General features: G+C 63.7%; 99 protein-coding genes (2 of these 99 cut by a window edge). 47 read left to right on the top strand and 52 right to left on the bottom strand.

The window, feature by feature from the left end; translation table 11 throughout:
* The 4 genes from HF684_RS14690 to HF684_RS14675 all read right to left on the bottom strand — a co-directional run.
* On the bottom strand, positions 1 to 47 hold the beginning of the coding sequence (locus tag HF684_RS14690) for an SDR family oxidoreductase (RefSeq protein ID WP_169253069.1). Its footprint begins 847 nt before the window's first position; 47 of the gene's 894 nt are visible here — the first part of the coding sequence; the start codon lies at positions 45 to 47; the stop codon falls past the left edge of the window.
* A 221-nt stretch (positions 48 to 268) separates the two neighbouring features.
* The gene (locus tag HF684_RS14685) at positions 269 to 685 is read right to left on the bottom strand and encodes a ChaB family protein (RefSeq protein ID WP_169253068.1); all 417 of its coding nucleotides are present in this window, start codon (positions 683 to 685) and stop codon (positions 269 to 271) included.
* 58 nt (positions 686 to 743) lie between these two features.
* The gene (locus HF684_RS14680; RefSeq protein WP_169253067.1) at positions 744 to 1634 is read right to left on the bottom strand and encodes a Ku protein; all 891 of its coding nucleotides are present in this window, start codon (positions 1632 to 1634) and stop codon (positions 744 to 746) included.
* An 88-nt stretch (positions 1635 to 1722) separates the two neighbouring features.
* On the bottom strand, positions 1723 to 2826 hold the full coding sequence (locus tag HF684_RS14675) for an aromatic acid exporter family protein (protein WP_169253066.1): 1104 nt from the start codon (positions 2824 to 2826) through the stop codon (positions 1723 to 1725).
* A 235-nt stretch (positions 2827 to 3061) separates the two neighbouring features.
* Between HF684_RS14675 and HF684_RS14670 the strand changes: the two genes are divergently transcribed.
* The 3 genes from HF684_RS14670 to HF684_RS14660 are packed head-to-tail and all read left to right on the top strand — an operon-like array spanning position 3062 to position 5646.
* Complete coding sequence (locus HF684_RS14670; protein WP_169253065.1) at positions 3062 to 3205, top strand: GPGG-motif small membrane protein; 144 nt, start codon at positions 3062 to 3064, stop codon at positions 3203 to 3205.
* Between the two features lie 60 nt (positions 3206 to 3265).
* Complete coding sequence (locus tag HF684_RS14665; RefSeq protein WP_211168006.1) at positions 3266 to 4522, top strand: phospholipase D-like domain-containing protein; 1257 nt, start codon at positions 3266 to 3268, stop codon at positions 4520 to 4522.
* Positions 4523 to 4527: 5 nt separating this feature from the next.
* Entirely contained in the window at positions 4528 to 5646 is a 1119-nt protein-coding gene (locus tag HF684_RS14660) for an XdhC/CoxI family protein (protein ID WP_169253064.1), read from the top strand.
* Here HF684_RS14660 and HF684_RS14655 read toward each other — a convergent pair.
* Genes HF684_RS14655 through HF684_RS14640 form a run of 4 tightly spaced genes read right to left on the bottom strand, consistent with a single transcriptional unit; the run spans position 5630 to position 9900 of the window.
* Positions 5630 to 6295, bottom strand: coding sequence for a nucleotidyltransferase family protein (locus HF684_RS14655; protein WP_169253063.1), 666 nt, complete (start codon positions 6293 to 6295; stop codon positions 5630 to 5632). The genes HF684_RS14660 and HF684_RS14655 overlap by 17 nt on opposite strands.
* The gene (locus tag HF684_RS14650) at positions 6292 to 8364 is read right to left on the bottom strand and encodes a xanthine dehydrogenase family protein molybdopterin-binding subunit (RefSeq protein ID WP_169253062.1); all 2073 of its coding nucleotides are present in this window, start codon (positions 8362 to 8364) and stop codon (positions 6292 to 6294) included. Before HF684_RS14650 ends, HF684_RS14655 begins: the two co-directional genes overlap by 4 nt.
* A complete protein-coding gene (locus HF684_RS14645) occupies positions 8357 to 9391 on the bottom strand; it encodes a xanthine dehydrogenase family protein subunit M (protein ID WP_169253061.1) in 1035 nt (344 codons plus the stop codon). Before HF684_RS14645 ends, HF684_RS14650 begins: the two co-directional genes overlap by 8 nt.
* Positions 9388 to 9900 carry a 2Fe-2S iron-sulfur cluster-binding protein gene (locus HF684_RS14640; protein WP_169253060.1) on the bottom strand — a complete coding sequence of 171 codons (513 nt, stop codon included), beginning with the start codon at positions 9898 to 9900 and terminating at the stop codon, positions 9388 to 9390. The genes HF684_RS14645 and HF684_RS14640 overlap by 4 nt, the downstream gene beginning before the upstream one ends.
* 212 nt (positions 9901 to 10112) lie before the next feature.
* Between HF684_RS14640 and HF684_RS14635 the strand changes: the two genes are divergently transcribed.
* Entirely contained in the window at positions 10113 to 12590 is a 2478-nt protein-coding gene (locus HF684_RS14635) for an ATP-dependent DNA ligase (RefSeq protein ID WP_248278965.1), read from the top strand.
* Between the two features lie 25 nt (positions 12591 to 12615).
* Here the strand turns inward: HF684_RS14635 and HF684_RS14630 are convergent, their stop codons facing one another.
* The 6 genes from HF684_RS14630 to HF684_RS14605 form a co-directional block, all read right to left on the bottom strand.
* Positions 12616 to 14202 (bottom strand): FMN-binding glutamate synthase family protein, encoded by a 1587-nt coding sequence (locus HF684_RS14630; protein ID WP_169253058.1) that lies wholly within the window; start codon positions 14200 to 14202, stop codon positions 12616 to 12618.
* Between the two features lie 96 nt (positions 14203 to 14298).
* Positions 14299 to 15732, bottom strand: a complete 1434-nt coding sequence (locus HF684_RS14625; protein ID WP_211168005.1) for an MFS transporter — start codon at positions 15730 to 15732, stop codon at positions 14299 to 14301.
* 399 nt (positions 15733 to 16131) lie between these two features.
* Positions 16132 to 18270 (bottom strand): catalase, encoded by a 2139-nt coding sequence (locus HF684_RS14620; RefSeq protein WP_169253057.1) that lies wholly within the window; start codon positions 18268 to 18270, stop codon positions 16132 to 16134.
* Between the two features lie 285 nt (positions 18271 to 18555).
* Complete coding sequence (locus HF684_RS14615; protein WP_169253056.1) at positions 18556 to 19062, bottom strand: flavin reductase family protein; 507 nt, start codon at positions 19060 to 19062, stop codon at positions 18556 to 18558.
* Positions 19059 to 19820 (bottom strand): pyrimidine reductase family protein, encoded by a 762-nt coding sequence (locus HF684_RS14610; RefSeq protein WP_169253055.1) that lies wholly within the window; start codon positions 19818 to 19820, stop codon positions 19059 to 19061. Before HF684_RS14610 ends, HF684_RS14615 begins: the two co-directional genes overlap by 4 nt.
* An 89-nt stretch (positions 19821 to 19909) precedes the next feature.
* Positions 19910 to 20785, bottom strand: coding sequence for a glycerophosphodiester phosphodiesterase (locus HF684_RS14605; RefSeq protein WP_248278964.1), 876 nt, complete (start codon positions 20783 to 20785; stop codon positions 19910 to 19912).
* A gap of 148 nt (positions 20786 to 20933) precedes the next feature.
* Here HF684_RS14605 and HF684_RS14600 point away from each other — a divergent pair, with 148 nt between their 5' ends.
* On the top strand, positions 20934 to 22823 hold the full coding sequence (locus HF684_RS14600) for a glycosyltransferase (RefSeq protein WP_169253054.1): 1890 nt from the start codon (positions 20934 to 20936) through the stop codon (positions 22821 to 22823).
* Here the strand turns inward: HF684_RS14600 and HF684_RS14595 are convergent.
* Positions 22807 to 23937, bottom strand: coding sequence for a magnesium and cobalt transport protein CorA (locus HF684_RS14595; protein ID WP_169253053.1), 1131 nt, complete (start codon positions 23935 to 23937; stop codon positions 22807 to 22809). The two genes, HF684_RS14600 and HF684_RS14595, sit on opposite strands and share 17 nt — an antisense overlap.
* 292 nt (positions 23938 to 24229) lie before the next feature.
* Here HF684_RS14595 and HF684_RS14590 point away from each other — a divergent pair, with 292 nt between their 5' ends.
* The 12 genes from HF684_RS14590 (at position 24230) to HF684_RS14535 (ending at position 37564) form a co-directional block, all read left to right on the top strand.
* Complete coding sequence (locus HF684_RS14590; RefSeq protein WP_248279222.1) at positions 24230 to 25423, top strand: dicarboxylate/amino acid:cation symporter; 1194 nt, start codon at positions 24230 to 24232, stop codon at positions 25421 to 25423.
* Positions 25424 to 25476: 53 nt separating this feature from the next.
* Complete coding sequence (locus tag HF684_RS14585; RefSeq protein ID WP_169253051.1) at positions 25477 to 25656, top strand: aldo/keto reductase; 180 nt, start codon at positions 25477 to 25479, stop codon at positions 25654 to 25656.
* Between the two features lie 13 nt (positions 25657 to 25669).
* Positions 25670 to 25894 carry a DUF2795 domain-containing protein gene (locus tag HF684_RS14580; protein ID WP_169253050.1) on the top strand — a complete coding sequence of 75 codons (225 nt, stop codon included), beginning with the start codon at positions 25670 to 25672 and terminating at the stop codon, positions 25892 to 25894.
* A 60-nt stretch (positions 25895 to 25954) separates the two neighbouring features.
* Positions 25955 to 26338 carry a DUF2267 domain-containing protein gene (locus HF684_RS14575; RefSeq protein WP_169253049.1) on the top strand — a complete coding sequence of 128 codons (384 nt, stop codon included), beginning with the start codon at positions 25955 to 25957 and terminating at the stop codon, positions 26336 to 26338.
* A gap of 191 nt (positions 26339 to 26529) precedes the next feature.
* The gene (locus tag HF684_RS14570) at positions 26530 to 26829 is read left to right on the top strand and encodes a hypothetical protein (RefSeq protein ID WP_169253048.1); all 300 of its coding nucleotides are present in this window, start codon (positions 26530 to 26532) and stop codon (positions 26827 to 26829) included.
* A gap of 168 nt (positions 26830 to 26997) precedes the next feature.
* Positions 26998 to 28266 carry a CDP-glycerol glycerophosphotransferase family protein gene (locus HF684_RS14565; protein ID WP_169253047.1) on the top strand — a complete coding sequence of 423 codons (1269 nt, stop codon included), beginning with the start codon at positions 26998 to 27000 and terminating at the stop codon, positions 28264 to 28266.
* A gap of 103 nt (positions 28267 to 28369) precedes the next feature.
* Positions 28370 to 28759 (top strand): glycerol-3-phosphate cytidylyltransferase, encoded by a 390-nt coding sequence (gene tagD / locus HF684_RS14560; RefSeq protein ID WP_025779216.1) that lies wholly within the window; start codon positions 28370 to 28372, stop codon positions 28757 to 28759.
* A gap of 43 nt (positions 28760 to 28802) precedes the next feature.
* Positions 28803 to 29654: a CDP-alcohol phosphatidyltransferase family protein gene (locus tag HF684_RS14555; RefSeq protein ID WP_169253046.1), complete on the top strand. Its 852-nt coding sequence runs from the start codon at positions 28803 to 28805 to the stop codon at positions 29652 to 29654.
* Positions 29651 to 30574 carry a glycosyltransferase gene (locus HF684_RS14550; RefSeq protein WP_025779220.1) on the top strand — a complete coding sequence of 308 codons (924 nt, stop codon included), beginning with the start codon at positions 29651 to 29653 and terminating at the stop codon, positions 30572 to 30574. Before HF684_RS14555 ends, HF684_RS14550 begins: the two co-directional genes overlap by 4 nt.
* A 161-nt stretch (positions 30575 to 30735) precedes the next feature.
* On the top strand, positions 30736 to 32853 hold the full coding sequence (locus HF684_RS14545) for an acyltransferase family protein (RefSeq protein ID WP_282433906.1): 2118 nt from the start codon (positions 30736 to 30738) through the stop codon (positions 32851 to 32853).
* A 107-nt stretch (positions 32854 to 32960) separates the two neighbouring features.
* Positions 32961 to 35618 (top strand): hypothetical protein, encoded by a 2658-nt coding sequence (locus HF684_RS14540; protein WP_169253044.1) that lies wholly within the window; start codon positions 32961 to 32963, stop codon positions 35616 to 35618.
* Positions 35537 to 37564: a glycosyltransferase gene (locus tag HF684_RS14535; RefSeq protein ID WP_169253043.1), complete on the top strand. Its 2028-nt coding sequence runs from the start codon at positions 35537 to 35539 to the stop codon at positions 37562 to 37564. Before HF684_RS14540 ends, HF684_RS14535 begins: the two co-directional genes overlap by 82 nt.
* A gap of 54 nt (positions 37565 to 37618) precedes the next feature.
* Here the strand turns inward: HF684_RS14535 and HF684_RS14530 are convergent, their stop codons facing one another.
* Positions 37619 to 38911 carry a CDP-glycerol glycerophosphotransferase family protein gene (locus tag HF684_RS14530; RefSeq protein WP_248278963.1) on the bottom strand — a complete coding sequence of 431 codons (1293 nt, stop codon included), beginning with the start codon at positions 38909 to 38911 and terminating at the stop codon, positions 37619 to 37621.
* Positions 38912 to 39204: 293 nt separating this feature from the next.
* Here HF684_RS14530 and HF684_RS14525 point away from each other — a divergent pair, with 293 nt between their 5' ends.
* From HF684_RS14525 to HF684_RS14505, 5 genes are all read left to right on the top strand, one after another.
* Positions 39205 to 40941 carry a CDP-glycerol glycerophosphotransferase family protein gene (locus HF684_RS14525; protein ID WP_248278962.1) on the top strand — a complete coding sequence of 579 codons (1737 nt, stop codon included), beginning with the start codon at positions 39205 to 39207 and terminating at the stop codon, positions 40939 to 40941.
* Entirely contained in the window at positions 40923 to 41645 is a 723-nt protein-coding gene (locus HF684_RS14520; RefSeq protein ID WP_166822634.1) for an IspD/TarI family cytidylyltransferase, read from the top strand. Before HF684_RS14525 ends, HF684_RS14520 begins: the two co-directional genes overlap by 19 nt.
* Entirely contained in the window at positions 41635 to 42744 is a 1110-nt protein-coding gene (locus tag HF684_RS14515) for an NAD-dependent epimerase/dehydratase family protein (protein ID WP_169253041.1), read from the top strand. The genes HF684_RS14520 and HF684_RS14515 overlap by 11 nt, the downstream gene beginning before the upstream one ends.
* 101 nt (positions 42745 to 42845) lie before the next feature.
* Positions 42846 to 44279: a polysaccharide pyruvyl transferase family protein gene (locus HF684_RS14510; RefSeq protein WP_169253040.1), complete on the top strand. Its 1434-nt coding sequence runs from the start codon at positions 42846 to 42848 to the stop codon at positions 44277 to 44279.
* A 30-nt stretch (positions 44280 to 44309) separates the two neighbouring features.
* Complete coding sequence (locus HF684_RS14505) at positions 44310 to 45671, top strand: polysaccharide pyruvyl transferase family protein (RefSeq protein WP_169253039.1); 1362 nt, start codon at positions 44310 to 44312, stop codon at positions 45669 to 45671.
* Positions 45672 to 46049: 378 nt separating this feature from the next.
* Here the strand turns inward: HF684_RS14505 and HF684_RS14500 are convergent, their stop codons facing one another.
* Positions 46050 to 47900 (bottom strand): glycosyltransferase family A protein, encoded by a 1851-nt coding sequence (locus HF684_RS14500; protein WP_169253038.1) that lies wholly within the window; start codon positions 47898 to 47900, stop codon positions 46050 to 46052.
* 201 nt (positions 47901 to 48101) lie between these two features.
* On the opposite strand from HF684_RS14500, the gene HF684_RS14495 reads away from it, so the two are divergent.
* The 5 genes from HF684_RS14495 to HF684_RS14475 are packed head-to-tail and all read left to right on the top strand — an operon-like array spanning position 48102 to position 54300.
* Positions 48102 to 49115, top strand: coding sequence for a TetR family transcriptional regulator C-terminal domain-containing protein (locus HF684_RS14495; protein WP_248278961.1), 1014 nt, complete (start codon positions 48102 to 48104; stop codon positions 49113 to 49115).
* An 11-nt stretch (positions 49116 to 49126) separates the two neighbouring features.
* On the top strand, positions 49127 to 50674 hold the full coding sequence (locus HF684_RS14490) for an ABC transporter substrate-binding protein (protein ID WP_169253037.1): 1548 nt from the start codon (positions 49127 to 49129) through the stop codon (positions 50672 to 50674).
* Between the two features lies 1 nt (position 50675).
* The gene (locus tag HF684_RS14485) at positions 50676 to 51629 is read left to right on the top strand and encodes an ABC transporter permease (protein ID WP_025779240.1); all 954 of its coding nucleotides are present in this window, start codon (positions 50676 to 50678) and stop codon (positions 51627 to 51629) included.
* Complete coding sequence (locus tag HF684_RS14480) at positions 51626 to 52543, top strand: ABC transporter permease (RefSeq protein WP_025779242.1); 918 nt, start codon at positions 51626 to 51628, stop codon at positions 52541 to 52543. Before HF684_RS14485 ends, HF684_RS14480 begins: the two co-directional genes overlap by 4 nt.
* Positions 52543 to 54300 carry an ABC transporter ATP-binding protein gene (locus tag HF684_RS14475; protein WP_169253036.1) on the top strand — a complete coding sequence of 586 codons (1758 nt, stop codon included), beginning with the start codon at positions 52543 to 52545 and terminating at the stop codon, positions 54298 to 54300. The genes HF684_RS14480 and HF684_RS14475 overlap by 1 nt, the downstream gene beginning before the upstream one ends.
* Before the next feature lie 158 nt (positions 54301 to 54458).
* Here HF684_RS14475 and HF684_RS14470 read toward each other — a convergent pair whose 3' ends face one another.
* The 3 genes from HF684_RS14470 to HF684_RS14460 all read right to left on the bottom strand — a co-directional run bounded on the left by HF684_RS14470 (position 54459) and on the right by HF684_RS14460 (position 57704).
* Positions 54459 to 55838 carry a polysaccharide pyruvyl transferase family protein gene (locus tag HF684_RS14470; RefSeq protein WP_169253035.1) on the bottom strand — a complete coding sequence of 460 codons (1380 nt, stop codon included), beginning with the start codon at positions 55836 to 55838 and terminating at the stop codon, positions 54459 to 54461.
* A gap of 791 nt (positions 55839 to 56629) precedes the next feature.
* On the bottom strand, positions 56630 to 56854 hold the full coding sequence (locus tag HF684_RS14465) for a hypothetical protein (RefSeq protein WP_169253034.1): 225 nt from the start codon (positions 56852 to 56854) through the stop codon (positions 56630 to 56632).
* 103 nt (positions 56855 to 56957) lie between these two features.
* On the bottom strand, positions 56958 to 57704 hold the full coding sequence (locus HF684_RS14460; protein ID WP_169253033.1) for a GAF and ANTAR domain-containing protein: 747 nt from the start codon (positions 57702 to 57704) through the stop codon (positions 56958 to 56960).
* 282 nt (positions 57705 to 57986) lie between these two features.
* On the opposite strand from HF684_RS14460, the gene HF684_RS14455 reads away from it, so the two are divergent.
* Positions 57987 to 58160, top strand: coding sequence for a hypothetical protein (locus HF684_RS14455; protein WP_169253032.1), 174 nt, complete (start codon positions 57987 to 57989; stop codon positions 58158 to 58160).
* 117 nt (positions 58161 to 58277) lie between these two features.
* Here the strand turns inward: HF684_RS14455 and HF684_RS14450 are convergent, their stop codons facing one another.
* Positions 58278 to 59231 carry an NADP-dependent oxidoreductase gene (locus tag HF684_RS14450; protein WP_169253031.1) on the bottom strand — a complete coding sequence of 318 codons (954 nt, stop codon included), beginning with the start codon at positions 59229 to 59231 and terminating at the stop codon, positions 58278 to 58280.
* A gap of 176 nt (positions 59232 to 59407) precedes the next feature.
* Between HF684_RS14450 and HF684_RS14445 the strand changes: the two genes are divergently transcribed.
* Entirely contained in the window at positions 59408 to 60448 is a 1041-nt protein-coding gene (locus HF684_RS14445; protein WP_169253030.1) for a Vms1/Ankzf1 family peptidyl-tRNA hydrolase, read from the top strand.
* Between the two features lie 98 nt (positions 60449 to 60546).
* A complete protein-coding gene (locus HF684_RS14440) occupies positions 60547 to 62097 on the top strand; it encodes an SDR family oxidoreductase (protein ID WP_169253029.1) in 1551 nt (516 codons plus the stop codon).
* 23 nt (positions 62098 to 62120) lie between these two features.
* Here HF684_RS14440 and HF684_RS14435 read toward each other — a convergent pair whose 3' ends face one another.
* From HF684_RS14435 to HF684_RS14415, 5 genes are all read right to left on the bottom strand, one after another.
* On the bottom strand, positions 62121 to 62987 hold the full coding sequence (locus tag HF684_RS14435) for an NAD-dependent dehydratase (protein WP_169253028.1): 867 nt from the start codon (positions 62985 to 62987) through the stop codon (positions 62121 to 62123).
* Entirely contained in the window at positions 62984 to 64450 is a 1467-nt protein-coding gene (locus HF684_RS14430; RefSeq protein ID WP_169253027.1) for a deoxyribodipyrimidine photo-lyase, read from the bottom strand. The genes HF684_RS14435 and HF684_RS14430 overlap by 4 nt, the downstream gene beginning before the upstream one ends.
* Before the next feature lie 13 nt (positions 64451 to 64463).
* A complete protein-coding gene (locus tag HF684_RS14425; RefSeq protein ID WP_169253026.1) occupies positions 64464 to 65042 on the bottom strand; it encodes a MarR family transcriptional regulator in 579 nt (192 codons plus the stop codon).
* A 105-nt stretch (positions 65043 to 65147) separates the two neighbouring features.
* On the bottom strand, positions 65148 to 66836 hold the full coding sequence (locus tag HF684_RS14420; RefSeq protein ID WP_169253025.1) for a DEAD/DEAH box helicase: 1689 nt from the start codon (positions 66834 to 66836) through the stop codon (positions 65148 to 65150).
* A 131-nt stretch (positions 66837 to 66967) separates the two neighbouring features.
* Positions 66968 to 68053 carry a phosphatase PAP2 family protein gene (locus HF684_RS14415; protein WP_248278960.1) on the bottom strand — a complete coding sequence of 362 codons (1086 nt, stop codon included), beginning with the start codon at positions 68051 to 68053 and terminating at the stop codon, positions 66968 to 66970.
* Positions 68054 to 68190: 137 nt separating this feature from the next.
* Here HF684_RS14415 and HF684_RS14410 point away from each other — a divergent pair, with 137 nt between their 5' ends.
* Complete coding sequence (locus HF684_RS14410) at positions 68191 to 69276, top strand: AI-2E family transporter (RefSeq protein WP_169253024.1); 1086 nt, start codon at positions 68191 to 68193, stop codon at positions 69274 to 69276.
* Positions 69273 to 70160: a YihY/virulence factor BrkB family protein gene (locus HF684_RS14405; protein WP_169253023.1), complete on the top strand. Its 888-nt coding sequence runs from the start codon at positions 69273 to 69275 to the stop codon at positions 70158 to 70160. Before HF684_RS14410 ends, HF684_RS14405 begins: the two co-directional genes overlap by 4 nt.
* A 115-nt stretch (positions 70161 to 70275) precedes the next feature.
* Here HF684_RS14405 and HF684_RS14400 read toward each other — a convergent pair whose 3' ends face one another.
* The gene (locus HF684_RS14400; protein ID WP_248278959.1) at positions 70276 to 71337 is read right to left on the bottom strand and encodes an alpha/beta hydrolase fold domain-containing protein; all 1062 of its coding nucleotides are present in this window, start codon (positions 71335 to 71337) and stop codon (positions 70276 to 70278) included.
* Positions 71338 to 71669: 332 nt separating this feature from the next.
* Between HF684_RS14400 and HF684_RS14395 the strand changes: the two genes are divergently transcribed.
* Both HF684_RS14395 and HF684_RS14390 read left to right on the top strand, forming a co-directional pair.
* Positions 71670 to 72812 (top strand): glutathione-independent formaldehyde dehydrogenase, encoded by a 1143-nt coding sequence (locus tag HF684_RS14395; protein ID WP_169253022.1) that lies wholly within the window; start codon positions 71670 to 71672, stop codon positions 72810 to 72812.
* A 117-nt stretch (positions 72813 to 72929) separates the two neighbouring features.
* Positions 72930 to 73619 carry a peptidyl-tRNA hydrolase gene (locus HF684_RS14390; protein ID WP_211168004.1) on the top strand — a complete coding sequence of 230 codons (690 nt, stop codon included), beginning with the start codon at positions 72930 to 72932 and terminating at the stop codon, positions 73617 to 73619.
* Between the two features lie 78 nt (positions 73620 to 73697).
* Here HF684_RS14390 and HF684_RS14385 read toward each other — a convergent pair whose 3' ends face one another.
* On the bottom strand, positions 73698 to 74453 hold the full coding sequence (locus HF684_RS14385) for an OBAP family protein (protein WP_169253021.1): 756 nt from the start codon (positions 74451 to 74453) through the stop codon (positions 73698 to 73700).
* A 241-nt stretch (positions 74454 to 74694) separates the two neighbouring features.
* Between HF684_RS14385 and HF684_RS14380 the strand changes: the two genes are divergently transcribed.
* Positions 74695 to 76497: a thiamine pyrophosphate-requiring protein gene (locus tag HF684_RS14380; protein WP_169253020.1), complete on the top strand. Its 1803-nt coding sequence runs from the start codon at positions 74695 to 74697 to the stop codon at positions 76495 to 76497.
* 118 nt (positions 76498 to 76615) lie between these two features.
* Here the strand turns inward: HF684_RS14380 and HF684_RS14375 are convergent, their stop codons facing one another.
* Positions 76616 to 76804, bottom strand: coding sequence for a hypothetical protein (locus HF684_RS14375; RefSeq protein WP_169253019.1), 189 nt, complete (start codon positions 76802 to 76804; stop codon positions 76616 to 76618).
* A gap of 164 nt (positions 76805 to 76968) precedes the next feature.
* On the opposite strand from HF684_RS14375, the gene dgt reads away from it, so the two are divergent.
* On the top strand, positions 76969 to 78498 hold the full coding sequence (gene dgt / locus HF684_RS14370; protein WP_169253018.1) for a dGTP triphosphohydrolase: 1530 nt from the start codon (positions 76969 to 76971) through the stop codon (positions 78496 to 78498).
* Between the two features lie 156 nt (positions 78499 to 78654).
* On the opposite strand, the gene HF684_RS14365 is transcribed toward dgt, so the two are convergent.
* Positions 78655 to 82332 (bottom strand): choice-of-anchor G family protein, encoded by a 3678-nt coding sequence (locus HF684_RS14365; protein ID WP_169253017.1) that lies wholly within the window; start codon positions 82330 to 82332, stop codon positions 78655 to 78657.
* A gap of 521 nt (positions 82333 to 82853) precedes the next feature.
* Between HF684_RS14365 and lhgO the strand changes: the two genes are divergently transcribed.
* Positions 82854 to 84068: an L-2-hydroxyglutarate oxidase gene (gene lhgO / locus HF684_RS14360; RefSeq protein ID WP_169253016.1), complete on the top strand. Its 1215-nt coding sequence runs from the start codon at positions 82854 to 82856 to the stop codon at positions 84066 to 84068.
* 93 nt (positions 84069 to 84161) lie between these two features.
* Here lhgO and HF684_RS14355 read toward each other — a convergent pair whose 3' ends face one another.
* Both HF684_RS14355 and HF684_RS14350 read right to left on the bottom strand, forming a co-directional pair.
* Positions 84162 to 84686 (bottom strand): DNA starvation/stationary phase protection protein, encoded by a 525-nt coding sequence (locus HF684_RS14355; RefSeq protein WP_169253015.1) that lies wholly within the window; start codon positions 84684 to 84686, stop codon positions 84162 to 84164.
* Between the two features lie 85 nt (positions 84687 to 84771).
* Positions 84772 to 85827, bottom strand: coding sequence for a hypothetical protein (locus tag HF684_RS14350; RefSeq protein WP_169253014.1), 1056 nt, complete (start codon positions 85825 to 85827; stop codon positions 84772 to 84774).
* A 152-nt stretch (positions 85828 to 85979) separates the two neighbouring features.
* Here HF684_RS14350 and galE point away from each other — a divergent pair, with 152 nt between their 5' ends.
* Positions 85980 to 86972: a UDP-glucose 4-epimerase GalE gene (gene galE / locus HF684_RS14345; RefSeq protein WP_169253013.1), complete on the top strand. Its 993-nt coding sequence runs from the start codon at positions 85980 to 85982 to the stop codon at positions 86970 to 86972.
* Complete coding sequence (locus HF684_RS14340) at positions 86972 to 87859, top strand: DUF3626 domain-containing protein (protein WP_211168003.1); 888 nt, start codon at positions 86972 to 86974, stop codon at positions 87857 to 87859. Before galE ends, HF684_RS14340 begins: the two co-directional genes overlap by 1 nt.
* A 9-nt stretch (positions 87860 to 87868) precedes the next feature.
* Here HF684_RS14340 and HF684_RS14335 read toward each other — a convergent pair whose 3' ends face one another.
* Positions 87869 to 88513 carry a YdhK family protein gene (locus HF684_RS14335; RefSeq protein ID WP_169253011.1) on the bottom strand — a complete coding sequence of 215 codons (645 nt, stop codon included), beginning with the start codon at positions 88511 to 88513 and terminating at the stop codon, positions 87869 to 87871.
* Positions 88514 to 88684: 171 nt separating this feature from the next.
* Here HF684_RS14335 and HF684_RS14330 point away from each other — a divergent pair, with 171 nt between their 5' ends.
* Both HF684_RS14330 and HF684_RS14325 read left to right on the top strand, forming a co-directional pair.
* On the top strand, positions 88685 to 89293 hold the full coding sequence (locus tag HF684_RS14330) for a CueP family metal-binding protein (RefSeq protein WP_169253010.1): 609 nt from the start codon (positions 88685 to 88687) through the stop codon (positions 89291 to 89293).
* 51 nt (positions 89294 to 89344) lie between these two features.
* Positions 89345 to 90490, top strand: coding sequence for an FAD-dependent oxidoreductase (locus HF684_RS14325; RefSeq protein ID WP_169253009.1), 1146 nt, complete (start codon positions 89345 to 89347; stop codon positions 90488 to 90490).
* 46 nt (positions 90491 to 90536) lie between these two features.
* On the opposite strand, the gene HF684_RS14320 is transcribed toward HF684_RS14325, so the two are convergent.
* Together HF684_RS14320 and HF684_RS14315 are read right to left on the bottom strand one after the other, a co-directional pair.
* Positions 90537 to 91286 (bottom strand): class I SAM-dependent methyltransferase, encoded by a 750-nt coding sequence (locus HF684_RS14320; protein WP_169253008.1) that lies wholly within the window; start codon positions 91284 to 91286, stop codon positions 90537 to 90539.
* A 25-nt stretch (positions 91287 to 91311) separates the two neighbouring features.
* Complete coding sequence (locus HF684_RS14315; RefSeq protein WP_169253007.1) at positions 91312 to 92295, bottom strand: alpha/beta hydrolase; 984 nt, start codon at positions 92293 to 92295, stop codon at positions 91312 to 91314.
* 54 nt (positions 92296 to 92349) lie between these two features.
* Here HF684_RS14315 and HF684_RS14310 point away from each other — a divergent pair, with 54 nt between their 5' ends.
* Positions 92350 to 92712, top strand: coding sequence for a MerR family transcriptional regulator (locus HF684_RS14310; protein WP_169253006.1), 363 nt, complete (start codon positions 92350 to 92352; stop codon positions 92710 to 92712).
* 135 nt (positions 92713 to 92847) lie between these two features.
* Entirely contained in the window at positions 92848 to 94665 is a 1818-nt protein-coding gene (locus tag HF684_RS14305) for a formate--tetrahydrofolate ligase (protein WP_169253005.1), read from the top strand.
* Positions 94666 to 94750: 85 nt separating this feature from the next.
* Here the strand turns inward: HF684_RS14305 and HF684_RS14300 are convergent, their stop codons facing one another.
* From HF684_RS14300 to HF684_RS14285, 4 genes are all read right to left on the bottom strand, one after another.
* A complete protein-coding gene (locus HF684_RS14300; protein ID WP_169253004.1) occupies positions 94751 to 95311 on the bottom strand; it encodes an antibiotic biosynthesis monooxygenase in 561 nt (186 codons plus the stop codon).
* Positions 95312 to 95384: 73 nt separating this feature from the next.
* Positions 95385 to 95852, bottom strand: a complete 468-nt coding sequence (locus tag HF684_RS14295; protein ID WP_169253003.1) for an SRPBCC family protein — start codon at positions 95850 to 95852, stop codon at positions 95385 to 95387.
* Between the two features lie 125 nt (positions 95853 to 95977).
* A complete protein-coding gene (locus tag HF684_RS14290) occupies positions 95978 to 96754 on the bottom strand; it encodes an NAD(P)-binding domain-containing protein (RefSeq protein WP_169253002.1) in 777 nt (258 codons plus the stop codon).
* A 127-nt stretch (positions 96755 to 96881) separates the two neighbouring features.
* Entirely contained in the window at positions 96882 to 97400 is a 519-nt protein-coding gene (locus HF684_RS14285) for a MarR family transcriptional regulator (RefSeq protein WP_169253001.1), read from the bottom strand.
* A 103-nt stretch (positions 97401 to 97503) separates the two neighbouring features.
* Between HF684_RS14285 and HF684_RS14280 the strand changes: the two genes are divergently transcribed.
* Entirely contained in the window at positions 97504 to 98289 is a 786-nt protein-coding gene (locus HF684_RS14280; RefSeq protein WP_169253000.1) for an SDR family NAD(P)-dependent oxidoreductase, read from the top strand.
* A gap of 67 nt (positions 98290 to 98356) precedes the next feature.
* Here the strand turns inward: HF684_RS14280 and HF684_RS14275 are convergent, their stop codons facing one another.
* The 6 genes from HF684_RS14275 to HF684_RS14250 all read right to left on the bottom strand — a co-directional run bounded on the left by HF684_RS14275 (position 98357) and on the right by HF684_RS14250 (position 103548).
* Positions 98357 to 98998 carry a response regulator transcription factor gene (locus tag HF684_RS14275; protein ID WP_169252999.1) on the bottom strand — a complete coding sequence of 214 codons (642 nt, stop codon included), beginning with the start codon at positions 98996 to 98998 and terminating at the stop codon, positions 98357 to 98359.
* Positions 98995 to 100122, bottom strand: a complete 1128-nt coding sequence (locus HF684_RS14270; RefSeq protein ID WP_169252998.1) for a sensor histidine kinase — start codon at positions 100120 to 100122, stop codon at positions 98995 to 98997. The genes HF684_RS14275 and HF684_RS14270 overlap by 4 nt, the downstream gene beginning before the upstream one ends.
* Positions 100123 to 100142: 20 nt before the next feature.
* Positions 100143 to 100724 carry a DUF6069 family protein gene (locus tag HF684_RS14265; protein ID WP_169252997.1) on the bottom strand — a complete coding sequence of 194 codons (582 nt, stop codon included), beginning with the start codon at positions 100722 to 100724 and terminating at the stop codon, positions 100143 to 100145.
* Positions 100725 to 100882: 158 nt separating this feature from the next.
* Positions 100883 to 101719 carry a MetQ/NlpA family ABC transporter substrate-binding protein gene (locus HF684_RS14260; RefSeq protein WP_169252996.1) on the bottom strand — a complete coding sequence of 279 codons (837 nt, stop codon included), beginning with the start codon at positions 101717 to 101719 and terminating at the stop codon, positions 100883 to 100885.
* 186 nt (positions 101720 to 101905) lie between these two features.
* Positions 101906 to 102580: a methionine ABC transporter permease gene (locus tag HF684_RS14255; protein WP_169252995.1), complete on the bottom strand. Its 675-nt coding sequence runs from the start codon at positions 102578 to 102580 to the stop codon at positions 101906 to 101908.
* Positions 102580 to 103548, bottom strand: a complete 969-nt coding sequence (locus HF684_RS14250) for a methionine ABC transporter ATP-binding protein (protein ID WP_169252994.1) — start codon at positions 103546 to 103548, stop codon at positions 102580 to 102582. The genes HF684_RS14255 and HF684_RS14250 overlap by 1 nt, the downstream gene beginning before the upstream one ends.
* 456 nt (positions 103549 to 104004) lie before the next feature.
* Here HF684_RS14250 and HF684_RS14245 point away from each other — a divergent pair, with 456 nt between their 5' ends.
* The 3 genes from HF684_RS14245 to HF684_RS14235 are packed head-to-tail and all read left to right on the top strand — an operon-like array spanning position 104005 to position 107232.
* On the top strand, positions 104005 to 105099 hold the full coding sequence (locus tag HF684_RS14245; protein WP_248278958.1) for a glycosyltransferase: 1095 nt from the start codon (positions 104005 to 104007) through the stop codon (positions 105097 to 105099).
* A complete protein-coding gene (locus HF684_RS14240) occupies positions 105096 to 106706 on the top strand; it encodes a hypothetical protein (RefSeq protein WP_169252992.1) in 1611 nt (536 codons plus the stop codon). The genes HF684_RS14245 and HF684_RS14240 overlap by 4 nt, the downstream gene beginning before the upstream one ends.
* A gap of 13 nt (positions 106707 to 106719) precedes the next feature.
* A complete protein-coding gene (locus HF684_RS14235) occupies positions 106720 to 107232 on the top strand; it encodes a GtrA family protein (RefSeq protein WP_169252991.1) in 513 nt (170 codons plus the stop codon).
* Between the two features lie 16 nt (positions 107233 to 107248).
* Here HF684_RS14235 and HF684_RS14230 read toward each other — a convergent pair whose 3' ends face one another.
* The 7 genes from HF684_RS14230 to HF684_RS14200 all read right to left on the bottom strand — a co-directional run.
* The gene (locus tag HF684_RS14230; protein WP_248278957.1) at positions 107249 to 108694 is read right to left on the bottom strand and encodes a DUF6716 putative glycosyltransferase; all 1446 of its coding nucleotides are present in this window, start codon (positions 108692 to 108694) and stop codon (positions 107249 to 107251) included.
* On the bottom strand, positions 108681 to 109682 hold the full coding sequence (locus HF684_RS14225) for a hypothetical protein (protein ID WP_169252990.1): 1002 nt from the start codon (positions 109680 to 109682) through the stop codon (positions 108681 to 108683). The genes HF684_RS14230 and HF684_RS14225 overlap by 14 nt, the downstream gene beginning before the upstream one ends.
* Complete coding sequence (locus HF684_RS14220; RefSeq protein ID WP_169252989.1) at positions 109679 to 111136, bottom strand: polysialyltransferase family glycosyltransferase; 1458 nt, start codon at positions 111134 to 111136, stop codon at positions 109679 to 109681. The genes HF684_RS14225 and HF684_RS14220 overlap by 4 nt, the downstream gene beginning before the upstream one ends.
* Entirely contained in the window at positions 111133 to 112128 is a 996-nt protein-coding gene (locus HF684_RS14215) for a glycosyltransferase family 2 protein (RefSeq protein WP_169252988.1), read from the bottom strand. The genes HF684_RS14220 and HF684_RS14215 overlap by 4 nt, the downstream gene beginning before the upstream one ends.
* Positions 112129 to 112242: 114 nt before the next feature.
* Positions 112243 to 113130 carry an N-acetylneuraminate synthase family protein gene (locus HF684_RS14210; protein ID WP_169252987.1) on the bottom strand — a complete coding sequence of 296 codons (888 nt, stop codon included), beginning with the start codon at positions 113128 to 113130 and terminating at the stop codon, positions 112243 to 112245.
* Positions 113127 to 114560 carry an acylneuraminate cytidylyltransferase gene (locus tag HF684_RS14205; RefSeq protein ID WP_248278956.1) on the bottom strand — a complete coding sequence of 478 codons (1434 nt, stop codon included), beginning with the start codon at positions 114558 to 114560 and terminating at the stop codon, positions 113127 to 113129. Before HF684_RS14205 ends, HF684_RS14210 begins: the two co-directional genes overlap by 4 nt.
* 333 nt (positions 114561 to 114893) lie before the next feature.
* Positions 114894 to 115343, bottom strand: the final stretch of a protein-coding gene (locus HF684_RS14200; RefSeq protein ID WP_248278955.1) for a phospholipid carrier-dependent glycosyltransferase. It continues 1467 nt past the right edge of the window; only the last 450 of its 1917 coding nucleotides appear in the window; the start codon falls outside the window, past its right edge; it ends in the stop codon at positions 114894 to 114896.

The raw sequence follows: 115343 nt of genomic DNA, 5'->3' as shown, positions 1-115343 counted from the left end.
TCGGGGAATCGTCGGACGGGGTCCTGGAAGGTCAGCTGGTCGCTCATCGGCTTCCTCCTTTGTCGTCGGTGGCCTCCGTGATTCCTGCCTCGCGTGCGCAGTGCGAGCAACAGAACACGGATTCGCCGTCACTGTGTCTGTCATAGTGCTCCGATCTCTGATTGTGCGTCTGTCGGGACAGTGAGCCGGAGGTCCTCACGGTAGTCCCGGCTTTCGGCTGCCGGTAGATCTCTGCGTGCCGCTTCGTTTTCGCCGCGTCAGCCGACCATCAGGAATTCTGCTTGGTCTTCCGCTTGCTCTCCTTCTCGAGTGCGTCGACGAGCTCCTGCTTCGTCATCGACGATCGTCCCGAGATCTTCAGTCGCTTCGCCTGCTCGTAGAGGTGCTCCTTCGAGGCTTCAGCGTCGACTCCGCCGGCGGTCGTGCGGTCGGTGTTCTTGCCGCCGGCGCTCTGCGCATCCGACGGTCCGGAGGAGTCCTTCTCCTCCCATTTGTCGCCGACCTTCTCATAGCTGTGTTTGAGCGCGTCGTAGGCGACCTGGTGAGCGCGCTTCTCGTCTCCGTACTGGTCGATGGCCGAGTCGTAGGCCTTGGCGAAGGTCCGCTGCGCCTTCTTGCTCGACTTCTCCAGCGTCGAGGGCAGCTCGCTCTCCTTCGGCTTTCCTGTCTTCGTCGTCTTCGGCATGGTGGAACAGCTCCTTCGTGGTCGGTTCGAGGTTTCGGTCAGTTGAGTGCGGTGGCCCTCACCCGGTGCGTTTCTTCGCAGCGGACGATTTCTTCGGTCCCGATTTCTTCGCCGAGGTCTTCTTCGCATTCGCCTTCTTGCCCGACGTTCCCTGCTTCGATGACCGAGAACTGTCCACGGACTTCCGCAGCGCCTCCATGAGGTCGATGACATCGCCTCCGGTGTCCTCCTCGGACTCTTCCTCGTCGAAGGTCTTCTCGACGTCGAGGCTCTCGCCGGATTCGATCTTCGCGTCGATGAGTCTGCGCAGTTCGACCTGGTAGTCGTCGCTGAACTCTTCGGGGGTGAAGTCCTCGGAGTAGGACTCGACGAGCTTCTCCGACATCTCGAGTTCCTTGTCCGAGATCTTCGCCTTCGAGTTCACTCCCTTGAAGTCGACGTCGCGGATCTCATCGGCCCAGCGCAGGGTCTGGATCATGAGGACCTTGCCGCACACCCGGAGCACGGCCAGACGCGTCCGGGTGCGCAGAGTGAGCCTGACGATCGCGGTCCGCTCGGTGTCCTCGAGAGTCTGACGCAGCAGGAGGTAGGCCTTCGGCGTCTTCGACGTCGGCTCGAGGAAGTAGGCTTTCTCGAGCATGATGGGGTCGATCTCGTCGCTGGGCACGAACTGGAGGACGTCGATGTCGTCGTTGTCCTCTGCGGGAAGTGCCTCGAAGTCCTCACCCGTGAGAACGACCCGGTGCTCGCCGTCGTCGTAGGCCTTGTCGATGTCGTCGTACTCGACGGTCTGTCCGCATTTCTCGCAGCGGTGCTGGTTGCGGATCCGTCCGCCGTCCTTCGCATGGACCTGGTGCATTCGCACGTCGTGGTTCTCCGTGGCCGAGTACAGCTTCACGGGCACATTCACGAGGCCGAAGGCGATGGATCCGGTCCAGATAGCTCTCATTCACCCATTGAAACGCAGGTTTCGAGCACTGGCTAGCCCCCATGGCCGGGCCTGCGGCCGACGTGCTCGGAGCCACTGGCTCCGAAAGTCAACTGGACTCTCGGGCGCTGCGTGCCGAGGCGACGTCGTCGACGATGACGACGATATGGCGCAGGCTGGTGATGAGTGAGCCGTAGATCGGCCACGTGGTCTCCGGAAGCGACCGATCCCGGGAGATGTCGGTCGACAGCTGCTGGAGACGGTCGAAGATCGGTTCGACGTCGGCATCGGGATCGGCGATGGACCGTCCGGCATCGGCGACGATCGACGCCCACTCGTCGCGGAACCAGGTGTTCCATTCTCTTTCGGATGAGGAGGCCTCACGAAGAGTGCGGGCGAGATTCCGCAGGTGGGAGATGCCTTCGTCGGCTCTGAACAGGATGCTCTCGTAGCTTTCCTTCTCCGCGGAGTCGGCTGTGTCTCCTCGGCGTCGCAGTCTCCTGGCACGGATCGCTGTGCGGGGATTGATGCGGCGGCTCTCACGGGCGAACCGCACGGTCTGCCACGCCGAGTCGAGTTCTCGGCTCATGGCCTCCGTCCGCTCGAACCACTCCTGGGCGGCATCCGAGCCCCAGGAGCGGGAGAACTGATCCGACATGTCTGTGAGCACTTCGCCCATCTGCCGGTTGACGCTGTCGATGTAGCGAGCCGCCTGCCGATCACGCAGAGGCGGGACCATGAGGAGATTGACCACAAGGCCGACGGCCACTCCGAGGGCGAGTTCGACGAGGCGGTCGACGAGCAGAGGCTGCTGAGAATCGAATCCGGAGCCGAGGATGAAGATCGCCGTCGTCGCGATCGCCACTCCTTCGTCACGGATCCAGGACAGGCGGGCACCGGCCAGACCGACGAACATCGCCAGAGCGAAAGTCCAGAGACCGACCCCGAGGTAGTTGCCGATGAGGAAGGACACGCCCACGCCGATCGTCGACGCAATCGTCGTCTGCACCCCTCGCGAGAACGATCTGTAGACGGTGGCGTGGACCGTCAGCAGCGCCGTCCACGGAGCAAGGAACGGCATCTGACTGTCAAGCACGGCGTCGGAGACCCACCAAGCTCCGGTTGCGGCGATCACGCCCTTGGCGATCTGCAGGAGGTCGGTGGCGAATTCCGGCCGCCGGAGGTATCCCTCCAATGAGCGGTTATGGGGCATGGCTGGCTCCTCGCCTCGAAGTCCGGTCAGAACAGTTCAGCTACGGCAACAGTGTACGGGGGTGTCCCGCACGCTCTTCCATCGAATTCGCTGTCCGGGACTGCCGTTCCCGGTTCCATCTGATGAGGCACCGCCGCCGTCCTGCCGGGTCAGCGAAGCGGTGTTAGATTGGCGATTCGACAGCGAACCGGTCGTCTGTTCGCCGTCCTCGCAACGACCGAATGAAGGAGCAATCATGGCTGTCATTCTCTGGATCATCGCAGCGCTGCTCGTGGTCTCCGGTATCGCTGCCCTCTTCAGGAAGCAGATTCTCTGGGGCGTTGTGCTCATCGTCCTCGGCTGCCTCGTCGGACCCGGGGGCGTGAGCATCTTCACCTGACGGAGTCTGACGGATGTCAGCTGAGGGAAGCGGGCGGGTCGGGAGGGATAGAGTGAGCGAATGTCTCCTCTGAGAAATCCTGCTCTCCGCCAGGTCGACCGTCTGCGGCGAATCGTGCCCTGGGCGGTCGCCGGCCTCGCCAGTGCAGTGCCGGCGACCGTCGCCGCCTCGATGGCTGTCGACCTCATCCAGAAACGAGGGCGGAAGTCGCGACCCGCGCCGCGACCGGGCACGTTCAGTTCGACGGTCGAAGAGTCAGAACTCGACATCTACACCGATGGCGCCACTCTCTACGAGGACATGCTCGATGCGATCGGCTCCGCACGCGAGTCGATCCTCATGGAGACGTTCATCTGGAAGAACGACGAGGTGGGGCAGCGATTCATCGACGCGTTCAACGCCGCTGCGGCCCGCGGTGTGGAGATCCATCTCATCTACGACGGCTTCGCCAACCTGTCGGTGCCCATCTCCTTCTACCGGCAGCTCTCCGAGCAGATCCGTGTGCTGCGCCTGCCGACGGTCGCGCGGAGGTTCTGGCGGGGCCCGTTGCGCCACTCTGGATTCAACCATTCGAAGATCCTCGTCATCGATGACGATGTGGCCTTCGTCGGTGGGTTCAACATCGGCTCTCTCTACGCCCGGCACTGGCGCGACACCCACCTGCGATCGGTCGGTCCCGGAACCTGGGGCCTGCGACAGACCATCGCGGAAGTGTGGAACGAATTCCACGACACCGGCGAGCAGATCGCCTGGGTTCCGCCCGCCGCCTGGGAATCGAAGCTGCGGGTCTCGGCGAATCTCCCGATCCACCTCGTCTATCCCATTCGCAGCATGTATCTCAACGCCTTCGCCCGTGCGCGGAAGCGGATCTGGCTGACGACGCCCTATTTCATTCCCGACCAGCAGCTGCTGCACTCTCTCGTCGAGGCGGCGGAGCGCGGCGTGGACGTGCGGGTCATGGTTCCGCAGGAGTCGAACCACATCCTCGGTGATTGGCTCTCCCGCGGATTCTTCGAGCAGATGATCAACTCGAAGGTCACGGTGCTGCTCTACACCGCGAGCATGATCCATTCGAAGGTCGCCACCGTCGACGGAGAATGGTCGACGGTGGGCACGGCGAACATCGACCGGCTGTCGTTGACCTTCAACTACGAGACGAATGTCGAAGTCATCGACCGTGCATTCGCCACCGAGATGGAGAAGGTCTTCGACAGCGACTCCACGCACTGTGTCGAACTCGGTTCGGACTGGCTCAACCGCCACCGGCTGACCAAACTCGCCGAACGCGCTCTTGTGCCGATGCGACCCTGGCTGTGACGCGAATGCTCGACGTTCTCTCCGCCGCTGCCACCCGGCTCTTCGACTCGCAGGAGCCGCAGGATGTCGCCGTCGCGACGATCATCGCGACCGAAGGGTCGGTTCCGCGCCCGGCGGGAACCTCGATGCTCGTCGACGCCGCCGACGGAATCTTCGGCTCCCTCACCGGAGGGTGCGTCGAAGCAGCCGTGTTTGAGGCGTGCCGGGACGCGCTCGCCACCGGAGACGCCTCGGTGCAGGGTTTCGGCTACAGCGATGAGGATGCCTTTGCCGTCGGGCTCATGTGCGGTGGCCGCATCGACGTGCTCATCCAGCCCTTCCGCTCGGGCTGTCCCGTCCTGCGCTCGGACAGCGAGCCGGCTGCCATGGTGCTGAGGCTGCCCTCCGACGACGCCTGGGCCCCAGCGGCAGCTGTCTCCGCCGCCGCTGTGGACGGGAGCACCGGGCAGAGCACCGACTCGTTGGCCGTCAGCCTCGAGCCTCTGGTGCCCGACGCCGTGGTCGAGACCGCCGTCCAGCGCGTCGGGGCCTTCATCCGCAGCGGTCGCACCGGCAGGGTCCGGCTTGCTCCGCCGGAGGGCGGCCGCGAGCCGATCGAGCTGTTCGTCGAGACCCGCATCACCCCGGCCCATCTGCTCGTCGTCGGAGCCAACGCCTTCGGTCTCGCCCTCGTCGAGGCGGCCAGACCCTTGGGACTGCGCATCACTGTGTGCGACCCCCGTCCGGCCTTCGCCGACCCGGCATCGTATCCCGGCGCCGAGGTGGTCCGGGCCTGGCCGCACCGATTCCTCGTCGAGGCAGCCGCCACCGGTGAGCTCGACGACCGGAGCATGATCTGCGTCCTCAGCCACGATCCGAAGGTCGACATCCCCACCCTGACCGCCGCGCTCGACCTCGACGTGGCCTATGTCGGGGCGATGGGTTCGCGCCGCAGCGACCGCCACCGCCGCGCGGCCCTGCGTGAAGCAGGAGTGGAGAGCCCGGCGCTGGCGCGGCTGCATTCGCCGATCGGTCTCGATCTGGAGACATTCACCCCCGCCGAGGTGGCTGTGTCGATTCTCGCGGAGATCCTCGCCGTCCGCGGGGGCCGTCGACGGGTCGTTCCGCTCAGCGGCGATGCCTGACGTCAGCCCGCAGCCGGTGCAGATCCGCCGGCACATCGACATCGGCACCGTCATCGAGATCGGAGCAGTCGATGAGGTCGACGACGGATCTGTGTGCGTCGAGCAGACCACGGGCACCGATGTCGCCGTGTGCGGCAGCCGCCGCCTGGCCCGTCCAACTCGCGTCGAAGAGCACGGGGTGACCGCGCCGAAGCTGCCCCTTCGAGTCTCGGTGGCCCGCAGCGGTGATCCTACCGGGACTGTGGGCAGCGATGAGACGGGCGACTTCGGCAGCACAGATGCCTGGACGGTCCACGGGCGTGACCATGACATCCGGTCCCGGCCCGATCGCCTGCAGACCCCGGCGCAGCGAGGTCCGCATTCCCGAAGGCCAGTCAGGATTGAAGGCGATGGACACACGGTCACGCCCGGCAAGCGCACTCGCGACCTCCTCGCCGCGGGCTCCGGTGACGACTGTGACATCCTGGCAGCCACCTTCGAGCAGGGCGAGGACGACCGACTCGATCAGGGTGAGGCCGTCATCGCACGGCAGCAGTGCCTTCGGCCCTCGGCCGAGGCGTCGCCCCGCACCGGCGGCGAGAACGAGACCTCTCGGGCGTCGGCCCGCGAAAGACTGACTCGGACGTGTCGTGTCGGCCCCGCCGCTCACGTCGGCAGGAACGCGTCGCCGAAGACCGGAAGATCGCGCACTCGCACCCCGGTGGCGTTGAAGGCGGCGTTCGCGATCGCCGCTGCGGCACCGACGATGCCGATCTCACCGATGCCGCGGGCGCCGAGGGGACCGGCGTGCGGGTCCTCCTCGTCGAGCCAATCTGCCTCGATGTCGGTGATGTCGGCGTTGACGGGCACGTGATACTCCGCGAAGTCGTGGTTGACGACGTGACCGAAGCGGGGGTCGAGTTCGCCCTTCTCATGCAGTGCCATTCCCACGCCCATGGTCATGCCGCCGATGAACTGTGAGCGTGCGGTGCTCGGGTTGACGATCCGCCCGGCGGAGAACATGCCGAACATGCGCCTCAGCCGGATCTCACCGGTGGTCGGCTGGATGCGGACCTCAGCGAAATGGGCGCCGAAGGAGTGCAGCGCGAACTTCTCCGCCGCGGGATTGGCCTCGGCCTGACCGTGGGCCTCTGCGCCGACGGCGGGATCGGCTCCGTGCTCGGAACGGAGCGCCTGCGCTGCGGCGACGATTGCGGTACTCCAACTCGCCAGACCCGTGGATCCGCCGGCCACGGTCGCATTCGGCAGCGCGGTGTCGCCGATTCGCAGCTCCACGCGCCCGAAGGGGACGCCGAGGGCGTCCGCGGCAGCCTGAGACAGAGCAGTCCACGTCCCGGTGCCCAGGTCGGCGGCACCGATCGAGACCTCGAAGCCCTCGGGCGTGCGGCGGATCCGCGCAACGGAGCCCGGCTGCCGGCCGGCCGGATAAGTCGACGAGGCCACCCCCATGCCGATGAGCCACCCGTTCTCCCAGCGAGTGCGCGGCTGCGGATTCCGCTTCTCCCAACCGAAGCGGTCCGCACCTTTCCGCAGGCAGTCGATGAGGCGGCGCTGGTTGAATGGCAGCCCGGTGTCCGGGTCGGTGGTCGGCTCATTGCGCACCCGCAGCTCGATGGGGTCGAGCCCGGCGGCCACGGCGAGTTCGTCCATGGCGATCTCGAGTCCGACCATGCCCGGCGCCTCACCGGGCGCACGCATCCACGACGGCACCGGCACGTCGAGCGGAACCACCCGCTGGGTGAGGCGGCGGTTGTCACCTGCGTACATCATGCGGCCCGGCTTCGTCGCCTCCTCGGGGAACTCCTTGGTCTGCGAGGACATGGAGACCGCATCATAGGCGAAGGCCGTGAGCGTGCCGTCGGCTCGAGCACCCAAACGGATGTGCTGCAGAGTCGGAGCCCGATAGCCGGTGATCGAGAACATCTGCTGCCGGGTCACGGCGTATTTCACCGGCCGGCCCGGCACCGCCTGCGCGGCGAGAACAGCAAGCATCATATCCGCGTGGGGGACGCCCTTGGAGCCGAAGCCCCCGCCGACGTGCGGGGAGATGATGCGGATCTTCTCCTGCTCCACCCCGAGGATCGGCGCCAATGTCGCACGCGCGGGGTGCACCCCCTGCGTCGAGGTCCACAGGGTCAGCGCGTCTCCGTCCCAGCGGGCGACGGTGGTGTGCGGTTCCATGGGATTGTTGTGCTCCATGGGAGTGCTGTAGCGCGCATCGATGCTCACGGCCGCCTCGGCGAGGGCCGCGTCGACGTCACCGGCGCGCACATCTCCGCTGCCCGACTCCGGTTCACGCGAATCAGGATGATCCTCTCGCAGCTCGACGTCGTGATCGTCCTGCACATAGGTGATCTCGACGAGGCCCGCCGCGTGGCGGGCCCGCTCGGTGGTGGTGGCGATGACGGCACCGAGGTACTGGCCGCGGAAGCCGATCTCAGCAGAGCGCAGGATCGCGAGCTCACCGTCATCCGTGTTCGCCAGCTCGGGGGCGTTGTCGTGGGTGAGCACATGCACCACTCCCTCCGCAGCTTCGGCTGCCGAGAGGTCGATGTGCGCTGCCCGCCCGCGGGCGATCTGCGCCTGCAGGGGGAAGAGGTAGAGCGGATCGTCGAGAGGGTGCTCATAGGCGTAGGGGGCGAGGCCGCGGACCTTGTCGGGGCCGTCGAGGCGGACCTGATGGGTGCCGACGGCCGTGGTCGTGAGCAGGTCACTCATGAGTGTCCTCCGTGGTCGATTCCGCCGTCGTCGCCGCGGCTGCGGTGAGCTCGGCGAGCACGGTGCTGATGGCGCCGCGAGTCATCTGGACCTTGAAGCGGTTGCCGGCGAGGGGTTCGGCCGCCTCGAGCTCGGCGTCGGCTGCTGCCAGGAACGTCTCCTGGTTCGGTTCCGCGCCGCGCAGCACCGCCTCGGCGGCGCCGGCCCGCCAGGGTTTGTGGGCGACGCCGCCGAGGGCGATCGCGGCCTCACGGATGACCGGTGCGGGCCCTGCCGTGTCGACGTCGACTCGGGCCGCGACGGAGACGAGAGCGAAGGCGTAGGAGGCGCGGTCGCGGATCTTCCGATATGTCGAGGCCCCGGGGCGCGGGGGAGGGAGCTCGAGGGCGGTGATGAGCTCGCCGTGTTCGAGGACCGTGTCCTGCTCGGGGCGATCCCCGGGCAGCCGATGGAGCTCGGTGACCGGGATCCGGCGTTCACCGGTCGCACCGAGGACGACGACCGTGGCATCGAGTGCGGTCAGAGCGACGGCCATGTCGGAGGGGTGGGTGGCCACGCAGTCCGCTGAGGCACCGAGGATCGCGTGGTAGCGGGTGTAGCCGCCGATGGCCGAGCAGCCGGATCCGGGTTCGCGTTTGTTGCAGGGGGTCGTCGTGTCCTGGAAGTACACGCACCGGGTGCGCTGCAGCAGGTTCCCGCCCATCGTGGCCGCGTTGCGCAGCTGACCGGAGGCACCGGAGAGCAGGGCACGCGAGAGCATCGGGTAGTCGCGTCGGATGCGCGGGTCGGCGGCGGCGTCGCTGTTGCGCACCATCGCACCGATTCGCAGGCCTCCGTCGTCGAGTGCCTCGACCTCTGTGAGTTCGAGGCGGTTGATGTCGACGACGAGGTCCGGTTCTGCGACTCCGAGTTTGAGATGATCGACGAGGTTCGTGCCTCCCGCCAGGAACACCGCGTCGGGACGATCGGTGACAGTCGTGACGGCTCCGGCGGCATCGGCGGCGCGTTCGTAGTCGAAGGGGTTCATCGTGACTCCTCTGCGGCTCGGCTCACGGCCGCGACGATGTTGACATAGGCTCCGCAGCGGCAGAGGTTGCCGCTCATCCGCTCGCGGATCTCCTCCTCGGACAGCTCGACCGGTCCCTCGAGGTCATCGGTGACCGCACTCGGTGCATCGTCGGCGGCTTCGGCCAGCATGCCGGCGGCCGAGCAGACCTGGCCCGGTGTGTAGTACCCGCACTGGAACGCGTCGTGGGCGAGGAACGCCCGATGCAGAGTGGAGAGCTCACCCTCGGGGGCCAGACCGTCGGCCGTCGTGACCTCGGCGTCGTCGTGGGTGAGCGCGAGCGCCAGGCAGGAGTTGAGCCGACGGCCGTCGACGAGGACGGTGCAGGCCCCGCACTGGCCGTGGTCGCAGCCCTTCTTCGCGGACATCACCCCCAACCGGTCCCGCAGCGCATCGAGAAGAGTGGTTCTAGAATCCACGACCAGAGTGTGCTCCTGGCCGTCGACGGTGAAGTGCAGCGAATGTCCCATGTGGGAGCCTCCAGACAGCATTGTCGACGTCCGTCAAACTTAACCCCGTTCGGACACCCCGACAAGAGGGTTCAGCTTTCGCCATCGCGGGGCCGGACTCCCACAGCGGAGATGGTCGGGCGCTCTCGCACCCCCTGTTGCCCATGGCGGTCTCCGACTACCGTGAAAGGACCATCGGTCCGGCACGAAAAGTGCGAACGAGGAGGTGCCCAGTGGCGCGCCGCGAGCAGAAGGTCACAGTCGAGGGCCATCGGCTGACATTGAGCAATCTGGACAAGGTCCTCTACCCGGAGACCGGCACGACGAAGGGGGAGATCCTCGACTACTGCGCCAGGATCGCCCCGCACCTCATCCGCCATGCCCGGGACCGGATCGCCACGCGCAAACGCTGGGTCGACGGCGTCGGCACTCCCGATGACCCCGGGGATGTGTTCTTCGAGAAGAACCTCCCGGACTCCGCCCCGTCGTGGATCCCATCCCGCGCGATCCGGCACTCCACCGGCACCAAACGCTATCCGCTGGTCAACGATCTCGCCACCCTGACGTACCTCACGCAGATGGCCGCGCTCGAGATCCATGTGCCCCAGTGGAGGGTGAGCGCCGGAGCGAAGGACCCCGGCACGATCGACTCGGAGACCCGCTTCCCTGACCGGATGGTCTTCGACCTCGACCCGGGACCCGGCCGCGGCCTGGCCGACTGCATCGAGGTGGCCCAGCTCGTGCGCGAAGTGCTCGAGGGCATGGACCTCGAGGTCTTCCCGGTGACCAGCGGATCGAAAGGCGTCCACCTGTATGCACCGCTGGACGGTTCGGTGAGTTCTCAGCACGTCTCCGACGTCGCTCATGAGCTCGCCCGCAGCCTGGAAGCCGACCACACGAAGCTCATCGTCTCGGCGATGAAGAAGACGCTGCGGGAGAACAAGGTCCTCATCGACTGGTCGCAGAACTCGGCGTCGAAGACCACGGTGGCTCCGTATTCTCTGCGCGGACGATTCACCCCCATGGTCGCCGCACCGCGCAGGTGGGACGAATTCGACGACCCGGCCGCCGTCGAGCAGGTGCGTTTCGAAGAGGTGCTCGACCGGATCGACGATGTCGGGGACCTCCTCGAACCTCTCGCCGAGGCGGTCGGAGGAACCGCCTCGGCGCCGGAGTCTGGGTCCGATTCGGGGCCCAGAGCCGACCCGAAGTCGGACGAGGACCCGGAAGCCGAGCGCGACCGACTGGAGATCTACCGCTCCAAACGGAACCCGAAGCGCACGAGCGAACCCGTGCCGGCGAAACAGGGAACGAGCGGGGACGAACTGACCTTCGTCATCCAGGAACACCATGCGAGGAGCCTCCACTGGGACTTCCGCCTCGAACACGATGGTGTGCTGGTCTCCTGGGCGCTGCCGAAGGGGCCGCCGACCGACCCGGGGAAGAACCATCTTGCGGTCCAGACAGAGGACCACCCCCTCGAATACGGCAGCTTCGAAGGCTCGATACCAAAAGGGGAGTACGGGGCCGGCGATGTCGAGATCTGGGACGCAGGTACCGCTGAGTTCGAGAAATGGCAAGAAGGCAAGGAGATCATCGCGGTCCTTCACGGGCGTGAGGACGGCGGCCTCGGGGGAGTGCGGCGGTTCGCCCTGTTCAACACCGGGAACCACGGCCCGAACAAGGACCCGGAGAAGAACTGGATGATCCACCTCATGGAGGACGAACCGAAGAAGGAGGGTCTGCCGGCGAATCTGTCTCCGATGCTCGCGAGCATCGGAGACATCGATTCCGTACGCAGGGAAGCCGAGGACTGGGCCTTCGAGATGAAGTGGGACGGCATCCGTGCTCTGGCCAGGGTGCGGCCGGGTGACGGGGACCGCGGGAGCATCGAGCTGACCAGCCGCAACGGCCGTGACATGACGAGCACCTATCCGGAGCTTCGCGAACTGACCGACTGCGTTGATGTCGACTGCGTCCTCGACGGGGAGATCGTCGCCCTCGGGCAGGGCGGCAGACCGGATTTCGGGAGACTTCAGCGCAGAATGGGACTGAGCCGGGAGCGTGACGTCGAACGAGAACGGCGCCGCACCCCCGTGTACCTCATGCTCTTCGACGTCCTCCATGCCGACGGGACCTCGCTGCTGCGCACTCCGTACACAGAGCGCCGCGAGCGCCTGTTCGAACTCGTGACTGAGAGCGACCACATCCAGGTGCCCGAGGCTTTTGAGGGCAGCGTTGACGCCGCCTTCGAGTCCAGCCGGAAGCTTCGCCTCGAAGGGGTGATGGCGAAGCGGACCGACAGCGTCTATCTCCCCGGAAAACGCACCCGCACCTGGGCCAAGCTCAAGCACGCTTCGACGCGTGATGTCATCATCGTCGGCTGGCGGACCGGAGGAGGCGAACGCTCGGACAGCTTCGCCTCACTGCTGGTCGCCGCCCATGACGACGACGGGCTCCACTACCTGGGCCGCGTGGGCACCGGGTTCGACGAGGCGGCCCTGCGGAGTCTGCGCTCCAGCCTCGACCGCCGGTGGCGGAAGACGGCGGCACTCACGGTGCCGGCCGCCGAGTCGCGAGATGCCCACTGGGTGCGCCCCGACCTCGTCGGAGAGATCCGGTTCTCGGGCCTGACCGAGGCCGGACGCCTGCGGCACCCGGTCTGGCGGGGCCTGCGCTCCGACATCGACGCAGAGGATGTCCGCGTCTGAGCTGCCTCGGCAGACGGGCGGTCGCTCAGACCGAACGGAACGTTCCCGAATCGGCCGCCGCCCAATCGCGGCTCCAGGACTCGGGCGGCTGTGCCAGCAGCTCTCCTGGTTCCAGCCAGTCGTAGAGCTCGGCGTACGACAGGTGTTCGTTGCGGCCGATGTTGCGGTGGAGCTGCTGTGGGGAGAGCTCGATGGGATCGCTGACGCCCATCGAGGCCATGATCTCCACGGCCTGCTGTACGGTCGCCTCCTGATAGTTCCGCACCCGTTCGCTCTTGTCACCCACGTGCAGCGCCCTCTGCCGCTTGGGGTCCTGGGTGGTGACACCGACCGGGCACTGTCCGGTATGGCAGATCTGCGCCTGAATGCAGCCGACTGCCATCATCATGGCGCGGGCCGAGTTCGTATAGTCCGCCCCCTGGATGAGGCGTTTGACGATGTCGTTGCCGGCGGCGACTTTCCCGCTGGCGCCGATGCGGATCCGATCTCGCAGGCCTGTTCCGACCAGCGCATTGTGGACGGTGAGCAGGCCGTCGGTGAGCGGAGTGCCCACGTGATCCTCGTACTCCAGGGGAGCGGCACCCGTGCCGCCCTCGGACCCGTCGACGATGATGAAGTCGGGTGCGGTCCCGACCTCGAGCATCGCCTTGCAGATCGCGAGCACATCCGTGCGGGATCCCACGCAGAGTTTGAATCCTGCGGGCTTGCCGCCCGAGAGCTCGCGCATCCGGGCGATGAACTCGATGAGTTCGACCGGGGTGCTGAAGACGCTGTGGGCGGCCGGGCTCACGCACTTCTCTCCCTGCGGGACGCCTCGGGTCCGGGCGATCTCGGCGTTGACCTTCGCTGCGGGCAGCACGCCTCCGATTCCGGGCTTCGCGCCCTGGCTCAGTTTGAGCGAGACGCACTTGACCTGGTCGCGGGAGCTTTGGTCGGCGAACTGCGCGGGGTCGAAGTCGCCGCTGTCGGCCCTCGCGCCGAAATAGCCCGACCCGATCTCCCAGACGAGGTCGCCGCCGTTCTCGAGGTGGTAGTCGGAGATCCCGCCCTCGCCGGTGTCGTGGGCGAAGCCGCCGAGGCCGGCACCGCGGTTGAGCGCCCTGACCGCGTTGGGCGACAAGGATCCGAAGCTCATGGCCGAGACGTTGAGCAGCGCCATGCTGTAGGGCTTGGCACAGTCGGGTCCGCCCACTTGCACGCGAGGCGTCTGGTCGGGAACCGCGACGGGTGCGGTGGAGTGGATGAGGAACTCATAGCCGACGGCGTTGACGTCCCGTTCGGTGCCGAAGGCCAGCTCTCCGTGGATTCCCTTCGCGCGTTCGTAGACGAGGGAGCGGATGTCTCGGTCGAAGGGCCGTCCGTCCCAGTTGCGTTCGATGAAGTACTGCTGGAGTTCGGGTCGGAGAGTCTCCAACAGGAATCGCAGGTGACCGACGACCGGGTAGTTGCGCAGAATGGAGTGCTTGCGCTGCAGCAGGTCGTACGCTGCCACCCCGACGATGGCGAGCACCGCCCCACCGAGGACCCACCACGCCCAGGGTCCGACGGCTGCTGCCCAAGCCGCGGCGACCAGTCCGATCAGCGCTGATGTGACCGCCAGGAAACGCCCCATGTGAAACTCCTCACTCCGAGTGCTGAGTCGAGGCCGAGCCCCGCTCCTTCACTCCATCGTGGACCTCCGGCCGACGCTTGGAAAGCGCCGGCGACCTCAATGGGAGGGCTGCTTGTCCTCGGGGTCGTCGGTGCCGTTGTCGTTGAAGCCGATGAGGTCATAGCCCATCTCGGCGAGCTCTTCGTCTTCGGAACCGGGGGGAGTCGTGCCGTCGATGGGGCGGCCGGCTGTCTCATTGAAGAAGTGGATGCCGACGAGCCCGATGACTCCGGCGGCGACGAGGTAGACGGCGGGGAAGAGCTCGAAGCCGGTCTTCTGGATGACGAAGGTGTTGACCGCCGCGGTCGTGCCGCCGAAGATCGCCGTGGAGATGTTGTAGCCGATGGCGAACCCGGAGAAGCGCACCTGTGTGGGGAAGATCGCAGGCAGTGTCGCCGAGACGCAGGACTGGAGCATGACCTGGAGCAGGGCGATGATGCCCAACCCCAGGATCTGCAGGCCGGTCCCTTCGGCCTGGATGAGCAGGAACGCGGGAACGGAGAGGACGATGAACCCGATCGCCGAGGTGTAGAGGACCGGTTTGCGCCCGATGGTGTCGGTCAGCCGTCCCAGGGGAGTGATGACGACCATCATCGACGCCAGCACAATGACGAGCGTGAAGTTGCTCTCGACCTCCGAGTGGCCCAATGTGCTGCTGAGGTAGGTGGGCATGTACGTGAGCACCATGTACTGACCGATGTTGAGCAGAACCACGAAGGCCATGAGCATAGTGATCTGCTTGGAGTAACCGCGGAAGAGATCGCGGAAGGGCTTCTTCGTCGTCTGCTGCCGGCTCGTCGCCGCAGAGAAAGCTTCGGGCTCATCGAGCTTCATCCGCAGCCACAGTGCGATCCCGCCGAGCGGGAGTGTGAGCAGGAACGGCAGTCGCCACCAGCCGGCGTCCATGCCGTCGCTGCCGACGAAGACGAGCAGAACGGTGCAGACCAGTGCCGCCGAGGCGGTTCCGGCCAAGGTGCCGAGCTCGAGGAACGAACCGCAGAAGCCTCGGCGCTTGTCCGGTGCCGACTCTGCCATGTAGACGGCAGCACCACCGTACTCTCCGCCCGTCGAAAAGCCCTGGACCATCCGGCACAGCAGCAGGAGCAGGGGAGCGAACGCACCCAGGGTGGCATAGGTCGGCAGGATGCCGATCAACGTCGTCGGGATGGTCATCATGATGATGGTGAGGACCATGATGTGCTGTCGCCCCACCTTGTCGCCGAGGGGACCGAGGACGAAGCCGCCCAAGGGCCGGAAGACGAACGAGAGGGCGAGGAAGGCGAAAGTGAGCGCCACACCCCACTCGCCGGGGAAGAACGCATTGGCGATGTAGACGGAGACGTAGGAGTAGACACCGTAGTCGAACCATTCGACGGCATTTCCGAGGGCGGACCCGCTGATGGCTCGTCTGAGTGTGCGTCTGTCTCCGGCCGGCATCGTCTTGATGTCGATGCCGTCGGGCGTGGGGATCTTCTCATCGGATTTGCTCACGGCGTCTGTCCTCCCGTCTGTGGTTGTTTCAGTTCCGTGGTCTCTCAACGGAATCTGACCGGCAGGTTAGCACTGCGACCAGGGCGTCTGCGCCCCCTTACGGGAACGCGACAACTGCGTTAGTCTCGGGGGCCTGTTTCCAGGGCGCGCTCGGGCTCGCAGGCAAGGAGTAGGGCGTTGACACGTCGAAGTCCGTCGTCAACTCGCAGGTCGGGATCGGCAAGGAGGGTGAGAGCTTCGGCCTGTCGGTGAGACTCAAGGCCACCCGTGGCACCATCCCCGTCGAGGTCGTCGCGGTCTGAGCCCGCCTGAGGACTTCATCCCTCCTCGCCGTCACGTCTGCATGGCTTCGACAGTTCCGATGGCTGTCACCGGCGCAGCACGGTCGACACCGAGTGCTCAGGTTTCGGTACGTGACCACACACGGTGTTCGGCCAACGATGCCGCGATGTAGTCGACGACCTCACCCAGCTCCGATCCGAAGCAGACCCCGGCGGCGGTGCGCTCGAAGTCGCAGTCGTCCAACAGAGTGCAGGCGTCGCCGTATGCGCCGATGGGCTTGAGATGTCGCCACGATTCCGAGACGAGCAGAGCGATCTCCGTGGTCGGCTCTACTCCATCGGCGAGGATGATGGAGTCGAACTCCACCGACCTCATCGTCGAATAGGTGCGTTCGACACGGATAGCTGAGTCCCCGGTTCCATAGTGGCCGCCGGACGGCGCGACGAGCAGCGGGAGCATCTTCTTCTCTCTGACGAGACTGTGGACGCGTTGGATTCCGTCGATCGGCGTGTCCGTGCCGACGACGAGTCCGACTCTCCGGCCGGCGATGGGCCATCGCCGGCCGACCTGCGACAGCGCCGGGCTGGGTGCGATGTCGGACGGAGCCGAGTGCTGCGGCGGATCGAGGCCCAGTCCCGCTGCCACGTCCGCGCACAGTCGAGCGTCGACCGCTGCGAGCACGCGGAGCTGACGCTTCCGAATCGTTTCCTCATAGCATTTCCCGAGTTCGAAGACGAAGGCATCGACCACGTGCTCTCTTTCGGTCTCGGACAGGCTCAACCAGAACATTCGCGGTTGGCTGAAGTGATCATCGAACGATTCGGGTGATCGCCGTTCCCTGACCGACTCCGGCACTGTCTGCGGAATGTCGTTGAGGGCGTGCGCATCGGTCGCCGAGGTGGGATTGCCGCCGTCGAGCGAGTTGGGCTTGTACGGCGCCGCACCGGTGTGCACGGCCGACTGGTGCATGCCGTCGCGGAGCATATCGTTGACCGGGCAGCGCGGTCGATTGATCGGCAGCTGGGAGAAGTTCGGCCCTCCGAGGCGGGAGATCTGTGTGTCGAGGTAGGAGAAGAGGCGGCCCTGCAAGAGCGGATCGTCGGTGACATCGATTCCCGGCACGAGGTGTCCGGGGTGGAACGCAACCTGCTCCGTTTCGGCGAAGTAGTTCTTCGGATTGCGATCCAGGGTGAGGAGTCCGACAGTGTGGACCGGAGCGAGTTCTTCGGGGACCAGCTTCGTCGGGTCGAGGAGGTCGATGCCTTCGAACGTCTGGTCGTCGGTATCGGGCATGATCTGCAGGCCCAGTTCCCATCTCGGGCAGTCGCCGCTTTCGATGGCGTCGGCAAGATCGCGTCGGTGGAAATCGGGGTCGAATCCGTTGACCAGCTGCGCTTCTTCCCAGAGCAGCGAGTGCACGCCGTTCTCGGGCTTCCAATGGAACTTCACCAAAGATGTCTCACCAGCGGCGTTCTCCATTCGGAAGGTGTTGACCCCGAACCCCTCCATCATTCGGAATGATCGGGGGATCGCCCTGTCGGACATCTGCCACATCGTGTGGTGCGTCGCCTCAGTGTGCAGCGACACGAAGTCCCAGAAGGTGTCGTGGGCGCTCTGAGCCTGCGGGATCTCGCGGTCAGGCTGCGGTTTGGCCGCGTGGATGATGTCGGGGAACTTCAGCGCGTCCTGGATGAAGAAGACGGGGAAGTTGTTTCCCACGAGGTCGAAGACACCGTCGGAGGTGTAGAACTTCGTCGCGAATCCGCGCGTATCGCGTGCGACGTCGGCCGAGCCGCGTGAGCCGACGACCGTGGAGAAACGGGTGAACACTTCGGTCACCGCATCTTTCTGCAGGAATGCGGCTTTCGTCACCGCCTCGGCTCCGTCGTAGGCGCGGAAGAACCCGTGCGCGGCGGCGCCGCGGGCGTGAACGACGCGTTCCGGGATGCGCTCATGGTCGAAGTGAGTGATCTTCTCCCGCAGGTGGTGGTCTTGCATCAGCACGGGCCCGCGAGGCCCTGCCTTGAGCGAGTGGTTGGTATCGCGTAGACGACCGCCTTGGGCGGTGGTGTGGTAGTCGCCCTGTTGAGCCTGCCCCGAACCGGCGTCGTTGCTCTTCGCGCCTGTCGGCGTCGTCGGTTGGGGCCCGCGCTGGTCCGGCTTCGTCTCAGGCGGGCCCTGCGGGGTCGTGGGCTCCTCGAGGTTCGGGGTCTGTGATGTGGGTTTGCCGGGAACTATCGGAGTTTCGGATGACATGGCACCTGTCCTCATCGTTGAGTGATTCTTGTCCACGTGGTCACCGTATTTCCACGGGGGAAGACGAACAATCCCCCTTACGAAAGCCGGTTCCTTCGGCTATGGTGTTGGGGCTTGTGCTGGTTGGGTGGGAATGGTCCGATCACAATTCGGAACCTGCCGATCGCAGATCCGGACAGACCGGAGCCCCGGCGGACCGGGGATCCGCCTGCTCCAACTTTGCTGACTGCAGACCGGCCCGCAGACGACGGGACTCATCTCCGCATGGCGGGCTCGCGATTCCCCTTATGGGCGGATCGCCCTTTCCTCGTTGCCGTGTCCGGGAGTGAGATCACCCAACTGTGATGGCCGCAGGGGAGTGAAGCCGTCCGCGACCTCCACCGAAGACACACGTGCCGTAGTGCAGATGTGATCGCCTCCGTCGTCAAGCATCGCGACTCGTTCGACGAGGAGGCGATTCGGAAGGTCTGCGAGCAGCGGCATCCCATCCTCGGTGACGGTGAAGTCCAGGCCCGCGAACTTGTCCGTGTCCGATCCGGAGCGCGACCCGAAATACCGGGCCAATTCGCGGTCGGCGGTGGTGGGGAAATGGACGGCGAAGTGATCGGCCCGCAGCGCGACCCGGTAGGTGTGGTTGGCTTTCGACAGCCAGAAGCAGTACTGCTCCGGATCGATGCTCGCCTGCGAATGGAAACCGACCAGACAGCCGGCCCGTTCACCCTCCGCCGAGGTGGTGACGACGATGAGTGGGGAATCGACCGATTCCATGAGGTCGTCGAGAGCGGTGCTCATGACCGTCCATCCTCCGGCGTCTTCGACTCATAGCGGAGGAAGAGGGTGTCGTCGGCGACCATCGTCGATTTCAGCGAGAAGTCTGCGATACCGGCTCCCGGCGGCGCGACGCTCACGGGCAGCGGATCGCCTCCCATCATCGGTGAGATCGACAGGCACAGTTCGTCGAGGCGGTCGGCGGCGACGAGCTCTCCGAGCCATCGTGGCCCGCCTTCGCAGAGCACGACCTGGTAGCCGAGACCGGCCAGGGCCTGCAGAGCCTTCGCCGGTTCGACGCGATCTTCGCCGGCGATGATGATCGTGGCGGCCTGTTCCGCGGCGGCCAGCTGCTCGGGATCGGCCTTCGCACACGTGATGACGATGGTGCGTGCGTGCTCCGGGGCTCCGGCGAAGACCGGTGAGGACCAATCGAGGTCGAGGCTGCGACTGACCACCGCCACCGGAGGCATCTCGGACTGGCCCCGATCTCGGCGCTGCGCTCGGGCGGACTCGCTCAGCCGCATCGGCGCATAGCCTTCGCTGCGCACCGTCTGCGCGCCGACCATGACGACATCGGCAATCTGCCGCATTCGCCGAAACAGGTTCTGATCGGGTTCTGTCGACAGTGCGCCGACGCGTCCGTGGATGGCGGCCGTGCCGTCGAGACCAGCCACCATGTGTCCGGTCACCCAGCATTCGTGCCGCGGCCGGGTGCGGTCGACCTCGAGATAGGGTGTCAGCGGGTCCGGGATCGGGGCGCTGCGTTCGAGTGGCTCCATCAGTGCAGTCTACTGAAGGTCGCAGTGACCGGAGCCGCCGATTTTCTCACTCTCACCCGGAGCCGCTGACTCCCCGTTGGTCGAGGGACTCAGTTCGTCCAGGCGTCGTCGGTGAAGTAGCCGTCGATGAATCCGGGAAGTCGGTGCCCGTCCTTCGCGGTCTCGAGCGTATAGGGAGCGACGTGGAACCCGGCCTTGTCGAGCTCGCGCATCATGTTCGTCGGCAGGTTCTTGCTCGGCCCGACCCATTCGATTCCGGCGTCCCTGATCTCGGCCGGTGATTCCTTCGGCATGGTCGACCCCATGAGGTAGAGCGAGGTGTAGCCGCGGTCGGCGATCGCCTTCGCCGCGTCGAAGTCGAAGGACTGGACGACGAGGGAGTCCTTGAGTCCGCGTTCGTCGAATTCGTCGAGGACGCGGTCGACCTCGTCGGGGGTGGCTCCGGGCTTGATCTCGGGCACCATGACGACCTCGCCGCCCATTTCGTCGAGGAGCTCGTCGAGGGTGACGGTGGCGGCTTCTTCTCCGCCGGTCGGATGCTTGATGGTGGCCGAGTCCCATTCCTCACGGCTGAGGTCCCGGATGGGGCCGGTCACACCGTTGAGGGTGCGGTCGGCGGTGTCGTCGTGGATGAGGACGGGGGTGCCGTCTGCGAGGAACTGGATGTCCATCTCGGGGAGGAATCCGTCCTTCGCCGAGGCGGTGAATCCTTCCATGGATTCTTCCGGGTAGACGTCGGCGCCGCCTCGGTGAGAGATCGTGGTCGGGAAGTCGAGGTCGGCGACCTTGTCAGGGGCGGTGAAATCGCCTGCGGAGCCGAGTCCCGGAGCGTCACCGGCGGAGCCGAGCCCGGTGGCCGCCGCCGGGGCGAGGCCGACGCCGACGGTGGCCGAGGCTGCGAGAACCGCAGCGGCGAGAATCGTGAACGGACGGGTGCGTGTGGTTTTCGCTGTGTGTGTTTTCACGTCCGCGACGCTACGAAGCGCAGGTGATCGAGGAGCGAAGCCGCCGTGAACGTCATCGGCAGAGTGGACGAACGGGTGGGAAATGGAGGCCCGCGCCGCAGTGGCGTGTCGGCGATTGCCGCTGGCGTTTCCGGCCTATATTTCTGTAGTGAACGTCATTCCCGCAGCGAAGTCCGCGCACTCTCATCCCCACCGCTTTCCCCACCGCGGCATTCTTCCCGAGGGGCGTTATTACACCCTGACCTGGGGCATCACCGACGACTTCGGCGGTATGACCACGGTGTCCCTCGAACGCAGCTCGGCCTTCGCCCGCCTCGACAACAGGACCGTCGAGATCCTCACCCTGAGCCCCGAACTCAAAGGGCGCGACCGACAACGGGAACTCCGCGCGGCCGGCCGCATCGACCGTCGTGTGAAGGTGCGCAACCTGTGGCAGGAGCTCACCGCGTGGTCCGATCGAAAGCTGCGGCGCATGGTCGGCACGCTCGACCTCGACCCTGCGGCCGCCGACGATGTGCTGAAGCGGACCGGGCGGGAATGGTCTGAGCAGAGGAACGATGCTGACGGTCGGCTGCTCCAAGTCGATCGCTACCATGATCGTGGGCACCTGCTCGTCGTCGACCGTCAGGACGTGAAGAAGCGAGGTCGCCGCGGCGGACGCCTGATCACTCTGTTCGATCGTGAGCAGACGATCATTGCGCAGTGGGCGACAGCCCGGGAGTTCTACCAGGCCTGGCTCGACGTGGTGATCGGGACGAAACCGTCATACCTCATCTGTGACTCAGCATTCGTCGGAAATTTCATCCACGGATATCGCCGCGAGAACATCATTCTCTGCCAAGTCGTGCATAATCACCATCTCAATTCGCCGCACGTCGACGGTGACGGTGAGCTCTCGGCAGAGAAGTTCGGCTTCCTCCGGAACCTCGATGCCTTCGACCTGGTCACGACTCTCACCGACGTTCAGAGGCACGATATGAACGAGCTGGAGCTGTCGGCCGGCAAGATCAGCACGGTATCGAACCTCACACACCAGCTCAACGGCGACCCGGCAGCATCCCGGCCTCGCGGCACAGGCGCGATGATCGCTCGACTCGTGCCCCAGAAGAGGGTCGAAGGCGCCATCGAGGCGATCGCAAGGATCTCGGATGCCGAGTCCGCGGTGACTCTGGACGTCTATGGCGACGGTGAGGACCGGGCAATGCTGACCGACCTCATCGCTGACCGCGACCTTGCCGAGCGTGTCCGCCTCCACGGTCACGTCTCCGGCGCAAAATCGGCGTTCCACACGAGTTCATTCAGCGTGCTCACCAGCCGCTACGAAGGCCAAGGGCTGGTCGTGCTCGAAAGCATGTCGGCCGGATGCATCCCCATCTGCTACGCGGTGGAATACGGGCCGGCCGACATCATCGACCATGGCGTCAACGGATTCCTTGTTCCGCCCGGCGATGTTGCGGCGCTGTCGGACACCATTGCGACATTCCTGACCATGCCGGAAGCCGAGGTGAAGGCGATGCGACGGAACGCGATCGATCGTGCGGCCGACTTCGCTGCGCCCGCGATCGTCGACAGATGGGGGCAGGTGCTGAGCAGACAGCGTTTCACTCCCATACGCGAATTCTCCGAGCTGAAAGCGGAACTGCTGGACGCCCGGGTGACCGGCGACGGCATCGACCTGTCCGTGGCACTGTCAGGGATGAGAACCATCGAACCGGTCGATGTGTACGTTTCATGGACGTCTCGAGTGGGAAGTCACTATGGGAGAGTGCGAGCGAGCTGGGGTGAGCGCACTGCCTCGGCCACGATCCCGCCGGAAGCATGGGGCGATGGAGTCACCGGCTATCTGGATCTCTTCGTCGACGTCGCCGCCGGTCGCGGCTTCGGTCGGGCACGGATCTCCAGCCGGGATGACGCCATCGGCAACCGCACTCAGCGGATTCGGCTGTACACGACCAAGCACGGCAATCTCAGCGGCCACGTGCTCGACGTCGAGGCAGACTCGGCCGTGAACACGCCCGAACTCACATCCACTTCTTGACGCGGAATACCACATAGAGCACGACGCCCAGCCCGAGCATGAGCCCCAGCGCCATCGGGTAGCCGAAGGCCCAATGGAGTTCGGGCATATCGTCGAAGTTCATACCGTAGATCGCTCCGACGAGGGTGGGCGCGAAGAGGATCGCCGCCCACCCGGAGATCTTCTTCATGTCCTCGTTCTGCCGCTGGGCGACGAGGGTGGAGTTGACGTTGAGGATCTGCGACAGGGACTCTCGCAGCTCGCCCGCCTCGGCGAGAACCCGGGTGAGGTGGTCGGTGACGTCATCGAGATAGGCGCGCAGCTCATCGGGGATCGCGTACTTGGCTGCACCATTGCCCAGTGCCTGCGTCAGGCGATTGAGGTGGGTCGAATTGTGGAGGACATCGATGACCTCTTGGCTGAGGAGGTAGATGCGCGCGGCTGCGGCGGTGTCCCCGCTGAACACCTGACGTTCGATTCCGTCCTTGTCATCCTGCAGTCCGTCGAGGACGGGGAAGTACCCATCGACGGCGGTATCGAGGAGGCGGTAGATGAGAGCCTCGGGGCCGAGGGCGAGCAGCTCGCGGTCTTTCGTCCAGCTGCGTTTCTCGTTCGTGAAGTACTCCTGGATTCCATCTGTGTCCGGCGGAATCGGAGTGCCGTCGATGAACCGGTCTCCCTGGCAGATGATGATGAGCGCGTCGTCCTTCATCAGCAGGTGGAATTCGTTGAATTCGACTTCCTCCTTCGCGTCGATGTAGACCGCCGATTTGAGGACGACGAAGAGCACATCACCGTAGCGTTCGACCTTGGCCCGCTGGTTCGCGTGGAAAAGGTCATCGACGAGAACCGGATGCAGGTCCCACGCCGAGGCGACCTCCGCGAACAGTCCGGGAGCGGGTCTGGGGATGACGATCTGCGTGATCGAACCGGGAACGGACGAGCCGGAGCCGTCCGGGTCATGTGCAGACAGCGCGTCGGCGAAGGACCGGACGACGTTCATCTCCCGCGGTTCGCTGTCGATGATGCGGCGGCTGAACAGCGCCGGTGCCTCGGCGGACTTCGCTGCTGACCCCACCGCCGGTCGCTTGCGCAGTGACGGTCGTTCGGGCTTGTCTCTGCGGACTCTTGCCATTGTGCTCCCTTTCCTCTGACAGCTCCTCAACGGTACTGCACACCTATGTCGGCCTCAGGACGCAGCAAGTGGGAGGCGAAATACTTTATCGTCGAATTCTCAGACCGGGTGCGGTGCCTGCGCCAAATCTCTGACTGCGCCCGTGCGCAGATGGGGTTAGAGTGGCAACCGGTCGGCATCGTCGCGGACCGAAGCCCATCACGAGGAGCATGAGAGCACGGAGCCGTAGACCATGCCACGAATATTCCTCCGCCTTTGGCGCCGCTACCGGGATACAGCACTCTTCTTGAAGATGACGGCCGGGTTCGTCCTCGGACTCATCGTTGCCTTCGTCTTCGGAGAGAAGGCGCAGGTGCTGTCACCGATCGGTGACATCCTGCTCAACCTCCTCCAGCTGATCGTCATCCCGATCATCATGGTGACGCTGATCGACGCGGTCAACAGCACGCGCCCCGGAAACCTCGTCAGGGTCGCCTTCAAGACCTTCGCCTTCTACATCCTCACGACGATCGCCGCCGTCGTCATCAGTCTGTCCCTGGCCCTTCTGGTCAAACCGGGGACCGGTCTCCAGCGCCCTGAGAAGGGCGCAGAGACACCCGAGGCCCCCTCATTCGTCGACCAGCTCGTCGGCATATTCCCCGAGAACATCTTCAAGGCTCTGGTCGACGGCAACATCCTCGCTCTGATCTTCGTGGCCATGGTCGTCGGCCTCACGATGGCAGGTATGCGCCGCTCGTCCGATTCGACGATCTCCGGCTTCGGGAAGCTCGTGTACGACCTCGTACTTGCGGCCAAGGAGATGACGTTCCGCATCCTTCGAGGGATACTCCAATTTGCGCCGTTCGGCATCGCAGCTCTGGTGGCGAGCGATATCGGCAGCCAAGGAATCGATGCCCTGGCGGCCCTGGGCAAACTGACCGGCGTCGTCTATGCCGGTCTGGCAGCGCAGATCCTCCTCGTCTATATTCCTCTGCTGCTGCTCAATCGGATTCCGGTCGGCGGATTCTTCCGCGTCGCCGGTGCGCCGATGGCCACGGCGTTCACGACTCAGAGCAGCTCAGGGACGATCCCTGTGTCGCTGGAGGCGACGAGGAAAGCAAATATCCGCCAAGAGGTCGCAGGCTTCGTCATCCCATTGGGTGCAACCATCAACATGGACGGGGCGGTCATCCGTCTGGGGGCGTCGGTGGTGCTGGCTGCCAATATCGTCGGCCATGACATGTCCGTGCTCGAACTCGGCGCGATCGTCCTCACGGCCACGTTCGTCTCGATCGGCACCGCAGGAGTCCCCGGCGCCGGGCTCATCGGATTGACGATCCTGCTGCAGCAAGCCGGTCTCCCGCTCGAGACAGTCGCTCTGGTCGCCGGTGTCGACGTTCTGCTCGGAATGGGGGCGACGATGATCAATATCACCGGCGACCTCGTCGGAGTCCACCTCATCGACAAGAGCGAGAGGCGGATCAGCGAGGGCAGCCGAGGATTGTAGCCCTTTCACTCGAATCACGGGAGGGGTAGCGAAGGCTCCGTCATTCTGGAAGCGTGAGGGCACAGTCCGCACACGTGCTCACCCGACGATACGGCGAGGCCCTGGGCCGTGGAGTGAACTGCATCGATACAGCCAACCTCTACTCGGCCGGGGACGCGGAAAGAGTCCTCGGCGAGATCATGGGCGACAAACGCGATGAAGTCATCCTCACCTCAGATACGAATCACAGATGAAGGAGAAACACCGATGACCACACGTGACGAACTTCGTGCAGAGAAGGCCCTGCAGGGGATGGAATTCCCCGCTTCGAAGACCGAGCTCATCGACTATGCAACCGAACGCTCGGCGACGGCGAAGACGCTTCAGGCTCTGCGGGTTCTGCCGGATCGGCAGTTCGAGAACAAGGACGATGTCGTCGAGGCAGTGCCGCAGGAGCCCGAAGGCGACGCACCCGGAGGTGTGCACCGATGAGATCGGCCAGCGCACTGACGAAGTAACAGAAGACAGCGAATCGGAAGAAGGTGTTTGAATATGCGCAGTGATGAGTTCCTCAACCACGTCACCGAGATCGGCGGACCCAGCGATCCGGAAAGTGCTGCCGTCGTAACTCGGACGGTATTGGATAACCTCGGGAAACAGCTCAAAGGCGGAGAGGCGGCCGATCTGGCCGCCCAGCTTCCTGCCGAACTGCAGGAGCCGCTCCAACGGCACGGTTCGGAAGCCCCGCTGACCGACGACGTCGATGATTTCCTCCGGCGTCTGGCTGACCAGCTGGGCGAGGGGGTCGATCCTGAAACCGCCCGTGTCTATGCGCGTGCGGTGCTCTCGACGCTTGACGCCGCGGTCTCAGAGGGCGAGGTCGACGATCTCCGCTCACAGCTGCCCGCGGGCTTCGCACCGCTGTTCGAAGCCTGATCTCTGCTTCGCCCCTCACTCTGGTGAAGGCACGGTCTTCGCCGGAGTGAGGGGCGATCTGTCTCCGGCGTGATGGCCGCCTATGAAGCCGCCGCCGCCAACACCGGCGAGACGAACGAATCACAGGGCCCAGTGGCAGCGCACAGCGGGCGGACTCCATCCGATTTGTCGAGGGCTGCGAATACGTGAGTATGGACAGGGGCATTCAGTCTAGAGGGGCGAAGCTGGCCGAGGTGATCGACTACTGGAAGCTGTCCCTCGACGGAGTCTGGCTGCACAGCGTCAGCTTGGGCAGTGAACTGAGCGAGTTGGAAATCGATGCCTATCTACACGGAGTCTTCGGACTCTCCGGCCATCAGCACGACATCATTGCGCAAGCCGTCAACGAACTCATCGACATGCTGCCGGATCCGCCTCGGGCCTCCTTCAGCAGCGAACCCGACCTCGACGAGGTTGAGCCTCTCGCTCCGGATGACGACTTCGGGGCGTAGCTCTCACTCTGAGGCCTCGTCGGGTTGCGACTGTGAGACAGGGCTCTGCTCTATACGCCCGGTGCAGACAAGCCGCACGGTCTGGGCTGATCGTGCGGCTGACCGCAATCAAGCCGGGGTGCAGGCGGATTTCAGGAGGAGCACATGTAGGTATGCACAATAGTTGGCATGACCTTCCTACCGGCAGATCTGCCGCATACCGCAGTCCGTGGTGCCTCTTTTGCGCAGTCAGTAGCCAAGCTCGCCGCGCGGAGACTGCGTGAACGCGTTCGTGAGTCTCGGTTGCCCGAGGACTTCAACCCGCAGGATGACGACGCGTTCGTTGTGGCCGCGTACTTCGCCGGGGACCTCAGCTCGGTCTACCAACTCGAACAGTGGATGTGGCCGTTCGAACAGCTCGAGTCCCGACTGAAAGACCTCGGCTACGGGGATCGTCCCTTCGGCATCATCGTTCGGAATTCGCTCGTCGCCAGACACCTCAAGGGCGTCACCCCATTTCCCGTCCGCTTCTCACGCCTGACGAAAGGACTCGACGAATTCATGCAGTCACCGAGTCTGCGGGCCGTGTTCTATGTCAATCAGGGCACAAGCAACTTTCAGGCCCTGCGCTATCCCGAACCAGCTCATGTGCACCTCAGCCATGGCGAGAGCGAGAAGATCTCGATGATCTCCAATCAGCTCAAGGGCTACGACTACGTATTCACGGCCGGGCAGGCGGCACGAGAGCGGATCGAGCAGACTCTGTACGGCATGAGCGATGATCGCATGTTCGACGTAGGGCGGCCCCAACTGGATCGTCCGCGATCGGTTCCGCCCGAATGGGAAGAGTTCAAGGCCGAAAACACCGACGGCAAGGCGGTCTTCTATGCCCCGACGTGGGAAGGCGACTCTCCGTCGATGGCATATGGAACCATCGCCTACAACGGGGAGGAGATCGTCACCTCACTGCTCGACGCCGGGTACCGTGTGATCTTCCGACCCCATCCGCGGACGGGGGTGATGCGCCACGAGTTCGAAAAGGCAGTGGAGAACGTTGCGGAGATCGTCGAAGCCGATCCACGAGGATTCCTCGATGAGAGTCCGGACGTGTCGTGGCAGCTGGATGAGGCCGACCTGGCCGTGGTCGAGATGACATCGGTGGCCTTCGACTGGCTCGCGTCCGGCAAACCGCTGGTGATGGTCAAGCCCCAGCAGCCGGAAGCAGAAGTGCTCGAGGGAGGTCTGCTCGACCGTTGTCCGGCCGTGGATCCGGCGAGTCGGGAAGGTGTCGTCGGCCTCATCGACGAAGCCGTCTCTCGAACCGGCTCGGTCGCCGAACTGGCTCAGTTCTATCTGGGCGACACCGCGGCGGGAGCGCAGACCGCTCGCTTCATCCGATCGAGCGAAAAAGTGATCAGCAACCGGTCCGCAGAACGCCGCTTGAAGCACCGCGAGTGAGCCGTGTAACACTTCCTTAACCGGAAGTAACAAAATGATAAACTAGCGCGGAACTTATTCTGCGGCTCACGAGGTGAGCTTCGACCTCTGAACGGAATCAGTCATGAAACGAGTCATCACGTACGGAACATTCGACCTGCTCCATTACGGGCATATTCGACTGCTCCAACGTTGCAAAGACCAGGGAGACTACCTGGTCGTTGCGCTCTCGAGCGACGAATTCAACGCCGGCAAGGGAAAGAAGTCGTACTTCTCCTATGAAGAGCGCAAGCACATGCTCGAAGCCATCCGCTACGTCGATCTCGTCGTTCCCGAAGATAACTGGGAGCAGAAGTCGACTGACGTCGACAAGTACCACATCGACACCTTTGTCATGGGCGATGACTGGACAGGGGAATTCGACTTCCTCAAGGACAAGTGCGAAGTCGTCTATCTGCCGCGGACTCCTGAGATCTCGACGACGCGGATCAAGAGTGAGCTGGGCAAGTCCTGACTGCACTGGCGGGGACCCCGCGCTATCGTGACTGGACATCATCATGGATCTGAGAGGAACGGACGTGCCCGGAAAGCCTTCGGCGAACCATCCGACGCTGTCGGAGCTTCGGGCCAAGGCGCAGCCGCCGGAAGTCCGCAGCCGGAAGAATGCCGAGCATTGGACGGCGCAGCTCTACCTCCGCCATATCTCGATCTACTTCACGATGCTCCTCGTGCGCACGAGGATCAGCGCCAATGGAGTCACCGGCCTGATGATCCTGGCCGGATGGTGCATCGCTGCGAGTCTGCTCATTCCCGGAATCTGGGGAGCGGTCCTCGCTGTGTTCTTCTCACAGGTACAGATGTACATCGACTGCTGCGACGGTGAGGTCGCACGGTGGCGGGGAACCAGCGGAGCGAAAGGCGTATTCCTCGACAAAGTCGGTCATTACACGACTGAAGGTCTGGTGGCGGTCGCACTCGGCGTGCGGGCCGTGGGGGAGTGGAATGCCCTCATCGACGACCCTGCGGGTTCGTATCCGTTCCTGCTTGCCGGGACCGTCCTGGCCGGATTGGTGCTGCTGAACAAAGCACTCAACGACATGGTCCATGTCTCCCGCGCCTTCAACGGACTCGACAAGCTCGCCGACTCGAAGGAAGCGACAGCGCTCCACCCGGGTGCCATCGCCACGCTCAAACGGATGGCGCGTTTCGTTCCGTTCCACCGCATCTTCCATTCGGTCGAGATGTCTCTGATGGCATTGGCCTCGAGCATCGTCACTGCGATTGCCGTATCGGCCGGTGCCGACCCGCTGTTCGGGGAGCGCTGGCTCATCCTCATCATGGCACCGCTGTGCCTGCTCTCGGTCATCGGCCATTTCCTGTCGATCATGGCGTCGAGGAGGCTGTCATGAGCGAATCCTCGCGCATACTCTCTCAGCACTTCGACGACAATCGACGCTACACGTTCGGGGTCGTGGTTCTCAGCCAGGGAAAGCGGTTGGAGGACCTCAACCGCGGATTCGAGTCGCTGCTCGCACAGAAAGGCGTCGACCTCGACATCGTCTGTGTGGGCAACGGGTGGGAGCCGGAAGGCATCCCGGGCCAGGTCAAGAAACTGGGACTGCCGGAGAATCTCGGCATCCCGGCCGGGCGCAATGCAGGCGTCCCCCATGTCGACGGTGAGTTCCTGTTCTTCCTCGACGATGACGCATGGTTGCCGGATGACACTTCGCTCATGCGCATGGCCCAGCTGATGCGCACCAAGCCGCAGATCGGTCTGATTCAGCCGAGGGTCGAAGAACCTGGCGGGCCGGACGCGCCGAAACGGTGGATTCCCAGACTCAAGAAGGGAAGCGCCGACCACTCATCGAATGTGTTCTCCGTGTGGGAGGGCGCAGTCTGCATGCAGCGTCGGGCATTCGACGAGTGCGGTGGATGGCCGGCACCGTTCTGGTACGCGCATGAGGGCATCGAACTCGCCTGGCGAGTCTGGGATGCCGGCTACATCGTCTGGTATATGGGCGACCTCGCCGTCGCCCACCCGGTGATCGACCCGAGACGCCATGATGAATACTTCTACATGAACGCGAGGAACCGTGTCTGGCTGGCCAGGCGCAACCTGCCCTGGCCCTTCAGCTGGGCCTATGTGGGCTCCTGGACATTGATGCAGTTCATCAAGTGGGCCAACAAGCCTCACCAGCTCAAAGCGTGGATGGAAGGGTGGCGCGCCGGATGGCGTCTCGACCCGTGGGGTCAAGACGAAGACAGGCAGAAACTGTCGAGGAGGGGCGTTCTTCGAATGTCCCGGCACGGCCGGCCGCCGATCGTGTGACGTCACGCCGCCATGGCGAACGATGTGCGTCATGACAGCAGAAATCAGACCGGGGAGTCCCCGGAGAGCATGCTGTCGGCTGCGCACGACGGAAATGAGCAATGACAGCGACCGCAGTCGGGTCCGAACCAACCGACTGAGAAACCAAGTGGAGCCTTTTGATGCAGTCGACAGCAACCGTTGCTGAGAACTCCCAGCGAAGTACTCCTCCCCAACCCTCGGGTTTTCGTTCCGATATCCAGGGGCTTCGAGCACTGGCTGTGGGCATCGTGCTCCTCTACCACCTGTGGCCCGACCGCTTCGTCGGCGGGTTCGTCGGAGTGGACGTCTTCTTCGTCATCTCCGGCTTCCTCATCACCAGCCACCTCATCAAGTCCCCTCCGCGCAGCTGGGGCGATGTGGCAAAGTTCTGGGCGCGACGAGTCCGGCGACTGCTGCCGGCGTCACTGCTCGTCCTCTTCCTCGTCGGAATCGCAACCTTCCTCGTTGCTCCACAATCTGTCTGGGCCGATACCGGACGCCAGATCCTCTCCGCAGGGCTCTACGTCGTCAACTGGGACTTCGCCGTATCCAGCGTCGACTACCTGGCTGCGGACAATGCTCCGTCGCCGGTCCAGCATTTCTGGTCACTGTCCGTCGAGGAACAGTTCTACTTCGTCTGGCCGATGATCATCGGTCTGGCGTTCCTCGCCGGGACGAAGCTCGGCCGATCCAAGAAGATCGTCGGTTTCACCGTTCTCGGAATCTTCCTCGCCTCACTCATCTTCTCCATCGTCTACACGGCCGACGAACCGGCGATGGCCTACTTCATCACCCCGACCAGGATGTGGGAGCTGGCCATGGGCGGGCTGGTTGCCGTCTTCGTCATCTACGTTCGACCTGAGCGCCTCCCGTTCAGCTCTCTGCTCGGGTGGGTCGGACTCGCCGGAATTGTGGCAGCCACCTTCCTCATCCGCGCAGACATGCCGTTCCCCGGCTACATTGCGCTGGTCCCGGTCCTCTCGACGGCACTCGTCATCCTCGCTGACTCGCGCGGCCGGACCTCCGTGCTTCCGCTGCTGTCATTGCGGCCCGTTCGTTTCCTCGGCGATATCTCGTACTCCGTCTATCTCTGGCATTGGCCCCTCATCGTTCTCGTGCCCTATCTTTCGGCCAAGCTCGGACGCTCGGAGAGCCTCGGCGTACTGGACAATATCGCGATCATTCTGGTCTCGATCATTGCCGCGTGGGCGTCGACGACGTGGGTCGAGAACCGGTTCCGCAAGTCGTCGTTCTTCAGCAGTTCGAAGAAGACCTTTGCGTTTGCGGCAGTTGCCATGGCTCTCGTCGCGGCTCTGGGGCTCAGCCAGATGGTCGTCGCCAACACCATCGTCGAGCAGAACGAGGACAAGCTGCAGGCCCAGCTGGATGACCCCGATTCCTGTCTCGGCGCAGGCATTCTCCTTCCCGATGCAGAGGACAACCCCAACTGCGAAGACAAGGATTCGCTGCAGATGGAACCCGCTGCGGCGAAGAAGGACAAGTCAAAGGCCTATGCCGATGGCTGTTGGGCCAGCGCACCATATGCGAGCAAACCGGAATGCACCTACGGAGACGGGTCGAAGCATGTCGCACTCGTCGGAAACTCGCATGCCGGACATTGGCTGCCGACGCTCGAGAGATTGGCCGACGAGCATGATCTGACGATCACCACGTTCCTCGCCTCGAACTGCAGCATTTCGACCCTGCCTCAGGACCTGTCGACGCCGGAGGAAACAAAGGGATGTCAGGACTACGCCGATTGGGTCTCGAAGAGAACGACCGAAGGCGGCTTCGACGCAGTGATCACCTCGGAACGGCAGTCCACGCCGCTGGAAGGCATGGACTGGGAAGAGACCGAGAAGAAGGCACCCGCAGGGCACCATGAGATCCTGCAGCGCTGGGTCGATGCTGATTTGGACGTTGTGGTCATTCGGGACACCCCATACCCCGGTGGAGCCGATATCACCGTGCCGGATTGCGTCGCCAAGCATGAAGACGACCTCGAGCAGTGCTCCGGAACCCCGGAGTCTTGGCATTGGATGGACCCGCTGGCCGCCTCGGCGAGGAGTATGGACTCGAAGCGGCTGTCGATCATCTACCCGCAGGACTGGTTCTGCCCTGAGGGGCGCTGCGAGCCGGTCATCGGCGGAGTCATCACCTATTTCGATACCGCCCATATCACTGCGACCTATGCGCAGACGCTTGCCCCGCAATTCGACGCGAGCCTGCGCAGAACAGGACTCGGCACCTTCGACTGAGACTGCTGCGGTTCATCGAACTGACAGTCAAGTCGGATACCGTGTGCCTGATTGCCCTGACCGCCGACTGCTACGAACGACCGATACCTCTGCAAAGGACTGAACGAGTGACCACTGGACGAAACGCCGCCGACAGATACTTCAGCAAGGGACGAGAACTGGTCAAACCCGTCGTCCACGGAATCGCCCGACGTGCCCTGCCTGTGGTGGAACGAGCATCGGGGACGAAGTACGTGCGCGAACGAGCCGCCGGAGGGCCCGGAGCTGGGAAGTCTGTCGGATCGGCGAAGACGATCGCGACGGACACCGCTCGCGCGTATCGAAAGCTGGCCTCAGGACTGAGAGGCAAGACAGCCGAAGACACGGACGGCTGGACGGTTGCGCCCTCGACCCGAGAGGTCGACGCAAAATCACGCCAACTGGCACAGGTCAAGGCTCACGCGACGCTCTCGGAAGCTCTGGCACAGGGTGAGGCTCTCGGGGAATCGGCGGTCGACGGGGGACGGGTTCTCGTTGCAGAAGGACACCTGGCGGAGGCTGCGTCCATCGGTCTGAATCTCCGCAGCCGTGCGTCGACCGAAGAAGCCGGCAGGGTGATCCTCGGAATGGCATATCAGCGGTCATCGGACCCGGAAGTGTCGTGGGCAGAATTTGCGAAGATCGACGACCGCGACATCATCGTCGCCGCCGCCGAAGAGTACTTCCCTACTGCGATCGACACCCTCGGGCAGGAAGCCCTGCCGCTGCTCGACCGCTCGAATGACGCAGGCGAAACCGACCGTTGGAGCGACAAGGCAGTGCTGCGCACCGCTGAATCGGCCTTCTGCATCGGAGCCTTCGACCATGTGCGCACCCTCATCGGATCACGCCTCGAGAGGCCGTCGGACCAGATCGATACGGCGGTGCACTACGAGCTCAACCGCATGCTCGATTGGCTTCCAGGTGGAAAGCACCTCGAGCCTCTCCCGACCACACCGGGCAAACGCAACTTCGGTGTGCTCAGTTATGACCAGCCGGGGATCCGGTCCCGCAACATCGGCGACTACATCCAGACGATTGCCTCCATCGGCCACCTGCTGCGCTACGAAAACCTCAGCTTCTCGGGCGACGCGGGCCTGACCGAACTGTTCACAAAGCTCCGCACGACGGTCAAAGACGAACGAAAGTACGCAGGCCCTGAGGCTGAACTCAACCTCGTCGAGGTCTACAGGGACGGCAACGTCTATCAGGACATTCCGGAAGACACCTGGTACATCGCCTTCGGGTGGTACATGCACGACATCTTCGGCAAGTCGTTCAACATTCCGTTCCACCCGAACCTGCGGCCGATTCTGCTCTCCGTCTTCGTCCGCTACCCGGAGATGCTCACCCCCGATGCCATCGCCTACCTGAAGAAGTACGGTCCGGTCGGGTGCCGTGACTGGCAGTCGGTCGCCGTGCTCAGAGCCGTCGGTGTTCCGGCATTCTTCTCCGGGTGCCTCACCACGACGGTCGATACCCTGTTTCCTGCTCCGTCGGCTGACCGGCGGTCCGGCACGGTGCGAATCGACTGGACCAAGGGCGGAAAAGGGCCGAAGAAGAAACAGACGGTCACCGCGATCCGCGACAAGACCTTCCCGGAGAACCTGGAACTGGCCCGCAACTGGGTCGCCGACTACGCCTACAAGTACAAGCGAGTTCTCACCTCGCGACTGCATGCGAACCTGCCCGCGCGGTCGGTGGGCGCCGAGGTCGAATTCGAACCGAAGAACAAATCGGATTCACGATTCGGCGGGCTGATCGGCATCGATGAAACCGAGTTCGACGCCATTCGGGACGGGATCTTGGACAAACTCTCAGTGGTCCTGCCGCTCATCGCGACGGGTGCATCCGATGACGAGATCTACTCGAAGTGGGTCGAGATCACTGCCGATGACATGGCTGCGGCCGATGAGTATCTCGCGACTGCCACGCTGCCGAGCGCAGAGAGCACAACCATTTCCGCCGCCGTGAACACGACCGACCGACCGGTTCCAGAAGAACAGGTCACAGACGTCTTCATGACCGTCGAGAAGGGCGAAGAGTCTCTGGTTGCAACGGCCATCAGGTCCATCGACGCCCACGCCTCCGGCCGGTATCGCATCTGGCTGCCGTCCGGAGCAGTGAGCGCGGAAGCCGCCGATGAGATCCAGGCACAGCTGTCGCTCGGCACAGTCGGGAGATTGGGACCGGTGTCCTATGCTGACATCGCGAACGAGAATGACCTAGTGCAGGCGCTGCTTCCGGTGCTGTTCCCCGACCATGAGCGCCTCGTCGTCGTTCCCTCAGCCGGCGAGTTCTCTGCCGACATCGTCGAGCTTTCGAGGGCCGAACTCGGGAGCACATTGCTCGCCGCGAAACATGATGTGAGGAAGAACCGCTCCAGCGGTCTCACGCTGATGAGGAGGATCGCGAGCTCATTCGGCGACGATCATGTCGGCGCACTCAACTTCGTCTTCGCAAGTCATGTCGGCCTCACCGAGGACTTCGTTCCCTTCGACCCGCAGACTGCGGTCCTCAACCTCAGCGGAATGCGCAACGAAGGCCTCGTCAACAAGATCATCGGTCTGATGCAGGAGCTCAAACTCAGTTACGTTGACGCAATGCAGACGATCGTCGGCGGACGGTACTCCGACATCGGCGACGAGTGGAACGTCCGAGCCCAGTGGGAGACGTCGGACAGCCCCAAGATCGTCAACTGGCGGCGCCAGACACGCTACTTCGGTCGCATGACACTGACACGTTGATCAGTGCCGCTGAGACCGCCGCACGAGAAGAGCTGAGAAGGATGCCACCAGTGAGTTTCATGGCTCGACGTACGCATGACGTCAACGACAAGACTCAGGTCCAGAACGAGCCCGACCAGAAACTCGGGACCGATGAAGTGCACGTCTACAACGTCCTGTGGTGGATCCCCGAATCGATGGGCGGAATGACGACTGCGGCACTCCGCCGGATTCGGAGCTTTCAGAAATTCGGCAGGCCGCTGTCGCAGACCATCCTGACGTTCAGCCCTCGAATGGACACAGACGAGATTCGAGATCGTTTGGTCTCGTCGGGACGTATGAGTGACGACGTCGAGCTGGTGAACATCTGGCAGGACCTGCGGAAAAGATCTGAGCACGAACTTGCGCAGCTCGAAGGCGAACGGCCGCGGAACCCGATTCCGGACATCGACGGTGAAATCGAGAACATCACTGCCTTCTATGATGTCGTCCGAAATGCGCGCAGCGGCAAGATCATCCGCCGCAACTATTTCCGGGAAGACGGTAGCCTGCTGGTCGCGGACGTCCGGGATCCGAAACTGGGCAGAAGATTCATCCTCCATTCTCCGAACGGAACGCCGATGGCGGAATGGCGACGCCCGCGAGATTTCTACAACGCCTGGATCAAGGCAGCTGTGAATCAGGAACCCGCTGTCGTCATCGTCGATGACAAAAAGGTCAGCGAGTTCATCCACGAGATCTCGGCTCGGAGGTTCGCACTCATCTTGTTCCTCCACGGGACTCACCTGCGCTATCCGTGGAATGGCAATCACGGCCAGGTGCTGCCCCGCAGACTAGACACCGTACGCAATTTGGACCGCTTCGACGTGGTCGGTGTGCAGACAGGTCAGCAGGCGGAGGCCGTTCGAGCTCGCGGATTCACTGAAGACAACATCAGGCTTCTGACCGGCGAGCTGCCGGCCGGATCGGTGCTGACTGAGGCTGCGGAAGAACGGTCGATGGGTAAGGCCGTGATGATCGCCAACCTCATTGAGCTCAAACGCGTGGACCATCCGATTCGGGCAGTCGCGAAACTGCGGGACCGCGGCATTGACGTCTCTCTGACGATCCTGGGGGAGGGGCCCGAACGGCCCAAACTGGAGAAGCTCATCGACGCTCTTGACGTTCGTGATCGAGTGGAGCTGCCCGGCTATGTCAATGATGTCTCAGACAGGTTGAAATCGGCCTCATTCTCCATGCTGACGAGCACCAGCGAAGGATTGCCGTTGTCGATGATGGAATCGATGGGCGCCGGCTGCATTCCGATCGTCTACGACATCACATATGGCCCGCGCGACCTGATCGAACAGGGACAGAACGGATTCATCACTTCGCGGAACGATGTCGACGCACTGGCCGATCAGATCGAGGAGTTTCTCTCTCTGGGCGCGGAATCTGTTGCGGCGATGCGCAGTTCTGCCTTGGACACGGTTGAGCACTATCTGCCGGAGGCCGGATACCGGCGCTGGAAGTCAGCCATCGAGGAACTGCCTGCCGCACACGTGCATGATGACCGCATCGAGACGTCGGGTGCCCCTGTCGAGGTGAAACGCGCCAAGTGCGAGGCTTTGCCGGATGGGTGCCGCATCGAACTCGAACTCGCTCATCTCCACACAGAGGTCATCGAAAGACTGGAGCTGGTCGTCTCCGCGCGCGAGGTCAATACATTCTTCGTCTGCGGAAACTCATCGACCTCAACCCGTCGGTTCGGCCGGCGACATGTGGCGACTTTCGACGTGGATTTTGAACGCTTCTCCGAGTCTCCCAATGAGACCTTCGATGTCTATCTGCGACTGCCTCGCGATCTGTGGACGACGAAGCGGAGGATTCGCCTGCCGAGGATGCGCAGTGCAATGCAGACTGGGACGTGGGAATGGTACTCCACGAAGCATGGGAACCTCTCGGTACGTCCCTTGAGAACCCCGTAGGGCCGGTGTACGAAAGCAGGACATCACCAACGAGTGATGTCCTGCACCGGATGATCACTCGCGGTCGGATTCGTCCTCGGATTCAGCATTGATGCTGTCGTCGGAATGGAAGTGCTCCAGATCGGCAGCACGAGCGGAGATCAGGTTCGAGACCGCGTCGGTGAAGAGGACAGTCGACGTCCCCTTTCCCCCCTCGCCGAAGTAGTGTCGACGAAGGTCGAGCCGAGCTTCGGCCGCTGAGTCCTCAGACAGCATCTCCTGGAACATCTGCTCCAGGCTGCCGACCGTCGAACGGTCGATGATCGGAGTGGCACGGCTGATCGGTGCGTCTGCGTTGAGAGCAGCCGAGTCGTTCCGGCGATCAGTCAGCACGAGCGGCTTCTCCGGATGCAGGTAGAGGAAGTCGAGTCCGACACTGGAGATATCGGTGATGAGCAGGTCGACAGTATCGAACATGGCGAGGATATCGCCCTGCATCAGCACCTGATGCTGCATGGATTCGTCCGAGATCGATTCATTGGCCGCCTCGAGGAGAGCGAAGATCTGAGTGTTCGCCTCAGTCATCGCCGGGTCGTTGGATGTCTCGACACGCGGGTGCGGTTTGTAGATCACTCGGGTATTGGGAATCTGCAGCACGGCTTCGATGATCTGCGGTCCGAACAGGTCGACCGACGTGTAGTTGTTGGACTCGTTCTCACCCTCCCACGTGGGCGCATACATGAAGGTCCGTGCAACAGAGGGTTCGAGTTCCAGAGGTCGCTCGATGTCGAGCTGAGGCCGTCCGATCTTGACGAGAGAGGTCTCGTCGAAATCGATGAGCGCTCTGCGGTGCCGTTCAATTGCGGCATCACCGGCGACGAACACTTTGTCATAGGACTTGGCCTGGTTCGAGACCATGCTCAGTTTGTCTGACTCGCCGTGATTGACGTGCACGTGCACCATCGGTGCGAATGCCAGCGATTGGAAGTTCGTCATCCCGTTGTTGACGTAGAGAGCCAATTTGAAGTTGTTGGCGTGGTAGAAGGTGTGCAACGGGTCGAATCGACGTTTGAACACCACCGGGAGATGAGTGGTCTCGAGTGTACGAAGCAGGGCAGAGCCTTTACGCATGACCAAGACGACCCTATGGGTTTTGTGGAGTTCTTCGAGCACGGGAATCCACTGCTCAAGCTGATAGAACTTCGAGCTCCGATCGCCAAAGTAGACCACCACCTCGGCCTTCACGTAGCTGCCGTCGTATTCGTCCTCGAGTCGGTTCCACCTTTCGGTGCCCCTGATCCACTTGCTTGTGTTCTTCCAGGCCCTTGATTGCAGTGCGCTGCGAGCGATTGAACGGACGGGGTTCATCACGGGTCGAACTCCTCGTGGTCTCATGGTCTCGGAAGTGTTGGTGGGACACCTTGGGCACGGCCCACGCTCCCGAGTAAGAATAGCCCCTCGGCCTCAACATCGAGCTCAGGTTCTCTGCTTCCGTCTGCTTGACAGCCGCCGTGTCGGAGAGTTTCAGCGGCTCCAATGACAACTGCTAGGCTAACTACGTTAACCAAAGGTAAATGAGAAATGTCGGTTGTGTGTAGCCGGTTCGGTAAGGGGAATCTGTGGTAGACGATCTGACAATTGAAGGAATCTCGTGGGAACGTGTGATTCTGACATTTGTCGTCAGGTTTCCCGGCGGTGCTCCCGACTCGTTCTTTCTGACCCCCAACTCCAGGCCGTATGAGGTCGAGCTGCCCATTCGTGCTGAGCCGCTGGGCGATGAGCGTTTTCGACTGACCATCAACGTCACGCAGTTCAACCGTCGGGCCCAGGTTCCGAACGGAACCTACTATCTCGTCGCTCGACGCGGGGAGGTTGTCTACCCGGCCTCATATCCGCTTGGACGGGCCGACGAGCTGGGCGATGCCTCACGCGCGTTCGTCTACAACAAGAATTTCTCCGCCTACACAGTCACCTTCGGCATCTCCGATGACGAAGCCGCGCCATTCTTCCTTATGCGCACCTACTCCTTCGGGCGCTCGGGAAAGAAGCCGTCGTCGACAGTGGCCCGATTGAAGTCGAAAGCCAAAAAGAAGTGGACGTCGACCAAGCGCAGGGCACTGCGGAGCGTCTTCGCCCTGTCATCGTTCCGGCGGCCCACCGATGGCAGCAATATCCTCTTCGCGTCTGAAGCTCGTCCGAACATGCAGGGGAACCTCAAAGCAGTCCACGACCGCATGCTCGAACGCGGACTCGATTCCGACTTCAACTTCGGCTACTCGTTCCGCACGGGTCGGACGAGTAGTCGTCAAAGCGCATTCGCCCTCGCCTGGGAGATGGGCAAGGCGAACACCATCCTCATCGACGACTACTTCGCCATTCTCAAAGACCTGGGGAACCGAGACGAGCAGAAGATCATCCAGCTCTGGCACGCCGGCAGCGGCTTCAAGTCCGTGGGGTACAGCCGTTTCGGTCAGTACGGCTCGCCGAATCTTCGCAACGCTCACCGCCTGTACTCGTATGCGATCTGCGGTTCTCAGCATCTGCGAGACGTCTATAGCGAAGCCTTCGGAATCGAGCGGGAAGCCGTCATCGCCACGGGCCTTCCACGTATCGATGGGTTCTTGCGTGATGGCCGTGCAGAGGAGGTGCTCGTCGACTTCGACGAGCAGTTCCCCCTGGCGAATGGCAAGCGGAAGATCCTCTTCGCCCCTACGTTCCGCGGGCGCGGTTCTGGGGATGCACACTACGACTACGACCAGATCGATTTCCGTGAACTCTACGAATCATGTGGACCCGATACGGTCATCCTGTTCCGCCAGCATCACTTCGTTCCGGATCCCGCCCCGATTCCCCCGGAGTTCGCAGATCGACTGATCGATGTCGCGTCGTACCCGGATACCAACGATCTGATGTTGATCTCCGATGTGCTCATCACGGACTATTCCTCTGTCATCTACGAATACGCGCTTCTTGAGCGTCCGATGATCTTCTTCGCCTATGACCTCGATACGTATTCGGCGACTCGCGGAATGCACAAGGACTATCGGGAAGCGGCACCAGGAAGCATTGCCACGACCTTCGATCAGCTGGTCGAACTCATCCGCATGCCTGAGTTGAGCAATGCGATGACGAAGGAATTCGTCAAAGAGAACTTCGACTATGTCGATACTCACAACTCGGATCGAGTCATCGACTCGTTGATCCTCAGCGAGCCTGTCAGCGGATTCGAATCGGCAGACTCAGCGGTCGGTGACGAGCTCTCCAACCGCGTGGGTGAGGAAGATCCTGGAGCACCCGGTCAAGAGGATCAGCTCAACGAGCCCACAGACGATTACACCGACAGCGGCGATAAGAACGAAGCAGAGGACGAGGAGAACCAATGGCAAACATCGCAGTAGTCTTCGCTGGGGGCGTCGGCGCCCGAATGGCGCACAGTTCCCGTCCCAAGCAGTTCCTTGAGATCCACGGCCGTCCGGTGATCGTGCACACTCTCGACGTATTCGAGCAGCACCCGGAGATCGATGCAATCGCTGTGGCTATCCTGCCTCAGTATCGGGAGCACCTCGAGAGGCTCGTGAAACGATACGAACTGACCAAGGTGAAATGGATCGTCGACGGCGGATCCACCGGACAGGAGTCACGGCATAACGCGCTCAAAGTCGTTGCCGAACACCACGATCCGGACAGCATCGTGCTCATCCACGACGGTGTTCGTCCTCTGATCGACGCTGACCTCGTTTCCCGGAACATCGAGAGCGCGCGTGAGTTCGGTTCGGCCGTCACCTGCACAAAGATGACTGAGACGGTTGTCGTCGAAGAAGGATCGGGAATCAAAGAAGTCATTCCCCGCGACCCGTTGTGGACAGCTCAGGCTCCTCAGACATTCCCCCTCAAAGATGTCTTGGCGGGCTATGATCGTGCGGTCGCTGAAGGCGAGAATGATTCCATTGATACATGCACACTGATGAACGGCTTCGGGTATCAGGTTCATCGGGTTGAGGGTCCACGGACGAACATCAAGATCACCACTGCCTCGGACTACTACGTCTGCCGCACATTCCTCACCCTGATCGAAGACAGGGAGGCCTTCGGTGGCGAGTGAGGACCAGGCGGTCACTGCCTCGGCGGATGCCACTGACGTCGTTCTCTTCGACGCCCCAGCCTTCACCCAGGACGTCGCACGCATTGCCGCGACCAGACTGCCGTGGGAAAAATACCGGAACGCCGAGATCCTCGTGACTGGCGCGTCCGGCATGATCCCGATGTATATCGTTGGGTCGCTGTTGGCTGCAAACGATGCGCATGATCTCGGGCTTCGCGTTGCGGGAATGGTGCGGAACAGGACGAAGGCTGAAAAGCGATTCGGCACCGCGCTCGAACGCTCTGACTTCGCTCTGCTGTCCGGTGACGTCATCGACAAGCAGAGGTTCGAGCGGAAGTTCTCTACAGTCTTCCACGGTGCTTCACCGGCTCGTCCGAGTCTTCACAAGTCATCGCCGGTCACCACTCTGAAGTCGAACGCGTTGGGAACGATCAACCTCCTTGACTCGCTGGTCGAGTCGGGAGGGGAGTCTTTTGTTCTTCTGTCCTCGTCGGAGGTTTACGGCGCGATCCAGGGCAGCGAACTCATCCGCGAAGATGACGAAGGGACTCTGCAGCATTTCGCGCCGCGGGCAAGCTATTCGGAAGGCAAGCGAATCGCCGAGACTGCGCTTGCTGCGTATGCGGATGAGTTCGGTATCCGATGCCTCAGCCTCCGGTTCGGTCACATCTACGGCCCGGGTATGGCCCTTGACGACGGCCGTGTGCAGGCGGATTTCCTGGCTGATGTCGTTCGCGGCCGCAATGTGCGGATGATGAGCGCCGGAGCGGCGACGCGGACATACACGTACGTCGCGGACGCCGTGGAAGGACTGTTCTTCGCCCACCTGCGTGGTGAAGAGCAGGTCTACAACGTCGCCGATCCTGCCGGGAACATCAGCATCCGTGAACTGGCAGAGACCTTCGCTTCTGCACGTCCAGAGAAGAACCTCTCCCTGGATTTCGTCAACCCTGAGGACGGACGGTCATTTTCGCCAGTCGCGTCTCTCGGCTTGGACGCTGCAAAGCTCACGGGTCTTGGTTGGGACGCGGGAACATCGCTTGCCGACGGCGTTTCCCGGACAGTTCAGACGTTTGAAGATGGCCCAGTCATCGTCTGAGTTAGAAGACGCGATACTTGTTACACTCACCAACCGGCCCGACGTGCCACAATCTCGGTAACGGCGTTGATCGTTGCATTGATGAGGAGACCTGAACGACTATGAGCCCCACCAGAATTCTTCTGCTGACAAACCGTGATTCTGACAATGTCGGAGATCAGATCATCGAAGCCTCCGTCATCTCCATCATCAAAGGCGTATTGAAGAACCTCGGATACAGCTCAGATGAATTCACGATCTCCAGCAGGGCTGCGGGAATCATTTCGAAGAAGTACATGAAGACCGAGGATCCAGAACTGCTTCAGGCCGCACGCAAAGCGATCTCGGAGTCGGACCTCATCATCTTCGGTGGTGCGCCGCTCTTCAACTACGCGTACCAGAACTTCTACCTGCGAACGATTGTCACCCTTGAGCTCGCGCAGGAATATGGAGTGCCGGTTCTCTTCTCCAGCATCGGCGTCGAGAAGTTTGACGCTGAGAACCCAAAGAGCCAGGCACTGCAGCGTGCTCTTCAGTTGCCGGTCGTCAAGCAGATCACTTCTCGGGATGACATCGATTCCGTGCGCCGCTACGTTGAAGGCACTGAGATCCCGACCGCTCACGTTGCTGATCCAGCCGTCCTTGCCGACATCGTTTATCGAGAGAAGGCCGAACAGAAAGCTGGCCCAGCACCGACTCCCTCGGCCAAAGTCCGGGCCAAACGCAAGATCAGGCGGATCATCAATCGACTCCTTGCGGAAGAAAGCGACAAGAAGGCCGTGGCTCCGGCGCCACAGAAGCCTAACGGCTCTATTGCCGGCGCTAGTTCCAAAGCGGGCGAGACAGCTGCCCCCAAACGCAAATGCATCGGCCTCGTTGTCACCCGCGGAGGCATATTCGCGGACAACGGAATCAAATTCACGGGCAAGGACCAGAGAGAGTTCTGGTTGGACACGATTGCCAAGTTGACTGAACTCGGTTACGACTATCGCGTATTCACCACGGGCCACTTTACTGACGAAGTATTCCTCGATAACCTCGTCAAGAACGGTGGCGTGCCAGGTGGCAAAGCTGCGGTGAACGTGAACTCGCCTGATGAGCTTATGAATGAATTGCGGAAGTGCGACGGTGTCATCGCATACCGTCTGCACGCGAGCATCACATCGTTCGCGATGGGGATCCCCTCGATCGGTCTGTCTTGGAACTTCAAAGTTCCCTACTTCTACGAGTCGGTGGGATACGGCCACCGAGCGCTCCCACCTGAACGGTGGAGTGCAGACGTAGTCGTACCTGCGATCGAGGCTGCCATGGCTGATGGAATTGAAAAGGACAAAGAGTTCCTCAAGAGTGTCTATGACACGCTCTTCACAGGTATACGCAGTGTAGTTTCTCCCGATAGTTCGGCGGCACCGTATACCTTCGACGAACTCTGGCATAACATGCCCAGACAGGCTGCTACAAGTCCGAAAGCGTATCAGGAGAAGGTCAATCGGAAGCTCCGCCGGACGTATGAGAGCTATCAGCGTTTGTCAGCGAAGGCCAAGTCACCCAACTGACGGGCAGTGATCGGAAGCAGGGAAGCATCAGTGGACTCCTTCGAAATTCTTGTCCTGACGAATAGGGACTCCGACAACGTCGGTGATCAGATCATCGAGGCCTCAGTGATCAGCTTGCTGAAGACAGTGGCTGTGAACCTCGGGTTGAAGCCTGAGAAGGTTGTTATCAGAAGCCGAGCGGCGAGTCTGATCAGCCGCAAGTACATTTCGACCCTAGACGAATCTCTGCTCGAGCCGGCGAGACGAGCGATATCGCGTGCGGACGTTGTCATCTTCGGTGGTGCTCCGCTTTTCAACTACCGCTATCAGACGTTCTACCTTCGGACGATCCGGACTGTTGAGATTGCTGCAGAATACGACGTGCCTGTGTTGTTCTCAAGCATCGGCATTGAGCCCTACTCGGCTGAGAACCCTCGATCTCAACAGCTGAAGAAAGCTTTGGCACTGTCGGTCGTCAAACAGATCACCACCCGGGATGACCTTGAGTCAGCAAAGCGCTATGTCGAAGGCACAGATATTTCTACGGCGTTGGTTTCTGACCCTGCAGTATTCGCCGATACTGTCCTGGGAATTGAATCCCGGGTCGGACCATCGTCCGAGACCAAGGCAAGACGGCGCATCGGGTTGGTGGTGACTCGCGCTGGCATCTTCAAAGACAACGGCATCGATTTCGATGAAGCAGCCCAACGTCGATTCTGGCTCGACGTGATTGCTGACCTAGAAGCGCGCGGAGACGACTATCATCTCTTCACCACAGGTCACTTCACGGATGAGATCTTTCTCGACTCGTTGGTCCGTCATCATGGGGTCTCAGGCAAGAAGGCGACCGTCATTGTGAACTCTCCTGAGGAGCTGGTCGCAGAGCTGGAACAGTGCGACGGAGTCATTGCCTATCGACTGCATGCGAGCATCACATCATTTGCTCTTGGCATTCCGTCGATCGGCCTGAATTGGAATTTCAAAGTGCCGGATTTCTACCGCTCCATGGGCTATCCAGAACGCGCGCTTGACCATTCTGACTGGAACTCCAAAACTGTGCTTCTCGCGCTCGATACCGCAATGAGCGAAGGTGTCACCAAGGATCCGGAAACGCTCATGACTGTGTATCGAACTCTGTTCGCCGGGCTGAAAGGTATCGTCGCTCCTGATTCGCAGGCGGAGCCGTTCACAATTGGCAAACTCCGCGAAAGGATGCCGCGTTATCAAGGGACTTCGCGCAAGCAATATCAAGAAAAAGTCCGACGTAAGCTGCGCCGGTCTTACGAGTTCTATCAGCGGCGAATAGGTGTGGACGTGGCCAAATCCTCGACGGTGGCCGAAAAGAGTAAGAGTCTCGGTAGCGTCGCGGCGCGAGCTTTGCGAAAGCTGCGCGCACGCCACTCTCGGTCCTGAGTGTGAAAACTGTTGAATCGCTTTATTCGCAGTGGCTGGACTCAGTCGGCTCCAGGGCGGTCGTGAGCGATCACGTGATTCGCCTTGGTGAGCAGCCAGACGTGGTTTCACACTGTAGATTCGGTTGTCTGTATCTGAAATTCTGAATCTGAACTCAGCTGCCGTACCGTACATTTGAGATCTTCGCGGACGGGCGGATTCGGAGCACCTTGTGCAACTTATTCGTCGGATTCTCTGCTGCAATTGCCCGGGTCTCGGTCGCCTTCACGTTTGATTCCATGCGAGGACCTTGCGTCTGGGGGCAATTCGCCGCTCCAGCGAAGTTGCTTCCGCGGAAGCATTCTCATTATTCTACTTAGGTTCAAGAGCAGTAACGAGCTATTTCTGATATCCGCGCTTTTTATGGGCTCTGACGCCTGTCGCCACTATGTCGACCGAGTTTCCTTCTGCGTCAGTCAGTTCGATCGTGCATTGCGGCCGCCTTGCGGCTGAACGTGGCAAAATGACCGACGCTTGGTCAGTTGAGTGGACGACGAGTCTGGCAGATTTTGACTTGGTTTTGTCGTCCGCTTGATAGGACGCAACTTTCATGGTCGAAACTGGTCCGCTGATCACGAAGATCCTAGAACGACCTACTTCGAATTGATCAACGACGTGCAGTTCATGTCTCTTGACGGGTTCGAGATGCTTCTCGGTCGGCCCGACGTCGACGGAAAGTCCGTCAGACTGATCGAAGAACACGATGCCCCCGACGGGGTCGCCGATAAGACGCGGAGCAATATCCAATCCGGCTGCTCTGGATATTCCGAAACGCTCACGTACCACCGTTGATGACCACTTCGCTTTGATGAATAGTTCCCAGATGCCCGAATCGGCCAATATCGAAACTGGTACATCGGTCGAAAATCTCACACGGGTTCCGAAACTCCGGTTATATGTCCGAGAGATACCGATCTTGGACGTGACCTTTGTTCCGAGCTTACGGTGGCGAAAGATGAATTGGGCACTGTCAGGAGCTCTGTCTAAGCCAGCCACTCCGAACTCTCCCCGAATAGTGAGCGCGTCTGCCGTAGTGGTTAGCGACTCGAGTGATTGGTCGAGCCTGATACGCAGGTCGCCCACGTCGGCACCTTGGCGGGGCTCATAGACCAACTGCCCGTGTTCCTCATCGAGGCGGATAGGCACCGGCTTTTTGTCCGCCACGAGACGACTGACGGTTTCAATCTCGTCGACGTCGCCGCGAACGGCAAGGTCTGCCAGGATCTGGGACTCGAGCACGCCGTGGTCGCGAATGCTTGACTTCCAATGGGGTGCGACGACTTCGCGGAACTCATTCACCATGACTTCACGTTCAGCTCGGTCGTGAGCAGGAAGCATCTTCTTTCCGAACACAGACTCGACCCCGGCTGCTCCGATAATCGGACGCCGGAGCAATCTGTCGCGGAGCTCACCTGGCTCAGTGTTTTCCACAATTGTTCTGACAAGTGTCAGGACTCTCATCAGGTGCTTGCGCGGAGGTTGGCCCGTGCTGGTGACATTCGTGCCATCCCCTCGACCGCGAGCCCAATAGTAGACCTTGTCAGCAAGGATCGAGACATGAGGACTATGGAGATAGGCTCGCATAGTGAAGGCCTGGTCCTCGCCGATGACAAACCCGAGCGGAAATCGTATGCCGTGCTCTTTGACGATCGAAGTGCGAAAGAGCTTCAGCGCGCCGAGCGTGGATACCGCTCGAGACTCGACGAAATCGACTGCCAATTTGGTTGCGCCGAATGCGGTCGAAGGTACGTTGCCAGCTCTCTTCCCGGCACCGAACTCTCCCATCTTGCAAAGGACTACGCCCGAACCGGTCTCGTCGGCGACTGTGACAACCCGCCTTAGTGTGTCGGGTTCCAACTTGTCATCGGCATCGAGGAAGAAGACGTAGCGTCCGCGCATTTCGTCCAGTCCGCGGTTGCGTGGGGCCGCCGCTGAGCCACTGTTCGGGATTGAGAACACCCGCATATCGGAGGAGCCGGCGGCTAGGCGTTCCAAAATCTGCAGCGAGTCGTCGGTGGAACCGTCGTCTACGGCGATGATCTCATAGCTCCCGGGGCTGATGTCCTGACTGCGGACAGAGCCGATGGTCTCCTCGAGGTACCGTGCGCAGTTGTAGACAGGAATCACAACACTTACGTCGATCGGGAACTCTTCGGCGGAAGAAGTTGTGGTCTGTGGTTCGGTGTTCAAGTACGGCTCCGGGGAACTGCTGAGGGGTTTGCTGGCTGCCCGTATAGGCTACGTCTGAAGTGGAGACTCATTCGGGAGGCACGACGAGCATCGGCCGTAATGCGAGGAAAGTCGCAGACCTTAGGAACTCTCGAGTGCCCACTACTACCCGAAACCCCAGTAAGTCTTGCCAAAATCGCAACTTGTGTGCAGACTGTACAGGTGGTCACGACAAGCGAAGGTGCGGACAGCACACAGAAATCCCTGGTGCTCCGTGTCCGCAACGCCATCAAAGACGCGGGAATCAATCACAGCGAAGTCGCCCGACGGATCGGGCTCGACGCGTCCAAACTCTCGAAATCCCTGGCCGGGACCCGCAAGTTCCGGGTCGAGGAGATCTCAGGCATCTCCGAACTCACCGGTGTCACCACCGACTGGCTCACGACCGGTCGCAGGGCGGGGGCGCCTCGGCGGGTGATGGTCACCGACGCACCCGCCCAGCACCGTGAAGTACCGGACGTAGTCGATGACGGGACGCGCGCTGACGCACAGGCTGCCGGGGGAGCGGGCGCCGGTCCGGCGCCGACGAAGGAATGGATGTCGAAGGGCACCCGAAACCGCGTGACGATCATCGTCGCCGCATGGGAGCTCTATGCCGACCTCGGCATCGACAGAGTCCGCACCGAAGACGTCGCGGACGCGGCCGGGGTGACCGCCTCGGCGGTGAACTACCACTTCCGGACGAAAGACCAACTGCTGCAGGCGGCACTGCGGTACTCGCTCGACATCATCGCCGAGACCCGGCACCTCAACGATGCATCCGACCCCATTTCTGTCCTCCGCCACTTCGCACGGCTCCACGCCGGCGTCGACTCGAAGATCCGCCGCGTCTGGTCGATCTGGCTCCAATGCTGGGCCCGAGCCTCCACCGACGAAGGAGCACGGGCGAATCTCACCGCCGTCTACGGCGAATGGCTCGACATGATCACGGCGGTCATTGACGCCGGACAGCGATCGGGCGCGATCCGCACCGGCGACAGCGCTCTCATGGTCAAGGCACTGGCGATCTTCATCGACGGACTCGGCGTCGCACGCACGACCGAACACATGCCTCTGACCGATGACGAAGCGCTGACCATGCTCGAGAACTACTTGGCCGCGCACATCCTCACCGACACCCGAACCCCGAAGTCAGAACGAGTTGCCGCAGCCGGCGGACCCGTACCGACGTCCTAGGAAGAAGGCACATGAGAACACCGAACCGAAGACAAGCGCTGGGGGCAGGCCTTGCCGTGGCCGGAGTGGCGGGCTTGAGCGCCTGCGGCGGCGCGGAAGTCGGTGCCGCCGACGCCGGCAAGCCCGTCAAGGGCGGGACCCTGCGCGTCGGTGTCACCGGCGGCAACTCCGCGGACACCGTCGACGCCCACATCCCCGTCAACAACGGCGATGTCTGCCGTGCCGTCAACCTCTACAACGCCCTGTACGGCTGGGATGACGACTCCCAGGTCGTGCCGTTGCTGGCCGAATCGATCAAGGCCAACTCCGACTCCACCGTGTGGACGTGCACGCTGAAGGAGGGTATCAAGTTCTCCGATGGCAAGCCGATCACCTCCGAAGACGTCGTTTTCACCTTCGAGCGGATCAACGACCCCGACGATCCGAAGACTGCGGCCGCGAACTTCTCCATGCTGGAGAAAGTCGTCGCCAAGGATGAGCGCACCGTCGAGTTCCGACTCAGCGAACCCAATGGCCTGTTCAAGGACGCCGTCGCCGAATACACCGCCGCCATCGTCCCCGTCGGCTACGACCCGGAGAATCCGGTGTGCTCGGGACCGTTCAAACTCAAATCCTTCACCGCCGCCCAGTCGACGGTGCTCGTGCCCAACGAGCACTATTTCGACTTCGACAAGATGTACCTCGACGAGGTGGAGGTGCTCAACTTCAACGACGACGACGCCCTCATCAACGCCCTCTTGTCCACCCAGGTGGACGCGATCGCCGGCATCCCACTCGCCCTCGTCGAAGTCATCGCCGCCGATGAGCGCATGTCCATCCTCAACTCGAAGACAGGCATGTGGCTGCCCTTCACGATGCGCGTGGACAAGAAGCCCTTCGACGACGTCAAGGTCCGACAGGCCTTCCGGCTCGTCGTCGACCGCGAACAGATGATCGAACAGGTGCTCTCCGGCTACGGCACCCTGGGCAACGACATGTTCGGACCGTTGAGCGAGAACTACCCGGACTTCCCGCAACGCAAACGCGACATTCCGAAGGCCAAGAAGCTCCTCGCCGAGGCGGGCTATCCCGACGGGCTCGAGGTCGAACTCGTCACCGCCCCCATCCAGTCCGGTGCCGTCGAATCCGCGCAGGTCTTCGCCCAGCAGGCCGCCGACGCCGGAATCACGGTGAAGATCCGCAGGGTGGACGCGACGACGTTCTTCGGCGACGAATACCTCAAATGGGACTTCGCCCAGGACTTCTGGTACACCCGTGACTTCCTGCCGCAGGTCATCGCCTGTTCGCTCGAGGAGTCACCATTCAACGAAACCCACTGGGACGATCCGACATTCAACAAGGTCTTCGACGAGGTCCGGGCCATCCCGGAGGCGAATGACCGACGCGACCGAGAACACGAACTGCAGAAGATGCTCTACGACGACGGCGGCTACATCGTCTGGGGCTTCGCCAACCAAGTCGATGCCTTCCAGAAATACGTGGGCGGGCTCGTCCCGAACTCCACAGGGCGACCTCTGAGCGGGTGGAGATTCGACCGCGTGTGGATTGGAGAGGTGTGACATGTTCGGAAAAGTGATCGGAAAGCGGCTGCTCTTCTCCGCCTTCATCCTCATCGCCGTGTCTCTGCTCGTATTCGGCGCCACCCTGCTGCTGCCCGGTGACGCGGCACGCGCGATCCTCGGCCAGCAGGCCACGCCGGAGCGCATTGCGGCACTCAACGAACAGCTGGGACTCGACCAACCCGCCTGGCAGCGGTACCTCACCTGGCTGGGAGGCCTCTTCGTCGGTGACTTCGGCACCTCCTCGGCGAGTGGCGGCTCCGTGGCCGCACTCCTCGGTGATCGTGTTTGGGCGTCCTTCGTCCTCATGGGACTGGCCGCGGTCATTTCCGTGCCGTTGGGCATCGGACTCGGTGTCTTTCAGGCCCTGCATCGCGGGAAGCGGCGCGACCAGGCGATGACCGGCATCAGCCTGGTGCTTGCGGCCATGCCCGAGTTCGTCATCGGCATCGGACTCATCGCGATCTTCGCCACCTCGGTGTTCCAGATCCTGCCGGCCGTGACCCTGGCACCGCCGGGCGAACCCGTGTGGAACCGACCTCAGCAGCTCATTCTGCCGACCCTGACGCTCATCCTCGTCGTCACCCCCTACATCGTGCGGATGATGCGAGCGACGATGATCGAAGTCCTCGACTCCGGCTTCGTCGAAATGGCGCGACTCAAAGGCGTCCCGGAGAAACGCGTGATCATACGCCACGCCGTGCCGCACGCTCTTGGACCGGTCGCTCAGGTCGTCGCTATCCAGCTGGCCTGGCTGGCCGGCGGTGTGGTCGTCGTCGAGTTCCTCTTCCGTTATCCGGGACTCGGCCAAGCACTCATCGATGCGGTGACCTACCGTGACGTGCAGGTCGTCCAGGCGATCTCCATGCTCGTCGCCGCCGTCTACGTCGTGGTGAATCTGGCGGCCGATGTCGTCGGCATCCTCACCAACCCGAAACTCAGGAGCGCAGCATGAGCACCGACGCCAACAGTCTTGATGACCTCAAGTCCGCGGCCACCGATGCCGCCGAGGTGCCCAAGGAATCCCAGACCACCTATGTTCCCTTCTACAAGCGGGTGCTCGCGCAGAAACAGGGGAAGATCGGTCTGATCATCACCGTGGTCGTCGTCGCTCTCGCCCTGTGCGGTCCGCTGCTGCTGCCCTGGGCGACCGGCAACACCGCCACCGAATTCGTCACGAAGCCGTTCAGCCCCTACGGTCTGTTCGGCTCGGACAACCTCGGCCGAGATGTTCTCTCCCGGTTCCTCGCCGGCGGTGTGACACTCATCGTCTACGGTGTGCTCGCCACGGCGCTCGGCATGGTCGTCGGCGCGATCATCGGCATGCTCGCCGCCTACGTCGGAGGAACCTTCGACGCCGTGATCATGCGGCTCAATGACGTCATCCTCGCCATCCCGCAGCTCGTATTCGCCCTCCTGGCGATCACCGTGCTCGGACCGCAGGGATGGGTGCTCGTGACCGTCATCGGTCTCACCCACGCACCACGCATCGCCCGCGTCGCGAGGTCCGCGACCCTGGGGGTGATCACCGAGGACTACATCAAGGCAGCGGAGATGTACGCGATGCCCCGGTGGAAGGTGCTCATCCGTGAGCTGCTGCCCAACATCACCGGACCGCTGAGCGTGGAGGCAGGCCTGCGCCTGACCTACTCCATCGGCTACATCGCCTCGCTGTCCTTCCTCGGACTCGGCCTGCAGCCGCCCGCGGCTGACTGGGGTCTGATGATCAACGAGAACCGCATCGCCCTGTCCATCCAACCCTGGGGTGTGCTGCTGCCGGTCATCGCGATCGCACTGCTGACCATCGGCACCAACCTGCTCGCGGACTCCTTCGCCCGAGCCACTGCATCAACATCCGTGGAGGCATGATGAGCCCGAAGACAGAGACCGTTCGCCACGATGATGCGAACGAACCGAACGAGAAGATCGTCCTGCGTGTGTCCGACCTGCGCGTCCTGACGAACGCCGGGGACGAAATCCTCCACGGAGTCGACTTCGCCCTGTCCCGCGGTGAGATCCTCGGACTCGTCGGCGAATCCGGTTCCGGTAAGACCACGGCCGGCCTGGCCTGCATGGGACACTTCCGAGAAGGTCTGAAGTTCGGATCCGGGTCCGTGAGCATCTGGCCGCGCGGTGATGCCTCCCATCTTGAGGTCGGCGACCTCGACGAGGTGGCCCTGCGAGACCTGCGCGGATCCCGAATCGCGTACATCCCGCAGGATCCGGCGCTCTCGCTCAACCCCGCCATGCGCGTGGGTGAGCAGATCCGGGAAGTCCTCGACATCCACGGCTTCGGAGCCTCCGACCGTGAGCGAGCCGATCGCGTCGCCGAGGTGCTCGTCGACGTCGGCCTGCCCGGGGATCGGGCCTATCAGCGACGGTGGCCCCATCAGCTCTCGGGCGGTCAACAGCAGCGCATCGGCATCGCCATGGCCTTCGCCATGTACCCCGACGTGCTCATCCTCGACGAACCGACGACAGGTCTGGACGTGTCCACCCAGTCGGTCGTGCTCGACACGATCCGGCAGATGACGGTGGCGAACAACGTCGCCGGTCTCTACATCACCCACGACCTCGCGGTGATCAAGGACATCTCCGACCGGGTCGCCGTGATGCTGCGCGGCAACCTCGTCGAAGAGGGCCCGGTGTCGGCAGTGCTCGAACGTCCGCAGCATGAGTACACGCAGATGCTCATGGCTGCGGTGCCCGACCTCGCCGGCCGCAAGACCATCGGCGACGGCGCCGCCGAAGCGAAGGCCGTCACCGAGTCCGACGAGAAGACGCACGTCCTCGTGTCGGCCGGGGAGAAGCCGGTTGAGACGGATCGGGATCGGACCGACGCCGACGGGGCGACCGCCTCGGCGGGGGACGGTGCTGAGCCTCTGCTCGAGGTCAGGGATGTGGCGCTGGCCTACGGAAAGGCGCAGATCCTCGACGGGATCAATATGGTCCTGGAACCGGGGGAGTGCACGATGCTGCTCGGCGAATCTGGATCGGGTAAGACGACCCTGTCGCAGTGCGTGGCCGGGCTCAACGACGACTACAAGGGGTCTGTTCGACTGCGCGGCACAGAGCTGGCACGGTCGACGCGCAAACGCACGAACGAGCAGCGCGTCGGCATCCAGTACGTGTTCCAGTCGCCGTTCTCCTCCCTCAATCCGCGGCGATCGATCGGTCAGTCACTGACTGTGCCCTTGGAGATGAGCGGCCAGGGTACGGCCGCGAGTCGGAAGGCCACCGTCGAGGAAGCCCTCGATTCTGTGCGGCTGGGACGGTCGTTCTATCACCGGCGTCCCGGTGACCTCTCCGGCGGTGAGCGGCAGAGGGCCGCGATCGCCCGAGCGCTCGTCAACGCGCCGTCGGTGATGGTCTGTGATGAGATCACCTCGGCCCTTGACGTCAGCGTGCAGGCCTCGATCGTCGCCCTGCTGCGGACCCTGCGGGAGGAGCGACAGCTGGCGATGCTCTTCGTCACACACAACATCGCGCTTTCCCGGCACGTCGCCGATAACCTCGCGGTGCTCAACAAGGGCAAGATCGTCGACTACGGGCCGACCGCGCAGGTGCTCGAGGATCCATCGCACGAGTACACACGGGCGCTGATCGCCGACGTGCCGAAGTTCTGAGGGGCAGCCTGTCCGGGCGGGCGGCCTTTCGGTTTCGCGACACAGTCTCAGTTGGATAGTTCCTGATTGGATTAGGACAGCCCCTCCCGCAACTGCGCCGGACCACCGGTGTGCCGCATTCGGCTCAGATAACCGAGCCGGGTGCGTGTCGGGTCCGTTCAGCGGCCGGTGCGGCGCTGGAGCAACCGACGCGCTACTCGCCGTACGTAACCCGCGAGCCGAGTCGAGAAGCGTCGATTGATCTCTGCTTGAAGTTCTGCGTTCCGCTGAGTGAGTGACTCCACTTCTGATGACAGTGACTTCACTTCAGATGAGAGGGAATCAACCTTCTTTGTGAGCGTACCCAACTTCGTGCGATACTTGCGCCCCGATGTGAACTGCTTGAGGTAGGCTCTCTCGGCTTTCCCCAGTTTACGGCGAAGGTCGAACTCATCCGTATCAAGGATCTGCGACCTAGCCACCAGAGAGTCCGCGACTGACTGGAAGTCATACCGTTGTGCACCGGCATTCGAATTAAGCACATGGGCACCCAACGCCTCATGTATGTAGGTGTAAGTGGACATCAGATAGGCCGTGTACTCGGGATTATCTTCGGGCGCCGAACTTGCCTGATCGAGGATCTGGAATGATTGTTCAGCATCCCACTTATCGAACGGAAGCACGCGTTCCGGGTGTCCTATTGCCTCGTAGAAATGGGGAAGCTTGTCATTCCACTCCAGAGCGACAGTAGGAATGCCAAATGAGTAGGAGATTATCGAGGAGTGCATACGTATAGATGCAACTTTTGATCGGGTCGCGATCGCCTGGACAACCTCTCGAGTCGTCTGCGGGAGTATGGTTTGCTCATCTGAGAGACCGTGTTTCTCGGCGAAGATTCGCAAAGTATTGTTGTCTCCTAAGCTCCCATTTGTGTACAGCATGGGGGTCATGCCGTGGGATTCTGCGAGAGTGACCAGGTCGGCCAGGTACGACAATTCCTGCGAGAGTCCCCAGTCACGCTGGTTCGCTTTGAACAATCCGCCGCGGACTACATTGATGCCGATCGTGCCATCGGGAACGACATCGGTCATTCCATAGACAAACTTGGTCCACGTTGCCGGATCCGCAACTTGTCTCACCTCGAATGTTGAATCCTTGGCTACCTCCTGGAAAAGAGGTAGATTCTCGCGAACAGATAGAGCTCGGACACAGCGCTTACTCACGATATTGGCTATAGCGTCCACTCGCCCACGGTCGGCACCCATATTGTTCAAGCCCATCGAGGAGAACACCACGGGAATCCCCCGCTCGTCGGCTGCAGCGGTGATCCGATCCATATATTCGTAGAATCCAAGATATGACTGACCGAAGAGCCCACCGCCGCCAAAGAAGATGGCATCACAGCGTTCGAGTTGAGATTCGTCGAAGCCCTTTAGCGACAGCGGAGCGAGCTCGTAGTCGTCGGAGCTAAGGCCATAGTTCTCGAGAGCAACTTCGAGCAACGCGAGAAAGCTGGTGCCAATGAGGTTGTCGCCGAAGTTGTCGTCGACATAGGACACTGTTGCAATTCGTAGTGACGAGGCCATGCGTTGGATACCTTCAAGTGATCTACTAGTCAGAAGTGAGGGATTCTAGATGAGTTGCGAGCGAGTCTAGCTGATCAGTGGACTACATCGTATGAACAGGGCACCGGCAGTAGATCCAACCCAAATCAAAACACACCTACCTCATCGAACCGCTTCGGCGGGCGGACTCAACTCGCGTGTCTGCCGCTCGTGATTCCTGGCGCACCGTCAAGCAGTCCGGCTTAGGTCTTGCGAGGTGATCTTCCATGGCATTTGAAGGAGACGACGCTCTAGATGAAATCCGAGCTCTGGTGGACCAAGTGCAACTTGAATCAGTGGAGTTCCACGAAGTGTCTGCCCGCTGTTTCGACTCCGCGTCGGACGGCGAGGACGGAGAGATCTTGACCGAAGTCCAAATCAGAGAAAGTTTAGGCGGTTTGTTCGCTTGGTACCCACCGCAGAAGTGGCAATCGGCGAGGCTGTCGTCAGCGTAATAGGTGAGTATTCGATGGCTAGGGCGTTGACCGCAGCAGTCGGACGATTGAGCAGTTCGTCAATGAAGTCGCTGTTATGACCATATTGCCCTCGTTCCGTGAGGGGCTGACCAGGGTCACCGCGTAAATGCCCGGCAAGGCGCTGTATATTCCGAACTTTCTGCGTGGCGAGATTGCCGTGGAGCCGCCCGAAGAGGACGTCTGTGAGAGACGACGCTGAAGCGTCGACGCAGCTGAACGGGTGGCGGCGGCAGCTATGGACCCCGTGTCTGACCTGGCTATTGACGGCGATCAGCGATCTGTCGGCGGCGTATCGGGCGGACCGTCAGTCGGTTCGGCGTCCGGGTCCTCATCGCTGTCGTCGTCGGCATCGTCGTGCCGACCGAACTCCTCGGGATCGACGTTGTCGAGGTAGGCCGCCGACGGCGCTCCACCGGCATCGTGGTCGAGATTCTCCGCAGCCTTGCGCATACTGCCTGCGGTGCTGTCGTCAGTGCTGTTGTCTTCGGTCGACATGAAAGTCGCCTTTCGCTGGAAAGCGCGGGTGGAAAGTCAGTCTACGGGGTGGTGTTGAGCGCGTCGACCGAACATTTCGACAATCCGGTGGAGGGCCGATCACTCACTCGGTGAACGGCGTGATCGGCTCGGGTTGACCGAGTGAGTCGACGAGGTCACCGGCGAGCGTGCGCAGTTTGATATTGCGATGCGATGACGCCTTCTTGAGAATGGCGACAGCTTCCTCCTGGCTGCAGGCCGCCTGGGCCATGGTGATTCCGATGGCCACGTCGATGACGGTACGGGATTCCATTGCCCGCTGTCGGTGTTCGGCTGCTTCGGCGAAGCGCGCGGTTCGGACTGCCACGCGCAGTGACCTCTTCACCGGTTCCACGAATCTTTGCACTTTCGACAGCGTCGGCTCCCCGAGGCTGCGGGGTTGCATGGCGTAGAAGGTCATGACCGCTTGCGCAGTGTCATCGATGTCGAGCGGGACCGCCACCAAGCTTCGCAGATCGTCAAGCACAGCGATGTCCATGAAGTCTCGCCAGCGCTTCTCTTCCTCGGCGTCATCGACGCAGATGATCGTGCGGCTCTTCGTTGCCTCCACACGCGGGCCGGCTCCGAGGTAGGTGTGGATGTCTTCGAATCGTCTCGCTGCGTCGTCGCTGCCGCCGACAATGGTGTTGCGTCTGTTGCGGACCAGCGTGATCCCGCACGAGACCGGAGAATCCTGACTGACTTCGGCGGCGGCCATGGTTGCGAGCTCATCCACGAAGGTGCCGAGCTCGTCTTCTGAGGCCAGGAGTCTGATGAGGAGTTCTGCGACCGATTCGTGGTGGGGGTCGGGCGCAGCAACGGTGTCTTTCAACGTCGGCGGTTCAGTTCTGAGCCGCTGGCGTTGATGATCCGCGCGAGAATCTGCGGGCAAAGGGGAAGGCGATACACAATCAGGGGTCCTCACATCTGGAGGCCGCCTGCTTGACCTTGCAACATCCTACGCAAAGCTGGTGCTGCGCCCAAAATCGGTTTCGGACAATTGCTCAGGCGGTCAGGCTGGGACACGATCGGTTTACCGGGCAGTACCCCTACCGAGCTGCCTGAAACAGTGTCAGCATGGGTTCATGCACTCGAGAGAGAAGGGATGATCGTGATGAGCGATTCCAGCGAAGACGAGAAGGATCTGACAAAGGTCCCCGAGGACGCCAAAGACGATGTTGCGGAAAAACCCGGCACGGATTCCGCGTCGATGCAGCATAAAGACAACTTGGTCGATGAATGGGAGGAAGAGTCCTTCCCCGCAAGTGATCCGCCGGCGCACTACTGACACCTGTAATCGCAGGGCCCGGCACCGTTGCACAGGTGCCGGGCCCTGTTTTGCCGCCGAGACGGAGCTCGAAGCCGCGGCGGCCCCGCCGCCAGCTCCGTGAGGACTGCGTTTCGTTTACTCGTCCATTGTGAGTACGAGTTTTCCGGTTGTGCGATTGGTCTCGCCCTCTCGGTGGGCTTCTGCTGCCTCTGTGAGAGGGAACGTCCCGGCGATGGTGGCACGCAGTGCACCATCGTCGACGAGTCCGGAGACGATTTCCAGCGTGCTGCGCGAGGAGTCCACGAGCATTCGAAGAGCTCGCACTCCGAGCTGATCTGCTTCGCGAAGGAGATCAGCGGAGCCGACGGGGATGAGCGACACGAGACAGCCTCCTTTGCGAAGAGTGTGCAGGGAGCGCATCGCTGTGTCACCGCCGATCGTGTCGAGCACCGCGTCCACGTCTCGCACTCGATCGGCGAAGTCGTCCGTACGATAGTCGATGACCTCATCGGCGCCGAGTTCGCGCAAGAAGCCGTGTTTCTCCGCGCTCGCGGTTCCGATCACGTATGCGCCCCGCGCCTTCGCGATCTGCACAGCGATGTGCCCGACGCCGCCTGCGGCCGCGTGGATCAGCACGCGCTGTCCCGACTGCACGTCCGCATTCTCGACGAGCGCTTGCCAGGCGGTCAGTGAGACGAGGGGGAGTGCTCCCGCCTGCACATGATCGACCGATCGGGGTTTCGCTGCGAAGAATCTGGACGGGGTGGCGACGTATTCGGCGTGGGAGCCGAGTCCGAACGGGTACGACAGCATGCCGAACACCTCGTCTCCGGGTTTGAAAGTCGCGACGCCGATGCCGACATCTTCGACTACGCCAGAGACGTCCCAGCCGAGCACCAAGGGCAACGTGTCAATGAAGCCGCGGCCGGAACGGTGCTTCCAATCAGTGGGATTGAGGCCCGCCGCCTGAACTTTGACGAGGATTTCGTTGGGGCGGGGCTCCGGGCGCGGAATCTCGGTGATTTCGAGAACGTCGGCGCTGCCGAAAGTCTGCTGGCTGACGGCGCGCATCATCGCTTCGGTGTTCATGGCCCCATTGTGCCACTTCAGACGTCGGAGCCGTCCTGGAGAAGTAAAGGGACTGGCACGGATTGTCAAGACTGTTTACAGGGTCTGCGCACAATGCCAGGCTGAGAAGACCGCGCCCAGCGGTGGGTCCTGCGGGGTCCGGACAGATGAACACAGATGCTGAGGAGGAACAAGGGATGAACCACAGTCACTTGCGCACGGTCTACGAGAGCGGCGGTCCATATGCCACGGTCTACCTTGAGGGTCGTGCTCCTTCAGCGGATGCCGAGACGCAGCTGCGCCTGCGCTGGTCGGAGCTGCGAGACCAGCTGTCCGAAAGCGGGGCAGAGGAGTCGCTCCTCGAGCCCATTGACGCGATCATCCTCGTCGACGAACCCACCGAGGTGCACACGGACGGTCGGACCATCGTTGCGAACTCGGGGGGAGTTCTGCTTGACGAACACTGGGATGCGGCGTTGGGAGAAGGCGACGCGGCGCACTACGGAGACGTGCCCGAACTCGGAGCCTACCTCCGCCAGGAATGCAGGCAGTTCGACGTCGTGCTTGTCATCGCCGGACAGGATGGAGCGGCCGTGCGTGAACTGAGCGTGACTCCGGATCGTGAACGCACCGAGAACGAGTCGGTCCACGTGACCGGCGACAACGACGAAGACATCAACAAGCCGCGGCGAGGAGCATACTCACACAACCAGATCCGGCGTCGCGTCGACGAGATCATCAAAGACAACGCTCGCGCTGTCGCCGACTTCATCGACCGACTGATCACCGACCATGCACCGAACGCCGTCGTGTTGGCAGGAGAAGTGCAGGGCAGAACGGTTGTCAAGGCCGAACTGTCGGTGAGGGCCGAAGAGCTGCTGCACGAGATATCAGAAGGCGGCAACGACGATGATGGTGCCGAAGAGGCGATCGATGTGGCGGTGCGAACACTCGTGACTAAACTCGCCGGCGAGCGCGAGGCCGATAACTCCGAACGGCTGGCCGAGAGCAAAGCCCACGACCGCGCGGTCGAAGGTCGCACCGAAGTCGCGAAAGCAGTCGAGCGCGGTGCAGTGGCGACCCTGCTGCTCGACGACGCCGAGGCGGCAGAGGGAGATTCAGACATCATCGCCCAGGCTGTTCTGTCCTCGGCAGAGATCGGGCTCAGTCATGATCCGATGTCCGAAAACATCGCCGCGATCCTTCGATACGACGTGGGTGCTGCGTTGGCGGACTGAGGTGCAACTATCTCCTGGTAGATAGTATCCAATGGGTTAATAAAATGTGTAGGCTTGGTCCATGACAGCCGATCCCGGCAGGCCGGAAGGACCCTCGGATGAATCGCCCGACGAAACGCTCGACACCGCACCACTCGGAATCACTCGGTGACGAAGTCATCCGACAGACCCGCACCCCGCGCCGTGTCCTCGTGCTTGGGGCGACCGGCTACATCGGCGGTCGCCTCGTGCCTCGCCTGCTTCAGGCCGGTCACGAGGTCCGGGTCGGGGTGCGGCGACCGGAGAAGCTCAAACAAGTTCCATGGGTAGCCGACGTCGACGTGAGAACCGTCGATCTCGACTCCGGCCGCGGACTGTCCGACAGCCTCACCGGCATCGACACGGCCTATTACCTGGTGCACTCCATGGGCTCTGGCGGGGACTTCGAAGCCGCCGAGTCCGCGGCGGCCACCCGTTTCGCCGACGAAGCCGCCGGGGCGGGTGTGGGCCGCGTCGTCTACCTCGGAGGACTCCATCCGGAGGGACGCGAACTGTCCAAACACATGCGCTCGCGGGCGACCGTCGGACGGATTCTGCTTGACTCCGAGGTCGACGCGATCGTCTTCAACGCCGGCATCATCATCGGCTCCGGCTCCGCCTCGTTCGAAATGATCCGCCATCTCGCCCTGACGCTGAGGTGGATGCCGGCACCGGACTGGGTGGCCAACCGCGTCGAACCGCTGTCGGTCCGTGACGCTCTCTACTATCTTCTCTCCGCCGCTGACGTCGACGGACGGGTCAATGAGTCCTTCGACATCGGTTCGCGCCAGATCCTCACGTACGCCGACGTGATGCGCACCTTCGCCTCAGTCGCGGGCCTCAAGCCTCGACATGTCCTCGCGCTGCCGCTGCCCGCCCCGACCCTGTCGGGCATCTGGGTCGGACTGGTGACACCGCTGCCGTTCCGCCTCACCCTGCCTCTCGTCCAGTCGCTGCAGGAGGACGCGGTGGCCACATCACATGCGATCGACGAGGTCATCCCACCGCCCGAATCCGGGCTGATCAGGTTCGACGATGCCGTCCGACTCGCGCTGCGTCGCGAAGTCGAGGGCGCCGTGGACACGAACTGGGACGCCGACGCCGGAGAGCTCGACGAGGCGGCCAGCCCGCTGCCGAATGACCCGCAGTGGGCGGGACGGCGCATCTGCACCGACGAACGCGCGGCAACGATTCCCGGTCTCTCGGCCGCCGATGTGTGGCCCGTGATCGAGGGCATCGGCGGGGCTCAAGGCTGGTACTCCTGGCCCCTGGCCTGGAAAGTCCGCGGAATCTGGGACAAAGCCGTCGGCGGCGCCGGCCTCAACCGAGGTCGACGGCTGCCCGATTCCCTGCGCATCGGCGATCCCGTCGATTGGTGGAGGGTCGAACAGCTGGAGCGGAACTCGCGTCTGCTGCTGCGCGCCGAGATGAAGGTCTCCGGTCATGCGTGGCTCGAATTCACGCTGACCGACTCAGCCGACGGCTGCGAGTACCACCAGACAGCGACCTTCATTCCCACCGGTGTGCGCGGCCGCCTCTACTGGGCCCTCGTCGCCCCGTTCCACCGATTCATCTTCCCCGCAATGGCGAAGAACATCGCCGCCGAGGCGCGCCGTCGGGTGCGAGCGTGAACGGTCCCCGATCTCGTTCGTGATCAGGCAGTTGCCGTCAGCATCGACGCGAAGCCGTCCCGGTAGGTGGGGTAGCCGAGTTCGCCCACAAGTGCGCGGAAGCGAGTTCCGTCGATCCGTTTGCCGCCCGGCTTCTCGTCCTCGACATGGCCGGGGACGGGCACGCCGAGGCGGTCGGCGATGAAGGCGGCGACCTCGCCCATCTGGGCAGGTTGGGAATCGACGGCATGGACCAGGTTCGGCGGTTCCGGGTCAAGGGTCAAGCGCTCCAGTCCGTGCACCAGATCGTCCCGGTGGATGCGGTTCGTCCACCGCTGATGGTTGAGCTGCTGCCCGCGTCGCACGGAGTCGATGAGACGGGTGCGGCCAGGTCCGTAGATGCCAGCCGGGCGCACGATCGTGACGTGGTCGAAGAGTTCGGCCGCTTCGGACTCGGCTGCCGCGAGCACCTCACCCGGCCCGGACTCCGGGGCGACTGGAGTGTCTTCGGTGGTCACACGTGTCGGGTCCTCAGCGAGGACACGCGTGGAGGAGACGAGGACGACTCGGCCCGGCTGTGACTCGAGCACGCGCGCGAGGCCTCTCAGTCCGTGGAGGTAGGACCGTTCGTATCCGGCCCGAGTCGGTTCGTCCGGAGTGAGGGTGATGACGACCGCGTCGAGTGCGTCCAGTCGTGGATCGCTGCGGACCGGGGCGTCGGCCCCGCCGCGCTCTGGCGCTCCGAGGTGGGAGAGGTCCATGCTGATCGTCTCGAAGGCATCGGGCAGTTCGGCGACGCGCCGGCGCAGTCCGATCACCTCGTGCCCCTGGTCGACCAGCCGCAGTCCCAACCGTGTGCCTAAGTCTCCGCACCCGGCCAGGAGAATTCTGCGTCCGTTCGTCGTGCTCATTTCGCCTCGCTCTTCATCCGGTCATAGGCTGCCAGCGCCGCCTGGCGCGATGCCTTGAGATCGACGATCGGCTCGCGATCGCCGTGTGAACGTTCCGTTCGGGTGAGACCGCCCGGCCCGCGGCCCACCCACCTGCTCACGTACTCGCTGTTCGGATCGAAACGCTCACGTTGGCGTTCGGGATTGAAGATCCGAAAGTACGGGGCCGCATCGGCTCCGCACCCGGCGACCCATTGCCACGAGACGGGATTGTTGGCTTCATCGGCGTCGACGAGCGTGTCCCAGAACCACTGTTCGCCGTGCCACCAGTGGATGAGCAGATTCTTCGTCAGGAAGCTCGCCGTGGCCATCCGCACTCGATTGTGCATCCACCCGGTCTGCCACAGCTGCGCCATGCCGGCGTCGACGAGGGCAATCCCGGTCGTACCGCTGCGCCAATGCTCAAGCGCCTCGGGGTCGTCCTCATAGGGGAAGGATGCGAATTCCGGCCGCATCGGCTCGGACTCGATGGCCGGCAGGTGATAGGTCAGGTGCCAGGAGAACTCCCGCCAGTAGAGCTGCCGGATCCATGCCTGCCGGTCATCATCGCTGACCGTCGGCAGGTCCAGGGCCGCGGCCAGCAGCTGCCGTGGGGAGAGTTCGCCGAAGCGCAGTCTCGGAGACAGGCCGGACGTGCTGTCGGGGTCGGCGGGGACATCGTGCGAATCTGCGTAGCCGTCGACCCCGTCGCTCACGTCCGCCAGCGCTCGGGCCGCCTCTCGACACCCGGGGCTCCAGTGCTCGGCCACGGTCGTCTGCCACCACTGCGGGGTCCTCGCCGAGGCGAATTCGCCCGAGCCCGTGTCTGTTCCGTCGAGAAGGCCGAGGCCGTCGAGGTTGCGCATCCACGAGTGCCCGTCGAGCGTCTGCCGGTGCGCCTTCGTCAGAGAGGTCTGTCTGCGCGGGGCCGGGAGGACGTCGCCGACGCTGCGATCGCGTACGGCGTTGAAATAAGGGGTGAACACCTTGTAGAAGTCTCCGCCCTGCGGGCTGATAGTCCAGGGTTCGACGAGCAGCGCGCCGGTATGGGAGTGCACAGCACGCCCGGCATCAGCCAGGTCCGTCTTGATCTGCGCGTCGAGGTCACGTGAGGCCGGTGCATAGCGGCGTGACCAGCGGACGGCATCGACCTCCAGGTCCGCGGCCGCCTGCGGGACGATGTCCGCGGCGGAGCCTGCTGCGAAGAGCAGCGGGATCTCGAGCTGCGCGAGTTCGGCCTCCAAGACGCGCAACGACTCATGAGCCCACCACCGCGCGGCCCCACCCAGCGGACGGGGGCCCAAGCCGTCGTCGCTGCGGGACTCCCTGATCCAGAGACCGATCACCTGCCCCTCGGCGCGGGCCGCTGTCAGTGCCTCGTGATCGTCGACGCGCAGGTCGTCGCGGAACCAGACGAGAGTGAGGTGTTCACGGTTGTGGCTCACCGGTCGCCTCCGATCACAGCGGCTTCGCCCAGTCGGCGTTGCTCAGCGACAGCTCGTCGGTCATGCCGTCGAGGAAGCGGATGACGGCATCGCGTTCGCGGCTGGTGAGGCGGACGGCGGCATGGATCCGTCTGGCCTGGGCGCGCCCCACGGTCTCTCGTGCCGAGCGCGCCGTCTCCGCGGTGACGTCGATGGCATATGCCCGGCGATCGCTGGGATGGAGCTTCCTGATGACATGCCCCTCCCGCTCCAGGCGATTGATCAGCTTCGTCACCGAGGCTGCCGACATGAGCATATGGGCAGACAGCATCTTCGGGGTCACGACTGCGTTCTGCCGCTTCGCTGCGATGAGATAGTGCAATGCACGCATGTCCTGCTCGCTGAGCTTCATGAATCTGCGCGAAGCCTCGGCGAGGGTGCGTTCGGCCTCGCGCAGTCGGGCAAGCGCGTCCATGAGCTGAGCGATCTGCTCGCGGTCGGCGTTCGACAGATCGGAGGAGTCGATGAGGTCGCCGGGAAAGCTGTTCTGCGATCCGGTGTACATATTCTCTGTGATCGGGTCGTGAGCGCCCGCGGACTCCGATGGCTGCATGCCGCAATCCTACTGATTCCCGCCCCTCGATCGCAGAAGAATAACTCTCCGCATATAGTACACCAAAGTGTACTATATGCGGAGAGTTATCACACTGTGAGGATGTCAGCTGCTGGTCGAGTAGACCTGCTGCGAACCTCCGGTGCGAGAGCGATTGCGGCGACGGGTCTCAGGGCTCGTGCCACGAGAGTCTGCGGTGCGGCGGCCGCCCGACCGGCTGGTGCGCGCTCCCGAGCTCTGATTGCCCGAGCGGCCTCCCCGACCGGTCTCGCGGCGGCGACTGCCCTCGCCGCTGCGGCCGTTCTGACCAGTGCGGCCGGAGTCGCTGCTGCGTGAGTTCGTGCGAGTGCTCTCGCCAGCGGCGCCATCGCGTCCCGCACCTCCACCGCGTCCGCCACGGCCACCTCGGCGACGGCGGGACGAACGACCACCGGACTTCGCCGGTTCGGTCTTCTTGCGCGGCTGCACCGGTTCCTTCGGCTGCGGGGCGACGTACTCGGCGATCTCACCGACGAGCTCGGTCACCTCGGGGGAGTCGGCGGTGACCTTCTGCGGGGAGGCCTTGATGGCGGCCTTGCGCAGCAGGATCTGCGTGTCCTTGCGCTCATCGGGTGTCATCACGGTGACCACGTCGCCGGCGCTGCCGGCACGGGCGGTACGGCCGGAACGATGCAGGTAGGCCTTGTGTTCGGTCGGGGGATCGACGTGGACGACGAGCTCGACGGAATCGACGTGGACGCCGCGGGCCGCGATGTCCGTGGCCACCAGCACCTTCGCGTCACCATCGGTGAACGCGGCGAGGTTGCGATCGCGAGCACCCTGGGACAGGTTGCCGTGCAGATCGACGGCGGGGATGCCGGCAGCGGTGAGCTGTCGGGCGAAGCGTTTGGCCCGGTGCTTCGTGCGGGTGAAGAGGATGCGGCGGCCCGTGCCGGAGGCGAGTTTGTGAACCAGCGCGTTCTTGTCGTCGACCGAGACCTCGAACACGTGGTGAGTCATCGCCGAGACGTGCGAGGTCGCCTCATCGACGGAGTGGAGGACCTCATTGTGGAGGAAGCGACGGACGAGCTTGTCGACGTCGTTGTCCAAGGTCGCGGAGAAGAACATCCGCTGCCCCTGGGCCGGGGTCTGCTTGAGGATGCGAGTGACTCCGGGCAGGAAGCCCAGGTCAGCCATGTGATCGGCCTCGTCGAGGATGGTGACCTCGATGTTCTCGAGCGTGAGGATGTCCTGCTGGAGCAGATCCTCGAGGCGGCCGGGGCAGGCAATGACGATGTCGACGCCCGCATTGAGGGCGTTCTCCTGCCGACGCTGTTTGACCCCGCCGAAGATCGTCGTCGTCTTCAGGCCGGCGGCCTTGGCCAGCGGGTCGATGACATCGGTGATCTGCGTGGCGAGCTCACGGGTGGGAGCCAGGACGAGTCCGCGCGGGTGGCGGACCTTCTGGGTGCCCTTGCCGGATTCGGCGAGGCGGGCGACGAGTGGAATGGAGAACGCCAGGGTCTTGCCGGATCCGGTCTTTCCGCGGCCGAGCACATCGCGGCCGGCCAGGGTGTCGGGCAGGGTGTCCTGCTGGATGGGGAAGGCCTGGGTCTTGCCCTCACGGTCGAGGGAGTCGACGAGTGCGGCGGGCACGCCGAGCTCGGCGAACGAGGTCGGTGCCGAGGTGGCTTTCTTGGTGCGGGTGGTGCGGGGGTTGGTGCGTGTCTGTGAAGTAGTGATGGTGTGGCCCTTCGACGTGCCGGAGGACGTGCCGGTGCCGTGAAATGGTGGCAGGCAGCCGCAGCCGGTCATGGAATGAGCGCTGTCGGCGCTCTCGATCGCCGAGAGAAAACGGCTTCGGAAATGCGCGGGTTCTTTCACCCAGCTGCAGAGACGAGGCGTCCTGACGACGCAGGGAACCCGAAAAACGGGTTCGCAGGTGATTACAGTATAGCCCCGGCGGTGTGTGAGACAGAATCCGCGGGCTTCGCGGCGGGTACGGAAACAGGTTCGGAGACTGCGTCGACCGGCCGTCGGCGTGCTCTGCGGTGCCCGGTCACCCATGCGGAGAGTGCCACCGACGCCCCGCCGATGCCGATGCCCGCAATGTCGTCGAGGAGGTAATGCCATCCGAAATAGATGGTGGCCACGACCGTCACTGCGAAGAAGATCCAGGTGATCGCTCGGACGGCGCGGTTCTGTTTCGTCAGCGTCATGAACAGTGCGGCGGCGAAGGTGACGGAGACGTGAAGCGATGCGAACGCGGCGACACCTTGGATGGAGTCGCTGCCGACCGGGTTGCTGAGATAGTCGAGTCGCGTGTCGATGAGGGATTCCTGGAGCTGACGGACTCCGGTGTCGGGCAGCGCCCGGAAGGCGTCAGGATGGCTGAACACCGGACCGACCGACGGCAGGAGATAGTAGCTGATGGTGCCGAGCACCCAGTTGAGGCTGAGCATCGTCGTATACCAGGCACCGACGGCGTGTCTGCGATTGAGCACGAGGACCGCGCCGAGGCTGATCGGGATGAGCGGAAGATAGGCGAGATAGGCGATCGACAGCAGATTCGCCGCCATGCCGGTGCCGAGGAGTTCGTGCAGGACCACCGCCGGAGTGCTGCCGCCCATGAGCCACTGGTCGAGGCGGAACAGCTGCTGATCGAAGAGGGTGCCTTCGCGGAACACCGGCAGCACGCTCTTGAGGTTGCGGTAGGCGACGTAGCAGACGTAGAAGCTCAGCAGCCCCGCACCGATGCACAGCAGACGGTGGGCGTTCCATTCCTTCTTGGCGATGTCGACGACAGACGTCGGCAGGTTCCGCCACCCGTGTCGCCTCACGGCTTCCACGAGCAGCCCGCCGCCGATGAATCCGAGAACCAGCAGGGGCAGGCGGATGTATGAGGGGCCGAGGAATCCGTCGGGGTCCCGCAGCGGGAGGTCGAGGTAGAGGGACGAGACCACGGCGGCCGCTCCGACGAGGAGGGCGAGCGCCATGGCGAAGGTGTAGGGCCAACGTCGCAATCTGGTCATCGGGACACCGTAGTGATTCAGTTTGAGTGATTCTTCGGATTTCTCTCGGAGGCCGCTGACCGGAACCGTTGCAGAAGGGAACGGGGCCGAAGGAAACGACCCACCCACTGAGTGCCTCGCGGCATTAGTGTTGGGCCATGACTGAAGGTTCGCCGAACGCGACTCCGAATCGCGATGACCCGATTCCCGAGGGGCTCAAACTCGGTGCCCGCTTCACCGGATACCTGCTGGTGATCATCGCAGGGATCACAGTTGCGATCTTCGTTGCCCTGCAGGTCGCTCAGATAGTCATCCCGTTCCTGGCCGGCCTCGTCCTCTCTGCCCTCTTGGTGCCCTTGTCGTCGTTCCTGCAGCGGCATCGGTGGCCGAAATGGCTGGCGGTGGTGACCGTCTGGGTCGCCGTTCTCGGCCTGCTGGCCGGACTCACCCTCCTCATCACCGTTCAGATCAGAGGTGAGATACCTGAGATCCAGAAGCAGGTGGCGACAACCCTGGACGCGGCGAAGCAGTTCTTGGCCATGCAGCCGTTCGGAATCACCGAAGCCAAACTCAATGATTTCGTCGATTCCTCGGGGAAGTGGCTGCAGGACAATGCAGAAGGTCTCGGCTCCGGCGCCGCCGAAGTGGGCACGACGGCGGCTCATATCATCGAAGGCGCTCTCATCATCCTGTTCGTCACCCTCTTCGCGCTCATCGACGGACGGGGCATCTGGACCTGGGTCGTCAACATCTGGCCGAAGAAGGCGCATGCGCGGATCTGGGCGGCCGGCGAGGCCGGGTGGAAGACGCTGACGAACTTCATTCGGATCCAGCTCGTCGTCGCGGCCAGCGACGCGATCGGGATCGGAGTGGGCGCACTGATCCTCGGGGTCCCATTGGCGGTGCCGATCGCCCTGGTGGTCTTCCTCGGTGCCTTCGTGCCGTTCGTCGGAGCAATCGTGGGCGGCGCAGTCGCGGTAGGCTTGGCGCTGCTCTTCAACGGCTGGGTCCACGGCCTGATCATGCTCGGGATCGTCATCGTCGTACAGCAGCTCGAAAGCCATGTCCTGCAGCCCTGGCTGACAGGACCCACAGTGAAGATCCACCCCTTGGCGGTGATCCTCGGGGTGACAGCGGGAGCAGCGGTCGCCGGCATCGCCGGAGCCTTCTTCTCCGTGCCGGTCATCGCGACTCTCAACTCGATGATCCATGCGGCCAAGGACTACAGAGTGGGAATGCAATGAGCCGGACCACGCCACGGCTGAATCGAGTCCGGATCGTCAAGGGCGCTCTTGGACGTCTGCTCGAAGACGAGTGCCTCGACAGAGCTGCCGGACTGGGCTTCTACGTTCTCCTCTCTGCGGCACCGGCCATCCTCGCCTTGGTCTCGCTGCTCGGCGTGGTCGGGGAAGCCGAGTCGACCACGAAGGCGGTGCTTTCGTTGGTCCACGGAGTCTCGGCCGAGGCAGCCTCGGCGATCCGGCCGTTCATCGTCGAGCTCACCGAGTCGTCGTCGGCGGGAGCCACCCTCATCGGCAGCCTGCTGCTGGCGATCTGGTCGTCGTCGAAATACGTCGGAGCGTTCGGTCGTGCCCTGAACGCCGTCTACCGGGTCGAGGAGACCCGTCCCTATTGGAAGTTCAAGCCGCTCATGCTGCTGATGACCGTGGTCACGCTTCTCGTGCTGGCCGCTCTGGGGCTGCTGCTCGTGCTGTCCGGGCCCATCGCCGAGACGCTCGGCGAGCTCATCGGAATGGGCGCGACTGCCCTGCTGATCTGGAACGTGGTCAGATGGCCGGTCTTCGTCTTCTTCGTCATACTGCTCATCGCTCTGCTCTACTATGTGACCCCGAACGTCAGGCAGCCGACGTTCCGCTGGGTCAGCCTCGGTGCGTTCGTCGCTCTGCTCGTGCTGCTTGCCGTGTCGGCCTGCTTCGTTCTCTATATCAACAACTTCAGCAGCTACAACGTCACCTATGGGTCGATCGGGGGAGTGATCGTCGGGCTCGCCTGGATATGGATGGTCAACCTCTCGCTGCTCCTCGGTGCCGAGTTCGACGCTGAGATCGAACGCGAGCGGCAGCGGCAGTCCGACGGTGCCGCAGACGAGCGGTTGCGACTTCCGTAGAGAGCCGGTCCGTCGAATGGAGACAGTCGTCGGCGCACAGCTGCCTGCAGTCAGAGCCGCCCGGGGTTGAGAAATCAGGTCCCGGGCCGCTGAACGTGTCCTCTCAGCTCTGTATTCATCGACGGATACGGTCGGCTGCGAAGTCGGCAGCGCTGGCCAGCGCCTTGTCGGTTTCATCGACGAGGCGGCCGAAGTGGAGGAAAGAGTGGAGCACATTCGGGTACTCCTCGAACTCGACATCGTTGCCCGCCCGTGCCAGTGACCGAGCCAAGGCGCGGCTGTCATCGCGCAGCGGGTCGAGCCCGGCGCCGGCGACGAACACCGGCGGCAGACCGGACAGGTCAGCTGTGAGATGGGACGCGAACGGCGACTGCTCGTCCTCGGGGACGGCGAAGTAGTCGTCCCTGAAGTTGTTGAGATCGTTGGCGCCCATGCCGTCCCACTCCCCGCCGAAGAGCCTTCGGCTGGCGGAGTCGACCAGTCCGTGACTGCCGTAGACCGAGATGAGAGCGCGCAGCGAGGAGAATGCCGACGATCGTGCCCCGGCGGCGGTGGGGTCGTCGCGCAACAGCAGAGCGGTGCCCAGCGTCAGTCCGGCCCCGGCCGAGTCGCCGGCGACGGCCAATCGGGCACCGTCGACGCCGAAGTCCACGCCGTGTGCGGCCAGGTGGTCGACGATGCCCGCGCATTCGTGGAGTGCCTGCGGGAACTTCGCTTCGGGGGACAGCGAATAGTCCACTCCGATGACGGCGCTTCCGCTCGCCTCGGCGAGCACCCGCATGATGCGGTCATGGGTGTCGAGGTTGCCGACGGTGAACCCGCCTCCGTGGAGGAACACGATCCCGGGCAGGACCGCCTCGGCGAGGGGCCGGTGGATGCGGATCGGAACGTCGACTTCGGCGGCGCGGATATGCCCGTCATCAGTGCGGGCCATCGTCGGGCCGCCTTCGTTCCAGTAGGAGCGTTCGGCGCAGTATTCGGCACGGTTCGCTGTCAGGCGTGCCGTTTCGGGATCCATGTCGTCCTTCACCGCCCGCAGTCCTGCCTGGGCACAGTCCGCGGCGCGGGCGGACTGGAGTTCGAGCACGGCCCGCATCTGGTCAGACATTCCGGTGAGGATGTCTGCGGGAATCGCAGTGCATGTCGCTCCAGCAGATGCCTCCCCGACGAGTTTCATAGACTCCTCCGTCACGACTTCAACTCTCTCGACTGTCCAGAGCAGGCGAGTCGTACACAGTGCTCGTGTCGACGACTGCCCCTGCCGCAGCGTGCGCCTCACTGCTGATTCCACCATACCCGCAGAAACCTTCGCGGTGGTCGAGGACCGGCTGCTCGGGCAGCCGGCTGAGGGGGGCTTCCGTCCGATCGGCAGGCAGGTCCACAATGGCCTTCAGGCGGTATTCCGTTCGCACTTCCCGATGACGCGGCCGCCGTGGCCGCAGGGGTGAGCGGACCAACCGTCGACAACGACGAGGCCGTCGCTGAGGCGGCCACGGAGGTGAATATCCGATGAAGGCAGTCGTCTACAAAGGGCCGCACGAGGTCGCGGTCGAAGAAGTCGAAGATGCGACGATCCAGGATCCGACAGATGTGCTCGTGCGCATCACCACCGCAGCGATCTGCGGTTCGGATCTGCATATGTACGAAGGGCGCACGGATGCCCGACCGGGAATCACTTTCGGGCATGAGAACATGGGCATCGTCGAGGAGGTCGGCTCGGGTGTGTCCACAGTGAAGAAGGGCGACCGCGTCGTTCTGCCCTTCAACGTGGCCTGCGGGTTCTGCGACAACTGCCGTGCCGGCAAGTCGGCGTTCTGTCTGACGGTCAACGAGCCGGGAACCGCCGGTGGTGCCTACGGCTACGTCGGCATGGGACCCTACGGCGGCGGTCAGGCCGAATACCTGCGCGTGCCGTTCGCAGATTACAACTGTGTGCCGCTGCCGCCCGGAGACGAGCACGAGAAGGAATTCTCACTGCTCGCCGACATCTTCCCCACCGGCTATCATGCGACTGAACTGGCGGGAGTGCGGCCCGGCGAGACGGTGGCCGTCTACGGTGCCGGACCGGTGGGCATGATGGCCGCATACTCTGCCTTTCTCAAGGGGGCGAGCCGGGTCTTCTCGGTCGATCACGTGTCCAGCCGCCTGGACCTCGTCAAGAGCATCGGAGCTGAGCCGATCAACTTCGACGACGGTGACCCGGTCGAACAGATCACCGAGGCTCTCGGCGACTACGGCGTTGATCGCGGAATCGACGCCGTGGGCTATCAGGCGACGGCGGCCGACGGCGAGGAGCAACCGGCCGCAGTGCTCAACCAGCTCGTCGGCACGGTCCGTCACACCGGTGGCATCGGCGTCGTCGGTCTGTACTTGCCCTCCGATCCGGGAGCTCCTGACGAACATTCGGCAAAGGGGGAGCTGCTGGTCAGGATCGGCCGGCTGTTTGAGAAAGGGCAGTCGATCGGCACCGGACAGGCCGATGCCAAGCGGTATGCACATCAGCTGCGCGACCTCATCATCGCAGGACGGGCGCAGCCGGGCTTCGTCGTCTCTCAGGAGCTGCCGCTGTCCGACGCTCCGGATGCATACGCGAAATTCGACAAACGCGACGAAGGCTATTCGAAGGTTCTGCTGCACCCCGGCCGAGGCTGATAACCCGATGAGGGTGCGTCAGCGCGTTCGCCACTGCGGCGCCGGGGGCACAGCGGCTTCGGCGCCGCAGACGGCCGTCAGTGCAGGACTCGATGACGCACAGCTAGGATCGGCTCTATGACCGAGCACATGCGCCGACACGAAACCGACCATGAAATCCCATGGTCACTGCCGATCGTCGTGCGTCGGTCGAAGACCGCCATCGCCCGCCACATCGACGTCCTCGAAGCCACCGCGCGAGCCGTTGTGGCGTTCCTCGACGACCCGCGTGCCCAGGAGGGCGGTGAGTGGCACGATGCCGTCGAGTACTGGCGCGACGGAGCCATCCGCAAGGTCGTTCGCCGCGGTGCTGGGAAGAAACTCGACGACGCCCGTGCCCTCGGGTGTGTGAGCGTGACCTTCGGCGGCACCGAAGAATTCGCCCCCGCCGAGGCACTCGTCTTCGCACCCGGCCCCGTCGAACCATTGCCGCCCGAGCTGAAGAAGCTGCAAGTCGGCGGCACCGAGTTCCCGCATGAGGGCGAATCGACGGTTCCCGCCGCCGAGGCGGTCGTGACGATCGACCTCTCACCGGAGCTCACGCTGACGACCGGGAAGGCCGCCGCCCAATGCGGTCACGCCGCGCAGCTGGCGTTCGAACAGATGCCCGACGATGTGCGGAACCGCTGGCGTGAGTCCGGATTCAGTCTGCGCGTGCAGACTGCGACGAAGGACGCGTGGGTGGCGAACGAGCAGCAAGTCCCCGTCGTCGATGCCGGGTTCACCGAAGTCGACGGCCCCACCGAAACCGTCCGAGCGTCGTGGTGAGGTCGATTCCGAGACCACGCTGTGCGTCGACGGAATCGGGTGCCCGTGCGGGATCGGCAGACCTGTGCTGGACCCGCCTCAGTCTCTCCGCAGAGGAACGTCACGCAACGTCGTCTGCACGGTGTGTCCGCTCTCCCACGCGTTCGCCTCAGCGGCGACATGCGGCATCGGGATGTTCTCGCGGTGCGCGCGCCTCTCCTGTGTGGACACGCCCACGCGGGCGTCTCGGTCGCTGAGCAGCTCTGCCTGGGCCTGACCGTCGTCGGTGAAGCCCATCATCAGCTGGGGAATCCCGAAGGGGAAGTCGTCGCGGTCGTACTGCCAAGTATGGAAGGTCTTCCCATAGGTGGAGACGAGGTCCTCGAAGTAGGAGCGCTCGGCGAGCTCGGGCACGCCGGGAGCCGTGAGAATGCCCGATTTCACCTCATAGTGGTGGCTGTGCCACAGTCGCTTCTCTTCGGCGGGCAGTGCGTCGAACCGTTCTGCACTGATGATGTACTCGATGCCGATGAGTCGGGCGTCGGGTTCATTGCGATCGAAGATGACGCACTGGTGCAGGTCATGGCGCAGGTGAATGCAGAAGTGTGCCGCTTCGACCTGCCGACCCATGTCATCTGCGTACATGTGCAGGCCGTCGAGATAGGTGCTCATGGCCTCGAGCGGATACTTCGTCTGCAGGGCCTGCGATGACACGTCGAGCAGCCGATGCTTGAGCGGATGCCCCTTGCCGATCTTGGCCCACGTCGCCACCTTGCGCGACCCGATTGCCGCGAGTCCGGCAGCCACGGCTGTCGCTGCCCCGAGACTGAACGATTGCAGTCGTGATGTGCTCATCCATTCACGTTAGCCACTGCCTGCGGATCTGGTAAGCCCCCTCGGATCGGGGAGCGTCCCGCGCCCGCGGACGGGTCTTCCCGAGCCTCGCAAGGAGGTCGCGGGGGTGTTCGGTGAGGCGTTGATGCCAAGGGCCCGGGGTCTTGACAGCAGCCATATCGAGGGCAAGCCTGGAGGGCTAGGTCGGCGCACCGCGACGACCGCATCACATCTGCGACTCGAGACATCTGAGGAGAGTGCCATGGCGACGTCCGTGAGCGACTTCATCATCGATCGACTCATCGCCTGGGGCCTGCGCCGGTGGTACGGATACCCCGGCGACGGCATCGGCGGTTTCGACGGGGCCATGGGCCGAGCTCAGGACGAGGGCAAGGACTTCACCTATGTGCGCCCCACCCATGAAGAGGAGGCCGCGTTCATGGCCACCGCCCACGCGAAGTTCACCGGGAACGTGGGCGTGTGCGTCTCGACTTCAGGCCCCGGAGCCATCCACCTCATGAACGGCCTCTACGACGCCAGGGGCGACAACGCGCCAGTCGTCGCCATCGTCGGCCAACAGGCGAGGGTGTCGCTGAACTCCGAATTCCAACAGGAGATCAACCTCGAACGCCTCTTCGCCGACGCGGCGGTGTTCGTGCAGACCGTGACCACCCCGATGCACGCCCAGCTCGTCGTCGACAAGGCCGTACGCATGGCCAAGGCCTATCGCGGACCGGCTGTCGTGGTCCTCCCCGCCGACGTACAGACGATGGACATGGAAGAGCCCACAGCCGAGCATTTCGTCTCCCGCACGGGCATCGGCCACGCCGAGGATCGGCTGCGGCCCGATGACGATGCGCTAACCCGTGCGGCGGAGGTCCTCAACAGCGGCCAGAAGGTCGCCATGCTCGTCGGACAGGGAGCGATCGGAGCGACCGATGAGGTCATCAGCGTCGCCGAGCGCCTCGGTGCCGGTGTCATCACCACCCTCCTGGGCAAACAGGTCGTGCCGGGGGACATCGGCTACCACACCCAGCAGCTGGGTCTGCTGGGATCGCGGCCGAGCTACGACATGATGCAGAAATGCGACACCCTGCTCATGGTCGGCACGAACTACCCCTACGGCGAGTTCATGCCGCCGACCGGGCAGGCCCGGGCCGTGCAGATCGACCTGTCACCACGTCACCTGGGCCTGCGCTACCCCACCGAGGTCAACCTGTGGGGTGATGCGAAGACCACTCTGGCGGCCCTGCAGCCGCATCTGACCCAGCACGCGACCGAGTGGCAGGAGAAGATCGCCGAGGAGAACCGGGCGTGGACGAAGGAGAACACGCGGGTCGCGCAGACCGAAGCCGATCCGATCAACCCCCGCCGGGTCTTCGTCTCCCTCAACGAACGTCTGCCCGAGAACGCGATCATCACCTGCGACGCCGGGAGCACGGCCGACTGGTACGGCTTCCATATCGAACTGGGGCCGAACCAAATGGGCAGCCTCTCGGGTCGGATGGCCTCGATGCTCGCCGCGATGCCCTATGCGCTGGCCGGCAAGTTCGCGCATCCCGATCGTCCGGTGGTGTGCACCATCGGCGACGGAGCCTTCCAGATGATGGGTATGAACGGTCTGCTCACCGTCAAACGTCACTGGCGGGAATGGTCGAACTCCACCTTCGTCGTCCTCGTCATCAACAACGGCGACCTCAACCAGGTGTCCTGGGAGATGCGGGAGGCCGGTGACCCGAGGTGGGACACGGCCCAGCTGGTCGAGTCGATGGACTACGCGGGCTACGCGGAGCTGCTCGGACTCAGAGGCATCACCGTCGACGATCCGGAGGACATCGACGCGGCCTTCGACCAAGCATTCGCCGCCGACCGGCCGGTCGTCCTCGACGTCCGCTGCGACCGCAACACGCCGCCGCTGCCGGCCCACATCGCCTTCGCACAGGCCAAAGGCCTCGCGGAATCCCTGCTGGGCGGGGATCCAGAGCTCGGGCAGGTAGTCGAACAGAGCTATCGCGCCACCGCCGCGCGACTGTTCGCGCGCATGGGTCTGACCTCGGATGACTGATGACGGCTCGTCGAGCTGCTCCATCACGCGGTGCAGCAGGACCCCTCATTCACGACCGCGGACACCGGTGATCCGGTGTCCGCGGTGGCAGCTGCGCTGAGTGAGCGCTGGTTCGAGGTCAGTCCTCGGAAGCCTCGTCGAGGTCCTTGAGTTCTTCCTCGCTCAACGGTCGCGTCTTCGTGCCGTTTCCGAACTCGTCGAGGTAGATCACATGCTTGACCATCTCACCGGTCTCTTCGTCCTCGACTTCGATGATGTCGCCAGGTCGGGTCGCTGGCTGGTAGAAATCCTCATTGACTCCGGTCATCGTGACCACCTCCTATAGGTATTCCGACCATACGTCACTGTGACACGAGTCTCAACGACTCCCCTTGCTACCTGACGGGGGCCCAGCAACCTCGCGCCAGGTTGCTGGGCCCCCGTCAGGTAGCAATAAGGATGGGTGGGGGCTGGTATCGGTAGTCTGAGTTCATGGAACGACAGAGATTTCACACCACCGGAGGTCGCGATCGCAATGTCGCCGAGGAGGCCCGCCCCGGAGAGGACGAGTTCCGCGTCGATATCGAACGGATCCGGTTCTCCCCGTTCTTCTCCCGCCTGGCCTCGGTCACCCAGGTCATCCCGCAGGCCGGGTCCGGCACGGTCATCCACAACCGGCTGACGCACTCGCTCAAGGTCTCCGCGGTGGCCCGGTCGATCGCGATCACGTTGAACAACGCGGACGAGGCGACCCGGGACACGGTCATCCGCCTCGGCGGGTGCGATCCTGTCGTCGTCCAGGCGGCCGCGGCCGCCCACGATCTGGGCCACCCGCCGTTCGGCCACCTCGGCGAGAAGGAACTCGACCGGGTGTCGCGGCAGGTGCTGCGCCTCGACGACGGATTCGAAGGCAACGCGCAGACGTTTCGGATCCTCACCGCCCTCGACAGCTGCGAGGCCACCGCGCGCGGTCTCAACCTCACCCGAGCCATTCGGGCCGCGGTGCTCAAATACCCGTGGGAGCGCGGGGAATGGACCGGCGATCGGGCGTCGTCGGCGGCCAGGATGCCGCGCGGGGTCGGTGATGATGTCAGCGAGGGAGCGATGAAGTTCTCCGCCTATGCCACCGAGGTCGAGGAGATGGCCGACGTGCTCTCGGCGTTCCCGGCGATCGCAAAGTATCAGCAGACGCTCGAGTGCGCGGTCATGGACGTCGCCGACGATATCGCGTATGCGGTGCACGACCTGGACGATTTCTACCGGTCGAACGTGCTGCAGTACACGGCTGTGTCCGCCGAACTCGGGCGGTGGCTGCGCGATCATCGGGAGTTGGCGGCCCTGGAATCTGCGGAGCTGGATCGGCGGCGGCCGGGCCATGCGCTCGAGGCGATCCGGCGACACATCGGGGAGAAGGATCCGTGGATCGCCTCGGAGGAGGCGTTCCGGGAGTCGGTGGAGCGGATCAACCGGGATCTCGTCGAGGGGCTGCTCGGCGTTCCCTACGACGGGGGACTGGAGGCGGATCGGGCGGTCACCGGGTTCACTCGGCGGTGGATCGACCGCTTGCAGGCCTCGATCGTCGTCGACCCGGATCCGCATATCCGCAGCGGTCACGTGCGACTGAGCCAGGAGGCTTGGCACGATGTCGTGGTGCTCAAGTTCGTCCATGCGCGGTTCGTGCTCGAGCGCTCTGACCTGGCCGTGTATCAGCGTGGGCAGACGCGGATCATCGCGTCCCTGGTCGAGGGATTCCATGAGTGGCTGCTCGACCCGGATGAGGCGACGCGGATACCGCGCAGGCTTGTTGATTCCGTCGAGGCGGCCACGCAGGAGTATTCGGATCTATATGCACGCGACCCTCAAGCGCTGGGGGAGGAGGGCGCGGCCGGGATCGTGCGGCGGGGCCGGGCGCGGGCGGTCGTGGACTATATCGCCTCGTTCACCGATGCGCAGGCCATGTCGGTCAACGCCCTGATCACCGGTGCTTCCGAGGAACCGTGGGAGGCTGGGCGCGGGTTGTAGGTCTTCGCCGGGGCGGCGTCGGGCGGATGCGTCCGACGAGTCAATGACGAACGGCGGGAGCACAGTCGAACGGCGGGACCGAAGATTTCTCTTCGATCCCGCCGTTCGCGGTTTCAGCTCAGGAACTGAGCTGGGTCACATCAGTGCCTGCTGGCTTCAGTGCTTACCAGCCGAGGCGCGGTAGCGACGGGTTGCCCACACCGCTGCTGCACCGCCGGCGAGGAGCAGTGCGGCGAATCCGACCATGGCCGGGATGCCGTCGGCACCCGTCCGCGGCAGGTCGCCACCCGCATTGCCCGAGGCGTTCGTGCTCGAACCGGCCGAGGCGTTGGCTGCGGACCCGGCGTTCGCTGCCGAACCTGCGTCCGACGATGCCGAGGTATTCGCCGAGGCGGCCTTCTCAGAATCGCTCGAAGCGCTGGCGTTTGCCTCGTCACCGTCAGCCGAGGCGCTGGCTGCGCCTCCGTCGGCTGAAGCGTTTGCCTCATCACCGTCGGCGGATGCACTGGCTTCAGCTCCGTCTGCCGCAGCGGTTGCCGAAGCCTCCGAGGAGGAGTCGGCGGTCGAAGCGGCAGCAGCTGCTGCAGTCGCATCCGCGTTCGCCGCGGATGACGCCTGTGCGTTCGTCGAATCCGTGTTATCGGCGTTTGCGGCGGCGTTGGCTGCCTGCTGCGCCGATGCGTTCGGATCCGATGTCGCATCTGCTGAGGTCTCCGAGGAGGCCTCTTCGTTGGCGGCGGACTCTGCGGCTGCTTCGGCGTTCTCGTCAGCTGCTGCCGATGCCGTGTTGTTCGCATCGTTGTCAGCGGCTGCCTGAGCGGCTGCCTGAGCTGCAGCGTTCGACTCATCATCCGCATTCGCGGTCGTGGAGGCCGAGGCTGAAGCAGCAGCGTTCACATTGGCATTCGCATCCGGATCGGCTGAAGCGTTCGCTCCGTCATCGCTGCCATCAGCGTTCGCAGCGGCTTCCGCCGACGCCGCAGACGACGAATCAGGATTCGACGCTGCTGACGCAGCTGCCGAAGCATTGGCGTTGGCGGCTGCAGTGGTGTCAGCGTTCGCCGAATCGTTGTCGTTGCTGTCGGCGGTCGCAGTAGCGGCAGCCTGAGCGGCGGCGTTGGTCTCCGAGGTCGCGTCGGTCGAAGCCTGTGCGGTGGCTTCGTCGTTCGCAGCGGATTCCGCGGCTGCTTCGGCGTTCGCGGTGGCTGCTGCAGATGCGGTGTTGTTGGCATCTTCGTCTGCCGCGGCTTCAGCGGCTGCCTGAGCGGCGGGATCCGTGTCGGCGTCTGCCTGTGCGGACGCTGCGGCCGAGGCCGAGGCGTTCGAGTTGGCGGTCGTGTTCGCCTCTGCGTCGGTGACCGTGGAATCATCGGCATCGGCCGCCGCAGATGCTGAAGCCTCAGACGACGAGGTGGCGGTTGCTGCCGCGTTCGAGGCCGCAGAAGCATTCGCATTCTGCGCGGATGAGGCTTCTGCGTTCGTCGACGACGAGTTGTCGGCGTTGGCTGCGGCGTTTGCCGCCTGCTGTGCCGAGGCATTCGGGTCCGACGAGATGTCGGCGCTCGTCTCCGAACTGGCAGTCGTGGTCGCTGCCGACTCAGCTGCAGACTCTGCAGAAGCGTCAGCTGCGGCGGATTCCGTGGTTGTGGCATCTGCAAGTGCTGCGGCTTCGGCCGCGGCCTGGGCCGCCTCATTGCCATCGTCATCAGCGGTTGCTGATGCGGAGGCCGAAGCTGCAGCGTTGACGTTTGCGTCAGCCTCAGTTGTGGTTTCGGCATCTTGGTTAGCAGCTGAGCCATCGCCACCGTCTGAGTCTGCCGCCGCGTTTGCCGAGGCGGCTACCGAAGAATCAGCCGTAGATGCGGCAGAAGCAGCAGCTGCGGGGTTGGCGTCAGCGGCGGCAGAGGCTTCTGCGTTGGTGTTATCTTCAGCATTTGCGTCGGCAGCGGCCTGCGAAGCGACCGTCGACGAAGCGTTCGTCTCAGTGGTCGCGTCACTCGAAGCAGTTGTCGAGGCATCGGCCGTTGCGGCCTTTTCAGCTGCGGCCTCAGCAGTGGCGTCCGCGGCAGTAGATGCCGTTGTCGTGGCATCCGCAAGCGCTGCTGCCTGTGATGCTGCCTGGGCTGCCTCGTTGCCGTCGTCATCGGCGGTCGCCGATGCGGCAGCAGAAGCGGCTGCGTTGGTGTTCGCATCGTCGTCGCCCGGGTCCGGTGCGTCTGCGGTCGCACGGACCGAGGACGACGCGAGGTTGACGTCGGCGAGCGGGCCACCAGCCAATTCCGGCAACAGTTCTAGACTGACTGCGTTTACGGTGAAACCAGGTCCGTTGTCCCCGTCGACTTCGCTCGAATCCAGTGAGGACTGCGCGCTGGCACCGGTTGATGATGGATTCGGAGATTGCTCGTTAACCGTGAGGTCGACAACTTGGTTGAGTCTCTCCAGGACAGGCGAAAGCTCCTCAAGGATCGGGCTTGTGACTCCTTCCAGGGCTGCAGACAATTGGTCAGTTGTTGCAGTGAGAATCGGACCGATGGCACCCTTGATCGGCGTGAGCAGCAGAGGCACCAGTCGGTTGGTCAGCGGATCGAGCAATGCGTCAATCGATAGCCCAAGAAGATCGCCAGACGCGTCTACCTCGGGCTCGCCGTCTGCAGTGCCTGCGAACTGGCCCAATGTTCCATTGACTGTGATGGTGATGTCGGATGTGCTCCCTATAGGTGGTAGTCCGACCGTGAGCTTAGCGGGAATTGTGATATCGAGTTCAAGGTTGTTCACGACGTCTGTGACTGCCGTGGTCGCTTTCGATGTGACTGTTCCGAGCGCTTCTTCGAGCGCTTCAGTGATCTTCTTGAGAGTTGATGAGCTCAAGACTTGAGTATTGGGATCCAAGCCATTGAGATCTGTGGCATCTTCTCCCGCTACGGCCTTGGCAAGATCGATCTTGATGTCACCATTCGCGAGGTCGATTGACAATATCCCGTTGTCATCGACAAGTGGCTTTGCGATCAGCGTCTCGGCCGCATCTTTCAGGGCGGTATCGACGCCATCGACTTTTGCGGTTCCTCCGCTCAGGTCGACTTTGGCGATGAGCAGGTCGAGGTCGGCCGCGTTTGTGAGGCCTTTGACGATCGTGTCAATCGTACCGTCTTCGCCGACAGCTTCATTAACTGCGGAGCCTGATCCGGTGATTGCATCCTGAAGCTCTGTGCCAAGGTCTCCTACGAGGTCGCTTGAGACAGTGAGTGTTCCGTCGGCGACTACGTATTCAGATTTGAAAGCATTGCCATCACTGTCGGCTGTCGATGCGATTGCACCGAGGTCCAGGCTGAGCTCATCGACGATCTCGTCTGTGACTCCGTCAATTCCGGCTTGACCAAGCAGCGAGGTGAGATCGACGCTGGCGTTTCCGCTAGCGGCAGGATTGTCGGGGTCGAGATTAATGGCACCGTTCTCGCCGACCGCGCCGGTACCGGCAGTTGCTGAGTTGTAGCTCGGTGCGTGCGCATATGAATTCAGGGCTCCGGCATTTCCGATGTGAAGCAGTCCTGCTCCGTCTTCGGGTGCTACCAAGGGGAGTCCGATATTTGGCAGTTGTACGCCCAACGCACGAAGCGCCTCGAGGTTGAGCGCCTGATTGTCTGCCTCTTTGCCCTCGTCGATTGGTGAGCTGCGATAAGCGGATGAGACGTCTAGCAGGTCAGCTGTGATCAGGTCGGTGTTGATCAGCTGGGCAAATGCCTCTGCATCTTCTTCCGGGTTCACTTCACCAGCGGCCGCGGGGGACACGGTCATTGCAGTCAGTGCCAGCGCCGACGCGGCGGCGACTGTGCCCACTGCAACCTTTCGACCGGATCCGGGCCGGCCTCTCAGTATTCTCATGGTTCTCCACATCGTTCAGACCCTGATCAGGTCCAGGCGCGGCCTGGACGGAAACAGGCAGTTTCCTGACAGGACGCTCACAACGTTACGGAGTAATGAAAAAGTAATCAGTGAATCACAAGAAAAGTTACCTCGTCGTTATAGTTACGTTGAAGTAGATGTAGGCGGGCGTTGTGAAATCCTGTCAGCCAGATCTCGCGGGCGCTGTAGCCGACAAAAGTCCAGTTCACAGGCCTGACGATTACAGGTGGATTCAAGGCTCCGCACGATGTGACAGTCATGACCGAGTCATTGTGTTGCGTCCATTTGTCACAAATTGAGATTTAAAGAGCTGCCTGCGATGTCGACCCGTGACCAAGCCGTCAGCGGCAAGGTCACGGCTTCCGCGGTGTGGACGGACCGATGGTGACGCTTCGCCAGCATCTACAGTCGAGTCCAACGGCAGGAACGACGGAGATCGACGAGGGAGTTGAAACATGGCGAAACACACGCGATGGGCAGTGGTCGGAGCCGGCATCATTGGAGCCGCCGTCGCCCGCGAGATCCTGGGCCGCCACGACTCCGCCGACGTCACCCTCTTCGAAAAAGAAGACCACCCCGCCGCCCACCAGACCGGCCACAATTCGGGAGTCGTCCACGCCGGTCTCTACTACGAGCCAGGCAGCCTCAAAGCCACGCTCTGCCGCCGCGGCGTCGACCTCATCCGCGACTTCGCAAACGACCACAATGTCGCTTTCGACGAATGCGGCAAGGTCGTCGTCGCCACCGACGAGACAGAAGTCGAACGCCTCCACGCCATCCACAACCGCGCTCTGGCCAACGGCGTACCGGACATCGCCCTGATCGACCGCGACGGACTGCGCGACATCGAACCGAACGCCGAAGGCCTCGCCGCCCTCCACTCACCCCACACCGCGATCATCGACTACCCCGGCCTCACCGACGCCCTCGTCGCCGACTTCCGCGCCCACGGAGGCCGCGTCCGCTTCTCCACCCCGGTCAAAACCATCGATCACCGAGGCGGCCCCACCGGTGACACCGCCGTCGTCCGCACCCCGGTCGACGCCCAGGAGTTCGACCACGTCATCGTCTGCGCCGGCCTCCAATCCGACCGGCTGGCCGCGCGCTCCGGTCAGAATCGCACCCCGACCGTGGTGCCCTTCTTCGGCCAGTACTTCATCCTCGACGAGGAATACAGCACCGCGGTCAACGGCCTCATCTACCCCGTCCCGGATCCGAAGTACCCATTCCTCGGCGTCCACGTCACCCGCCGCATCGACGGCGGCCTGATGATCGGGCCTAACGCCTTCCTCTCCTTCTCCCGCGAAGGCTACCGAGGTCTCGGCCTCAACATCCCCGACTCGCTGGCCGTGGCCGCCGACCCCGGATTCTGGCGCTTCGCCGCCGGCAACATGGCCACCGCGGCCCGTGAACTGCCCGGAGTGCTCTCGATCGAGAAATTCGTCGCCGAGGCAGCCCGCTACGTCCCCTCCCTCGACGGGGCAGACGGCTACCGTGCCACCCGTGGAATCCGCGCCCAAGCCATGAACCGGGACGGCACACTCGTCGATGATTTCGTCATCGATCGGGCGGGAGCCACGATGTTCTTAAGAAACGCGCCCTCCCCGGGAGCCACCTCGGCGCTGGCCATTGCCGAACACCTCGTCGCGATCATCGATGGCCGACGATGACGGTTCCGGGCGTCGACGACAAAAGGCCGCCTACCCGACCGTGACGACGGGGAGGCGGCCCGAACTGTTTCAGCAGCGGTTCAGCTCAGTGGCTCACTTGGGTGTGCGGGTCTCTGCGCTGATGAACCAGGCCTGCTGCTCAAGCTGCGCGATGTAGCTGTGGAAGATGTCGGCGGTCGTCGGGTCCGCCGAGTCGACTTCGTCGTGGCAGTCACGCATCGAAGCCACGGTCGCCTCGATCGACGCGACCATGTGATCGATGGCGTCGTGGGTGCTGATTTCGCCGTTCGGGAACTCCGGTAGCCCGGTTTGTTCAGCGATCACGGCGGGGCGACCGTCGGGGGAGGCATGAAGGGCACGCATCCGTTCGGCGATCTCATCGCTGCCCGCGCGGGCGATGTCGGTGAGCTCGTCGAGGTTGAGGTGAAGGTCACGGAAGTTCGTGCCCACGATATTCCAATGCGCCTGCTTGGCGGTGAGGCTCAAGGCGATGAAGTCGACCAAAACCGTCTGAAGGTTCTTGGTCAGGGCGTCGGAGGCGATGAAGCCGTGTTCGGCGTTCTCGCGAGTAGTCTTCTCTGAGCCATGCGGGTCGGGAACTGTCACTGACTGTGTCATGATGCTTGCTCCAATCGCTCCGGTTTCGCTTGGTTCCGGAGTCTGTGGCCACCATAACGCCGTTGCCGATTGGACGTAACCCCTGTCAGACTGTGCCCGACTCGTCGTCCTGGGCGACGTAGACGCGGGAACGCAGACGTTGGGCGTGCGTGAGATTCTTCAGGTCGATATCACTGTCGAAGCTCGAGCCGAGTGCACCGGCGACGACGCCCATCGCCGCGCTCAACCACGCGATGTCGAGGTAGTTCGTCAGGCGGGCTTCGGGTCGGTGGATCGTCTGCGCCATGAACTCGGGGTCGATGACGATGAGCCCTCCGGCGAGGATGCCCACGACCAACAGGGCATAGAGGCCCGTCACGCAGATGACGAGTGTGAGTACGGTGGAGAGGTTGTAGTAGAAGACCACCTGTGCCAGGCGTTCATTGACCGGGCGATCCCAGAGCCGATTGATCGTGATCAGCCAGCCGACCATGACTGCGATGGCGATGGCGCCGATCGAGATGAGACGAGCGGTAGACAGATGGTGGGACATCTGCCAGATGGAGCTGTAGAAGATGCCGAACGCCCCTGTGGCGGCAGCGGCGGCCATGGCACGCGAGAGCCTGCGGGCCATCCGCAGCGGCTCATTGGCCATCGTCATGCCCAGGACGAGGCGAGTTCCGCCCGTGAAGGTATGGGCATGAAGGGTGCGGCGGCCCGACTCGGATCGGCTCGACCACCGGCCCCAGCGCGGAAGGCGATGCGTCTTCGCAGGCAGATGCCCGTCTGGCAGGAGCTGATTGACGCAGCTCATATAGATCTTCAGCAGCCGGCGCTTCGTCGTCAGTGCCCCGAGAGTGGGGCAGGAGATCACAGCGACGTTGCGCGCAGGCAGCACCTCGGCGATCAGTGGTTTGCCTTGGGTGTGGCGTGGAATGTCCGTGAGCATGATGACGAGGTCCGCCGAAGGATAGCGGTCGACGATCGCGTCGAGAGTCGACAGCTCCAGCTGGTGGTCGGCCTGGACGCGGAGCGCCTCTGTGCACATATCGACAGTCACATCCGACTCGAAATCGTGTCTGAGGAGATCGGCGAACTCGTCCTTGAACGAGGCCACACGGCGGCTCGGGGGCCCGGGATCGCAGATGAGGAGGATGCGCATTTTCCCACTGTGGCAGGGCCGACTGTTCCTGGCCAGGGCGACGGCGAATTCCGACGCTTTCCTCACTGGGCTTTCAGGCCGAATCTGAACTCCGACACCCTTACGCGTATTCTGATACAGACGTGTCGACGAGACGAAGGAGGATTCGGCGCATGGCAGTTCTGGTGACCGGAGGGGCAGGCTACATCGGTTCGCACGTGGTGCGGCTGCTCACCGAACGCGGAGACGATGTGCTCGTCGTCGACGACTTCTCCACCGGCATCGACGCTCGCGTCGAGGGCCTGCCCGTGGTCGACCTCGACCTGGCCGCAGCCGATGCCGAAGAGCGCCTGGTGTCCGCGATCAGGGAACACAGCGTCGATTCGATCATCCATTTCGCCGCGAAGAAGCAGGTCGGCGAGTCCGTCGAGGAACCGGTCATGTACTACCGGCAGAACATCGGCGCCCTGACGAACATCCTCGCCGCTGTCGAAGCGACCGGCATCGAATCGCTCGTCTTCTCCTCCTCGGCCGCGACCTACGGCATGCCCGATGTCGACATGGTGCCTGAGGATCTCGACTGCCGGCCCATCAATCCCTACGGTCAGACGAAGCTCATCGGCGAGTGGATGATCGACAACCAGATCACCGCCTCGGCCATGCGGGGGACGACGTTCAACGCCGTGAAGCTGCGCTACTTCAACGTCGCCGGCGCCGGCTGGAACGACCTCGCCGACACCGCCGTCATGAACCTCATCCCGATCGTGCTCGGACGGCTCAAGGGCGGCAAGGCGCCGATCATCTTCGGCGATGACTACGACACTCCCGACGGCACGTGCATCCGCGACTACGTCCACGTCAGAGACCTCGCCGAGGCACACATCGCGGCGTTGGATTACATGAAGGCCGGCGGCACCACGGAGACCGTGTTCAACGTCGGTACCGGAACCGGTGCCTCGGTGAAGGAAGTCATCGACACCATCGCCGAGGTGACCGGCCGTGACATCGTCCCCGACATGGGCGAGCGTCGTGCCGGTGACCCGCCGGCACTGGTCGCCGACGTCACCAGGATCTCGGCCCTGCTGAGCTGGAAGGCGGAGTTCGGTCTCGAGGAGATCGTCCGCAGCGCTGTCGAGGCCGCAGGGATGCTGCCCGAGCAGGAATGATGAACCAGCCGGACCCATCCGCCGCAGCGATCGACTGGGTCCGAGCTCGCTCCGCAGCGGGACAGGGCCTGCCGGCCGAGGCGCGTGTGGCACTGCATTTCCATCCCGGTGCCGATGCTTCGGGGACCGGAGTCCTGGCATCGATCCTTGATCGTGGGCAGTACGTGTCCCAATTCGTCACTGGCACGAGCAATGGGGGCCTGACCGCTTTTCCCGGTGGTGACCGATGGCATTGGGAGCGGCGGATATTCGGCGGAGCCTATGACCAAGTGGACGTGCAGCAACGACCGATCTATGGGGCCCTTGACCTCGACGGCGACCCCTATGGGCCGGCACCGCGGTTCGGGCCGGCCTACCTGAGGCTTCGCCCGGAGGTCCTTGCGCGAGCGTCGTTCGCCTACCCGGACAGCACCTTCGGTCCGGAGCTCTTCGGGGTTGCTGACCGCATGGGACTCATTGCCGACTTTCGTCGCGACGAGTCGGCAGACGACGCGGCCGTTGCGCCCGGAGGTGGTCTGTGTCGCGACCGTCTCGATCACTACATCGAGGCTCATGTCCACGGTGGGGTGATGGTACCCGGAGACGTTGAGGCACTAGTCGTCGATCCCAGCTTCGACGATCATGCGGTGCTGGAGACGGCGGACCGCTGCGGTCTCGCCGTCGAGACTCATCCGGGCTATGTCGCCGAGGTTGCCGAAATCGCCGCGTATCCGGAGTATCGGGGTCAGGACGTGGTCGAGCTCGCACAGCGGATCGCCGAGGTTCTGGGGAACTCAGCGCAGCTGAGACCCATCCATGTCGCACGCGCCCTCCGCGAGTGGAACCTCGATGGGCAGCAGCTGAAGAAGGTCTGGCACTGCCTCGCGCGATTCGGACGGACCTGGTGAGAACACGCCTCACTCCACGGGTTTCATCTCGCTTTCGACGACCCATTTGTGGTTCGTCATCTCCATCTCATCTGTCTTTACGTCGACCATGTAGACGGTCTCGTCGGTCGCGGAGTCGATGGTCGCCTCGGCGCCCTTCATTCCGGGCATATGGTCGGCGGTGACGGTGGCTTTCGCGCCCTTCTTCAGTGGCGCTTTGCCCGGATCCTCAAGCTCTTCGTGGACGACCCACTTGTGATCCTCGACCGGGTCTCCGCCATCGGTCGGCGTGTAGCTGATCGAATACGTTGTCGTGTCGAACGCGCCGGAGACTTCTGCCTCGGCGCCCTTCATGCCCGGCATGTGGTCGGCGGAGAGGACGACTGTGTCACCGACGTCGAACTTCGGGTCGGCGGCCTTCGTGATTCCCTCCGGTGGGTCGCCGCCGTCGGCAGCGTGTCCTTCATGTCCGCCCGATTCGTGTCCGGATTCGCTGCTGTCCGTATCTTCGTGGTCGGCCCCGCCTGCTTCATTCGAGGCGGATTCGTGATTGCCGTGGGAGTCCTCGCCGCCGGATTCTCGGGTGTCGTCATTCGCGGTTGAGCAACCCGCCAGTGCCAGTCCGAGTGCTGCGGCGACTGCAGTGAATCGAATGGTCGGAGTGAGCTTCTTCATGAGTGGTCTCCTGATTCTGTGAGACGATCGCGTCGGATTCGCTCGGCGGAAGATGAGAGTATCTGAGGGCATCCCATTCCTTGGGCCCGCCACGATCACCCTATACCCCTTGAGGGTATGATTGCCAAGACGGCAGAGGTGCTCTGCACCCGTAGTGACATGGGGAGATATATGAGAACGACGCAATTCGTGTTGGGTGCGACGGCCCTGGCTCTAGCGCTGACCGGGTGTTCGGCTCCAGGGCAGGAAAGCGGGTCATCCACTGCATCGGGAGAGTCCGCGGCGGTGCAGCCGGGTTCGGCCGAATCGCTGCTTGCGGATCTCGATCTGGCCGACGAAGACGTCACCGGAGTCATCGATCATCTCGATCGCCTGCCTGTCGACGAGAGGCCCACCGACCTCATGGCCTCGGTGCAGCCGGACGAGCTCGTCCTCACCGACGGGCAGCACGAGGCGACGATGGCACTGCCGGAAGGGAAGAGCTATGTGTCCATCGCTCCCTTCGTCGATGAGACGCACGACTGCTTCTACCACAGCCTCACGACCTGTCTCGGTGAGTTGAGCGGGAAGGACGTCGACGTGGTGATCACCGACTCGGCGACAGGCAAAACAGTGGTGGATGACTCGACGACGACCTTCGACAACGGTTTCGTGGGCTTCTGGGTGCCATCCGACATCACCGGTACCATCGAAATCACCGCCGAGGGCAAGACCGGAACGACCGAATTCTCGACGAGAAGCGATGGGCCCACCTGCGTGACCGACCTCGAATTGCAGTAGATACGATCGGGCGCGGCCGACCGATCACGCCCATCCAACAGGAGCGCAGCTATGACCCACCACATCGTCATCGGAGCGGGCTTGGCCGGTGCCGCAGCCGCATATTCCCTGACCGCGCGCGGCGAGGACGTCACCGTGCTCGAACGGCACACTCCGGCCAACGACCGAGGCAGCTCTCACGGTTCGGCCCGCATCTTCCGGTATGCCTACCCGGATCGCCTCTACACCGAACTTGTTGTACGCGCCCGGGAACTGTGGGATGACCTTGAGACGAAGTCGGAGACCGAGCTCATCACTCGAACGGGAGCGCTCGACTTCGGCGATGCCCGGCACACGGATCTGCTCGCGAAGATCTTCGAGGCAGTCGGAGTCGAGTACGAGATCCTCGATCCGGCACGAGCCGCCGAACGGTGGCCGCAGTTCGTCTTCGACACCGACGTCCTGTGGCACCCCGATGCCGGCGTCATCGACGCCGAGACCACGGTGACGACCATGCTCGACCGTGCGATGGACACTGGGCGGGCCCGGATCCTCACCGATTGGACGGTCACCGAGGTGGCCAGACGGTCCGCGGGCGGCTTCCGTGTCACCTCGGCGACAGGCGAAGTCGTCGAGGGCGACCGTGTCATCGTCGCGGCGGGCGGGTGGCTGCCCGCCCTCCTCGGCGATCTTGGTCTTCCGCAGGCGTTCCTCGATGCGCTGCCGCGATTCGAAGTGCGGCAGGAGCAGGCCTTCCACATGCCCTACCGCGACGCCGGAGCGGACGGGCGGCCGAGTACACCCTGGCCGACGTTCATCCACAAATCCGGTGAGATATTCACCTACGGACTTCCCGGCGGTCGGGATGCCGGTTATGCGGGGCAGAAGTTCGCCCAGTTCAACGGTGGGAAGGTGATCGGATCGGCGCTTGACCAGGACGGACAGATCACCGAGGACATGCGGACCCGGATGATCGACTATGCGAAGCGGAATCTGCCGGGACTCATTCCGGAGCCGTACGCGGAGACCACGTGCCTGTTCACGAACACGCCGACCGAGGACTTTGTCATCGACGAGGTCGACGGTCTCGTTCTTGTCTCGGCCTGTTCGGGGCACGGGGCGAAGTTCGCGCCGCTGCTCGGAGAGTTCGCAGCCGACCTCGCCACGGGCGCCGGTGAAGTGCCGGACCGATTCCAGGTGGGCGTTTCTGCTCGGTGAGCTGTTCGCGACGAGGCGGTTCAGCGCTTCGACGTGAGGAGGTGCCTCAGCGCGTTGACGCGATGATGAGGTGCCGGGTCGAATGCGCGACGAAGGGCTCGCCCCTGCGCATCCGCGAGTCGAGTTCGCGCAGCTGTGGCAGGTAGTCGGCGACCGTGAAATCGGGTACCCACCACGGGCACTTGCGCAGGATCCAGACGATCGCGCCGACGTCGAAGAACTCCATGCGGCAGCGTGCGGTGCGCAGCGTTTCGACCGTGAGCCCGGCCGCCTCGGCGGCGTCGGATTCGGTCTGCGGGTGCCGTGAGCGACGACTTTCCGGCAGCGGTCCGAGGAAGAACTCGATGAGCTCGAAGGCCGAGGCCGGGCCGACGTGCTGGGCGAGGTAGGTGCCGCCGGGGACGAGCACGCGGGCGATCTCCGACCACGCGGGATCCACGGGGTGTCGGGAGGTGACGAGGTCGAAGCTGCCGTTGGCGAACGGCAACCTGTGCGGGTCGGCCTCGACGACATCGACACCTCGCGGGCCGAGCCGATGGCGGGCCACGGCGATGTTGGGGCGGTGTGATTCGGTCACGGCCATGCGCGGCGGCAGCACGGGTGCCTCGTCGATGACCTCACCGCCGCCAGTGTCGATGTCGAGGGCCGCGGTCGCCGTCGACAGGCGCCTGGCCAGCAGCGTCGAGTAGGTCCACGGTGGTCGCTCCTCGGTGGCGCGTCCGTCGAGCCAGTCGAATCCCCAGCCGGTGACATCGGCGGATTGTGCTTCGGTGACGAGCTCGTCGAATGCGCGCATACCGCCATCTTCGCGCACACGTCTCTCACCCGTCGAGCCATGCGGTCACGTCGGCGAGGAGGTCGTGCGGTGCCTCGAACGGGACGAGGTGCCCGGCGCGCGGGAACCGGGTCACGTGCGGACGGTGGGGAAGCGCCTCGGCGAGGCGATCGGCTTGGTCGACGGGAATCCACGGATCGTCCTCACCCCATCCGATGCGGATCGGGCAGCGGACTTCGCCGAGGCGGTCGACGATGGGTGCCGTGTGCTCGGGACGCAGCGCGGCGATCTGCCGGTAGAAAGCGGGCTGACCCGCGTTGGTGCACCACGGCGCACTGAGGTCGACGATGTGGTCGTCGCTGAGGTTCGAACGGCTTTCGCTCGACGGAGATTGGTCGGCTGTCGTGGCCGCCGCCCCTGCGATGTACTCGCGGACCAGTGCGCGATGGAGGCGAGGTGGGAGGGTGGCGAAGACCTTTTCGTTCTCGGCGACGAGGCGGAAGAACGGTGAGCCCCATGGGTCGAGGGTGACGACATCGAGCAGATACAGCGACGCGAAATCACTGCCTTCGAGCAGGTGCGCGCCGAGTGCGATGGCGCCGCCGATGTCATGGGCGATGACGTGGGGATCCGAGATGGTCCAGCAGTCGATGAGCTCGGCCAGACGACGACGTTGGGTGATGAGATCAACGGCGAGGGTCGCCTCGGCGAGGGGATCGTCCGTCGGCTGTGCCGACGTTCCGACCGGGTCGGGGATCGACTCGCCGGATGTGGCGGGAATCGATTCGCCGTAGCCGGGCATGTCCCAGAGGCGGACTCGACTATGCCGGGCAAGTTCGCGGGCGAGTGGCAGCCACATGTGCGATGACCAGGGGGTTCCGTGGCAGATGATGACCTCGCCGAGGCGCACCTGATCGTTGTCGCGGTCGCTCGGTTCGAGTGTCGTGGTGGCGACCTCGGCGCCGTCGCTGAGGGTGATGCGGTCAGTGATGGTGCGGATGGCGGGACTGCGGTCGGTCGGCGTCGTCATGAAACGACGGTAGAACTTCAGGTCAACCTGAAATCAAGGTGTCATCATGGTCTCATGAGGATCGGGGATGCGGCAGCGCAGCTGGGAACGGCTGCGCATGTGCTCAGGCACTGGGAGGACGAAGGCGTCGTCGTGCCGGGCCGGACCGCGAGCGGGCACCGGGAGTATTCGGCCGAGCATCTGAGCCGGTGCCGGATCGTGTTGTCGTGTCAGGGTGTGGGCATGAGTCTTGCCGAGATCCGGGCGATCCTGCATCGCGGTGAGGCGGGGCGTGCGGAGGTGATTGCGACTCGCCTGTCGGCGATTCGGGCACAGCGGACATCGCTCGACTCAGCGGAGAAGTTCCTCCTCCACGTTCGCGGTTGTCGGCACGACCTCATGACCCGGTGTCCGGAGTGCTCGGACTATGCGGGGTGAGCGGGCCGCATGGGGACGGGACGGTCGGCCGCCTCGGCGAGGGGAATGTTGCGGTGGGCGGAACTCAGTGCACATTGCGCGAATTCTCGGGGCGGTGATGGTCACAAAATCTCGCAGAACGGGCATGATGGCCTTATGACCACAGATATGGATATTGCGCTCAGCGCCGAGCTCGATCCCATCGTCGACATCGCCGCTGGGCTGGGTCTCGACGCGCAGGACATCATTCCCCACGGATGGACGAAGGCGAAGGTGCCCATCGACGTCCTCGATCGGGCGGCCGAGACTGCCGCGGACGGCAAACTCATCCTCGTCACCGCCATGAGCCCGACCCCGGCCGGTGAGGGAAAGACCACGACGAGCATCGGCCTGGCAGACGGACTCAACGAACTCGCCCGGTCGAACCCCGAGGTCGGCCAGGCCGTGTTGGCGCTTCGGGAGCCGAGCATGGGTCCGGTCTTCGGGATGAAGGGTGGGGCGGCCGGCGGCGGATACGCCCAGGTCGTGCCGATGGAGGACATCAACCTCCACTTCACCGGCGACTTCGCGGCCATCGCAGCGGCGAACAACCTCGCCGCGACCATGCTCGACAACCACATCCACTTCGGCAACAGCCTCGACGTCGACCCGCGGCGCATCCACCTCCGCCGGGTCGTCGACCTCAACGACCGCGCGCTGCGGGGAGTCGTCGTCGGACTCGGCGGACTCAACGGGGGAGTGCCCCGCGAGGATGCATTCGACATCGTCGTCGCCAGCGAGGTCATGGCCGTGTTCTGTCTGGCCACCTCGTTGGCTGACCTCAAGGAACGCCTGGGACGGATCGTGCTCGCCCACAGTAGGGGGCGGGAACCGATCACCGTCGCCGACATCGGGGCAGCGGGGGCGATGACTGCGCTGCTGCGCAACGCTCTGGCACCGAACCTCGTGCAGACCTTGGAACATTCGCCGGCCTTCATCCACGGCGGACCGTTCGCGAACATCGCCCACGGCTGCAACAGCCTGCTGGCCACCAAGGCCGGGCTGGCGCTGGGGGACTGGGTCGTCACGGAAGCCGGGTTCGGTGCCGACCTCGGGGCCGAGAAGTTCCTCGACATCAAGTGCCGCACCGCTGGAATCTGGCCGTCTGCCGTGGTCGTCGTCGCGACGCTGCGAGCTCTGAAATACCACGGGGGAGTCGACGTCGCCGACGTGAACTCTCCTGACGTATCGGCGGTGCTCGAGGGGATGAGCAATCTTGAGCTGCACTGTCGGAACCTGCGCGAGATCTACGGACTGACGCCCGTCGTGTGCTTCAACCGGTTCCCCACGGACACCGACGAGGAGATGGCCGCTGCGATCAGCCATTTGGATGGTCTTGGGATTGCGGCCGTGGAGTCCACGCACTGGGCCGATGGCGGCAAGGGTGCGCTGGCGCTGGCCGAAGCGGTCGTCGAGGCTGCGGGCGGGGCTGGTGCTGGGGCTGGGGCTTCTGCGTCGAACGGCGGCGACGCCGAGTTCCGGACGATTCGTGATGAAGATCGAGGCGAAGGGCCGCACGATTCGTCCGGAACTCGCCCGCCACGTGAGGATCCGGCCGCCTCGGCGAGGTACTCGTACGAACTCGACCAGCCCCTGGAGGACAAGATCCGCACGATCGCGCAGCGGATCTACCAAGCCAAGGACGTCGACCTGCCGGCGAAGGTGAAACGGAAGCTCAAGCAGTTCACCGAGGAGGGCAACGGGGACGCACCCGTGTGCATCGCGAAGACCCAGTACTCGCTGTCGACGGACGCGAGCCTGCGCGGGGCGCCGACCGACCACATCATCGAGGTCAAGGACGTGCGGCTGTCGGCCGGCGCCGGGTTCATCGTCGTCATCGCCGGTGACATCATGACGATGCCGGGCCTGCCGCGCGAACCCTCAGCGCTGAAGATCGACGTCACCGAGGACGGCAACATCACCGGCCTCTTCTGAACCCAATTACTACCCGACGGCGGCTCAGCAACCTCGCGCGAGGTTGCTGAGCCGCCGTCGGGTAGTAATTGGGGGTGCGGTGGTGTCAGCGGGGTCGCTGCAGCCAGGGGCGCAGCAGGCGCGTGCTCACCGGCAGGAAGATGTAGGTCATCAGCGGTGTGAGAATGCAGATGTTGAGGAGCACGGCGAGGACCTTCGGCCAGCTCTCCAGGTGAGGCATGAGGAGGAACGTCGAGAGCAGACTGAGCGGGAAGAACGGCAGGAAGATGCTCACGGCCTGTTTCCACCTCGGCGGGACGACCGTCTCCGGGATGGTGACGGACTCCTCCCCGTGCGGTTCGAACCAGCCCTCGATGCCGGTTCGATGCTCCACCCGTGTGGTCTCGACGATCTCAGCCGCGCTTTCGATCCACCACCGACGATCCGCGGACTCGTCCCACGCCCGCAGCGACTTCGCATCGGAGAACCGGTAGAGCACGTGCCATTCGTTCGAGTCCGGCGAGGTTCGCACCCATCCCGACCCCAGATATCCGTCACGTTCGCGGGCCAGCTCCTGGCCCGCCTGCACCCAGGCGTTGAAGCGCCGGTGGTTGTCGGGGCGGACGGTTCGGGCGATCGAGACAGTGACGGCAGAGTGCTGAGACATAGTGAGAATCCTAAGGGATCACCTCGGGCCTCATGCCCCGCAGACGCTCACTGCGAATGCCCTTGCAGATGCCCTAGGGGCGTTCGATGACCTGTTTGATCGCTGCGAGAGTCTCGGGAATGCCGGTCCGCGCGGAAGCGGCGCGTGCAGCGATCTCCTCGGTCGCACGCGCACCGTACTTCTCTGCGAAGAACTCCTGCCCCGCAGGCAGAAACTCCCACGATTCGGTGAGCCGCGTGCCTTCCTCGGTTTCCTGCATGCTGTAAGTCCAGTTGACTCGGCCGGGTCCCACGCTCCACCCGAACGCCCGTCCCTCGTCGGCGACGACGACCTGGCTGCGGGTCTCCCATTCGCGGTCAGGGGTGACGTTGCGGCCGGTGAACCAGGCTCCCGGCCGCGGGCCATCGCCGTCGTCCCACCAGCATTCGCGGCAGACCGGAGACCATTCTCCGGTTCGGGTCACGTCCGCAACGGTTCGGTAGACCGTCGCCGGGTCAGCGTTGATGGAGATGGAATCTGCGAAGGTGAGAGACTCGGTCATGCCGATCATTCTAACGATCCGCAGAGTCGGACGAGCGGCCTCCCAGTCGGTCGTGAGCCAGATACCCGGCCGGTCGGAGACTGCCCGCTCAGATACCGGCCGGTCGGAGGACCGCCCCGGACACGTCAGTCTGCTGCGGTGACGCGGGCGAACACCCGGTCGAGGGAGGACGCGAGAGCGGCACGGTTGGCCTCGTCCATCCATTCATTGTTGAGCATCTCATTGAGACCGCCCGGGGTTTCGTGGGCGGCGACGAGGTCGTTGATGGACTCGGTCGTCTCGGCGAGCGTGGTGCCGAGGCCGACGAACTGACCGCGGATGAAATGATCGGCGTCGGCCCGGTCCCAGCCGCGGTCGATGAGCCACGCGGTGATCGTCTGCAGGAATGCGAAATGTGTCGACATCGTCGCGGTCACCGCCGAAAGTGTGGAGAACATCGTCTCGTCCGCGGCCGTCACCGACCCGCCGAGGCGGTCGAGCAGATCCTCGACCGCCTCGTTGGCCGGGTACATGGCGGTGACTCCCTTGCGCTCGCGGACAGCGGGCAGAGGAATGATCCGCACGATGGTCGGGGAGTGCGGAAGATGTGCCTCGAGGGCCTCGGTCGGGACTCCGGCTACCGCGCTGACCAGGGTTTTCTCGGCTGGGATGTCGAGTTCGTCGAGCACGCTCTCCGACTGCTGCGGCAGCACCGCGAGGACGATGAGGTCGCTGCAGTCGACGACGTCCTGGTTGCTCTGGCAGACCTCGGCGGACTCGATTGACTCGGCAAGGTTCTGTGCACGCTCGGCATTGCGTGGGGAGAGGAAGAATCGGAAGTTGGCATTCGTCTCGCTGTGCGCAAGACCTTCAACCATCGCCGAGGCGATCTCTCCGACTCCGATGAAACCGATGCGTGTCATGTTCTCCTCCTTGAGTGACTCACTCTGAGCCGGGGGCGGGGGTATCCGTCTTATCGCATTGTGTCATCGAATCGTGCCGGCAGGGCAGAGGTCTGAATTCGGGACCGAGGTGTTCGACGACTGAAGGTCACTGCGGTCGCCAGCCGCCATCCTCCCTGATCGCGGAGGTGATACGCCGACTGGCCCTGCCCAGTGCGCGAGCCTGAGCCGGGGTCAGAGACTCGAAGACGACGCGTCGCACGAAGGCAACGTGCTCCGGAGCGGCCGCACGCATTGTTGCGAGACCGGAGTCGGTGAGGGAAGCGATCGTCGTACGCCCGTCGCCGGGGTCCGGGCGTCGAGTCACCCATCCCTGGCGCTCCAGTCGGCCGACTGCCCTCGACAGTCGGGAGAGTGTGCTGTTCGCGAAGCCGGCGAGTTCTTTCATCGCCAAAGTCTTTTCTGCTGCCTGGGAGAGTGCGAAGAGGATCCCGTACTCGAAGTGGCTGATCTGCGAATCGCGTTGCATCTGCGCATCGAGTGCGGCCGGAAGCCACTCCAGCAAGGTCGCGACCGACGACCAGATCTCGAGTTCGTCCGCCGTGAAGGTGGGCGTATCGGAGTCTTGAGGGTTTCGTTCTGTGGCGCTGCTCGCAGGACTGTTCATGCAGTGCAGTCTAGTGGATTACTTGCCTGAGAAACTCAATCGATCTAGTGTTGACTTTCCTGAGCAAGTGAAAACGGTTTCGATAGATAAAGGCGGGAATCACATGGACCTTCAACTGGCGGGCAAAACCGTCTTCATCTCGGGCTCGACACAGGGGATCGGGTACGCGATCGCCACCCTGTGCTCGTACGAAGGTGCGACGGTCATCATCAACGGACGCAACGAGGACAGCGTCAACGCGGCTGTTGCACGTCTGCGAGACGACAACCCGGCCGCCTCGGCGAGGGGAATCGTGGCGGACTTCGGTGTCGTCGGGCAGGTCGACCAGCTGCTCGACCGCCTCGGCGACGTGGATATCCTCATCAACAACGTCGGTCTCTTCGACGTGGCGACGTTTGCCGAGATCGACGATGCCGAGTGGACGCGCTGTTTCGAGATCAACCTCATGGGCGCGGTTCGCCTGTCCAGACGACTGCTTCCGCGGATGCTTGCGAATGGGTGGGGCCGCATCATCTTCATCGGCACGGAATCGGCCATCGACGTGCCCGCGGACATGATGCACTACGGGGTGACGAAGGCCGCGGCTCTGGCGCTGAGCAACGGTCTGGCGAAACTCACCCGCGGCACCGAGGTGACCGTGAACACCGTGCTCGGCGGACCAACGTATTCCGACGGGGTCGCCGCCGTGGTCGAACAGATCGCCGCCGCACAATCGATGCCCGTCGATGATCTGCGGGACTCACTGGTGCGGGAGTCCTCGCTGCTGCAGCGCTTCATCGACCCGGGCGAGATCGCCAGCTTGGTGGGCTATCTGGCCAGCCCGCTGTCTTCGGCGACGAACGGTGCGGCCCTGCGCGCAGACGGTGGGGTGCTGCGAAGCATGGTGTGAGTGCGGCAGCGCCGGTTGTCCCGTCGAGCACAGCCTCGGCGACGGCTGCGGTGCGCGGGGCTGAGCGTCACATCCACCCCTCGCGGCGGGCGTTTCGCATCGCTTCGGCGCGATTGCGGGCCCCGAGCTTGCCGATCGCACTCGACAGGTAGTTGCGGACGGTGCTCGGAGACAGATGCAGAGCCTCGGCCGCGTCGACGATGGGGACCCCGTCATCAGTTGCGCGGAGTACTTGGCTCTCCCGGTCCGTGAGCGGGTTCTCTCCTGAGCTCAGTGCCTGGGCCGCCAACAGCGGGTCGATGACCATCTCCCCCTGTGCGACCCGCCGAATCGACCCGGCGAGCGTCTCGACCGGATCGTCTTTGACGAGGAAGCCCCGTGCGCCTGCGTCCATCGCACGCCTCAGGTATCCCGCTCGGCCGAAGGTCGTGACGATGATGACTGAGGAGCCGGTCGCGTCAGTATAGTCAGCGGTGGATGTGGTGCCGTCGGTCGCATGGTTGAGCTCTTCGAGAGCTTCGAGTCCGTTCATCCCCGGCAGATCGATGTCGAGGAGAACGACATCCGGCTTGAGTCTGCGGACCAGTTCGGAGACTTCGTCGCCGCGTGCTGCCTCACCGACGACGGTGATGTCGTCTTCGAGGTCGAGCAGACTGATGAGAGCCGAGCGCATGAGAGCTTGGTCCTCGATGACGGCGATCCTGATCATTCCGATTCCTCTGTGCTCGGTGCGTCGACGCTGAGCGTGAAGCCGCGCGGGCCCGAGCGTGTATGCACGTGACCGCCCAGACGTTCTGCCCTCTCTCGCACCCCGATCAGGCCCGAGCCGGTCGGATTCGAGCCCATCCCGTGGCCGTCGTCGGTGATTTCGAGTGCTGCAGCTGACTCGTCGACAGAGATCTTCATCGTGCAGTGGGATGCGTGGGCGTGACGGAGAATGTTCGTCGCCGCCTCCCGGACAGCCCAGGCGAAGAGGGTGTCGGTGGGACCATCGAGGTGCGGCACCGGAGTCGTCGTCTCGACTTCGACCCCGGCGTCCTCAAGGGTTTCGACGGCGTGGGACAGCTCGTCGGCAAAGCCCATCTGCCGGTACCCGGCGACCGTCTGCCGGACATCGGCCAGGGCTGTGCGCCCGATGCCTTCGATCTCCTGCGCATGCTTGGCGGCGACTGCGGGATCACCGTCGGCGAGGCGACGAATGGCCTCGGCCTTGACCACGATCACCGAGAGAGTGTGGCCGAGCAGGTCATGGAGATCTCTGGAGAAGCGCTGGCGTTCCTCGACGACCGCAAGCCCGGCCAAACGGCGTCGGGTGGCGCGCAGGTCGTCGATCGTGACGGTGAGACAGCGGATCAGGTAGGTGCTGGCGCCGGCCATGACGGTGGCGAAGCCGAACTGCAGCGCATTGCTGAGCGACATTGTGGCGAACCCTTCAGCGAAGGAGCCGCTGATGGCCAGGCCCATCACGATGCCGAGTGCGGCGCGAAGGCGGATCGCGGTTGCCGCTGCGATGGCGAGCAGCGGATAGAGGAAGCCTTGACCTCCGGGCGACAGGAAGAATTGGACGACGACGAGTGCCATGAGCCCGATCGTGCAGAGTTCTCCCACTCGCTGCGGCAGGCCGCGGTGGGCGATGACGACCGTGATGACATAGAGGGCGGCGATCGCCAGATGGACCGCGAGTATCACGGCCTTGCCGTCAAGAACAGCTGTCAGCATCGGGGACAGCATGAGGACCGGCAGCCAGATCAGCGCGAACCCCGGTCCGCGGGTTCGGGCGACCCACCGTGTGACTTCGTCGTCGCAGTCGGTCGAAATGGATTGCTTCGTCATTGTCGCCTCCGATTCGTACATTACTCGGAACCCGCCGCAGACGAGGCCGAATCAGTTGCTGCGACGTCGTGGTCGAAGGCGCGGCTCATGCTGCGCGAGACGAAGCGCCGCAGGCCGACGATCAGCGTGACGCCGACGGCCAGATGCATCAGCTCCAGTGTGACCAGCGCCGAGTCCCTGGCTCCTGACAGCAGCGGACCGGCGAGGGACAGGACGAGGACAGCACAGGCGATGACGGTCCACATGACCGCTCCGCCGCGAAAGCCTCTCATGATGAGGTAGGACAGGCTGGCTGCACACCCGCTGCCGAGGGACACGAGCGCAACAGCAGTAAGGGAGACTGTGAGGCCGCCGGCGGTCAGAGTGACGCCGGCGACCGGTACGGCAAACACCCACACTGCCAGTGCAGCGGAGACCGCGGTGAGGGTCACGGCGGTCGCGCTGAGAGCAGGACTCCGCAGGGGAGTCGCAATCGGCTCGGCCGATGGTTCGTGCCCGGCGCTCTGAATGGGGGCAGCTGTGGACGGTGGTGCTGTTGCCTGTTCGGTGCGACGGTTCATCACGTCCGCCTCCTCGTTCGACGTGTCGTTGGTTTCTGACACCGTCGACGCTACCGAGGCCCGAGGCGGCGCTGTAGGGAGTGCGATCCCGACTGTGAAGTGACAAATGTCCTGACACACAAACCCCCTCCAGAACTACGTGACGGCGGCCCAGCAACCTCGCGCGAGGTTGCTGGGCCGCCGTCGGGTAGTAATTGGGGTCAGAAGCTGGGGAGGACGGAGCCGTCGGCCCACTTGTCCTTGATGAACTTCTTCACCTCGGGGGAGTGGAGCAGCTCGTCGAGCTTCTTGATGTTCTCGTCGTCCTTGTTCTCCGTGCGCACGGCGAGGAAGTTGCCGTACGGGTTGTTCTCGGCCTTCTCCAACAGGATGCCGTCCTTGGCCGGGCTCAGTCCGGCCTCCAGGGCGTTGTTGCCGTTGATGACAGAGGCGTCGACGTCTTCGAGGGTGCGAGCCAGCTGCGCGGCGTCGGCCTCGACGAACTCGATGTTCTTCGGATTCTCCTCGACGTCGGAGAGCTTCGCGTCGACCGCGTCCACTCCGTCCTTGAGGGTGATGAGCTTCGCGTCTTCGAGCATCTTCAGCGCACGACCCTGGTTCGACGGGTCGTTGTTGATGCCGATCTTCGCGTTCTTCGGAATGTCCTTGACGTCCTTGATGTCCTTCGAGAACAGTGCGAAGGGCTCGAGGTTGATCGGCTCGAAGCCGGTGATCTCGTAGCCCTGGCCTTCGACCTCGGAGTCGAGGTACGGCTTGTGCTGGAAGTAGTTCGCGTCGATGTCGCCGTCGTTGAGCGCCTTGTTCGGCAGCGTGTAGTCCGTGTATTCGGTGACCTCGATGTCGAGGCCGGCATCCTCGGCGAGGTTCTCGTCCACGTAGCGCAGGATGTCGCCCTGCGGAACCGGGGTCGCACCCACGGTGAGCTTCGTGATGTCGCCGTCCTTCTCACCGACGGAATCGGTGCCGCCGCCGACAAGTCCGCAGCCCGACAGCAGCAGAGTGGCGCTGGCCGCGATCGCAATGAGCTTGGTCTTCATAGTTCTCCTTGATGTGTGTTGAGTGATGTGCAGTGGGATGGGCAGTGGTGGCCGTTAAGTGGGGTCAGATTGCCCGCATTCGTCGTCGATTCGGACAATCTGAGCCCACTTAACTCGGTGCTCCGCCCTCGCGCCGGGCGGAGCCGCCGTCGCTGGGGCGGACGTGAGCGACCTCGCCGAGGCGGCTCACCGGTGGTCGACCGCGCGGGCCAATCGGTCGCCGATGAACTGGATGAGCGTGACGATGAGGACGAGGACGATGATGCAGGCGATCATCGTGTCCGCCTGGTAGCGCTGATAGCCGTAGGAGATCGCCAGTGCACCCAGTCCGCCGCCGCCGACGGCACCGGCCATCGCGGTGTAGGACACCAACGTCACCGAGGTGACCGTGGCGGCTCCGATGAGGCCCGGCAGAGCCTCGGGGACGTAGACCTGACGGATGACCTGGCCGTTCGATGCGCCCATCATCAGCGCGGCTTCGATCTTGCCCTCGGAGACCTCGCGCAGCGAGTTCTCGACGAGACGGGCATAGAAGGGGATCGCGCCGATGGTCAGAGACACCACGGTCGCCTGCCAGCCGAGTGCCGAGCCGACAACGAATCGGGCGAAGGGGATGAGCGCGATGATGAGGATGATGAAGGGGATCGAGCGCGTGATGTCGACGATGAAGGACAGCACCCGGTAGACGACCGGGTTCGAGTTCAGCCCGCCCTTCGAGGCGGTGAACAGCCAGATGCCCAAGGGCAGACCGAAGAGCACGGCCAGGCCGGTCGACCATGCGGTCATGAGCAGAGTCTCGACGGTGGCCGGCCACATCTGATCGGTGATCGCCGGGTTGTCGAACCATGTGGGATCGTTCATCAGGCAGCCTCCTCCGCATAGATTCCATCGGCTTGCAGGGCGCTGATCAGCTCTTTCGCCTGGTCGGCCGAGTCGACGGAGAAGCGCAGCCGGCCGACCTGGCGACCGTCGATGGTCTCCACGGCTCCGGCGAGGATCGCCTCGGCGCTCGCTCCGGCGTTCCGCGCGGCGGTGAGCACGGTCGGCAGGTCCGTCCCGGCCAGGGACACCTCGACGAGGCGGCTCGCCCCGTCATCGAGGCTGACCGGAGGCAGGGGGACGAGATCCTTGGCAAGCACCGACCCGGGCTCGGCGATGACCTCGGCGAGTTTCCCGGTCTTGGCCACGCGGCCGTCGGCGAGCAGCGTCACGGAGTCGCAGATCTCGCGGATGACGGACATCTCGTGGGTGATGATGAGGACGGTGATGCCCAGTCGGTCGCGCAGCGAGCGGATGAGACCGAGGATCTGCTCCGTCGTCGTCGAATCCAGCGCCGAGGTGGGCTCATCGCACAGCAGCACCTTCGGCTCGGCGGCGAGGGCGCGGGCGATGCCGACGCGCTGTTTCTGCCCGCCCGAGAGCTGAGAGGGATAGTTGTCGACGCGGTCGCCGAGGCCGACGAAATCGAGGAGTTCACGGGCCTTGGCCAGACGTTCGGCCTTCGGCACTCCGGCGATCTTGAGCGGGTGGGCGACGTTCTTCAGCGCCGTGCTCGAGTCGAGGAGGTTGACGTGCTGGAAGACCATGCCGATGCTGCGGCGGGCCTCGCGCAGACCGGCACCGGACTGGTTCGTGAGGTCGACGCCGTCGATCGACACCGTCCCAGAGGTGGGGGACTCGAGCCCGGTCAGGCAGCGGATGAGGGTGGACTTGCCGGCGCCGGAGCGGCCGACGATTCCGTGGATCTCTCCGGCGGGGACCGAGAGGTCGATCTCCTCCAGGGCGACGGTGCCTCCGAACACCTTTCGCAGTGCGCGCAGTTCGATCACAGGCGCCTCCTCGTGTGGTTGGTCAGTGCCGCGCACGGTGGTGGACGGCAGGAATTGGGGATGGGCCGGTCTACGGTCCAGTAGGGCCGACGATTCAGGATGACAAGCAATCAGAGGATCCTCACAGGCGGATGTCATAAATCGACGTATAACCGGGTGATCGTGACCAAGCACATACTCGCCGAGGCGGCCACGTGACGTAGGGACCTCTCCCGCGGGACGAGGTGAGCCAGCCGCGTGGCGTAGTGGCCTCGCCCGTGGGGCGAGGTGAGGCGGCCATGCAGCCGGGCGGCCGGCGGAGACGGGATCCGCGTTGTCGGATCATGTGCAGGGGAAGGTGCGTTGTTATTTCCCGGTCCGTAACCCGCAGTCCATGTCGGGGGCGTAGACCGGTGGAATCGACAGATCTGCGCACCGGGTCGGGCTCGCCGGTGCTCACGCGACGATGGGATGAGCATGCACGAAGAATCGAGCAGGATCGCGGCGATCGTTCCCTGCCACAACGAGGAGATCACCGTCGCCAAGGTCGTCGGCGACCTCAAGGCCGCCGTCCCCGGCATCACCGTCTACGTCTACGACAACTGCTCGAGCGATCGCACTTCGCAGCGTGCCGCCGGGGCGGGAGCCATCGTCCGCAGGGAGAACGTGCCGGGCAAGGGCAACGTCGTCCGCCGCGCCTTCGCCGACATCGACGCCGACATCTACGTGATGATCGACGGCGACGACACCTACGAGGCGGCCCACCTGCCCGAGATGATCGACACCCTGATCTCCGGCCCGTACGATCATGTGCTCGGAGTTCGCCAGGACAATCAGGAGACCACGTCGTACCGTCCCGGCCACGAGGCAGGGAACCAGATGTTCAACCGGCTGACCGGGTGGCTCTTCGGATCCGAGGTCTCCGACATGCTCTCGGGCTACCGCGTGTTCTCCCGCCGCTTCGTCAAATCGTTCCCCGCGATCAGTCGCCGGTTCGAGATCGAAACCGAGCTGACCGTGCACACGATGTCCCTGCGCCTACCCACCACCGAGGTGGCCGTGGACTTCCGCGACCGACCCGACGGGAGCGAGTCGAAGCTCTCGACCGTCAAGGACGGGTTCCGCATCCTCGGTCTGATCTCCGCCCTCGTGAGGCACGAACGACCCCGCCTGTTCTACGGCAGCCTCACCGTGTTGCTCGCGGCCCTGTCGCTGGTCTTCGGCCTGCCCGTGATCTGGGAGTTCTGGCAGACCGGTCTCGTGCCCCGGTTCCCGACAGCGATCCTCGCCGCTGCGCTCATGGGACTGGCGTTCCTGCTCGGCAGCGTCGGCCTGACCTTGGACGGTCTGCGCCGAGCCAGGCGGGAGACCTCCCGCTTGGTCTACCTCAGCCTGCCCGCCGTGACCGGTCGACCCGTCACCGAACGGCAGAGCCCGGGGAAGACCCGCACGGGAGGCGACACGTTCGCCGAGGCGGCCGGGCCAGGGGCGGTCGACCCCTCAGTTGAAGCGGCGCGCGAAGGGGCGCAGGTGCGAACCGACGAGCAGGTGCGGACGCGACTGGCTTCATGACTGAACCGAAGTCGAAATCCACTCGCTCCATCCTTTCCGAACGATCCGAAGGACCTATCGGCGGATCTGCGGACCATTCCGGCATCTCGGACAGAACTGGATTCGCCGTTCGCCTGCGTGCAATCCTGTCGTCCGCGCTCGCCTGGGACATTCTGCTGGCTGTGCTGGCCTTGGTGTGGTCGCTGGTATTCATCCGGCTGTTCTCACCCGGACGGGTCAACGTCGACATCGGTGAGCAGTATCTGCAGGCGACTGGGAAGCACCCTGTCTCCGACTGGCATCCTCCGGTGATGAGCGTGGTGTGGCGCGGATTGATCGAGATCACAGGGGACGTGGGAAGCCTGCTCGTCCTCCAGGTCGTGCTGCTGGCCGCAGCGGCTTGGCTGCTCGGTGTGTTCGTGCATCGAGCCGGGGCACCGAGGTGGGTGTCTCTGCTGGGGCCGGCCATAATGGCTGCCCCGTGGGTCGTGTCGCAGATGACGACCTTGTGGAAGGACACGCAGATGGCAGTGTCACTCCTGTTGGCCGTGGTGTTGACCGTCATCACCCGTTTCGTTCCGAAGGCATGGATCCTCTGGCTGCCTGCGCTCGCACTGCTCGTCTACGCGGTGGGTGTGCGGAAGAACGCGGTTTTCGCCGTGGTGCCGATCGCGGTCTACGGCGGATGGTGCCTGTTCGGCCGGTGGCGAAGAAATCGTGCGACAGCCCGGGGGCGTTCCGAAAAGCGCAGTCGCCCGGTTCTTCCCACGGCAGCGCTGTCTCTGGTCGTGCTTGTGCTCATCGGCGGGGGCGCTAAGATCACCGATGTCCTCATCGGCTCACAGGTCGGCGTCGAGAAGTCCGGACAGATCTCGCAGATCTTCCTCGACGATGTGATGTTCTCTGTGCCGGAATCTCGACTGCAGTCGTCTGACGCACCAAGAGAGCTCAAAGACCACATCAGTTCGGCGCGCGACAAATGCCTGAAGAGAGGCGAGATCTGGGATGCCTATTGGAACTGCTACGGCAGAGGCACGACTGGGAAGGCGTTCAGTCCTCTTGCCTACCAGGATGAGTTGAAGTCGCTGTGGTTGAGCGAAGTCGTCACTCATCCGGTCAGCTACCTCGAGTATCGGACATCGGTCTACTCGTATTACTTCTTCACCTCGAAGCTCGAATACTGGGAGGCCGACTGGGACGGTGATGCGCAGAAGGCAGGCTTGCCCGCAGGGAGCGCAAAGGCCGACTTCATCTTCCGTCCGTATGTCGAGGACTTCGCGTTGGGAACGTTCCCGATGCTCTTCAAGCCCTGGTTCTGGACCCTCGTCGCCGCTGTGCTGATGGGACTGGCCGTTCGCGCACGTCGGCGGGACGAGGCAGTGCCGGCAACGGGATCGGGACCCTCCGTGCGCCCTTCAGCGGGGTCGAAACTGAGCCACACGCCGACGTTCTGGCCCGAGATCACGGTCCTGGCCACCTCGGCGCTGTGCTACATCGTCGGGTATTTCCCGATCGTGCCGGCCAATCATTTCCGGTACACGTTCTGGCCGGCGCTGGCCGTCACCGTCGCGTTCGTCCTCTGGCTCGCCCAGCTCCGCATCCAGCGAGTCCGAAAGATCGGGCCATAGACTGAGTGCAGTTATGAAAGAGTCATTCTCGGTCCGTCTCCGGCGCCTGGCGGTGGAAGCCTTCAAGTTCCTCGCCGTCGGCGGGCTCGGCTATATCGTCGACGTCGGCCTGTCGAACCTGCTGGCCTACGGACTCGGGCCGATCCCGGCTCTGCTCGAGGGCAGCCCGATCAAGTCGAAGATCATCTCGACGATCCTCGCGATGGTCGTCGTGTGGCTCGGCAACAAGCTCTGGACCTACGGCGACCGGACCACGAGCTCGAACATGCGCGGCGTCGTCCTGTTCGTCGCGGTCAACCTCGCCGGCATGATCATCACCGTCATCCCACTCGGCGTGACCTGGTATCTGCTCGATATGCGCGACCAGCTCAGCTACAACATCTCGACGAACGTCATCGGCATCGGATTGGCGATGGTCTTCCGGTTCTACGCCTACCGCACGTGGGTGTTCAAGGACGAAAACCCCGACACCGAGGTGGTCGTGCCGATGGAGGAATCGAGCCGAGTCCCCGACGACCGCGGCTGAACGCCTTGGCCGACAGTCAGCGGGTGCGACGCAGTTTGCGGTAGGCGCTGACGACGGGGGCCGGGGTGACGGTGCGCAGCTCGGCACGAAGCAGCATCCGCTTCTGCTTGAGCAGCGCGGCCCGCCGATTCGGCAGCTGACCGGCCTGCGCGCGGGTCGCCAGCAGCCCGAGGTCGCGGCGCAGCTGTCCGTCTTGCACGTGGAAGTAGTTCTCGGTCAGCCATTCCGGGTCAGGGAATCCGATTGATCCGGCAGCGACATCGGCCAATGTGCCGGTGGCGCCGGAGCCTTCGAAGACCTCATTGAGCAGTCCGGCGTCGAAGCCGAAGTCCGAGATGAGCAGGGTCGGAATGCCGCGATCGATGGATTCGAGTGCCGCCGTCGAGGACACGGTGACCAGCGCCGAGCCGTCGGTGAGGAAGTCGCTGAGGGGACCATAGCCCAACTCGATGCGTGCCGCACCGGGGACTTCGCGGGTGCGGAAGTCGTCGAGGATCTCGAAGTAGGAATGCTGCTCGTGGTGGGTTTCGAACTCACCGGGTCGCGAGCGCATCTTGATCACTGCCGTCGACTCCGGGTGCCGGTCGGCGAAGTCGGCCACGGCGGCGATGATCGCCTCGCGGTCGGCACGCTCGGCCGGGACCTTCGCCTGCGGTGCGAAGACGAGGGTGCGCGGGAGCGCAGGAGCGCCGATCTGCGGGGCACCGACAGGAGAGGGCGGGGAGGGCGGGGAGCCGACCGACGGCGGGGCCGCCTCGGCGATGGGGGATGCAGTCAGCTGCGGGATGCCCTCCGAGCGCAGCATCGGCAGGCGGGCCAACAGCACCTCGCAGGGCACCTGCGACCGCGCGCTCGCCTCGGTGTAGGCGGTCACCTCGGCGGAGGAATGGGCGATGAACGCATCCATCAGCCGGCGATAATTCATCCCCTTGCCGCTGGCGGGCAGGCCCATTCCGGGCAGCCCCGAGACCAACGCCGGCCTGTCGGTGCGGGTATGCGCGGTGAGGAAGACCTGGGCGACGATCGGGCCGGTGGCAGCGCCGATGACGATATCGGGGGAGTGGTCGGCGATGATGCGGGCAAGGTCGGATCGGGCGATGACGGGCACCTCGCGGTGTTCCCAGTCGGTGCCGGCGACGGCGCTGGCGATCTGCTCGTCGGTCGGCAGGATCGGGTTGTCGACGAGGAACACGCGTCCCTCGACATCCGGCAGGGACGACAGCAGCTGGGTCGCCCACTTGAGGTAGGATTCGCTGTCGGAGATCGAGAGAATGCGGATCGGGGCGAACCCGGCCGATCGCCGAGGCGGCAGCACCGGTCCGTCCGGGTAGGTCGACTGCGATGACTGACCGTCCGCGCGGGTGCGCTCGGTCAGATGCGAGGGCCGCGGCGGGACGTCGGAGAGCGACGGCGGAAAGATCGGCCCACTGTAGTGGGGGTCGCCTGGTTCAGGAATCGTCATCTGCCTTGACCGACTGGGCGTTGAGGGACTTTCGCAGACTATCGGGTGAGGCGCCGGTCCACCACTTCGCGGGGATCTCGGTGACGTCGATCGTCACGTCCGGATTGAGCACGGCCAGGGACACCGCCGCGGTCGACGGCAGGCTGCGGATCGTCGAGTCCGGCGGCAGATTGATCAGCCGCAGCTCGATCGGCAGTCCGAGGTTCTTGATCCGCACCCGCTCATCACGGCCGAGGTCGGTGAGGAACTCCTCGGTCTCACGCCGATGCGGATAATAGGTGATCGATCCGTGAGCGTCGATGATGTCATCGACCCAGGCCCGGTAGGCGAAGGCGTCGATGAGTCCGTCGGCGGCCAGGGACGAACCGATGACCGGGTTGTCTCGCGGGTGGCTGCCGCCGGTGGGCAGGGTCTGGAGGTGTTCGAACCGGTGGCGGGTGATCTCGCCGCCGGATCTGAGGAACGCCTTGCGCAGTGATTTGGCCACCGGCAGGGCGGTGTGCCAGCGCAGTTTGCCCACCGTCGCCAGGCCCCGCAGCCGGTCGGCGACGTGCGCGGCCATGACCGTGCGTGAGGCCTTGAGCTTCTGCCGGGGCCGCACGAGGGGACCGCGTTTGGCCGTGAGGATCTCGATCGCCGAATACGTGGCCAGACCGTCGTCGAGGATGACGACCTCGGGCATGCGGCGCTCGAGATACGCCAGCGCCAAGGCTCTGTGCACCTGACCGGAGCAGGCGTCGCCGAGGTAGATCCGGTCGAAGGCCGTCTTGCGCAGCAGTCCCGGCTTCGCCCCGTCACGGTCGAGGCGGACGTTCTTCGGCAGCCAGGCCGGGTCGAAGGCATCGAGGAAGGACGTCATGCCCTTCGCGCTCGCCCGCGCCCGAATGAGCAGATCCTCTGTCGGCTCATGGGATTCGAGTGCAGAGAGGAACTGCAGAGGGGATTCGACGAAAGCGACGGCGCTCCGGCGCTTCTTCTTCGGTGTCACCGCTGTTGGATCCGTTTCATGATGCGTTGTTGTTTTCTTGCCACCGCTTTGATCACGAGCGTTCCCGACCGTCTGATCATCCGCTTCGGAGCGAACGCTTTCGTCGTGCTGCCCGGCAGAGCGAGCGCGGTGAGGCGTCGGCGTTTGAAATAGCGGCCGAACCGGTCGGCGGAATCGCCGCCGATGTGCTCGTCGAAGACCTCTGTGAGGAAGTCGGTCGCCGCGTCGCGCAGATCGTGCGACAAGGTCGGTGCCATGCAGTAGGTGACTGCCGCGAGCAGACGCGCCAGCTGCGGATGCGCTTCGGCTCTGTCCGGGGCGCTGCCGTCGCAGATCTCGGAGATGATCGTCAGCGGAATGCGGTTGCTGTTCTGGTAGGGAGCGATGGCTTCGAGCAGCAGATCCGTCCCCACGGCCAGGGCGGGCACCTGATAGATCTGGCGAGCAGTCATCAGCGCGGTCGAGAACCCGCCGACGATGAGGTCGGGAGACAGCCGATCGATGATGACCTCGGCCATGACGGGCAGGTCGAACAGCAGCAGTGTGATGCCGAGTCGTTGTGCCGCCTCGAACAGCGGTCCCGTCTGCGAAGGCGGAGCCGCCGGGTGCGGTTTGAACACCACGACCTCCATGCCGCGGGCAGCAGCGGCCTCGATCATCTCGATGTGCAGCTGCGTCTCCTCCTCGGAGGTGATGAGTCCCAGCGCCGACAGATACTGGCCGACAACCAGTGCCCACGGACGGTTCTTCGACGGCGCGGCGCTGAGAACGTCGCCCAGCTCGTCCTCCAGCGCCTCGGCCGAATGCTCGCCGAGCTCGCGCACCACACCGGTGAACGACTCGACGCTCAGTGGGCGGTGGACGATGCCGAATTCGCGGAGCAGCTTCGGCGAGATCCCCGGCACCAGCGGCAGATAATGCAGCACGGACATGCGCTGACCGTTCGTCAGCGGAATCTGATTGCGGGTCGGGCCGAAGCTCATCAGCCCGTCGGCATGCACCCTGATCGTCGCCCGGGAGAACACTCGGCCGAGTGCAATGGCCGGGTTGACCTGGGGTGATTCGATCACGAGCTCGATCTCGTCGGTGTCGTCCAGCCCCCAGCGGCCACGCAGATACGATTCCACAACGGGCAGATCCGCATGATCGGGTCGCCACGACGAAGGATGGACGTACAGAGGCGCGAGGGCTTCGTTGAGATCGACGACCCGATCGAAACGGGCGATCAACGAGGCGGCCCCCGGCGAGTCGACGAATGACTCCGAGAGCTCCATGACGACGGCATTGTTGCTGACCAGGAGGATCCGCTCGGTCGGTGCCGGAGCGTCGTCGGGCGCGAGCCCTTCGGTTCCCATCAGCGCCGGAGCCGCCGGCCGGTCGTAGTCACCGCCGTCGATTCCGGCTGCCAGGCAGACGAGCTCGAACAGGGTCGAGGCCAGGAAGATCTGTTTCACTTCACCATCTCCAGCACTAACGAGGGTGCGTCATTGAGGTAGCTGCTGACGTTGAGCTGCCGTCCCTGTTTCTGCAGGACGAATTCCTCACGCAGATACTCGGGCGGAATCTTCGCCGAAATCGTTCGCGCACCCCGCCTCAGCTGGTGCCGCAGCGACGCCGGGGACGCTGCGAAACGATTGATCTGATGGTCGAGGATGGCCAGCCAGTTGCGGATCGCCTTCGGCCACAGTCGGTCGGCGTCCGGTTCGGCGGCGACGAGGTCGAAGATCTGTCCGAAAGCGCGGATGAAATCCAGCTGTCGGATGTCGACGATCCGCGACAGGGACCCTGCCAGCCCGCGTCGATAGAGGATCCCCGGAGCATCGACGACGGCGAAGGACTCGGCCTGCAGATGCAGCCGCCAGATCCAGGACCGGTCTTCGGCGGTCATGAAGTTCTCCGGGAAATGGAGGATCCCCTGTTCGAGCACCCTCCGGTGGAAGACGCCTGCCCACGCGAACGGATAGTCGACCATTGTCGATTCGTAGACGGGCAGGATCCCCACCTTGGGGTCCAACGGCACATCACGGACCGACATCGGCGCGAGTTTGCGCACCCGTTTGGTCCCCTCCACCGTCGTATGGTCACAGCGGATGAAATCGACTCCGAGCCTGTGCGCCGCCGCCAGCATCGAGGACAGATGCCCCGGAGCCAGCCAATCGTCCCCATCGAGGAAGATGATGTGTTCGCCCCGAGCAGATGCCAGACCCTTGTTCCGGGCATTGGCGAGTCCCGTTGCCTCGGGGTTGGTGAGCACCTCGAAATGAGGGAACCACGTGCTGAATTTCTCCAGCAGCTCTGGTGTCTCATCGCTCGATCCGTCGTTGACGAAGATCAGCTGAGTGCGGTCCCACACGGGGCCCTGCTGCCGCAGTGAGCGGAACAGTGTGCTCAGGTAGGGGGCACCATCTTTCGCGGGGATGATGATGCTCAAGTCGAAATCGGTCACGGTGCTTCTCCGGAAGGTGCGGTCAAGGTCGGGTCACCCGACCGTCGGTGGGGCGGACAGGGAAGAGCCACCTCGGCGGGGGAAGAACCTCGCCGAGGTGGCTTTGCCGATTGCTCAGGCCGTGACCTTGCGCAGCGAATCGATCTTCGATTCCTCACCCGGCATGACGCGCTTGACCCCGTCGCCGAACGCGGTTTCGAGGACACGGACGCCCTTGACGAGGGAGGCGAACTCGCGCGGTTCCATCGATGCGGACTGGTCGGATCCCCACATCGAGGAGTCCAGCGTGATGTGACGTTCGATGGTCGCAGCACCCAGAGCGGCAGCAGCGAACGAGATCTCGAGGCCGAGCTCGTGTCCGGAGTAGCCGACGGGAACTCCGTAGCGTTCGCGCATGGCCGGGATCGCCGTGAGGTTGACCTCTTCGGGAGGCAGCGGGTAGGTGGAGGTGGCGTGCATGAGCACGAGCTTGTCCCGGTCGAAGACCTCGACGGCCTTGTCCAGAGTCTCCCAGTCGGACATGCCCGAGGAGCACAGGACGGGCTTGCCGGTGGCGGCGATCGCGCGCAGCAGCTCGAAGTCCGTCAGCGAGGCCGAGGCCACCTTGTAGGTCAGGGCGTCGAATTCGGTCTCGAGGAAGTCGACGGAGTCGGTGTCCCACGGCGAGGCGAACCACTGGAGTCCGACTTCCTTGGCATACCGGTCGATCTCGGTGTACTCGTCGATGCCGAACTCGACGCGGTGCTTGTAGTCGATGTAGGTCATCTCGCCCCACGGGGTCGAGCGCATCTTCGACTTCTGGTGTTCGGGCACAGCCACCTCGGGGTTGCGCTTCTGGAACTTCACTGCCTGCGCACCGGCGGTGACGGCGACATCCATGAGCTGCTTGGCGATGTCGACGTCGCCGTTGTGGTTGATGCCGATCTCACCGATCATGTACACGGGCTGGTTCGGGCCGACGAGGTGCTCTCCGATGGCCACGGGAGTGAGTTGATCAGTCATGAAACCTGCTTTCGGTTGGCACGCGAATTCTCCGCGCGGTGGGTGAACTGCGGCTGCTGCCGCAGTGAGGTCAGGGTCGGATTCGGAAGGGGGTCGGCCGCTTCGGCGGGGATGGGAATGAGGTCGCAGACCTCACGCACCGCACCTCGTCCGCCCGGCCGGTCGAGGATGACGCGGGCGGCGGCGAGGACTCGCGGGTGGGCGTCGGCGACGGCGACGGGCCAGCCGACGACGTCGAAGGCCTCGAGGTCGTTGATGTCGTTGCCGACGTAGGCGACGCGAGCCGGGTCGAGGTCGTTGGCGGTGATCCATGCGTCGAGGATGCCGGCCTTGTTGTCGATGCCCTGGGCGACGTCGACGCGCAGCTTCTCCGCCCGGCGGGTGACGACCGGGTTGCGTTCCTTCGACAGGATCATCACGGGCACCCCGGACTTCACGAGGCGGGAGATGCCCATACCGTCGCCGCGGTGGACGCGAACCTGTTCGTTTCCGTCCTCGTCGACATAGGCGCCGTCGTCGGTGTGGACGCCGTCGAAGTCGGTGACGAGGGCGTCGACGTCGATGACCTGGGCGGTCTCCTGAGTCGAGGCGATGGCGCGGACGAGGGTGAGGTCGGACATGTCGTCGATCTCGCGGGCGTGCTCGGGCGGGACCTCCTCGATGCCGATGCGGCCGAAGAAGCGGTGCTCGTGCTCGATGAGGCCGGAGGTGCGCATGACGTAGAACGCGCCGGTTTCGTTGAAGTGCTTGGCACGGTCCTGGCGGCGCGGACGGAAGCTGGATTCGTGTCCGACGGCCACGGCCTGAGTGTCGTCGTCGAGGCGCCACAGGAAGGAGTGGTCTTCGACGGCGGAGAAGACGACATCGGCGTGGTCGTCACGGACCGTGCGCACTGCGTTCTCGATCGAGGCGGAGTCGATGAACGGCGAGGTGCACTGCATGAATACGGTGATGTCGAAGTCCTCGTCGAGGGTCGACAGGGTGTGGATGAGCGCGGATTCGCTGGTGGCGGTGTCGCCGGCGATCCCGGCGGGGCGGTGGGCCACCTCGGCGCCGGCGCGCAGGGCTTCGGCGGCGATTCCGTCGTGGTCGGTCGAGACGATCACGCGATCGATGCTGGGGCTGGCCTGGGCGGCGTTGATGGCGCGGGCGAGCAGCGAGATTCCGGCGACCTTCTGCAGGTTCTTCAGCGGGATGCCCTTGGATCCTCCGCGCGCGGGGATGATCGCGACGGTGCGGTGGGGAGTGGGGGAGGTGCTGCCTGCCGGGGAAGGGCCTGCCGCTGGGGAGGTGTCTGCCGCGGCACTGCCTGCCACTGGGGTGGTGCTTTCTGCCGCCTGGTCCGCGGCCACGGTGGTGCGCGCATCCGGCTTCATTTCTGACTGAAACTCGGCTGCGTTGGGCTCGTAGGTCGTCGAATGGTCATTCACAATGATTCGACGCTAACGACGGGGTGTTACCTCAAGGTGAACACGCCATGTCGCCGAGGCGACCCTCCGATGGCGAACCCGTGACGGTTGCACCGGCAGGCCGCGGGCGGTGGGTGCTGAGTGGGCAGAGCCGGTGGGAGCCTCATCGACTTTTGTGCAGGTGCGCGACAACGTCTCATCGACTTTTGGACGGTTAATCCGGTTCGAACATGAGTATCTGATCAAAAGTCGATGACGCTCGGGACAGAAGTCGATGACGCTCTGTGCGAAGCCGACAGCGGCGTGATTCGACGGAGCCAGTGCGGGGCACAGGTGCACGCTGACGCCGACGGCTCAGCGCCAGGTGATGTTCCACATGCGGTTGTTCCAGGCCGAGAACGGGATGACTTCGCCGGTGTAGATGGGCCAGAAGTAGGCGAATGCGAGGATCGCTGCGACAAGGAAGATGCCGACGCTCAATCGTCTGGCGAACAGTGCCGCCGAGATCCGGGCGAATCGTTGCTTCTTCGAAGGGGCAGCGGCCACCTGTCCACCGCCCGCAGGCACCCGACCCCACACCAGGGTCAGACAGTACGTCACGGCCAACACGACGAACGGCACCATGACGATGGTGTAGAAGGTGAAGATCGTCCGCTCCTGGTAGGCGAACCACGGCAGCCAAGTCGCGGCGAGGCCGGCGAGGATGACGGCCGGGCGGACGTCTCGGCGGATGATCCACACGACGAGGCAGACGAGCACAGCCAACGCGGCCAAGCCCCAGATCACAGGGTTGCCCACCGAAGT

Origin of the sequence: Brevibacterium sp. 'Marine', from assembly GCF_012844365.1 — a bacterium.
Classification (GTDB): Bacteria; Actinomycetota; Actinomycetes; order Actinomycetales; family Brevibacteriaceae; genus Brevibacterium.
This window is presented reverse-complemented; position numbering and strand designations above follow the sequence as displayed.

Excerpts from the sequence above, each read along its gene's own strand:
- HF684_RS14595 (WP_169253053.1), bottom strand. The coding sequence starts at position 23,937 with ATGGCAAGAGTCCGCAGAGACAAGCCCGAACGACCGTCACTGCGCAAG.
- HF684_RS14465 (WP_169253034.1), bottom strand. The coding sequence starts at position 56,854 with ATGTCGACCGAAGACAACAGCACTGACGACAGCACCGCAGGCAGTATG.
- HF684_RS14415 (WP_248278960.1), bottom strand. The coding sequence starts at position 68,053 with ATGACCAGATTGCGACGTTGGCCCTACACCTTCGCCATGGCGCTCGCC.
- HF684_RS14645 (WP_169253061.1), bottom strand. The coding sequence starts at position 9,391 with ATGAACCCCTTCGACTACGAACGCGCCGCCGATGCCGCCGGAGCCGTC.
- HF684_RS14555 (WP_169253046.1), top strand. The coding sequence starts at position 28,803 with ATGGATCTGAGAGGAACGGACGTGCCCGGAAAGCCTTCGGCGAACCAT.
- HF684_RS14620 (WP_169253057.1), bottom strand. The coding sequence starts at position 18,270 with ATGTCATCCGAAACTCCGATAGTTCCCGGCAAACCCACATCACAGACC.
- HF684_RS14405 (WP_169253023.1), top strand. The coding sequence starts at position 69,273 with ATGAGCCGGACCACGCCACGGCTGAATCGAGTCCGGATCGTCAAGGGC.
- HF684_RS14260 (WP_169252996.1), bottom strand. The coding sequence starts at position 101,719 with ATGAAGACCAAGCTCATTGCGATCGCGGCCAGCGCCACTCTGCTGCTG.
- HF684_RS14350 (WP_169253014.1), bottom strand. The coding sequence starts at position 85,827 with ATGCGCATCCTCCTCATCTGCGATCCCGGGCCCCCGAGCCGCCGTGTG.
- HF684_RS14340 (WP_211168003.1), top strand. The coding sequence starts at position 86,972 with ATGAACCAGCCGGACCCATCCGCCGCAGCGATCGACTGGGTCCGAGCT.
- lhgO (WP_169253016.1), top strand. The coding sequence starts at position 82,854 with ATGGCGAAACACACGCGATGGGCAGTGGTCGGAGCCGGCATCATTGGA.
- HF684_RS14330 (WP_169253010.1), top strand. The coding sequence starts at position 88,685 with ATGAGAACGACGCAATTCGTGTTGGGTGCGACGGCCCTGGCTCTAGCG.
- HF684_RS14210 (WP_169252987.1), bottom strand. The coding sequence starts at position 113,130 with ATGACTGATCAACTCACTCCCGTGGCCATCGGAGAGCACCTCGTCGGC.
- HF684_RS14425 (WP_169253026.1), bottom strand. The coding sequence starts at position 65,042 with ATGCAGCCATCGGAGTCCGCGGGCGCTCACGACCCGATCACAGAGAAT.
- HF684_RS14380 (WP_169253020.1), top strand. The coding sequence starts at position 74,695 with ATGGCGACGTCCGTGAGCGACTTCATCATCGATCGACTCATCGCCTGG.
- HF684_RS14385 (WP_169253021.1), bottom strand. The coding sequence starts at position 74,453 with ATGAGCACATCACGACTGCAATCGTTCAGTCTCGGGGCAGCGACAGCC.
- HF684_RS14310 (WP_169253006.1), top strand. The coding sequence starts at position 92,350 with ATGAGGATCGGGGATGCGGCAGCGCAGCTGGGAACGGCTGCGCATGTG.
- HF684_RS14255 (WP_169252995.1), bottom strand. The coding sequence starts at position 102,580 with ATGAACGATCCCACATGGTTCGACAACCCGGCGATCACCGATCAGATG.
- HF684_RS14235 (WP_169252991.1), top strand. The coding sequence starts at position 106,720 with ATGAAAGAGTCATTCTCGGTCCGTCTCCGGCGCCTGGCGGTGGAAGCC.
- HF684_RS14510 (WP_169253040.1), top strand. The coding sequence starts at position 42,846 with ATGAGCCCCACCAGAATTCTTCTGCTGACAAACCGTGATTCTGACAAT.
- HF684_RS14675 (WP_169253066.1), bottom strand. The coding sequence starts at position 2,826 with ATGCCCCATAACCGCTCATTGGAGGGATACCTCCGGCGGCCGGAATTC.
- HF684_RS14490 (WP_169253037.1), top strand. The coding sequence starts at position 49,127 with ATGAGAACACCGAACCGAAGACAAGCGCTGGGGGCAGGCCTTGCCGTG.
- HF684_RS14610 (WP_169253055.1), bottom strand. The coding sequence starts at position 19,820 with ATGGAGCCACTCGAACGCAGCGCCCCGATCCCGGACCCGCTGACACCC.
- dgt (WP_169253018.1), top strand. The coding sequence starts at position 76,969 with ATGGAACGACAGAGATTTCACACCACCGGAGGTCGCGATCGCAATGTC.
- HF684_RS14275 (WP_169252999.1), bottom strand. The coding sequence starts at position 98,998 with ATGATCAGGATCGCCGTCATCGAGGACCAAGCTCTCATGCGCTCGGCT.
- HF684_RS14685 (WP_169253068.1), bottom strand. The coding sequence starts at position 685 with ATGCCGAAGACGACGAAGACAGGAAAGCCGAAGGAGAGCGAGCTGCCC.
- HF684_RS14590 (WP_248279222.1), top strand. The coding sequence starts at position 24,230 with ATGACGGCCGGGTTCGTCCTCGGACTCATCGTTGCCTTCGTCTTCGGA.
- HF684_RS14355 (WP_169253015.1), bottom strand. The coding sequence starts at position 84,686 with ATGACACAGTCAGTGACAGTTCCCGACCCGCATGGCTCAGAGAAGACT.
- HF684_RS14400 (WP_248278959.1), bottom strand. The coding sequence starts at position 71,337 with ATGAAACTCGTCGGGGAGGCATCTGCTGGAGCGACATGCACTGCGATT.
- HF684_RS14445 (WP_169253030.1), top strand. The coding sequence starts at position 59,408 with ATGAACCACAGTCACTTGCGCACGGTCTACGAGAGCGGCGGTCCATAT.
- HF684_RS14335 (WP_169253011.1), bottom strand. The coding sequence starts at position 88,513 with ATGAAGAAGCTCACTCCGACCATTCGATTCACTGCAGTCGCCGCAGCA.
- HF684_RS14670 (WP_169253065.1), top strand. The coding sequence starts at position 3,062 with ATGGCTGTCATTCTCTGGATCATCGCAGCGCTGCTCGTGGTCTCCGGT.
- HF684_RS14435 (WP_169253028.1), bottom strand. The coding sequence starts at position 62,987 with ATGAGCACGACGAACGGACGCAGAATTCTCCTGGCCGGGTGCGGAGAC.
- HF684_RS14485 (WP_025779240.1), top strand. The coding sequence starts at position 50,676 with ATGTTCGGAAAAGTGATCGGAAAGCGGCTGCTCTTCTCCGCCTTCATC.
- HF684_RS14305 (WP_169253005.1), top strand. The coding sequence starts at position 92,848 with ATGACCACAGATATGGATATTGCGCTCAGCGCCGAGCTCGATCCCATC.
- HF684_RS14570 (WP_169253048.1), top strand. The coding sequence starts at position 26,530 with ATGGACAGGGGCATTCAGTCTAGAGGGGCGAAGCTGGCCGAGGTGATC.
- HF684_RS14320 (WP_169253008.1), bottom strand. The coding sequence starts at position 91,286 with ATGCGCGCATTCGACGAGCTCGTCACCGAAGCACAATCCGCCGATGTC.
- HF684_RS14440 (WP_169253029.1), top strand. The coding sequence starts at position 60,547 with ATGAATCGCCCGACGAAACGCTCGACACCGCACCACTCGGAATCACTC.
- HF684_RS14230 (WP_248278957.1), bottom strand. The coding sequence starts at position 108,694 with ATGACGATTCCTGAACCAGGCGACCCCCACTACAGTGGGCCGATCTTT.
- HF684_RS14420 (WP_169253025.1), bottom strand. The coding sequence starts at position 66,836 with ATGACCGGCTGCGGCTGCCTGCCACCATTTCACGGCACCGGCACGTCC.
- HF684_RS14375 (WP_169253019.1), bottom strand. The coding sequence starts at position 76,804 with ATGACCGGAGTCAATGAGGATTTCTACCAGCCAGCGACCCGACCTGGC.
- HF684_RS14270 (WP_169252998.1), bottom strand. The coding sequence starts at position 100,122 with ATGACGAAGCAATCCATTTCGACCGACTGCGACGACGAAGTCACACGG.
- galE (WP_169253013.1), top strand. The coding sequence starts at position 85,980 with ATGGCAGTTCTGGTGACCGGAGGGGCAGGCTACATCGGTTCGCACGTG.
- HF684_RS14680 (WP_169253067.1), bottom strand. The coding sequence starts at position 1,634 with ATGAGAGCTATCTGGACCGGATCCATCGCCTTCGGCCTCGTGAATGTG.
- HF684_RS14615 (WP_169253056.1), bottom strand. The coding sequence starts at position 19,062 with ATGAGCACCGCTCTCGACGACCTCATGGAATCGGTCGATTCCCCACTC.
- HF684_RS14550 (WP_025779220.1), top strand. The coding sequence starts at position 29,651 with ATGAGCGAATCCTCGCGCATACTCTCTCAGCACTTCGACGACAATCGA.
- HF684_RS14580 (WP_169253050.1), top strand. The coding sequence starts at position 25,670 with ATGACCACACGTGACGAACTTCGTGCAGAGAAGGCCCTGCAGGGGATG.
- HF684_RS14575 (WP_169253049.1), top strand. The coding sequence starts at position 25,955 with ATGCGCAGTGATGAGTTCCTCAACCACGTCACCGAGATCGGCGGACCC.
- HF684_RS14650 (WP_169253062.1), bottom strand. The coding sequence starts at position 8,364 with ATGAGTGACCTGCTCACGACCACGGCCGTCGGCACCCATCAGGTCCGC.
- HF684_RS14630 (WP_169253058.1), bottom strand. The coding sequence starts at position 14,202 with ATGGGGCGTTTCCTGGCGGTCACATCAGCGCTGATCGGACTGGTCGCC.
- HF684_RS14290 (WP_169253002.1), bottom strand. The coding sequence starts at position 96,754 with ATGACACGCATCGGTTTCATCGGAGTCGGAGAGATCGCCTCGGCGATG.
- HF684_RS14450 (WP_169253031.1), bottom strand. The coding sequence starts at position 59,231 with ATGAACACCGAAGCGATGATGCGCGCCGTCAGCCAGCAGACTTTCGGC.
- HF684_RS14410 (WP_169253024.1), top strand. The coding sequence starts at position 68,191 with ATGACTGAAGGTTCGCCGAACGCGACTCCGAATCGCGATGACCCGATT.
- HF684_RS14315 (WP_169253007.1), bottom strand. The coding sequence starts at position 92,295 with ATGACGACGCCGACCGACCGCAGTCCCGCCATCCGCACCATCACTGAC.
- HF684_RS14390 (WP_211168004.1), top strand. The coding sequence starts at position 72,930 with ATGACCGAGCACATGCGCCGACACGAAACCGACCATGAAATCCCATGG.
- HF684_RS14665 (WP_211168006.1), top strand. The coding sequence starts at position 3,266 with ATGTCTCCTCTGAGAAATCCTGCTCTCCGCCAGGTCGACCGTCTGCGG.
- HF684_RS14475 (WP_169253036.1), top strand. The coding sequence starts at position 52,543 with ATGAGCCCGAAGACAGAGACCGTTCGCCACGATGATGCGAACGAACCG.
- HF684_RS14565 (WP_169253047.1), top strand. The coding sequence starts at position 26,998 with ATGACCTTCCTACCGGCAGATCTGCCGCATACCGCAGTCCGTGGTGCC.
- HF684_RS14660 (WP_169253064.1), top strand. The coding sequence starts at position 4,528 with ATGCTCGACGTTCTCTCCGCCGCTGCCACCCGGCTCTTCGACTCGCAG.
- HF684_RS14300 (WP_169253004.1), bottom strand. The coding sequence starts at position 95,311 with ATGTCTCAGCACTCTGCCGTCACTGTCTCGATCGCCCGAACCGTCCGC.
- HF684_RS14520 (WP_166822634.1), top strand. The coding sequence starts at position 40,923 with ATGGCAAACATCGCAGTAGTCTTCGCTGGGGGCGTCGGCGCCCGAATG.
- HF684_RS14455 (WP_169253032.1), top strand. The coding sequence starts at position 57,987 with ATGAGCGATTCCAGCGAAGACGAGAAGGATCTGACAAAGGTCCCCGAG.
- HF684_RS14295 (WP_169253003.1), bottom strand. The coding sequence starts at position 95,852 with ATGACCGAGTCTCTCACCTTCGCAGATTCCATCTCCATCAACGCTGAC.
- HF684_RS14240 (WP_169252992.1), top strand. The coding sequence starts at position 105,096 with ATGACTGAACCGAAGTCGAAATCCACTCGCTCCATCCTTTCCGAACGA.
- HF684_RS14280 (WP_169253000.1), top strand. The coding sequence starts at position 97,504 with ATGGACCTTCAACTGGCGGGCAAAACCGTCTTCATCTCGGGCTCGACA.
- HF684_RS14325 (WP_169253009.1), top strand. The coding sequence starts at position 89,345 with ATGACCCACCACATCGTCATCGGAGCGGGCTTGGCCGGTGCCGCAGCC.
- HF684_RS14640 (WP_169253060.1), bottom strand. The coding sequence starts at position 9,900 with ATGGGACATTCGCTGCACTTCACCGTCGACGGCCAGGAGCACACTCTG.
- tagD (WP_025779216.1), top strand. The coding sequence starts at position 28,370 with ATGAAACGAGTCATCACGTACGGAACATTCGACCTGCTCCATTACGGG.
- HF684_RS14285 (WP_169253001.1), bottom strand. The coding sequence starts at position 97,400 with ATGAACAGTCCTGCGAGCAGCGCCACAGAACGAAACCCTCAAGACTCC.
- HF684_RS14395 (WP_169253022.1), top strand. The coding sequence starts at position 71,670 with ATGAAGGCAGTCGTCTACAAAGGGCCGCACGAGGTCGCGGTCGAAGAA.
- HF684_RS14530 (WP_248278963.1), bottom strand. The coding sequence starts at position 38,911 with ATGAACCCCGTCCGTTCAATCGCTCGCAGCGCACTGCAATCAAGGGCC.
- HF684_RS14245 (WP_248278958.1), top strand. The coding sequence starts at position 104,005 with ATGCACGAAGAATCGAGCAGGATCGCGGCGATCGTTCCCTGCCACAAC.
- HF684_RS14480 (WP_025779242.1), top strand. The coding sequence starts at position 51,626 with ATGAGCACCGACGCCAACAGTCTTGATGACCTCAAGTCCGCGGCCACC.
- HF684_RS14545 (WP_282433906.1), top strand. The coding sequence starts at position 30,736 with ATGCAGTCGACAGCAACCGTTGCTGAGAACTCCCAGCGAAGTACTCCT.